Origin of the sequence: Catellatospora sichuanensis (assembly GCF_007483665.1) — a bacterium.
Lineage (GTDB): Bacteria > Actinomycetota > Actinomycetes > Mycobacteriales > Micromonosporaceae > Catellatospora > Catellatospora sichuanensis.
Map to the genome: position 1 here is coordinate 275703 of NZ_ML660185.1, position 115343 is coordinate 391045.

General features: G+C 72.7%; 102 protein-coding genes and 1 tRNA gene (1 of these 103 only partly in view). 62 read left to right on the forward strand and 41 right to left on the reverse strand.

Annotated elements, in window-relative coordinates:
* Nucleotides 1–12: 12 nt before the first annotated feature.
* On the reverse strand, nt 13–765 hold the full coding sequence (locus FLL47_RS05175; protein ID WP_144119252.1) for a nucleotidyltransferase domain-containing protein: 753 nt from the start codon (nt 763–765) through the stop codon (nt 13–15).
* A gap of 72 nt (nt 766–837) precedes the next feature.
* The gene (locus FLL47_RS05180) at nt 838–1485 is read right to left on the reverse strand and encodes a hypothetical protein (protein WP_144119253.1); all 648 of its coding nucleotides are present in this window, start codon (nt 1483–1485) and stop codon (nt 838–840) included.
* 267 nt (nt 1486–1752) lie between these two features.
* Between FLL47_RS05180 and FLL47_RS05185 the strand changes: the two genes are divergently transcribed.
* The 8 genes from FLL47_RS05185 (at nt 1753) to FLL47_RS05220 (ending at nt 15443) form a co-directional block, all read left to right on the forward strand.
* Nucleotides 1753–3135 carry a serine hydrolase domain-containing protein gene (locus tag FLL47_RS05185; RefSeq protein ID WP_144119254.1) on the forward strand — a complete coding sequence of 461 codons (1383 nt, stop codon included), beginning with the start codon at nt 1753–1755 and terminating at the stop codon, nt 3133–3135.
* A 108-nt stretch (nt 3136–3243) separates the two neighbouring features.
* Nucleotides 3244–4827 carry an ABC transporter substrate-binding protein gene (locus FLL47_RS05190; protein ID WP_144119255.1) on the forward strand — a complete coding sequence of 528 codons (1584 nt, stop codon included), beginning with the start codon at nt 3244–3246 and terminating at the stop codon, nt 4825–4827.
* Nucleotides 4828–5028: 201 nt separating this feature from the next.
* Nucleotides 5029–6021 (forward strand): ABC transporter permease, encoded by a 993-nt coding sequence (locus tag FLL47_RS05195; protein WP_246157544.1) that lies wholly within the window; start codon nt 5029–5031, stop codon nt 6019–6021.
* Nucleotides 6022–6024: 3 nt separating this feature from the next.
* Entirely contained in the window at nt 6025–7941 is a 1917-nt protein-coding gene (locus FLL47_RS05200; protein WP_144119256.1) for a dipeptide/oligopeptide/nickel ABC transporter permease/ATP-binding protein, read from the forward strand.
* Nucleotides 7938–8945, forward strand: a complete 1008-nt coding sequence (locus FLL47_RS05205; RefSeq protein WP_144119257.1) for an ABC transporter ATP-binding protein — start codon at nt 7938–7940, stop codon at nt 8943–8945. Before FLL47_RS05200 ends, FLL47_RS05205 begins: the two co-directional genes overlap by 4 nt.
* Before the next feature lie 107 nt (nt 8946–9052).
* Entirely contained in the window at nt 9053–12388 is a 3336-nt protein-coding gene (locus FLL47_RS05210; protein WP_144119258.1) for a serine hydrolase, read from the forward strand.
* Nucleotides 12388–13554: a M20/M25/M40 family metallo-hydrolase gene (locus FLL47_RS05215; protein WP_246157546.1), complete on the forward strand. Its 1167-nt coding sequence runs from the start codon at nt 12388–12390 to the stop codon at nt 13552–13554. Before FLL47_RS05210 ends, FLL47_RS05215 begins: the two co-directional genes overlap by 1 nt.
* A gap of 218 nt (nt 13555–13772) precedes the next feature.
* A complete protein-coding gene (locus FLL47_RS05220) occupies nt 13773–15443 on the forward strand; it encodes a PucR family transcriptional regulator (protein WP_246157548.1) in 1671 nt (556 codons plus the stop codon).
* Between the two features lie 3 nt (nt 15444–15446).
* On the opposite strand, the gene FLL47_RS05225 is transcribed toward FLL47_RS05220, so the two are convergent.
* Nucleotides 15447–17249, reverse strand: a complete 1803-nt coding sequence (locus FLL47_RS05225) for a hypothetical protein (protein ID WP_144119259.1) — start codon at nt 17247–17249, stop codon at nt 15447–15449.
* A gap of 26 nt (nt 17250–17275) precedes the next feature.
* A tRNA-OTHER gene (locus tag FLL47_RS05230) sits at nt 17276–17348 on the reverse strand.
* A 115-nt stretch (nt 17349–17463) separates the two neighbouring features.
* On the opposite strand from FLL47_RS05230, the gene FLL47_RS05235 reads away from it, so the two are divergent.
* The 7 genes from FLL47_RS05235 (at nt 17464) to FLL47_RS43550 (ending at nt 26343) form a co-directional block, all read left to right on the forward strand.
* Entirely contained in the window at nt 17464–19464 is a 2001-nt protein-coding gene (locus tag FLL47_RS05235; RefSeq protein ID WP_222105966.1) for an APC family permease, read from the forward strand.
* 55 nt (nt 19465–19519) lie between these two features.
* The gene (locus FLL47_RS05240) at nt 19520–19855 is read left to right on the forward strand and encodes an STAS domain-containing protein (protein WP_186315566.1); all 336 of its coding nucleotides are present in this window, start codon (nt 19520–19522) and stop codon (nt 19853–19855) included.
* A gap of 124 nt (nt 19856–19979) precedes the next feature.
* Complete coding sequence (locus FLL47_RS05245; RefSeq protein WP_144119261.1) at nt 19980–20930, forward strand: sensor histidine kinase; 951 nt, start codon at nt 19980–19982, stop codon at nt 20928–20930.
* Between the two features lie 211 nt (nt 20931–21141).
* Nucleotides 21142–22821 carry a hypothetical protein gene (locus FLL47_RS05250; RefSeq protein WP_144119262.1) on the forward strand — a complete coding sequence of 560 codons (1680 nt, stop codon included), beginning with the start codon at nt 21142–21144 and terminating at the stop codon, nt 22819–22821.
* A gap of 38 nt (nt 22822–22859) precedes the next feature.
* On the forward strand, nt 22860–23771 hold the full coding sequence (gene ypfJ, locus FLL47_RS05255; RefSeq protein ID WP_144119263.1) for a KPN_02809 family neutral zinc metallopeptidase: 912 nt from the start codon (nt 22860–22862) through the stop codon (nt 23769–23771).
* 188 nt (nt 23772–23959) lie between these two features.
* Complete coding sequence (locus FLL47_RS05260; RefSeq protein ID WP_144119264.1) at nt 23960–25234, forward strand: Gfo/Idh/MocA family protein; 1275 nt, start codon at nt 23960–23962, stop codon at nt 25232–25234.
* 152 nt (nt 25235–25386) lie between these two features.
* Entirely contained in the window at nt 25387–26343 is a 957-nt protein-coding gene (locus FLL47_RS43550; RefSeq protein WP_222105967.1) for an AraC family transcriptional regulator, read from the forward strand.
* 7 nt (nt 26344–26350) lie between these two features.
* On the opposite strand, the gene FLL47_RS05270 is transcribed toward FLL47_RS43550, so the two are convergent.
* From FLL47_RS05270 to FLL47_RS42700, 3 genes are read right to left on the reverse strand one after another with little or no spacing between them, the layout of a single operon-like run.
* Nucleotides 26351–27424 carry a hypothetical protein gene (locus FLL47_RS05270; RefSeq protein WP_144119266.1) on the reverse strand — a complete coding sequence of 358 codons (1074 nt, stop codon included), beginning with the start codon at nt 27422–27424 and terminating at the stop codon, nt 26351–26353.
* A gap of 11 nt (nt 27425–27435) precedes the next feature.
* Complete coding sequence (locus FLL47_RS42695) at nt 27436–29193, reverse strand: hypothetical protein (RefSeq protein WP_186315567.1); 1758 nt, start codon at nt 29191–29193, stop codon at nt 27436–27438.
* Nucleotides 29190–32327, reverse strand: a complete 3138-nt coding sequence (locus tag FLL47_RS42700) for a hypothetical protein (protein WP_186315568.1) — start codon at nt 32325–32327, stop codon at nt 29190–29192. Before FLL47_RS42700 ends, FLL47_RS42695 begins: the two co-directional genes overlap by 4 nt.
* Before the next feature lie 319 nt (nt 32328–32646).
* On the opposite strand from FLL47_RS42700, the gene FLL47_RS05275 reads away from it, so the two are divergent.
* On the forward strand, nt 32647–33477 hold the full coding sequence (locus tag FLL47_RS05275; protein ID WP_144119267.1) for an alpha/beta hydrolase family protein: 831 nt from the start codon (nt 32647–32649) through the stop codon (nt 33475–33477).
* 19 nt (nt 33478–33496) lie between these two features.
* Here the strand turns inward: FLL47_RS05275 and FLL47_RS05280 are convergent, their stop codons facing one another.
* Nucleotides 33497–34381 (reverse strand): aminoglycoside phosphotransferase family protein, encoded by an 885-nt coding sequence (locus tag FLL47_RS05280; RefSeq protein WP_144119268.1) that lies wholly within the window; start codon nt 34379–34381, stop codon nt 33497–33499.
* Nucleotides 34382–34750: 369 nt separating this feature from the next.
* Nucleotides 34751–35254: a hypothetical protein gene (locus FLL47_RS43555; RefSeq protein WP_222105968.1), complete on the reverse strand. Its 504-nt coding sequence runs from the start codon at nt 35252–35254 to the stop codon at nt 34751–34753.
* Nucleotides 35255–35400: 146 nt separating this feature from the next.
* Between FLL47_RS43555 and FLL47_RS05290 the strand changes: the two genes are divergently transcribed.
* The 4 genes from FLL47_RS05290 (at nt 35401) to nhaA (ending at nt 39877) form a co-directional block, all read left to right on the forward strand.
* A complete protein-coding gene (locus FLL47_RS05290) occupies nt 35401–35832 on the forward strand; it encodes a protein-tyrosine phosphatase family protein (RefSeq protein WP_144119269.1) in 432 nt (143 codons plus the stop codon).
* Between the two features lie 93 nt (nt 35833–35925).
* Nucleotides 35926–36423, forward strand: a complete 498-nt coding sequence (locus FLL47_RS05295) for an EXPERA domain-containing protein (protein WP_144119270.1) — start codon at nt 35926–35928, stop codon at nt 36421–36423.
* 95 nt (nt 36424–36518) lie between these two features.
* Entirely contained in the window at nt 36519–38327 is a 1809-nt protein-coding gene (gene ggt / locus FLL47_RS05300) for a gamma-glutamyltransferase (protein WP_425457660.1), read from the forward strand.
* A 146-nt stretch (nt 38328–38473) separates the two neighbouring features.
* On the forward strand, nt 38474–39877 hold the full coding sequence (gene nhaA / locus FLL47_RS05305) for a Na+/H+ antiporter NhaA (protein ID WP_144119272.1): 1404 nt from the start codon (nt 38474–38476) through the stop codon (nt 39875–39877).
* 4 nt (nt 39878–39881) lie between these two features.
* Here the strand turns inward: nhaA and FLL47_RS05310 are convergent, their stop codons facing one another.
* Genes FLL47_RS05310 through FLL47_RS05335 form a run of 6 tightly spaced genes read right to left on the reverse strand, consistent with a single transcriptional unit; the run spans nt 39882 to nt 44861 of the window.
* Nucleotides 39882–40385 carry a DsbA family protein gene (locus FLL47_RS05310; protein WP_222105969.1) on the reverse strand — a complete coding sequence of 168 codons (504 nt, stop codon included), beginning with the start codon at nt 40383–40385 and terminating at the stop codon, nt 39882–39884.
* Between the two features lie 26 nt (nt 40386–40411).
* On the reverse strand, nt 40412–41011 hold the full coding sequence (locus FLL47_RS05315) for a GerMN domain-containing protein (RefSeq protein WP_246157551.1): 600 nt from the start codon (nt 41009–41011) through the stop codon (nt 40412–40414).
* Nucleotides 41008–42369: a sensor histidine kinase gene (locus tag FLL47_RS05320; protein WP_246157575.1), complete on the reverse strand. Its 1362-nt coding sequence runs from the start codon at nt 42367–42369 to the stop codon at nt 41008–41010. The genes FLL47_RS05315 and FLL47_RS05320 overlap by 4 nt, the downstream gene beginning before the upstream one ends.
* On the reverse strand, nt 42369–43046 hold the full coding sequence (locus tag FLL47_RS05325; RefSeq protein WP_144119274.1) for a response regulator transcription factor: 678 nt from the start codon (nt 43044–43046) through the stop codon (nt 42369–42371). Before FLL47_RS05325 ends, FLL47_RS05320 begins: the two co-directional genes overlap by 1 nt.
* 7 nt (nt 43047–43053) lie before the next feature.
* Nucleotides 43054–44502 carry a trehalose-6-phosphate synthase gene (locus FLL47_RS05330; protein ID WP_144119275.1) on the reverse strand — a complete coding sequence of 483 codons (1449 nt, stop codon included), beginning with the start codon at nt 44500–44502 and terminating at the stop codon, nt 43054–43056.
* Nucleotides 44499–44861, reverse strand: a complete 363-nt coding sequence (locus tag FLL47_RS05335) for an STAS domain-containing protein (RefSeq protein WP_186315569.1) — start codon at nt 44859–44861, stop codon at nt 44499–44501. Before FLL47_RS05335 ends, FLL47_RS05330 begins: the two co-directional genes overlap by 4 nt.
* 193 nt (nt 44862–45054) lie before the next feature.
* Between FLL47_RS05335 and FLL47_RS05340 the strand changes: the two genes are divergently transcribed.
* Complete coding sequence (locus FLL47_RS05340; RefSeq protein ID WP_144119277.1) at nt 45055–45486, forward strand: hypothetical protein; 432 nt, start codon at nt 45055–45057, stop codon at nt 45484–45486.
* 51 nt (nt 45487–45537) lie between these two features.
* Here the strand turns inward: FLL47_RS05340 and FLL47_RS05345 are convergent, their stop codons facing one another.
* From FLL47_RS05345 to FLL47_RS05355, 3 genes are all read right to left on the reverse strand, one after another.
* A complete protein-coding gene (locus FLL47_RS05345; RefSeq protein WP_144119278.1) occupies nt 45538–46518 on the reverse strand; it encodes a carcinine hydrolase/isopenicillin-N N-acyltransferase family protein in 981 nt (326 codons plus the stop codon).
* Nucleotides 46519–46581: 63 nt separating this feature from the next.
* On the reverse strand, nt 46582–46854 hold the full coding sequence (locus FLL47_RS05350) for a hypothetical protein (RefSeq protein ID WP_144119279.1): 273 nt from the start codon (nt 46852–46854) through the stop codon (nt 46582–46584).
* A 124-nt stretch (nt 46855–46978) separates the two neighbouring features.
* Nucleotides 46979–47614 (reverse strand): HAD-IA family hydrolase, encoded by a 636-nt coding sequence (locus FLL47_RS05355; RefSeq protein ID WP_144119280.1) that lies wholly within the window; start codon nt 47612–47614, stop codon nt 46979–46981.
* Nucleotides 47615–47769: 155 nt separating this feature from the next.
* On the opposite strand from FLL47_RS05355, the gene FLL47_RS05360 reads away from it, so the two are divergent.
* Nucleotides 47770–47973 (forward strand): CsbD family protein, encoded by a 204-nt coding sequence (locus tag FLL47_RS05360; RefSeq protein WP_144119281.1) that lies wholly within the window; start codon nt 47770–47772, stop codon nt 47971–47973.
* A gap of 69 nt (nt 47974–48042) precedes the next feature.
* Here the strand turns inward: FLL47_RS05360 and FLL47_RS05365 are convergent, their stop codons facing one another.
* Both FLL47_RS05365 and FLL47_RS05370 read right to left on the reverse strand, forming a co-directional pair.
* The gene (locus FLL47_RS05365; RefSeq protein WP_144119282.1) at nt 48043–48714 is read right to left on the reverse strand and encodes a response regulator; all 672 of its coding nucleotides are present in this window, start codon (nt 48712–48714) and stop codon (nt 48043–48045) included.
* The gene (locus tag FLL47_RS05370; protein ID WP_222105970.1) at nt 48711–49991 is read right to left on the reverse strand and encodes a sensor histidine kinase; all 1281 of its coding nucleotides are present in this window, start codon (nt 49989–49991) and stop codon (nt 48711–48713) included. Before FLL47_RS05370 ends, FLL47_RS05365 begins: the two co-directional genes overlap by 4 nt.
* 159 nt (nt 49992–50150) lie before the next feature.
* On the opposite strand from FLL47_RS05370, the gene FLL47_RS05375 reads away from it, so the two are divergent.
* The 4 genes from FLL47_RS05375 to trxA all read left to right on the forward strand — a co-directional run bounded on the left by FLL47_RS05375 (nt 50151) and on the right by trxA (nt 54372).
* Complete coding sequence (locus FLL47_RS05375) at nt 50151–50948, forward strand: ABC transporter ATP-binding protein (RefSeq protein ID WP_144119283.1); 798 nt, start codon at nt 50151–50153, stop codon at nt 50946–50948.
* Nucleotides 50948–53473: an ABC transporter permease gene (locus FLL47_RS05380; RefSeq protein WP_144119284.1), complete on the forward strand. Its 2526-nt coding sequence runs from the start codon at nt 50948–50950 to the stop codon at nt 53471–53473. Before FLL47_RS05375 ends, FLL47_RS05380 begins: the two co-directional genes overlap by 1 nt.
* A 195-nt stretch (nt 53474–53668) precedes the next feature.
* Complete coding sequence (locus FLL47_RS05385) at nt 53669–54055, forward strand: MerR family transcriptional regulator (RefSeq protein ID WP_144119285.1); 387 nt, start codon at nt 53669–53671, stop codon at nt 54053–54055.
* Nucleotides 54031–54372 carry a thioredoxin gene (gene trxA, locus FLL47_RS05390; RefSeq protein ID WP_144119286.1) on the forward strand — a complete coding sequence of 114 codons (342 nt, stop codon included), beginning with the start codon at nt 54031–54033 and terminating at the stop codon, nt 54370–54372. The genes FLL47_RS05385 and trxA overlap by 25 nt, the downstream gene beginning before the upstream one ends.
* 6 nt (nt 54373–54378) lie before the next feature.
* Here trxA and FLL47_RS05395 read toward each other — a convergent pair whose 3' ends face one another.
* Complete coding sequence (locus FLL47_RS05395; RefSeq protein ID WP_144119287.1) at nt 54379–54804, reverse strand: hypothetical protein; 426 nt, start codon at nt 54802–54804, stop codon at nt 54379–54381.
* A 55-nt stretch (nt 54805–54859) separates the two neighbouring features.
* On the opposite strand from FLL47_RS05395, the gene FLL47_RS05400 reads away from it, so the two are divergent.
* The 6 genes from FLL47_RS05400 (at nt 54860) to FLL47_RS05430 (ending at nt 59817) form a co-directional block, all read left to right on the forward strand.
* Complete coding sequence (locus FLL47_RS05400; protein ID WP_144119288.1) at nt 54860–55564, forward strand: class I SAM-dependent methyltransferase; 705 nt, start codon at nt 54860–54862, stop codon at nt 55562–55564.
* A 90-nt stretch (nt 55565–55654) separates the two neighbouring features.
* Nucleotides 55655–56179 carry a hypothetical protein gene (locus FLL47_RS05405; protein WP_144119289.1) on the forward strand — a complete coding sequence of 175 codons (525 nt, stop codon included), beginning with the start codon at nt 55655–55657 and terminating at the stop codon, nt 56177–56179.
* 44 nt (nt 56180–56223) lie between these two features.
* On the forward strand, nt 56224–56733 hold the full coding sequence (locus FLL47_RS05410) for a GNAT family N-acetyltransferase (RefSeq protein WP_186315570.1): 510 nt from the start codon (nt 56224–56226) through the stop codon (nt 56731–56733).
* Between the two features lie 67 nt (nt 56734–56800).
* Nucleotides 56801–57637 carry a PhzF family phenazine biosynthesis protein gene (locus FLL47_RS05415; RefSeq protein ID WP_144119291.1) on the forward strand — a complete coding sequence of 279 codons (837 nt, stop codon included), beginning with the start codon at nt 56801–56803 and terminating at the stop codon, nt 57635–57637.
* Between the two features lie 112 nt (nt 57638–57749).
* Nucleotides 57750–58823, forward strand: a complete 1074-nt coding sequence (locus FLL47_RS42705; protein WP_186315571.1) for a hypothetical protein — start codon at nt 57750–57752, stop codon at nt 58821–58823.
* Nucleotides 58824–59100: 277 nt separating this feature from the next.
* Nucleotides 59101–59817: a YcnI family copper-binding membrane protein gene (locus FLL47_RS05430; RefSeq protein WP_144119293.1), complete on the forward strand. Its 717-nt coding sequence runs from the start codon at nt 59101–59103 to the stop codon at nt 59815–59817.
* 171 nt (nt 59818–59988) lie between these two features.
* Here the strand turns inward: FLL47_RS05430 and FLL47_RS05435 are convergent, their stop codons facing one another.
* Nucleotides 59989–60573 (reverse strand): sigma-70 family RNA polymerase sigma factor, encoded by a 585-nt coding sequence (locus FLL47_RS05435; protein WP_144119294.1) that lies wholly within the window; start codon nt 60571–60573, stop codon nt 59989–59991.
* A gap of 127 nt (nt 60574–60700) precedes the next feature.
* Between FLL47_RS05435 and FLL47_RS05440 the strand changes: the two genes are divergently transcribed.
* The 3 genes from FLL47_RS05440 to FLL47_RS05450 all read left to right on the forward strand — a co-directional run bounded on the left by FLL47_RS05440 (nt 60701) and on the right by FLL47_RS05450 (nt 65161).
* Nucleotides 60701–61483 carry a zf-HC2 domain-containing protein gene (locus FLL47_RS05440; RefSeq protein WP_186315572.1) on the forward strand — a complete coding sequence of 261 codons (783 nt, stop codon included), beginning with the start codon at nt 60701–60703 and terminating at the stop codon, nt 61481–61483.
* Between the two features lie 116 nt (nt 61484–61599).
* The gene (locus FLL47_RS05445; RefSeq protein WP_144119296.1) at nt 61600–63477 is read left to right on the forward strand and encodes an ABC transporter ATP-binding protein; all 1878 of its coding nucleotides are present in this window, start codon (nt 61600–61602) and stop codon (nt 63475–63477) included.
* Nucleotides 63478–63634: 157 nt separating this feature from the next.
* Nucleotides 63635–65161 (forward strand): MDR family MFS transporter, encoded by a 1527-nt coding sequence (locus tag FLL47_RS05450; protein ID WP_222105971.1) that lies wholly within the window; start codon nt 63635–63637, stop codon nt 65159–65161.
* A gap of 72 nt (nt 65162–65233) precedes the next feature.
* Here the strand turns inward: FLL47_RS05450 and FLL47_RS05455 are convergent, their stop codons facing one another.
* On the reverse strand, nt 65234–65752 hold the full coding sequence (locus FLL47_RS05455) for a hypothetical protein (RefSeq protein WP_144119297.1): 519 nt from the start codon (nt 65750–65752) through the stop codon (nt 65234–65236).
* A 268-nt stretch (nt 65753–66020) separates the two neighbouring features.
* Between FLL47_RS05455 and FLL47_RS05460 the strand changes: the two genes are divergently transcribed.
* The 7 genes from FLL47_RS05460 (at nt 66021) to FLL47_RS05490 (ending at nt 75450) form a co-directional block, all read left to right on the forward strand.
* Entirely contained in the window at nt 66021–68858 is a 2838-nt protein-coding gene (locus FLL47_RS05460) for a PQQ-dependent sugar dehydrogenase (protein ID WP_144119298.1), read from the forward strand.
* 125 nt (nt 68859–68983) lie between these two features.
* Nucleotides 68984–71023: a ThuA domain-containing protein gene (locus tag FLL47_RS05465; protein ID WP_144119382.1), complete on the forward strand. Its 2040-nt coding sequence runs from the start codon at nt 68984–68986 to the stop codon at nt 71021–71023.
* 130 nt (nt 71024–71153) lie between these two features.
* Nucleotides 71154–71924 (forward strand): hypothetical protein, encoded by a 771-nt coding sequence (locus tag FLL47_RS05470; protein WP_144119299.1) that lies wholly within the window; start codon nt 71154–71156, stop codon nt 71922–71924.
* 324 nt (nt 71925–72248) lie between these two features.
* On the forward strand, nt 72249–72824 hold the full coding sequence (locus FLL47_RS05475) for a TetR/AcrR family transcriptional regulator (RefSeq protein ID WP_144119300.1): 576 nt from the start codon (nt 72249–72251) through the stop codon (nt 72822–72824).
* A complete protein-coding gene (locus tag FLL47_RS05480) occupies nt 72808–74268 on the forward strand; it encodes a nitrilase-related carbon-nitrogen hydrolase (protein ID WP_144119301.1) in 1461 nt (486 codons plus the stop codon). The genes FLL47_RS05475 and FLL47_RS05480 overlap by 17 nt, the downstream gene beginning before the upstream one ends.
* An 89-nt stretch (nt 74269–74357) precedes the next feature.
* Nucleotides 74358–75077: a M23 family metallopeptidase gene (locus FLL47_RS05485; protein WP_144119302.1), complete on the forward strand. Its 720-nt coding sequence runs from the start codon at nt 74358–74360 to the stop codon at nt 75075–75077.
* 169 nt (nt 75078–75246) lie between these two features.
* Complete coding sequence (locus FLL47_RS05490) at nt 75247–75450, forward strand: SRPBCC family protein (protein ID WP_144119303.1); 204 nt, start codon at nt 75247–75249, stop codon at nt 75448–75450.
* Nucleotides 75451–75585: 135 nt separating this feature from the next.
* Here FLL47_RS05490 and FLL47_RS05495 read toward each other — a convergent pair whose 3' ends face one another.
* Nucleotides 75586–77001, reverse strand: coding sequence for a pectate lyase (locus FLL47_RS05495; RefSeq protein WP_246157553.1), 1416 nt, complete (start codon nt 76999–77001; stop codon nt 75586–75588).
* Nucleotides 77002–77233: 232 nt separating this feature from the next.
* On the opposite strand from FLL47_RS05495, the gene FLL47_RS05500 reads away from it, so the two are divergent.
* Entirely contained in the window at nt 77234–77941 is a 708-nt protein-coding gene (locus tag FLL47_RS05500; protein WP_186315573.1) for a methyltransferase domain-containing protein, read from the forward strand.
* On the opposite strand, the gene FLL47_RS05505 is transcribed toward FLL47_RS05500, so the two are convergent.
* Nucleotides 77928–78656 (reverse strand): MerR family transcriptional regulator, encoded by a 729-nt coding sequence (locus FLL47_RS05505; RefSeq protein ID WP_144119306.1) that lies wholly within the window; start codon nt 78654–78656, stop codon nt 77928–77930. The genes FLL47_RS05500 and FLL47_RS05505 overlap by 14 nt on opposite strands.
* A gap of 116 nt (nt 78657–78772) precedes the next feature.
* On the opposite strand from FLL47_RS05505, the gene FLL47_RS05510 reads away from it, so the two are divergent.
* Nucleotides 78773–80035, forward strand: coding sequence for an erythromycin esterase family protein (locus FLL47_RS05510; protein ID WP_222105972.1), 1263 nt, complete (start codon nt 78773–78775; stop codon nt 80033–80035).
* Between the two features lie 96 nt (nt 80036–80131).
* Here the strand turns inward: FLL47_RS05510 and FLL47_RS05515 are convergent, their stop codons facing one another.
* Nucleotides 80132–81739 carry an ABC-F family ATP-binding cassette domain-containing protein gene (locus tag FLL47_RS05515; RefSeq protein WP_144119307.1) on the reverse strand — a complete coding sequence of 536 codons (1608 nt, stop codon included), beginning with the start codon at nt 81737–81739 and terminating at the stop codon, nt 80132–80134.
* Between the two features lie 241 nt (nt 81740–81980).
* Here FLL47_RS05515 and FLL47_RS05520 point away from each other — a divergent pair, with 241 nt between their 5' ends.
* Nucleotides 81981–83954, forward strand: a complete 1974-nt coding sequence (locus FLL47_RS05520) for a PASTA domain-containing protein (protein ID WP_246157555.1) — start codon at nt 81981–81983, stop codon at nt 83952–83954.
* Between the two features lie 56 nt (nt 83955–84010).
* On the opposite strand, the gene FLL47_RS05525 is transcribed toward FLL47_RS05520, so the two are convergent.
* From FLL47_RS05525 to FLL47_RS05535, 3 genes are read right to left on the reverse strand one after another with little or no spacing between them, the layout of a single operon-like run.
* Nucleotides 84011–84991 (reverse strand): ABC transporter permease subunit, encoded by a 981-nt coding sequence (locus tag FLL47_RS05525; RefSeq protein WP_144119308.1) that lies wholly within the window; start codon nt 84989–84991, stop codon nt 84011–84013.
* A 2-nt stretch (nt 84992–84993) separates the two neighbouring features.
* Complete coding sequence (locus tag FLL47_RS05530; RefSeq protein WP_144119309.1) at nt 84994–85959, reverse strand: ABC transporter ATP-binding protein; 966 nt, start codon at nt 85957–85959, stop codon at nt 84994–84996.
* A complete protein-coding gene (locus FLL47_RS05535; protein WP_144119310.1) occupies nt 85956–86357 on the reverse strand; it encodes a GntR family transcriptional regulator in 402 nt (133 codons plus the stop codon). The genes FLL47_RS05530 and FLL47_RS05535 overlap by 4 nt, the downstream gene beginning before the upstream one ends.
* 474 nt (nt 86358–86831) lie before the next feature.
* Here FLL47_RS05535 and kdpF point away from each other — a divergent pair, with 474 nt between their 5' ends.
* The 7 genes from kdpF (at nt 86832) to FLL47_RS05565 (ending at nt 95349) form a co-directional block, all read left to right on the forward strand.
* Entirely contained in the window at nt 86832–86918 is an 87-nt protein-coding gene (gene kdpF, locus FLL47_RS45120; protein WP_144119385.1) for a K(+)-transporting ATPase subunit F, read from the forward strand.
* 23 nt (nt 86919–86941) lie between these two features.
* Nucleotides 86942–88612 carry a potassium-transporting ATPase subunit KdpA gene (kdpA, locus tag FLL47_RS05545; protein ID WP_144119311.1) on the forward strand — a complete coding sequence of 557 codons (1671 nt, stop codon included), beginning with the start codon at nt 86942–86944 and terminating at the stop codon, nt 88610–88612.
* Between the two features lie 33 nt (nt 88613–88645).
* Nucleotides 88646–90859: a potassium-transporting ATPase subunit KdpB gene (kdpB, locus tag FLL47_RS05550; RefSeq protein ID WP_144119312.1), complete on the forward strand. Its 2214-nt coding sequence runs from the start codon at nt 88646–88648 to the stop codon at nt 90857–90859.
* Entirely contained in the window at nt 90859–91743 is an 885-nt protein-coding gene (locus FLL47_RS05555) for a potassium-transporting ATPase subunit C (RefSeq protein WP_144119313.1), read from the forward strand. The genes kdpB and FLL47_RS05555 overlap by 1 nt, the downstream gene beginning before the upstream one ends.
* Nucleotides 91744–91857: 114 nt before the next feature.
* Nucleotides 91858–91980, forward strand: a complete 123-nt coding sequence (locus tag FLL47_RS44650; protein ID WP_281286659.1) for a hypothetical protein — start codon at nt 91858–91860, stop codon at nt 91978–91980.
* A complete protein-coding gene (locus FLL47_RS05560) occupies nt 91977–92684 on the forward strand; it encodes a response regulator (RefSeq protein WP_144119314.1) in 708 nt (235 codons plus the stop codon). Before FLL47_RS44650 ends, FLL47_RS05560 begins: the two co-directional genes overlap by 4 nt.
* A 7-nt stretch (nt 92685–92691) precedes the next feature.
* Nucleotides 92692–95349, forward strand: a complete 2658-nt coding sequence (locus FLL47_RS05565) for a sensor histidine kinase (RefSeq protein WP_144119315.1) — start codon at nt 92692–92694, stop codon at nt 95347–95349.
* Nucleotides 95350–95403: 54 nt separating this feature from the next.
* On the opposite strand, the gene FLL47_RS43900 is transcribed toward FLL47_RS05565, so the two are convergent.
* From FLL47_RS43900 to FLL47_RS05580, 4 genes are all read right to left on the reverse strand, one after another.
* Nucleotides 95404–95643 carry an RICIN domain-containing protein gene (locus FLL47_RS43900; protein ID WP_246157556.1) on the reverse strand — a complete coding sequence of 80 codons (240 nt, stop codon included), beginning with the start codon at nt 95641–95643 and terminating at the stop codon, nt 95404–95406.
* Nucleotides 95640–95876, reverse strand: coding sequence for a hypothetical protein (locus tag FLL47_RS43905; protein ID WP_246157558.1), 237 nt, complete (start codon nt 95874–95876; stop codon nt 95640–95642). Before FLL47_RS43905 ends, FLL47_RS43900 begins: the two co-directional genes overlap by 4 nt.
* A 76-nt stretch (nt 95877–95952) precedes the next feature.
* Complete coding sequence (locus tag FLL47_RS05575) at nt 95953–96558, reverse strand: class I SAM-dependent methyltransferase (RefSeq protein WP_144119316.1); 606 nt, start codon at nt 96556–96558, stop codon at nt 95953–95955.
* Between the two features lie 495 nt (nt 96559–97053).
* Nucleotides 97054–97560, reverse strand: coding sequence for a GbsR/MarR family transcriptional regulator (locus tag FLL47_RS05580; RefSeq protein ID WP_246157561.1), 507 nt, complete (start codon nt 97558–97560; stop codon nt 97054–97056).
* Nucleotides 97561–97640: 80 nt separating this feature from the next.
* On the opposite strand from FLL47_RS05580, the gene FLL47_RS05585 reads away from it, so the two are divergent.
* Together FLL47_RS05585 and FLL47_RS05590 are read left to right on the forward strand one after the other, a co-directional pair.
* Complete coding sequence (locus FLL47_RS05585; protein ID WP_144119317.1) at nt 97641–98534, forward strand: ABC transporter ATP-binding protein; 894 nt, start codon at nt 97641–97643, stop codon at nt 98532–98534.
* Entirely contained in the window at nt 98531–100141 is a 1611-nt protein-coding gene (locus tag FLL47_RS05590) for an ABC transporter permease (protein WP_144119318.1), read from the forward strand. Before FLL47_RS05585 ends, FLL47_RS05590 begins: the two co-directional genes overlap by 4 nt.
* Nucleotides 100142–100323: 182 nt before the next feature.
* Here FLL47_RS05590 and FLL47_RS05595 read toward each other — a convergent pair whose 3' ends face one another.
* The 6 genes from FLL47_RS05595 to FLL47_RS05620 all read right to left on the reverse strand — a co-directional run bounded on the left by FLL47_RS05595 (nt 100324) and on the right by FLL47_RS05620 (nt 106174).
* Nucleotides 100324–102825, reverse strand: a complete 2502-nt coding sequence (locus tag FLL47_RS05595; RefSeq protein WP_246157579.1) for a M48 family metalloprotease — start codon at nt 102823–102825, stop codon at nt 100324–100326.
* Nucleotides 102825–103307 carry a hypothetical protein gene (locus tag FLL47_RS05600; protein ID WP_144119320.1) on the reverse strand — a complete coding sequence of 161 codons (483 nt, stop codon included), beginning with the start codon at nt 103305–103307 and terminating at the stop codon, nt 102825–102827. The genes FLL47_RS05595 and FLL47_RS05600 overlap by 1 nt, the downstream gene beginning before the upstream one ends.
* Nucleotides 103304–103945, reverse strand: coding sequence for a hypothetical protein (locus FLL47_RS05605; RefSeq protein WP_144119321.1), 642 nt, complete (start codon nt 103943–103945; stop codon nt 103304–103306). The genes FLL47_RS05600 and FLL47_RS05605 overlap by 4 nt, the downstream gene beginning before the upstream one ends.
* A 97-nt stretch (nt 103946–104042) precedes the next feature.
* On the reverse strand, nt 104043–104723 hold the full coding sequence (locus FLL47_RS05610) for a DUF4166 domain-containing protein (protein WP_144119322.1): 681 nt from the start codon (nt 104721–104723) through the stop codon (nt 104043–104045).
* Nucleotides 104720–105280, reverse strand: coding sequence for an SRPBCC family protein (locus FLL47_RS05615; protein ID WP_144119323.1), 561 nt, complete (start codon nt 105278–105280; stop codon nt 104720–104722). Before FLL47_RS05615 ends, FLL47_RS05610 begins: the two co-directional genes overlap by 4 nt.
* A gap of 93 nt (nt 105281–105373) precedes the next feature.
* The gene (locus tag FLL47_RS05620) at nt 105374–106174 is read right to left on the reverse strand and encodes a helix-turn-helix domain-containing protein (protein WP_144119324.1); all 801 of its coding nucleotides are present in this window, start codon (nt 106172–106174) and stop codon (nt 105374–105376) included.
* A gap of 41 nt (nt 106175–106215) precedes the next feature.
* Between FLL47_RS05620 and FLL47_RS05625 the strand changes: the two genes are divergently transcribed.
* The 5 genes from FLL47_RS05625 (at nt 106216) to FLL47_RS05645 (ending at nt 110668) form a co-directional block, all read left to right on the forward strand.
* Nucleotides 106216–106788, forward strand: coding sequence for a TIGR03086 family metal-binding protein (locus tag FLL47_RS05625; RefSeq protein ID WP_144119325.1), 573 nt, complete (start codon nt 106216–106218; stop codon nt 106786–106788).
* Nucleotides 106789–106894: 106 nt separating this feature from the next.
* Entirely contained in the window at nt 106895–107581 is a 687-nt protein-coding gene (locus FLL47_RS05630) for a response regulator transcription factor (RefSeq protein WP_144119326.1), read from the forward strand.
* Nucleotides 107582–107609: 28 nt separating this feature from the next.
* Nucleotides 107610–109247 (forward strand): sensor histidine kinase, encoded by a 1638-nt coding sequence (locus tag FLL47_RS05635; protein WP_144119327.1) that lies wholly within the window; start codon nt 107610–107612, stop codon nt 109245–109247.
* A 221-nt stretch (nt 109248–109468) separates the two neighbouring features.
* Nucleotides 109469–110431, forward strand: coding sequence for a DUF3152 domain-containing protein (locus tag FLL47_RS05640; RefSeq protein WP_246157564.1), 963 nt, complete (start codon nt 109469–109471; stop codon nt 110429–110431).
* A 27-nt stretch (nt 110432–110458) separates the two neighbouring features.
* Nucleotides 110459–110668 carry a hypothetical protein gene (locus FLL47_RS05645; RefSeq protein WP_144119328.1) on the forward strand — a complete coding sequence of 70 codons (210 nt, stop codon included), beginning with the start codon at nt 110459–110461 and terminating at the stop codon, nt 110666–110668.
* A 7-nt stretch (nt 110669–110675) separates the two neighbouring features.
* Here FLL47_RS05645 and FLL47_RS05650 read toward each other — a convergent pair whose 3' ends face one another.
* Nucleotides 110676–111050 carry a hypothetical protein gene (locus FLL47_RS05650; RefSeq protein ID WP_144119329.1) on the reverse strand — a complete coding sequence of 125 codons (375 nt, stop codon included), beginning with the start codon at nt 111048–111050 and terminating at the stop codon, nt 110676–110678.
* 172 nt (nt 111051–111222) lie between these two features.
* Here FLL47_RS05650 and FLL47_RS05655 point away from each other — a divergent pair, with 172 nt between their 5' ends.
* Nucleotides 111223–111699 (forward strand): hypothetical protein, encoded by a 477-nt coding sequence (locus FLL47_RS05655; RefSeq protein ID WP_144119330.1) that lies wholly within the window; start codon nt 111223–111225, stop codon nt 111697–111699.
* Between the two features lie 118 nt (nt 111700–111817).
* On the opposite strand, the gene FLL47_RS05660 is transcribed toward FLL47_RS05655, so the two are convergent.
* Complete coding sequence (locus FLL47_RS05660) at nt 111818–112846, reverse strand: LacI family DNA-binding transcriptional regulator (RefSeq protein WP_144119331.1); 1029 nt, start codon at nt 112844–112846, stop codon at nt 111818–111820.
* Between the two features lie 190 nt (nt 112847–113036).
* Here FLL47_RS05660 and FLL47_RS05665 point away from each other — a divergent pair, with 190 nt between their 5' ends.
* Both FLL47_RS05665 and FLL47_RS05670 read left to right on the forward strand, forming a co-directional pair.
* Entirely contained in the window at nt 113037–114932 is a 1896-nt protein-coding gene (locus FLL47_RS05665) for a glycoside hydrolase family 127 protein (RefSeq protein WP_246157566.1), read from the forward strand.
* 112 nt (nt 114933–115044) lie between these two features.
* On the forward strand, nt 115045–115343 hold the beginning of the coding sequence (locus tag FLL47_RS05670; RefSeq protein WP_144119333.1) for an ABC transporter substrate-binding protein. The gene runs 991 nt beyond the window's last position; the window shows 299 of its 1290 coding nt (coding positions 1–299); it begins with the start codon at nt 115045–115047; its stop codon lies off the right edge, out of view.

A 115343-nucleotide genomic window follows, 5' to 3' on the forward strand; every position in this document is an offset into this window, starting at 1 on the left:
TCGGGTTCCGGCTCAGCGCGCCGCGTCGTCGAGGCGGTGCAGGACGTACCGGAGGAAGGCCCGCGCCGCGGTGGCGTCGGGGGCGAGGCCGGTCCGGCCCCGGCCGTGACCGGCGACGGCCGTGGTGATGAGCGGGCCGAACTCGGGCACGGCGGCGGCTGCCGCACGGCCGGCCTCCGGTTTGGAGACCCATCGGCGAGTGGTGCGCCAGTGCAGCGCACGGCAGGCGTTGAGCACGGCGTCGTCGCGCACCTCGGGGCCGTCGTTCGCGGCGACCGACGCGGCGACGACGGGCTGCAGCAGCGGGTGCGGCAGTCGCGGGGCGAGCGTGGCGAACGGCGGCCCGGTCAGCGTACGGTCCTGCTGGGCGGTGATGTCGCGGTCGATGGGATACCAGAAACCGGGCCGCCCCTGTGGCCCGAACTCGGCCAGCGGGGTCAGCTCGCGGCCGGTGTTGAGGTTGAGGGCGAAGCCGTCCTGGGTGGTCAGTTCGGCCAGTTCGGCCCGGTCGTAGAGCACGAACTCCAGCCCGGCCGCCGGGCAGGGCAGCGCCTCGTGGCTCAGCGCGGCGGCCACGGCGGTCACGTCGGCGGCGGTGAGGCGCTCGCCGACGGCGATCAGGTCGAGGTCGCTACGGCCGGGCCGGTAGCCGTCGAGGGCGACGGACCCGGTGGGGTACACCCCGGTGAGCCGCTCGCCGAGCAGCTCACGCAACCGGCCGGTGACCGCGTGCAGGTAGGTCGTCTCGGCGTCGGGCAGGGTCATCACCTCACGATCGCACGTCGGGCCCGGCGGGTCCCGTCCCCGCGCTGATGGACGGGACCCGCCGGTTCGCGATCACGGCGTGTAGGGCGCATCCGTGTGGAACTGCTCCTTGAGGATGCTGCCGTCGGTGGCGTACACGGCGGTGCGCCGGACGCTGACCACGGCAGAGCCGGCGTCGGCGGGGCGGGTCAGGTAGACCAGGGTGAGTTTCTTGTCGGCGATGCTGACCGACTCGATGGGGTCCCGGTCGTTCAGCACGAAGTGCACCACGCACTGCGCCCGGTCGGGGGCCTTGGTGCAGAGCATGACACCCCAGTACCGGCCGGTGGTGTCGACGACGCTGCTCATGATCGTGCCGACGGTGACGGTGCCGATCTCGCCACCGAGGTCGCCGGACGCGCACGGCTTCTGCACCGCCAGGGTCAGGCCGTCCTCGCCGGAGAACATGCCCTCGGTCAGCGGCGCGCCGTCCTTGCCGAACGCGTAGTACGGGTCGATCAGACCACGCACCATCGCCTCCTTCACCTCGGCGCAGGTGGGCACGGGGGTGGCCGGCTTCGCGGGGCTGGGCGAGGCCGCCTCCGGTGACGGGGTCAGCACGGTGACCGCGCTGGGCGCGGCCGACGGCGGCTCGCCGCCGGACTTGCAGGCGGCCGCTGTCCCGGCGAGGGCGAGGATCGGGATCATCAGCAGGGCGGCACGGCGAGGGTGGAGCGGCATGGGGTGGTCCTTCTGCGGCAGTGGGATACGGCGTGGGCCACTGCACGATAGGGGCGGCCAAGCGGCACCGGCGACGCGTCGTCGCCAGAACGACAGCAGCAGGCCGCGCCGCGGCCGCCCGCGGATCGATGGGAAGGGCACCTTCTACATCGCAAAGCGATAAGAAGGTGCCCTTCCTTCGGCTCGTCGGGGGGAACAGTGGGGGAGGCGGGCGTTCGTCGTCGCGGACGAACGCCGGAGACCGGGGCCGACCCTATGGTGTGGCCCATGTCGAAGCTGAGCGAGATCCATGACTGGCTCCAGGTGCGCCTGCCCGAGCTGCTCGCCGAGCACCGGGTGCCCGGCGCGGCTGTCGCGGTGTACGCCGGGGGCGAGGTCGTCGACCATGCGGCCGGTGTGCTGAACACGGCGACCGGCGTGACGGCGACGCCCGACTCCCTGTTCCAGATCGGCTCGATCACCAAGGTGTGGACGGCCACCCTGCTCATGCAGCTGGCCGACGAGGGCGCGCTCGACCTCGACGCACCGGTGCGCCGGTATCTGCCGGAGTTCGCGCTGGCCGACGAGGCGGCCGCGGCCGCGGTCACGGTGCGGCAGCTGCTGTGCCACACCGCCGGGTTCGAGGGCGACATCTTCACCGACACCGGCCCGGGCGACGACTGCGTCGAGAAGTACGTCGCCACGCTGGGCGGCACCGCGCAGCTGTTCCCGCCCGGTGAGCTGTTCTCCTACAACAACGCCGGGTACTGCGTGCTCGGGCGGATCGTCGAGGTGCTGCGCGGCAAATCGTACGACGCCTGCCTGCGCGAGTTCCTGTTCGCGCCGCTCGGGCTGAGTCACGCCGCGACCGGCCCGTACGAGGCGATCCTGCACCGTGCCGCGGTCGGCCACCTGCAGCCCGACCCGGACGCGGACCCGGTTCCCGCGCCGATCTGGGCGCTGGTCCGCTCCAATGTGCCGGCCGGGGCGATGCTCGCCATGCGGCCGCGCGACCTGCTGTCCTTCGTCCGCATGCACCTCGACGGCGGCCGCGCCGCCGACGGCACCGCGGTGCTGAGCCCGGCGTCGGCCGCGGCCATGCGGGAGCGCCAGGTGACGGTGCCCGTGTCGGGGCTGATGGGTGACGCCTGGGGGCTGGGCTGGGAGCTGTTCGACTGGCCGGGCGGCGAGGTCTTCGGCCACGACGGCGGCACGATCGGGCAGTCCGCGTTCCTGCGCGTCGCGCCGGAACAGGGCGTGGCGATCGCGCTGAACGTCAACGGCGGCAATCCGTTCGCGCTGTACACCGAGCTGTTCCCGCGGCTGCTGCGCGAGCTGGCCGGGATCGAGATGCCCGCGCTGCCGGTGCCGCCCAACGATCCGCAGCCGGTCGATGCGGCCCGCTATCTGGGTACGTACACCTCCGAGGTGGGCGAGCTGGTGGTGACGCAGGACGGCGACGGCCGGCTCTGGCTGGAGCAGACGCCCCGCGGCATTCTCGCCGACCTCGGCGGCAAGTCCGAGCGCAGCGAGCTGGTGCACCTGCACGGCGACGTCTTCCTGCCCGTCGAGCCGACCCACGGCGTGCACCTGCCGCAGGCCTTCGTCGGCGACGACGGCGGCCGGGCCCGTTACGTCCACAGCGGACGCGCCACCCGGCGCACGGCCTGACCCTTCGGTCCGGCATACGGAGCCGGCCTGGGCCGGTCGTCCGGCACGAACCACAGCCGCCGCCGCTGCGGGCAGGCTGCGCCCCACAACCCTGCTACTGGAGGCACGATGAGATCGATAACGACGGTCACGGCGGCGGGCGCGCTGACCCTGGCGCTCGCCGCCTGCGGCGGCGGTGGGCAGCCCGCGAGCGGCGGGTCCTATGCCGACGGCAAGACTTTCACCCTGGTGCTGGCATCCGACCCGGGCACCCTCGACCCGCACTTCACCTCGCTGTCCACCGCCCTGCAGGCGGGCCGGTTCCTGTACGACTCGCTGCTCAACGTCGACGAGAAGGGCAGCCTGGTCGCGGGCCTCGCCGAGAAGTGGGACGCGACCACCACGTCCGCGACGTTCACCCTGCGCAAGGGTGTCACCTGCGGCGACGGCAGCCCGCTGACCGCCACCGACATCGCCGCGAACATCACCTTCGTCGGCGACCCGAAGAACGCGTCCACCCGTATCGGCGTCTACGTGCCGCCGGGCGCGACCGCTGCCGGAGACGACGCGGCCGGCACGGTCACGGTGACCTCGCCCGCGCCCGACCCGTTCCTGGACCGCAACGTCGGCGGGCTGCCGATCGTCTGCAAGAAGGGCATGGCCGCGCGCGACCAGCTCAAGCAGGGCTCCGACGGCACCGGCATGTTCACCCTCACCGAGGCCGTGGCCGGCGACCACTACACGCTGACCCGGCGCAAGGAGTACGCGTGGGGTCCCGGCGACTGGAAGAAGGACCAGGCGGGCCTGCCCGACAAGGTCGTGCTGCGGGTGGTCGCCAACGGGACCACCGCCGCGAACCTGCTGCTGTCCGGCGAGGTGAACGCGGCCGTCATGGTCGGCCCGGACCAGCAGCGCCTGCGGGCGTCGAAGCTGCACGAGCGGGTCGTCGCCGCGCCGCTCGGCGAGCTGTGGTTCAACCAGAAGAAGGGCATGGCGGGTGCGGACGAGGGTGTCCGGCGCGCGCTCACCCAGGCGCTCGACCTCGACCAGCTCGGCCAGGTCGTCACCAGCGGCACCGGGCGGCGCTCGGCGGGACTGGTCTCGCCGGGTGGCCCCTGCCCGCCGGGCAAGGCAGCGTCGCTGCTGCCCGCCAAGGACGCGACCGCGGCGAAGGCCGCCCTGGACGCCGCAGGCTGGACGGCGGGTGCCGACGGGGTGCGCGCCAAGAACGGGCAGAAGCTCGCCCTGCTGCTCTACTTCCCGACCAGCGTCGGCCAGGGCACCCAGGCCGCGGCGGAGCTGATGCAGAAGGAGTGGACGGCGCTCGGCGCAGAGGTCACCGTCAAGGGGCTCAGCGACGCCGAGGTCGGGCAGCTGGTGGTCGGCGGGCAGGGCGCGTGGCAGGCGGCGATCCTGCCGCTCGGGGTGAACGTGCCGACCCAGCTGGTGCCGTTCCTGTCCGGCGCGACGCCGCCCAACGGCGTCAACCTGGCCTCGATCGACAACGCCGACTACACGGCGAACGTGCAGGCGGCGTCGGCGATCGCGGGCAGCGGTGGCTGCGACAAGTGGCAGGCCGCCGAGGAGGCGCTGTTCAAGCGGCTCGACGTGGTGCCGTTCGTGGACTCGACGGTGCCGGTCTTCGGCAAGGGCGCCGAGTTCGAGCTGAGCCAGGGCAGCGTCACCCCCGGCTCGATCCGCATGCTCGCCTGACCGCCGTATCGGCCGACCGTGCCATGACCCGCACCTCAGGGCGGGTCATGGCACGGTTGTTTTTCCGGCCCGCCCCTGACGGCAGTGGTGCGAGCGGACAGGGTCGACCGGGCTGACTTGTGCCGGCGTACCAAGACCGGGCGGCGGGCGGGCGGGCAGGATCTGATCACCGAACCCGATGACGTGACGGAGGCCATGCCGGTGAGCAGCACTACCGCCTCCACCGCCGTGTTCGCGCACCTGCTCGGCAACCCCTGGCTCCGCTTCGCAGCGCGCCGCCTCGGTCAGCTGCTCGTCTCGGTCTGGGTGCTCGTCACCGGCGCATTCCTGATGATCCACCTCATCCCGGGCGACCCGGTCCGGGCCGCGCTGGGCAACACCGCGCCGGTGGAGCTGGTCGAGGCCCGCCGCGAGGCGCTGGGCCTGAACAACCCGCTCTGGCAGCAGTACGCCGACTACCTGCGCCACCTGTTCAGCGGTGACTTCGGCACCTCGATGCTGTCGGGCATGCCGGTGTCGCAGGTGATCGGCGACCGCCTGCCCGCCACGGCCGAGCTGGCCGTGCTCGCCTTCGCCCTCGCGGTCGTCGTGTCGATCCCACTGGGCCTGGCCATGGCGGTGCTGACCCGGGGCGGTCGCCGCAGACCGGTGGAGCTGGCGTTCACCTCCGGCAGCGTGCTGCTCGCGGTGGTGCCCGAGTTCCTGGTCGCGGTCGGGCTGGTCTACGTGTTCAGCGTCGAGCTGGGCTGGGCGCCGGTGGCGATGCGCCAGGGCGCGTCGTCGTACGTGCTGCCGGTGCTGGCCCTGTCGCTCGGCCCGGCGTCGGTGCTGGCCCGCATCGTGCGGGTGGAGACGCTCGCGGTGCTGCAGGCCGAGTACATCCGCACCGCGCGGGCCAAACGCCTGCCGGATCGGCGGGTCTATCTGCGGCACGCGCTGCCCAACGCGCTCACCGCCACCATCACGGTGGGCGGGTTGCTGCTGGGCGGGATGGTCGCCGGCACGGTGCTGGCCGAGAACGTGTTCGCCTGGCCGGGCCTGGGCAGCACCATCGTCAGCTCGATCCTGGCCAAGGACTACCCGGTGGTGCAGGCCGTGGTGCTGGTGTACGGCCTGGGCGTGCTGCTGGTCAACCTCGTGGTCGACGTGGCGCTGGCGCTGCTCGACCCCCGTTCCACGATCAGGGAGAGCTGAGCGGTGACGTCGCGGGCGAGGTGGGCGGGTGTGCTGCGCACGCCGGTGGGCGCGGCCGCGGCCGTGCTGCTGGGTGCGGTGCTGCTGCTGGCGGTGCTCGCGCCGCTGCTGTGGGGCGGGCGGGCCGACGAGGTCGACACGGCGCGCATCCTGCAGCCGGCGTCGGCGCAGCACTGGGCGGGCACCGACAACCTGGGCCGGGACATCTTCTTCCGGGTGCTGGTCGCCACACGTACCTCGGTGCAGCTGGCGCTGCTGGCGACCGCCCTGGGCGTGGCCGTCGGGCTGCTGCTCGGCACCGCGCCGCTGCTGCTCGGCCCGCGACTGGGCCGCCTGGTCACCGCCGCGGTGAACATCGCGGTGGCCTTTCCCGGACTGCTGCTGGCCCTGTCCTTCGCGGTGATCTTCGGAGCGGGTGCGAGCGGCGCGGTGCCGGCCATCGGGCTGGCCATCGCACCGGGCTTCGCCCGGCTGACGCAGACCCTGTCCGCGACCGTCGCCGGCCGCGACTTCGTGGCGGCCGCCCGCATCGCCGGGGTCGGGCGCTTCCGCGTGCTGCTGCGCCATGTGCTGCCGAACATCGCCGAGCCGCTCCTGGTGAACGCGACGATGGCGGCGGGCGGTTCGCTGCTGGCCTTCGCGGGCCTGTCGTTCCTGGGCCTGGGCGTGCAGGCACCCGGCTACGACTGGGGGCGGCTGCTCGGCGAAGGCCTCAACGGCATCTACCTCAATCCGGCCGCGGCGCTGGTGCCCGGCGTGGCCGTGGTGCTGGCAGGGCTCGCGTTCAACCTGGTCGGCGAGGCCGCGGCGAAGGCCGTCGGGCCGCGTACGCCGACCGGGACCGTTCGCGGCGATTCCTTCGAGGACGGTCCGCCCGCGCCGGTGGACCGCACCGGGCAGAGCGAGGCGGTGCTGGTGGTGGAGGACCTGAAGGTCTCCTTCGGCACGGTCACGCCGGTCCGCGGGGTGGGGTTCACGCTGCGGCGCGGTGAGGCGGTCGGCATCGTGGGGGAGTCGGGGTCCGGCAAGAGCCTGACCGCGCTCGCCGTCGCCCAGCTGATCGAACAGCCGGGGCGCGTCGCAGCACGGCGGCTGGATTTCCTCGGCGACGACCTGCTGCGGACCCCGCCCCGGGCCCGGCCGCGGCTGCTCGGCACGTCCCTGGCCATGGTCTTCCAGGACCCGACGACCTCGTTCAACCCGGTGCAGCGGATCGGCCGACAGCTCGCCGAGGTGGCCGAGCAGCACCTGGGCGACCGGCGCGGTCCGGCGCTGGCCCGCGCCGTCGACCGGCTGCGCGCGGTGCGCATCCCGGGGGCGGCGCGGCGGGCGCGCCAGTTCCCGCACGAGTTCTCGGGCGGTATGCGGCAGCGGGCCATGATCGGCATGGGCCTGATGGGCGAGCCGAAACTGATCATCGCGGACGAGCCGACGACCGCGCTCGACGTGACGGTGCAGCGCCAGGTGCTCGCGCTGCTGGCCGCCGTGCGTGCCGCGGACGACGTCGCCATGCTGCTGATCAGCCACGACATCGGCGTCGTCGAGCAGGTCTGCGACCGGGTGCTGGTCATGTACGCGGGCCGTATCGTCGAGGACCTGCCCGCGGCGCAGCTGCGGGACGGCGCGCGGCACCCGTACACCCGGGCGCTGCTCGGCGCCGTGCCGGACCTGGCCACCGACCGCGACCAGCCGCTGGTCGTGATCCCCGGCCGGCCCGCGGACCCGGCCGCACCGCCGCCGGGCTGCGCCTTCGCGCCGCGCTGCCCGCTGGCCGACGACCACTGCGTGCGGGCCGATCCTGCGCTGCTCGACGACGGTCTCGGCGGGCGCGTGGCGTGCTGGCACGCCGGCGAGCTACCCGAACCGGTGCGGGCCGGCGCAGCGGTGCTGTCCGCCGCGACGGAGGGGGAGGGGCGATGAGCGAGCTGGCCTTCGAGGACGTCACCGTCCGATTCGGCAACGGGCGGCGGGCCATGACCGCGGTCGACGGGGTGAGCCTGACCGTGCCGTCCGGTGCGGTCGTCGGGCTCGTCGGCGAGTCCGGTTCCGGCAAGTCGACGCTGGCCAGAGCCGCGGTCGGATTGACTCCCGTGTCCGGTGGGCGGATTCTGCTCGACGGGCGGCCGCTGCGGCCCCGCGGGCGGCGGCCGCTGCAGATGGTGTTCCAGGACCCGTACTCCTCGCTCGACCCGCGGATGACGATCGGCTCCTCGATCGCCGAGGCGATTCCGCGCGGGGCGGTGCCGGGTGCCGCGGGCCGCCGCGACGAGGTGGCCAGGCTGCTGGAACTGGTGGACCTGCCTGCCGACCGCGCCGGGTGCTACCCGGCCGAGCTGTCCGGCGGGCAGCGGCAGCGGGTCGCGCTGGCGCGGGCGCTGGCCGGCCGGCCCGATGTCGTGATCGCCGACGAGATCACGTCGGCTCTGGACGTGTCCATCCAGGGCACCGTGCTGAACCTGGTGCGCGACCTGCACCGCAGCCTGCGGCTGTCGATGCTGTTCATCACGCACGACCTGGCCGTGGTGCGCTACGTCAGCGACTACATCGCGGTGATGTACCTGGGCCGGATCGTTGAGTACGGGCCGGCCGAGTCGGTGCTGCAGGACCCGCAGCACCCGTACACCCGAGAACTGCTGGCCGCGGCACGGCGGCCGGGCCGGTCCGCCCCGGCGGACCTGGACACCGCGCCTGCGCAGGTCGCCGATGCCGAACCGGCCGACCCGCACCACCCGCCGTCCGGCTGCCGGTTCCACCCGCGCTGCCCGGCCGGGCCGCTGGTGCATGCGGACCGCGCGGTGTGCCGCGACGCCGCGCCCACCGGCGACGGCCGCCGCAACCGCGCCGCCTGCCACTTCGCCGATCGCGCCGCCGACCGGGCGGACACACCCCCGCCCGGCGGTCCGCCGGGCGACCCGCGGTCCTGATCCACGGGTCCGCCGCCGACCCGGCCGCGGTCCCACCCGACGAAGCAGCCGCCGCCTCACCGGGCGGCGCGACGACACCGACCTGACCGACCTGCGAGGAGATCCCGGTGACCACACGCCAGCGAATCGACGATCTGACCATGTTCGCGGTGCCCGAGCAGCCCGCACTGTCGCCCGACGGCGGCTCGATCCTGTACGTGCTGCGCACCGCGGACACCGGGGCCGACCGCAACCGGCACGCGATCTGGCGCGTCGGCACCGGGGAGGGCGAGGCCGAGCAGCTCACGCGCGGGGACGCCGACTCCGCTCCGGCGTGGTCGCCGGACGGCACCCGGTTCGCGTTCCTGCGCGCCCAGGACGGCCCGGCACAGCTGTGGCTGCTGCCCGCGGCGGGCGGAGAGCCGACCCGGCTGACCACCCTGCCGCTAGGCGCGGGGGCTCCGGTGTGGAGCCCGGACGGCACCCGCATCGCGTTCGGCGCGCCGGTGGACGCGCACGCCGGTGCCGGTGAGGACGACCAGGCGCGGGCCCGCCGGGCCCAGGCGCCGGTGGTGGCGGACCGCCTCGATTACCAGGCCGACGGCACGGGCCTGCTGCGCGCGGTACGGCGGCACCTGCACGTGCTCGACGTCGTCACGGGCCAGGTGCGCCAGGTGACCGACGGGGACTGGCACGCCGGTGACCCGTCCTGGTCGCCCGACGGCACCAGGCTCGCCTTCGCCGCGGCGACCGCGCCCGACGCCGACGTACACATCCGCGTGCCGGTGCACGTCCTCGACGTCACCGACCCGGCCGCCGTCCCGCAGCAGGTCGGGCTCGCCGACGGGGTCGCGGGACCGGCCTTGTGGACCGCCGACGGACAGAGCCTGCTGGTCGTCGGCGCGCTCGACGGGCCGGTCGGCCACGCCGGGCTGCTGCGGCTGCCGCTGGACGGCGGCCCGGTCGTCGACCTGGCCGCGGCGCTGGACCGCAACGTCATGCCGGGCGGACCGGGGTACCCCGGCGCGGTGCCGCGGCTCGTGGACGGCGGACGCACCGTGCTGTTCTGCGTCCGTGACCGCGGCTGCACCCACCTGTACGCCGTGGACGTCGACGGCGGCACGCCCCGCCCGGTCGTCGCCGAGGCCGGGCACAACGTGTCCGGGATGACGGTCGCCGGGGACACCGCGGCCGTCGTGCTCGGCACACCGGCGTCGTACGGCGAGATCGTGACCGTGGACCCGGGCACCGGCACGCGTCAGGTGCGCAGCTCGCACGGCCCCGACCTGTCCGGTCTGTTCACCCGCGAGGAGCGCGAGTTCACCGTCTCCGACGGCACGGTGGTGCACGGCTGGCTGGTGCGCGACCCCGCGGCGACCGGCCCGCGGCCGCTGCTGCTGGACATCCACGGCGGCCCGCACAACGCGTGGAACGGCGCCGCCGACGAGATCCACCTCTACCACCAGGAGCTCGCCGCCCGCGGCTGGACGGTGCTGCTGCTCAACCCGCGCGGCAGCGACGGCTATGGCGAGCGCTTCTTCAACGCCGTGGTCGGCGCGTGGGGCGACGCGGACGCCAAGGACTTCCTGGAGCCGCTCGACCAGCTCGTCGCCGAAGGGCTCGCGGACCCGGCGCGGCTCGCGGTCGCCGGCTACAGCTACGGCGGGTTCATGACCTGCTATCTGACCAGCCGCGACGGGCGCTTCGCGGCGGCCGTGGCGGGCGGTGTCGTCAGCGACCTGGGCAGCATGGCGGGCACCTCCGACCAGGGTCACTTCCTGGCCGAGCACGAGCTCGGCGGCCAGCCGTGGCGCGACCCGGCCCGGTACGCGGCGATGTCGCCGTTCGCGCAGGTGGACCAGGTGCGTACGCCGACCCTCGTGGTGCACGGCGGCGCCGACCTGCTCTGCCCCGTCGGGCAGGCCCAGCAATGGCACTCCGCGCTGCGTGAGAACGGCGTGCCGACCAGCCTCGTGCTGTACCCGGAGGGCTCGCACCTGTTCATCCTCGACGGCCGCCCGTCGCACCGGGTCGACTTCAACCGCCGCGTGGTTGACTGGGTCGAGCGGTACGCCGGGACCGGTCGCCCGCCGCTCGACGCCGCCCACTGGCAGCGCCGCCTGTCCGCGCTGGCCGCCAAGCACAAGGTGCCCGGCGCGGCGCTGGGCATCCTGCGGGTGGGCGCCGACGGGCGGCCCGACGAGCTCGCCGAGGCCGCGTACGGCGTGCTCAACCGCGACACCGGCGTGGCCGCCACCACCGACTCGGTGTTCCAGATCGGCTCGATCTCGAAGGTGTGGACCGCCACCGTCGCGCTGCAGCTGGCCGACGAGGGGCTGCTCGACCTCGACGCCCCGCTCGCGCAGGTGCTGCCCGAGCTGCGGCTGTCCGACCCGGACGTGGCCAAGCAGGTCACCATGCGGCACCTGCTGACGCACACCAGCGGCATCGACGGCGACGTGTTCGACGACACGGGCCGCGGCGACGACTGCCTGGAGAAGTACACCGCGCTGCTGGCCGACGTCGCGCAGAACCACCCGCTCGGTGCGACGTGGTCCTACTGCAATGCCGGGTTCTCGCTGGCCGGGTACGTCATCGAGCGGCTCACCGGCGGCACCTGGGACGCGGCGATGCGGGACCGGCTGTTCACCCCGCTCGGCCTGACCCGCACCGGCACCCTGCCCGAGGAGGCGCTGCTGCACCGCGCCGCCGTGGGCCACGTGGCAGGCCCGGACGGCGAGCAGCTGCGCGCCCCGGTCTGGGGCCTGCCGCGCGCGCTGGGCCCGGCCGGCCTGATCAGCGCCAGCACCGCCGACGTGCTCGCCTTCGCGCGGATGCACCTCACCGGCGGCCTCGCCGCCGACGGCACCCGCGTGCTGAGCGCGGACAGCACCGCCGCGATGGCGGAGCGGCACGCCGACCTGCCCGACAAGCACTCGCTCGGCGACTCGTGGGGCCTGGGCTGGATCCGGTTCGGCTGGGACGGCGCACGCCTGATCGGCCACGACGGCAACACCATCGGGCAGGCCGCGTTCCTGCGCATGCTCCCCGCCCAAGGTCTCGCGGTCACCATGCTCACCAACGGCGGCAACGCCCGCGACCTGTACGAGGAGCTGTATCGGGAGATCTTCGCCGAGCTCGCCGGGGTGGCCATGCCGCACCCGCTGGCGCCGCCGGCCGAACCCGCCGAGTCGGACCTAGCGCCGTACGTCGGCGTGTACGAGCGGGCCGGTTCCCGGATGGACGTGCTCGCCGACGGGCTGCTGCGAGTGACCATCACCGGGCCGATCGCCGAGCTGATGCCGACGCCCGTGCACGAGTTCACGCTGACCCCGGTCGCGCCGGACCTGTACGTGGTGCGCGAGCCGGGCCAGCAGACCTGGACCCCGGTCACGTTCTACGCCCTGCCCACCGGCGAGCAGTACGTGCACTTCGGCGTGCGGGCCACCCCCAAGGTCGGCTGATGTCGCTGCTCACGCGGATGCAGGACGCGCTGCCGGGACTGCTGTCGGACATCGGGGAACTCGTCTGCTGCGAGTCCCCGTCGGACGACCTGGCCGCGGTCACGCGTAGCGCCGAGGTGGTGGCCCGTGTCGGCGGCCACCGCCTCGGCGTCGCGCCGGAACGCATCGTGCGGGACGGGCGTACGCACCTGCGCTGGCGCTTCGGCGCCGGGCCGGCGCGGGTGCTGCTGCTCGGCCACCACGACACGGTCTGGCCGATCGGCTCGCTGGCCGCCCACCCGTTCACGGTGGACGGCGGGGTGCTGCGCGGGCCGGGCTGCTTCGACATGAAGGCTGGGCTGGCCATGATCTTCCATGCGGTGGCCGCGCTGCCGGACCGCGACGGCGTGACGATCCTGGTCACCGGTGACGAGGAACTGGGCTCGCCCAGCTCCCGGACCCTGGTCGAGCAGGCCGCCAAGGGCTGCGCCGCGGCGCTGGTCCTGGAGGCCTCCGCCCCGGGCGGTGCGCTGAAGACCGAGCGCAAGGGCGTCTCCCTCTACCGGGTGCGCGCCACCGGCCGTGCCGCGCACGCCGGCCTCGAACCCGAACGCGGCGTCAACACCACCATCGCCCTCGCCGAAGCGGTCCTCGCCGTCGCCGCTCTGGCCGACCCGTCTGCCGGCACCACCGTCACCCCGACCCTGATGACCTCCGGCACCACCACCAACACCGTCCCCGCCACCGGCGAGTTCGCCGTCGACGTCCGCGTCCGCACCACCGCCGAACAGTCCCGCATCCACACCACCCTCCTCGGCCTGGAAAGGAAGGGCACCTTCACATCGCTATATGTAGAGGAAGGTGCCCTTCCCAACCATGCGGCGGCATTGGAGGTGCTCGGCGGCCCGAACCGGCCGCCGCTGGACGGGGCGTCGTCGGCAGCCCTGTACGCCCGGGCCGGCAAGCTCGCCGCGGACCTCGGACTGCCCCCGCTGACCTGCACCGCGGTCGGTGGGGCATCGGACGGCAACTTCACCGCGGGCGTCGGCACGCCCACCCTCGACGGCCTCGGTGCGGTCGGCGGCGGCGCGCACGCCGACGACGAGCACGTCCTGATCGCCGAACTCCCCGGCCGCACGGCCCTGCTCACCGCCCTCACCGCAGACCTCCTGACCGCCCCGCACTGACCCCGCGCGGTGCTCCACGCGGTGCTCCACGCGCCAAGATCGATCGACTTGCCCGGCACATGGGCGTATGGCGTTCCATGATTCGCACGAGTGCCTGGCAAATCGAGCGATCTTGGCGGGGCAGGTCGGCGCCGGGGTCGTACCGGGGCACGAAACGGGGGCCTGGTGTTGTCGGGTAGGACGAACTAGCCTGACTGTCCTGCTCTTATGTTCGGACGGTGCTCGCCCCTGTGAAGATGAACCTGCGCTCCCAGGCCACGCTCGGCCGCGTGCTCGACGACCTCGGCGCGACGCTGCTCGAACTGGTCCACGGCGACGCGGACCGCGGCGGCGACATCGGCGGCGTCGCCATCCACGATCCCCTGGAAGAGCCGGTGCTGCCGCAGCGCGCCCTCGTGCTCGGCATCGGCCTGCGCGAATCAGTCGAGGTAGCGGCGCTGCTGCACACCCTGGGCCGGCATGACGCGACCGCCCTCGTGCTGCGCGCGCCGCTGGTGCTGACCCCGGAGCTCAGGCAGGCCGCCGACGAGTCGGGCGTGGCGCTGCTCGCGCTGACCCGCGGCGCGTCGTGGGCACAGCTGGCCGCGCTGCTGCGGGCGCTGCTGGCCGAGGGCGACATCGGCGACGCCGAGCCGCAGACCATCGGGGGCATGCCCTCAGGTGACCTGTTCGCCCTGGCCAACGCGGTCGCGGCGCTGCTCGACGCGCCGGTTACGATCGAGGACCGCAGTTCCCGCGTGCTGGCGTTCTCCGGCCGGCAGGACGAGGCCGACCCGTCCCGGGTGGAGACGATCCTGGGCCGCCAGGTGCCCGAGCAGTATTCGCGGCTGCTGGCCGAGCGCGGCGTGTTCCGCGACCTGTACCGCAGTGACGAGCCGGTGTTCGTCGAGCCGCCGGGCGAGCCGGGGGGGTTCAGCGTGCCGCGGGTGGCGATGGCAGTGCGGGCCGGCGACGAGGTGCTCGGCTCGATCTGGGCGGCCGTGCGCGAGCCGTTGAGCGGCGAGCGCAACCAGGCGCTGCGCGACGCGGCCCGCCTCGTCGCACTGCACATGCTGCGTATCCGGGCCGGCGCGGACGTGGCCCGGCGGCTGCGTGCCGACCTGCTGAGCACGGCCCTGGAGGGCGGCGCGGGAGCGCGCGAGGCCCTGCACCGCCTCGGCCTGGCCGACCAGCCCGTGGTCGTGCTGGCGCTGGCCATGCTGCCGCCCGGCGACGAGTCGATCGGCGCGGACGTCAACCTCGCCACCGAACGCCAGCGCCTGGCCGACGGCATGGCCATGCACCTCACCGCCGTGCATCCGCGCTGCGTCGCGGCGCTGGTCGGCGACGTCGCGTACGGCCTGCTGCCGGTGGCCCGCGACGGCGACGGCGAACAGCGCGCGCTGCGCATCGCCACCGACTTCCTCGACCGGGTCGGCGACCGGGTGCGCGCGGTGATCGGCATCGGCGCGGTGGCGGCGGACGCGGGCGGGCTCGCCGACGCGCGGGCCGGGGCCGACCGGGCGCTGCGGGTGCTGCGCTCCGGCCCGGCGCACGGCTCCCGCGGGCACCGCGTGGCGCGGTTGTCCGACGTGCACGTGGAGTCGCTGGTGCTGGAGCTGCGCGACCTGGTGGCGGCGCGCGGGGACACCCCGACCGGGCCGGTCGCGCGGCTGTTCGCGTACGACGAGCAGCACCACACGAATCTGGTGGACACCCTGCGGGCGTGGCTGGACGCGTTCGGCGACGTCATCGCGGCGTCGGCGGCGATGTACGTGCACCCGAACACGTTCCGCTACCGGCTGCGCCGCCTGGCCGAGGTCGGCGGCCTGGACCTGACCGATCCGGAGGCCCGCTTCGCCGCCATGCTCCAGCTGCGCGTGATCACACCGGAGCAGCGACGCGCCTGAGGGTCAGGGCCGGGCGACTGCGTCGCCTCCGCTGCGCCAATGCCTGAGAAACGCCAGGTCGTCGCGGCGTGCGTGATCGTGGGCGACGCTGCTCGGACTGGCGCCGTGAACCGTCTCCGCGTGCAGGTCCGCGCCCGCGTCGAGCAGCGCGCGGATCAGCGCGGGGTCGCCGCCGTTCATCACGGCCACGTACAGCGGGGTGCGGCCGATGCGGTCGGGCACGTCCACGGGCAGGCCCGCGGCGTCGAGCAGCGGCAACAGCCGGGCGTGGTCGACCCACATCGCCATGTGCCGCAGCGACCAGCCGCCGCCGTCGCGCATCAGCGGATCGACCACACCCCGGTCGAGGGCGTCGAGCAGCCAACCGGTGTCGCCGTCGAGCATCTGCTCGCGCACCCGCCTGCGCTGGGCGGTGAGCGCCTTCGGCAGCTTGCCGACCCCGGTCAGCCAGGTGTCGCGTACCGCGAAGCAGCCCGCGCCCGGCCCGCCCAGCACCCGCAGCGTCTGCTCCCGGCGCAGTTCGCCGGCATCGTGGTCGTGCAGCCGCAGCGCCCCGTCCCGCACCCTCACGACATGCCACTCGCCCCGGCAGCGCACCCGGACCGGTGCACCGGGCTCACCCGCCGTCGGTTCCGGTGCACCGGGCTCACCCGCCGTCGGTTCCGGTGCACGACCGGACGGCACGCCCGAGCCGATGGCAGCGTCCACAGGCCCGGCGACATCCGGAGGCGAGGCGCTGACCGCATGCCCGGTGGCGTCCGGGGCGGCCGTAGGTCCGGGGCGGACCGGCGTGCGGCCGACCGGCCTGTGCGGGGCTGGGTGCGGCAGGGCCGGGAACAGGGCGGCGCGCAGTAGCGGGTGCAGGTCGGCGGGGGTCAGCAGCCCGGCGTGGAGCAGGGCCAGGTCGGCCGGGACGGGGCCGCTCGCGACCTGTGGCGGGCCCTCGTTGTATTCGTGCGGGTCGGATTCCGCCGCGATCAGCTCGTCGCCGACGCTCACGTTGAGATGTGCCCCGAACAGCGTATCCACCCGCTCGGCGGGAAACCGGGGGCGCTGCGCGAACGTCGCGGCCGCGGCGCGGATCTCGTCGGCGAGCCCGACCGGGCAGGTCGGCCCGGCGGAGCCGCGCTGCAGCGCCTTGGTGTCTGCGAACGGGATCTCGATGCCGCAGGCGCGCCACGCGGCGGCGTGCTCGCCCGCGGCCAGCATCAGGTAGACGCGTTCGGTCGCGGCCGCCGCGTCGTCGCCGGTGCCCAGCGCGGACCAGGGCAGCGGCGAGCCGTCGGGTGCGAGCAGCGGCGGCCGGTCCGCCGCGCACCCCCACGCGGTACGCAGCGCCGCGGTCTCGCGTACGTCCCAGGTGTGGCGCGGTGCCACGTACCAGCGGTGCCATTCCAGCTCGCTGAGCGTCCTCACGTCCACGCGCAGCCGTTGCGGGCCGGTCGGCGACAGCGGCAGGCGCACCCGGATCAGCGGGGTGCCGTGGTCGACGGCACGCGGCGCGAGCACGGCGCTGGTCCGGGCCCGCAGCGTGGTCATCCCGCCCTGATGCCGGGGCAGGTGCCAGAGCAGCAGGTCCAGGGCCAGGTGGTGGAGATCGGCGTCGACGTCGGCCGCGGCCTGCGTGCCGAAGCGCTCCCGTACCGCGTCCAGATCCACCTCGATGTCGGCGTCGGCGAACGCGGCGGCCGCGCGCCAGTCACCGGCGGCGCGGGCGCTCGCGGCGGCGGCGACCGCCGCAGGGGAGGGCATGCGGTCGCGGATGCGCCGCCACTGCGTCAGGTCAGGCCGCAGCAGCGTGATCATCCGCACACCTCCTCCGACGGTGGGTGGCAGGCCGGCCGGATTCGAACCGGCGTCCTCCAACTGCGCGAAGTGGCGCGACGACCTCTGCGCTACGGCCTGCCGCCGGGAGCGTACACAGCGCCCCCGACGGCGGAGCGGGTGCGCAGGACGTGACCGGCGGGCCTAGGGTGTCCCCTGTTCGCGAGTCGGGTTCGCACACCGGTAAGAGAAGGTCATGAGCAGCGACACCACCATCGGCAAGGCAGTCGAGTACGCCATTCCCGCCGTCGTCGACAGTCCCGAGGGGGCGCTCGCACCGGCCGGGCGGCTCGGTGGCTGGCTGTTGCAGCACCGGGTGCAGCCGGTCGGGCCGGAGGCCGACGAGAGCCACGCCAAGCCGCAGGCCTGGTGGAAGGTGATGTGCCTGACCGGTGTCGACTACTTCTCCACGCTGGCTTACCTGCCCGCGATCGCGGCGACCGCGGCCGGCGCGCTGTCGCCGCTGGCGACGCTGCTGATCGTGGCGCTGACGCTGCTGGGCATGCTGCCGATGTACCGGCGGGTGGCCAAGGAGAGCCCGCACGGGCAGGGCTCGGTGGCGATGCTGGAGGACCTGCTGCCGTTCTGGCGGGGCAAGGCGTTCGTGCTGGTGCTGCTCGGCTTCGTGGCCACCTCGTGGATCATCACGATCACCCTGTCCGCCGCCGACGCGTCGGTGCACCTGCTGGAGAACCCTCTGGCCCCGCACTTTCTGGAGGGGCACGCGGTCACCATCACGGTGGTGCTGCTGCTGATCCTCGGCGGGGTGTTCCTGCTCGGCTTCAGCGAGGCGGTCGGCGTCGCGATCCCCCTGGTGGCGGTGTTCCTGGGCCTGAACGCGGTGATCGCGGTGTACGGCCTGGTCGAGGTGTTCACCACGCCCGGCGCGTGGTCGGGCTGGACCGATGCGCTGAGCAGCGGCGGGGGCGGCTTCGGCGGGATGCTCGGCCCGGCGGTGCTGGCGTTCCCGCTGCTGGTGCTGGGCCTGTCCGGGTTCGAGACCGGCGTGAGCATGATGCCGCTGGTGGCCGCCGAGGGCACCGACGGCCGGGCCCGGACGGCGTCGCGGGTGCGCAACACCCGCAAGCTGCTGACCGTCGCCGCGCTGATCATGTCGGTGTACCTGCTGCTGACGAGCTTCGTCACCACGGTGCTGATCCCGGCGGCGGAGTTCGAGCCCGGCGGCGCGGCCAACGGCCGGGCCCTGGCGTATCTCGCGCACGAGCACCTGGGCGAGGGCTTCGGCACGGTCTACGACGTCAGCACCATCCTGATCCTGTGGTTCGCGGGCGCGTCGGCGATGGCGGGCCTGGTCAACATCGTGCCGCGCTACCTGCCGTCCTATGGCATGGCGCCGGAGTGGGCCCGGGCGGTCCGTCCGGTGGTGCTGGTCTACACGGTCGTGTGCGTCGGGGTGACCATCGCCTTCGGCGCCGACGTCGAGGCGCAGGCCGGGGCGTACGCCACCGGCATCCTGGCGATGATGGTCTCCGGCAGCGTGGCGGTCACCATCTCCGCCGCCCGCTACCGGCGCAAGTGGGCGACCGCCGGGTTCGCGGTGCTCACCCTGGTGCTGCTGTACGCCCTCGGCGAGAACATCCGCGAGAAGCCCGACGGTATCGCCATCTCGGCGATGTTCATCGCCGCCATCGTGGTGATCTCGCTGATCTCCCGGGCCGCGCGCACCACCGAGCTGCGCGTCAAGCACATCGAGTTCGACGAGCGGGCCCGCCGGTTCGTGACCGACTCGATCGCCCACGACGGGCAGCTGAACCTGATCGCGAACCGCCGCCAGGCGGGTGACGTCGCCGAGTACGCCGGCAAGGAGCGCGAGCAGCGCGGCATGAACCCGGTCCCGGGCCGCGCCGACGTGCTGTTCCTGGAGATCGACGTGGTGGACCCGTCGATGTTCGCCGACGTGCTGCAGGTCACCGGCGTGCAGGTCGGCCAGTACCGGGTGCTGCGGGCGTCGGCCCCGGCCGCGCCGAACGCCATCGCCGCCATCCTGCTGGCGTTGCGCGACACCACCGGGGTGCGCCCGCACTGCTACTTCGAGTGGTCGGAAGGCTCGCCGCTGACCCACCTGCTGCGCTATCTGTTCCTCGGGCGCGGCGACACCCCGCCGGTGGTGCGGGAGATCCTGCGCGAGCGCGACGCCGACCCGGCCCGGCGGCCGGGCATCCACGTCGGGGGCTGACCCGGTCCACCAGGCGGGGAGCGCCCGGCCGGGCACGTGTGCTACAAAGCTTCGCGTGAGCCTGCCACCATCCCAGCTGAGCCACCACGTCGCCGCTTCGGACGGCGTGGTGCGCGTCGCGCTGGCCGGCGAGGTGGACCTGGCCGTGGCGGACGACCTGCAGGGCTGGCTGTCCGCGGCGGCGGCCGAGCACCCGGGTCTGCCGCTCGAGGTGGACATGGCCGCGGTGACCTTCATCGACTCGTCCGGGATCCGGGCCTTCGTGCGTGCCCGCAACGACGCGGTCGGGGCCGGGCGGGGCATGCGCCTGGTCAACACGGCCGGGATGGCGCTGCGCGTGCTGCAGGTGGCCGGGGTGTACGCGCACCTCAGCGGCGAACGGCTGGACTGACGCCCAGCGCATCCGGCCGTGATCGTGAACCGGAGTCGATCTCACGTGCCCGTGCTAGGTTGGGCGGACGCGTCGGGGGTACCTGCCTGACGTGCGGGGAGTCGACGATGCGGAAGCAGGTGTCGTGAGGACGGGCGCGGCCGCAGACCATCGCGGCTTCTTCCATGAGGCGGCGTTCTACGCCTCCGACGACGAGTTCCTCGCCGTCGTCGTGCCTTTCCTCCGCGACGGTGTGGCTGCGGGCGAGCCCACGGTGGCCGTGTTCGCAGAACCCCGGGCACGGCTCGTCCGCGATGCCATGGGTGCCGACTGCGGCGTGACCTTCGTCTGCGGCGACGTGCATTACCAGCGCCCGGCCTCGGCGATCAAGCACTACCGCGAGATGCTCGCCGCGCACGTGGCGGCCGGAGCGGGCCAGATCCGGGTCACCGGTGACGTGCCGCATCCGGGCGTGGGCGTGCCGTGGGAGTGGTGGGCGCGCTACGAGGCGGCCGTGAACCACGCGTACGACGACTTCCCGATGTGGGGGCTGTGCCCGTACGACACCCGGACCGCGCCGGACGAGGTGCTCGACTTCGTGCGGCGGACCCACGCGCACCTCGCGACGCCGCTCGGCCACACCGCCAACCTCGCCTTCCAGGACCCGTTCGCGGTGCTGGCGGCCGGGGTGACGCCGTGGCGCGACCCGTTGGAGGACACCGCGCCCGCGATCGCACTGCGCGACCCGACGACGGCGCAGGCCCGCGGCGCGCTCATCGCCCTGCAGGCGACCGCCGGGCTGCCCGACGACGATCTCAGCGGCCTGCTGCTGGCGACCACGGAGACGGTCACGAACGCGGTGCTGCACGGCGGGTCGCCGGTGCTGCTGCGGATGTGGGCGGCCGCGGGCCGCATCGTGGTCACCGTGACCGATCACGGCCCCGGCCCGGCTGATCCCTTCGTCGGCCTGGTGCCCGGCGCGAGTCCGGGCGGATGGGGCCTGTGGCTGGCCCACCAGATCTGCGCGTACGTCTCCCTGCAGCACGACCCGGGCGGGTTCACGGTCCGGCTGCTCGGTGGGCAGCTGCCCGGCTGAGCAGCACCACCGCGGCCCGCTGGAGATCATCGAGCGCACCGGGCGAGGACGCGTGCCGCCGTGGCTGGTGCTCGGCGGCACCCTGGGCGACAATCTTGCGGTGGGCAATCCGTCGATCCGGGCGGCGCGGTTCCCACGACCCGGGTGACCCGGGGCCCGGCGGCGACGGGCCCGGCCGCCCGCCCCGTTCCCATACCTCAGGAGCAGCTTCGTGTCCGATGTCGACGTCGAACCGGCGGCCGTGGTCCCCGACGACGCCCCGCCCGTCGCCCCCGAGCCCGAAACGCAGCCGGCCGGTCCCTGGTGGCGGCAGCGGCTGCCGCACCTGCTGCTGGGCGCCCTGCTGCTGGTGATGGCCTGGTTCACCGTCGCGCAGGGCCGCTTCCACGGCCGCACCTACGACGAGTACATGCAGGACGACTACGGCGCCCGGGTGCTGAAGTTCTACCTGTCCGGCACCGCCGACCGCTCGTTCCTGGACTTCCCGGACTACCTGTACATGCCCCAGCACGGCGCCGGGTTCGAGCTGATCGTGGCGTTCTTCCAGCACCTGTCCGGCGAGATCTGGAACACCCGCACCATCGTCAACGGGCTGTTCGGCGTGCTCGGCATGCTGATCACCGCGCTGGCGGCCCGGGAGCTGGCCGGCCGCGGCCGGCTCGGCGCGTGGGCGGGCCTGGCCGCCGCGGTCGGCCTCGCGCTGTACCCGCGCTACACCGGCCAGATGATGAACAACTCCAAGGACATCCCGCTTGCCGTGGCGATGGTGCTGGTGCTGTGGCTGGTGCTGCGGCTCATGCGGCGCTGGTCGGAGCCGAACCGCCGGTTCGAGGTGCTGGAGCTGGCCGCGGTCGGTGCGGCGATCGGTTTCGCCGGTTCGATCCGGGTCAACGCGCTGCTGTGGTTCGGCCTGCTGGCGCTCGTCGGGCTCGGCTTCTGGGTGCGGCACGGATACAAGCTGCGCGGGGCGGCGCTGCGCACCGAGCTGACCAACCAGTTCACCGCGATGCTCGCCATCGGCACCACGGCCTACCTGGTGATGTCGCTGTTCTGGCCGTTCCTGCTGACCAACCCGGTCGACGGGCTGATGTCGTCGGTCGAGTCGATGGCGAAGTACGACTGGGACAACGAGATCCTGTTCGGCGGCGAGATGGTCCGCTCCACCCAGCTGCCCTGGTACTACGCCCCCTGGTGGCTGGTGATCGGCTCCCCGCTGCCCGTGGTCGCGCTGACCGTCGCGGCCGCGGTCGCCGCGGTCGTGGCAGTGGCCAGGCGGCGGCGGCTGGACGGGCGGCTGCTGCTCGTCGGCGCGTACATCCTGCTTCCGCTCGCCCTGATCATCGGCGCGCACTCGACGCTGTACAACAGCCTGCGCCAGTTCCTGTTCGTGGCACCCGGCATGATCGTGCTGGCGGCGGTGCTGCTGGTGCGCTGGGCGCGGGCCTCGTTCGACTCCGGGCGTACGGTGCTGGCCTGGGCGCTGATCGGCGCGGCGGTGCTCGGCCAGGGCGAGGCCCTCTACGCCTCCGCCCGCATCTACCCGTACGAGTACTCCTACTTCAGCCCGCTGGTCGGCGGCTATCCGACGGCCCGGCACGACTACGAGAGCACCTACTACGGCTCGTGCACCCGGGCCGCGGCGGTGTGGCTGGGGGAGAACCACCACCGGTTCACCGACGACGCGGCCCCGACGTTCCGCGACGAGCACCAGTGGAACTCGCTGGCCGAGGTCGACCTGCCGGACAACTTCGTCTCGGTCGGCGACGGCGACCCGTTCTTCCGGATCACCACCAAGGAGGCCGGTCCCGGGTACCGGGAGGTGTACGCGGTCATCGTCGAGGGCGAGCCGGTGTGCCGGGTGTCCATGAAGGAGTTCGCCGGGGTCTCGTGACCGGTTAACGGGCAGCCGGCGCGGGGTATCGCGGCGGCATGACCCTCAATGAGAACGCGGACATCGATACCAGCCAGGTGACCGACGCCCGGGGATCCGGGGGCGGCGGTGGTGGCGGTGGGCTCGGCGGCATCCCGATCCCGGTCGGCGGCGGCATCGTCGGCACGCTGATCGTGATCGGGCTGGCGCTGGTGGGCACGTTCCTCGGCCCGCAGATGTTCGGCGGCGGCGACGACGGCGGGCCGGGCGTGAGCCAGACCTGCTCGACGGCGAACCCGGACCGCCTGGAAAACGCCGAGTGCCGCAATGCGCTGTACATCAACTCGATCCAGGCGTACTGGCGCGAGGCGATGCCGCAGACGTTCGGGCAGCCGTACGAGCAGACCGACACGGTGTTCTTCTCGCAGGCCGTGAACACCGGCTGCGGCCCGGCCGACAGCGGGGTGGGCCCGTTCTACTGCCCGCCGGACCAGCAGGTGTACATCGACCTGTCGTTCTACGACGAGCTGGCCCGGCGCTTCGGTGCGGACGGGCAGTTCGCCCAGCCGTACGTGCTGGCCCACGAGTACGGCCACCACCTGCAGAACCTGCTGGGCATCTCGGCGGACGTGCAGCGGCAGTCCGAGCGTGACCCGGGCAGCGCCAACGCGCTGTCGGTGAAGCTGGAGCTGCAGGCCGACTGCCTGGCCGGGGTGTGGGCCAAGCACGCCGTGGAGACCAAGGACGCCAAGGGCACCGCGATCTTCAAGTCGATCACCCAGCAGGACATCGACCAGGCACTGGAGGCGGCGGCCGCGATCGGCGACGACAAGATCCAGGAGAAGTCGGGCGGGCCGGTGGACGAGTCGAAGTTCACCCACGGCACCGCCAAGCAGCGCAGCGACTGGTTCAACAACGGCTACCGCAGCGGCGACGGCCGCCAGTGCGACACCTTCAGCAAGGGCGTGTGATCTCCGGCCCGCCGAGCCTCGGGCGTGCCTGGGGCCTCGGTGCGGCGGAGCGCGGTGACGACCGCCATCGGGCCCGGGACGTGCTACGTTCCGGGCCCGGCCGACGGAGGCGGGCGGGCTTGCCGCTTCGGTAAACGGTTCCTATAGTGGCCGGGACCGGGAACTGATCTTCGGGCGGGAGAGCCACCGTGAACCCTGTGCGCCTGGCGCTGATCGGCGCGGGTGACCGCGGCAACGCATACGCCCGCTGGGCCCTGGCCCATCCCGACCGGGCGCGGTTCGTCGCGGTCGCCGAGCCCGACCCGGACCGGCGCGCCCGCTTCGCCGCCGCCCACGGCATCGACCCGGCCGCGTCGCACGACGACTGGCAGGGGCTGCTGGCCGACAGGGACCTCGCCGTCGACGCGGTCGTCATCGCCACCCAGGATGCCGGGCACGCCGACCCGGCCGTGGCCGCCGCCGGTCGCGGGCTGCACATCATGCTGGAGAAACCCCTCGCGCCCACCCCGCAGGAGTGCGTGCGCATCGTCGACGCGGTACACGAGGCGGACGTGATGCTCGCCGTGTGCCACGTGCTGCGCTATGCGCCGTACACGCGGCTGGTCAAGCACCTGATCGACGCCGGTGCGATCGGTGACGTGGTGTCGGTGCAGCACCACGAGCCGGTCGGCTTCTGGCACCAGGCGCACTCGTTCGTGCGCGGCAACTGGCGGCGCGCGGACCTGTCCAGCTTCATGCTGCTGGCCAAGTCCTGCCACGACATGGACTGGCTGCAGCACATCGTCGGCCGCGACATCGCCCGGGTGTCCAGCTTCGGCGGGCTGCGCCACTTCCGCCCCGAGAACCGTCCGGCGGATGCCGCCGACCGGTGCCTGGACTGTGCCGTCGAGCCGGACTGCCCGTACTCGGCCCCCCGGCTCTACCGCGACCGGCTGGCCCGGGGTGACCACGGCTGGCCGCTGTCGGTGGTGACGCCCGTCTTCACCGAGCAGGCGCTGACCGCGGCCCTGCGCGAAGGACCCTACGGCCGCTGCGTGTACGCGTGCGACAACGACGTCGTCGACCACCAGGTGGTGGCGATGGAGTTCGACGGCGGGGTGACCGCGTCGTTCACCATGAACGCCTTCAACACCGGCGGGCACCGGCGCACCCGCGTCTTCGGCACCCGCGGCGAGCTGGTCTGCGACGCGGTCAGCGTGACCGTGCACGACTTCACCACCGGCACGGCGACCAGCCACGACCCGGAGACCGCGGGTGGCGCGGACGCCGCCGGCGGGCACGGCGGCGGCGACGCCGGGCTGATGGACGCCTTCACCGCCGCCGTGGCCACCGGTGACCGGACCCGCATCCTGTCCGGCCCGGCGCAGACCCTCAACTCGCACCTGGCCACGTTCGCCGCCGAGCAGGCCAGGCACGAGGGCACCGTCGTCACCGTCGCCCGGCCGGCCGCGCTCGCCGGGTGACGCGATCGTGAACGCGGCTCGGGTCCTGCTGCCCCGCGCGCTGGGCAACACCCCGTTCCCCGCACCCTCGTTTCCTGGTTAGGCGACCGGCACCGAACACCTCGGACGGGCCGCCGCACCAGGGGATGGGTGACATGGCTGAGGGTGTTGCCGTGCGCATACGCGCGCGCGAGTTCGCGACCGGGGACGTGGAGGTGGCCCACCAGGTCCTCCGCGAGTCGTACGTCGAGCACCGGCACCGGGTGGTCGGCGGGGTTGAGGACTTCCAGTTCCGCCAGCACGTGGTGACGGCCGGGGAGCTGGGCATGGACAGCGTGCGGCACACCGCGACCGTGGAGACGGTCACCGACCCGCTGCCGTACCTGATGTTCGTGGTGTCGCTGAACGCCGACCTCACCGTCCGGGCCGGGCGCGACGAGCTGCGCCCGATGCGCGGCGAGGCCTTCCTCTACCCGGTGGGCCAGCCGCTGACCATTCGCTGGAGCGACTTCGACCTGCGCGTGCTGCGCCTGCCCGTGGACCGGGTCGCCCGGGTCGCGGCCCGCGCCGGCATCGCCCTGGCCGACTTCCGCTTCGACGGTATGAGCCCGATCTCCGCCGAGGCGGGCCGGCACTGGCGCGACACCATGGCGTACCTCTTCCACACGCTCAACACTCCGGAGACGCCGCTGGCCAACCCGCTGGTGCACGCGGCCGCCGTCGACCTCGCCGCCACCACCGCCATCGCGACCTTCCCCAACACGGCCACCGCCACCGGATACGTCGGCGAGCCGGGCCGGGTCGCACCCGCGGCGCTGCGCCGCGCCGTGGCGTTCATCGACGCGCACGCGCACGAGCCGGTGACGGTCGAGGACATCGCCGAGGCGGCCGGGATCTCCTCCCGGGGGCTGCAGGCGGCGTTCTCCCGGCACGCCGACAGCACCCCGATGGCGTACCTGCGCCGGGTGCGGCTGGCCAGGGCGCACCGCGACCTGCAGCACGCCGACCCGACCCGCGGCGACACCGTGGCCGCGGTCGCCCGCCGCTGGGGTTTCACCAGCCTGAGCCGCTTCGCCGCGGTCTACCGCGAGGAGTACGGCCGCTCGCCCCGGCAGACCCTGCGCACCTGAGCCGGCCTCAGATCCGGAACAGCAGCGCGATCAGCCGCCGCAGCTCGTCGACCTGCACCGACAGGCCGATCCGGGTGTACTGCTCGCGGCCGCCGCCGGCGTACTCGACGTAGCGGAACGCGGCGGTCATGGTGCGCCGTCGGGTGATGGTGACGGCGTTGCGGCTGATCCCGCCCACGTCGAAGATCACGTTGTCCGGGGTGAAGGTGTGCTTGGCCCCCGACTCCAGGCCCCGCATCTCGATCTCGTCGGCGGCGCCGTGCCGGAACTGCGCCTCGGAGACCTGCCCGGAGAAGTCCCGCGCCGCGGCAGGCAACTTGATCTCGGTCTCCACCAGGATCATCACCCGTGGCGTGCCGCCGCCGACCGGGGTGAAGCGCACGACGTACGCGGTGTCGGTGAACATGCGCCACGAGTTGCCGACCCGGGTGCGGATGTCGACGACCCGCTCGATCGTGACCAGCGAGCGGCCGTTCTTGTCGACGAACGACGCCAGGTCCAGCAGCGCGGGCTGGCCCTTGGCGGTCAGCAGCCGGGTTTTTCCGGCGTAGTCGGCCGCCGACAGCGTCTGGCGTAGCACCGCCTCGGCGGTGATCACGTCCAGTGCGGTGCGCAGCCCGTCCTCGGCCAGGTCCCGGAAGATCGCCTGCAGCTCCCCGTGGTTCAGGACCAGCTGCTCGAACAGCTCGCCGGCGAAGTTGTGGCGTAGCCCGGCGCGTTTGCGGCGCAGCTCGGCGATGCCGTACTCGGCGTATCCGGCGCGTTCCAGCATCTTCACCATGCGGTCGGCCAGGTCGGCGAAGTCCTTCGCGCCGAGGTCGGTCGGCTTGATGCTGGTCTGCGGCAGCGTCTTGGCCAGCTCCTCGGTCAGCTTGGCGAGGACCTTCTTGCGGATGTTGGGCCGCAGTGCCAGCGAGCCGACCTTGTGCAGCGCCTTCAGCGCGCCCTTGACGTCCAGCGGGGTGCCGGGCGGCGGCAGCACGGCCTTGACGGTGAGCCGGACCTCCTGCTCGTTGCTCGCCTGGCGGGCCTTGAGCCGCTGCCCGGTGCTCATCTTCTGCTGCGCGGCACGCGTGACCATGACGTCCCCCGTCAGCCGTCGACGCCGAGCAGCGTCTGCAAGTCGGCGTAGAAGCCGCGCATGATCAGCGCACGCCGGGTTGTCCGCCACCGGCTGCCCGCGACCGCCAGCAGCAGCTCCTTCAGCACCGCCTCGGTCAGGCCCGCGCCCAGGTCACCGCGGGCGATCAGCAGGTCGCCCAGCTGGGCGAGGTGCTCCAGCCCGAACGCCTCCGGGGCCAGCAGCGCCGCCGACAGCATCACGTCCAGCTGCCGCAGCTGCCCCACCACCGAATGGATCTGGTACGCGAGCAGCGCCATGTCGATCAGGTAGGACAGCCCGGCCAGCGCGGGCACGAGCTCGGCCAGCGGCGTCACCAGCAGCGTGATCGACAGCGCCGCCGAGATCACGGTGATCGTGCGGAGCACCGCCTCGGTCGCCTTCGTGCCCGCCTCCAGCGCTTCGGTCTGCCGCTCCAGCTCGACGAGGTAGTGGTGCAGCACCACGTAGTCGAAACTGTCCCGCGCCACCTGCCCGGACTGCACCAGCAGCCACCACGTCTGCTCGTGGACCAGCGAGAACAGGTGCTTGTCGGCGGACAGCCGGGCCAGCGCGGCGGCGGCGACCGCGGCCTCCGGCCCCGCGGCGGGCACCGCCAGGTTCTGCACCTCCACCAGCGACACCTGCGCCTGCTCGCCGACGGCTACGCCGCGCAGCACCTCGCCGGTGAAGCTGCGCTCCGGATTCAGGCCCGAGCCCAACTCGGCGAGCTGGTCGCGGAGCGCGAACAGCGCCCGGCCGAGCTTGACCTCCAGCTCCTCACGCTGGAAGCCCGGCCGCAGCCCGTCGACGACCAGCAGCGCCAGCGGCGCCCGCTGCCCGATGACCGCCTTGAGCTGCGTGAGCAGACCCTCGGTGGCCTGCCGCAGGGTCTGCTGCTCGCCCTCCTTCACGGCCAGCGTCTGCTCACGCGCGGCGGAGTCGGACGCGGCCGGGCCGGAGCTGCCGCCCTGCGCGCCCTGCGTCGCGGTGCGCGCCTCGCGGCGCTGCTGCTGCGTCTGCGCGATGTCGCGGACCAGGCCGTCGAGGACCACCCGCTGCTTGGCCGCGTCGTTCATGATCCGGGTCAGGTCGTCCATGAGCGCCCGGTTGTCGAAGTGGTAGAGCGTCACCGGCACACTGACCGGCGCGCCGGGGCCGCGGGCGACACCGGCCGGCTTCGACTTCGTCGTGGTGACCATGAAGACGCCCCGGATGGCCTGTTCGAGCTGCTCCGCCGACGCGGCCCGGCGAGCCTGCAGGGCGGTGGCGGCGTGCTGCTCGATGCGCGCCAGCGACTCGCGGACCAGCAGCGCGACCAGGTTGCGGGTGAACACGAAGAACTCGTACGCCTTCAGCCACGGCAGCGCAGGCACGCCCGCGATCGGCCGGTCCGGTACACCCTGCGGCCCAGCCGCCTCCCGCAGCCCGGCCCCGATCGCGGCCAGCGGCGCCCACCCGTCGGCCAGGTACAGCTCCAGCAGGGTCTGGAACAGGTCGGCGTCGATCGGGATCTGCTCGCCGTCGGGCATCACCACGCTGGGCACGAAGCTCATCGGCAGCTCGTCGCCCTGCCGCCCCAGCTCCGCCGTCAGCGCGTCGTGATACAGCCCGGCCCGCGCCCGGTACGCCGTCAGCAGGCTGTCGGCCAGCGGCTGCACCTGCGGCAGCAGCGGCTCGGCGGCCTCGTCCGGCCCGCCCGGGGTGAAGATGTCCGCCCGGGCGGGCTCGGCCGTGATCAGGATGCTCACTGCTCGGCGGCGATCTCGGGCAGCTCCGTCTCGCTGCCGTGCAGGTAGACCAGCGAGGTGGGCAGCGTGAACTCCCACGGCTCGCCCTGGGCCACCGCGCCGTACCGGTCGTCCTGCGCCTTGTGCAGCTCCTCGAACAGCGGCAGGTACAGCGGGTCGCCGATGACCGGCCCCGGGCCGCCCTCCCACGGTTCGCGGGTGGCCAGGAAATGCAGGACCGCGTCGTCGTACGCCGGGGACACCGCGACCAGCACCTTGACCGCGCCCGCGCGCAGGAACGCGGTGTACTCCGGGTCGGCCTCGTCGTTGCGGGCCAGCAGCTCCATCCACTTCGGCGGGGTGGCCCAGAAGTACGGGTAGCACACGTAGCCGAGCCGGTTCCACTCGAACGCCTGCTCCAGGAACTGGATGTAACGCCCCTTGACCTGCGCGGCGTACGTGTTCGGCAGCGGATACGGCACCGGCCGGGACTGCGGCCGGAACTGCGCGATCGGCTGGGCGCCCGACTCGTCGACGGTCAGCTGCTGGTAGTCGACGTTGACGGTGCGCTCGCCCATCGTCTCCATCGACGTGAGCAGGTCGTCGCCGTCGTAGGCGTCGAACTCCTTGGCCAGCATCGCCAGGCACTGCCGCCGCAGCTCGGTCATGATCATGTCCTGGTTGTACGCCGAGGACTGCCCCTGGATCAGCTCGTGCACCGTCGTCGCCTCGAGCTGCCCGAGCCGGTTGCGGTACGTGGTCATGTCCGCGTCGTACGCCGTCTTCAGCTCGCGGTTGTGGTCGTCGACGGCCTTGCGCTCGATGGCCTCCGCCGCCTTGAACACCTGCGTCTGCCAGCGCAGCAGCTCGTCGGCGGTCAGCACCAGGTCGGCGGTGGCCGTCAGCTCGTACCCGCTGACGTCGGAGAACGTCAGTGTCAGGTCCACCGCGTCGCGGGTCAGCGTCACCGGCCCGCCCGGCGGCGACCAGCTGAAGTTGTTGCCCCACACCCACTGCGTGGCGAACTGCTGCTCCCACACGGTCGTGCCGTCCAGCGCGATCCGCACGATGTTGCGGTCCTGCGGAGTCCTCGGGTCGTCGGCGTGCTGGTCGGAGAAGCCGATCCGGGTCGTGAAGCGCATCCGCTCCACGGCGTAGCCGATCGCGTCCAGCTTGCAGTGGTGCGAGGTGGCATACCAGGCATCGTTGCCGTGGATGCCCTGCTCGGCGAAGAACGCCTTGCCCTCCATGTTCACCAGCGGCAGCGCCTTGCGCAGCACCGGATACGCCAGCTCGCCCAGGTCGTACTTGAGCCGCAGCCGCTCGAACTGCGCCTTGTCGATGTCCTGCGGCCGGGCCACCCCGATGTTCGGCGTCTTGAACAACGACGTCGGATCGGTCGGCTTGCGCGGCACATCGAGGTTCGCCTCGTACGCCCGCAGCCGCGACTGCACCAGCAGCGCCGCCGGCTCCGGCAGCACGAACTCGAACATCAGCCGCTTGCCGTAGTTGAACACCTGTGCCCGGTAGCGCTTGTCCACCCAGCGGTAGATGCCCGAGACGTGGCCGGTGCCCTGCTTGTTGTCGAAACCGTGGGTGTTCGTCTCCTCGGTCTCGAAGATCTTCGTGGTGGACCGCTGCGTCGCCGACGACGACTGCACCCGCGACACGGCCTTGTCGACGACCTCGCGGGAGAAGTTCTGCGCCACCTTCTGCTGGTCGCTGCTGTTGCGGTTGTAGGCGAACCCGGCCCCGACGGCCACACTCACCACGGACATGTAGTTGTACTGCGCCCGCAGGCTCGCGTTGACGTTCAGGTCCTGCTTGAGCACCTGCTCTGCCTCGCGCTTGACCTCGAACCGGTCCGCGGACTGCGTGTCCCGGCTGGTCTCCGACGACTCGCTGGAGCTGTACGAGAACAGCTCCTGGGTCTTCTCCAGCCGCCGGTGCACCCGGTCCTTGTGCTCGCCCTTCATCATGTTGTGGATGTCGGAGATCTCCCCGGCCTGGTAGGCCACCAGCCACTGCTTGACGACCTTCAGATCCCCGACGCCCAGCGGCTTGATCGCGTTGAACGGCCGCAGCAGGTGGAACAGCCGCGCGAACAGCAGGTGCACCACCGGCCGCGCCGCCAGGTGCTCGGCCAGGTCCGCCGCCGTCGCCGCCAGCGGGAACCCGGCCACCGAGGTGCCGCCGGTCCAGTTCCGCAGCGCCGGGAACACCGGCTCCAGCCGCTGCAGCACCACCCGGTCGCGTGCGCTCAGCTTGTTCGCCTTGCCCCGGGCGTGGATCTCGTCGATCGCCAGCGCCTCCAGGGCGTGCAGCGCCTGCAGGCCGTCCATGACGGACTCGAAACTGCAGCCCACCCGGCGGCGCAGCACATACAGCGTGTAGAGGGCGTCGAACAGCACCCGCTTGGTCTGTGCGTACGCCTCGGTGTGCGCGCCGTTGCCCGCGAACACCATCTCCTCCACCGGAACCCCGTCGAACAGCGTCCTGAGCCGGTCGGACAGCTTCTGGCCCAGCGGCGCGCCCCCGGCCGGCGGTGTGCCCGGCGCGGGCTCCGGCGGCGGCGCGGCAGCCTCGGTCAGCAGCGGCAGCACCTCCACCAGCCGCCCGATCAGCGGCGCGTCGAGATCCTCGAAGCGGTCCGGCAGCAGGATGTACCGGCCGTCGACCAGCTCGTACGCGTGCCGTTGCAGGTCGGCCAGGTCCAGCGGCAGCAGCGGCTGATCGGCCGGGGCCGGTTCGTCGGCGCCGAGCATCATCATCGTCGGCTCGTCACCGTCGGACCCGCCATCTCGTGGCATCGAGGACCGCGGCATGTGCGTCGACGGGTGCGAGCCGGACTCCGGCCGCGGGCCGTCCCCGCAGAACGGCACATGGACGGGCAGCGTCGCCAGCACCGCCCGGTGCAGGTCCTGCAACGCCTCGACCATGCTCGGGTTCTGCGGCTCGCAGAACACCTTCCGGTACACCAGCGCCGCGATCGCCGACGGGCTCTGCGGCGAGCGCAGGTCCACGTCGGCCGGGCCGCCGAGGTCGCCGGTCAGCAGCTCGTCGCGGATGTAGCGGCGGCGCATCAGCACGTCCGCGGCCAGCTCCGGCGGTCGTACCAGCATGAAGTCGAAGATCGGCGTCGCGTCATCGGCCATGGCCGGACTCCTCGGATCAGTTGTGCCGCAGGGGAAGGGCGGTGCAACTGCCGTGATGGTGCCGACGGCATCGACGTAAAACTAAGGGCCGGTCCCGTCCGGCGCTTCGACCGGACGCGGACCCGACAGCAACGAGCGGTCTCACATCGACGTCGATCAGACGCCCGCACTCCGGCGGCAGGCCCTGCGCAGGAGACAGGCCGCTAGGGCTCCGGTCCGATCGGCCGCCGCGAGCAGTGTGCCCGTGGCAAGCGGCAACCGAGGTGTGTCCCCATCGCGTAGTTCCTTTCAGGACGCCTACGACCACGGGGAGAGTGCGTTGCGCCGCCGGACTGCGATCATCACTGCGGGACTCATCATGCTGGCCGGATGCGGCTCGCCGACGCCGGTGCAGGAGGTCGAGCCGTCCTCGGTGGTGCGGCTCGACCTCGCCCGCGGCGCGGACCGGACGCTGCCCACCGAGGTCCACCTGCCACCCGGCCGGGGCAGGCATCCGCTGGTGGTGTTCGTGCACGGGTACACCTGCCACGTGTCCGAGTACGCGGACCTGATCGCGAACTGGGTGGTGGCCGGGTTCGCGGTGGCCGCGCCGACGTTCCCGTACACCAACGGCGCAGCCGCGAAGCTCGACGTGATGGACCTGCTCAACCAGCCGCAGGACGTCACGGCCGTGCTCGACGCACTGTTGGTGGCTGCGGCGAAGCAGGGCGATCCGTTGCACGGCCGGATCGACCCGGACCGGATCGCGGCCGGCGGGCACTCGCTGGGCGGCATGACCACGGTCGGCGCGCTGGGGAAGTGGCGGGACCCGCGGCTGAAGGCCGGGATCGTGCTTGCCGGCAGTGCCCGCGAGGTGGGGGCGGAGTTCCGGGGCGACCCGGCGGCGATGCTGTTCATCCACGGCATTGGCGACCAGGTGGTGACGATCGATCAGGGCCGCGCCGCGTACGACGCCGTGCCCTGGCCGAAGGCGTTCCTCACCCTGCCGGCCGGCACCCACCGCAACCCGTTCATGTCACCGGCCGACCCCGACTTCGACCTCGTGGCCGAGTCCACCACCGACTTCCTCCGCTGGCGCCTCAACGCCGATGCGGACGCCCGCAAGCGGCTGGCGGTGCTCGGCACCCACTTCGACGATCGTCTGGGCTGATCGCGTAGGCGCCGCATGGTCAGCCGTGGCGGTGACGCACGATGTAGTCGATGTAGCGGATCGTGTCCGCGCGGTCCTCCTCGCTGATCGAGTCCCACAGGTCCGCCAGCCAGTAGAGCGAGCCCGACAGCGGCCAGGCCCACCCGCGTACCCAGGTCGCCTCGTCGAATCCGAGCGCCTCCCGGTAGGCGGCCCGCGCGCGGGCATCGAACAGGCTCCAGCCCGGCCGCACCTCGACCGCCGGATCGCCACGGCCGAGGCCGCCGAAGTCGATCACCGCGGTGAGCCTGCCCCGGTCGACCAGCAGGTTGCCTGCCAGGAGATCACCGTGCAGCCATACCGGCGGTCCGGCCCACTCGTCCGCCGCCATCGCCTCGTCCCACGCCGCGGTCACCGCTCGCCCGTCGATCCGGTCGCCCAGCTCCGCGATCGACCGGCGGGTCAGCCCGTCCCGCTGCGCCAGCGGTACGCCGCGCTGGATCCCCTCCTTGACCGGCCCGTCCATCGGGTCGATCGCGATCATCGCGCGCACGAAGCCGGCGAGGTCGACGGCGAGGTCGACGAGATCCTGCCCGGCTTCCGGATTGCGTCCGTCCAGCCACGGGACGACCGTCCACGGCCACGGATAGTCCCCGCCCGGCCGGCCGACCGCGATCGGCACCGGCACCGGCACCGGCAGATGCGGTGCCAGCCGCGGCAGCCAGGTCGCGTCGGTCGCCACCTGGTCGACCGCCCACTGTGCCCGCGGCAGCCGCGCCGTCAGGGAATCACCCAGCCGGAACAGCGCGTTGTCGGTGCCGTTCAACGGCTGCGCAACGATCGGCAGGTCCGACCACTCGGGGAACTGCTCGTGGACCAGGGCGCGTACCTGCTCGACAGCGACGATGATCTCTCCGGGGCGCATCGCGCGACCGTAGAACCCGCTCGATCATCCCGTCAATCGGATTCGGACCACGCCGCACCGTACGCCGGACTGACCGCTTGCACCGCGGCCTCGGCATGGGCGGAGCTGGGCTCATGGCGAACGGGTCGGTGCTCACCTTGGGCGAGGTCGCGATCAACGCTGCCCGCACCGGCCTTGCCGTCGTCAGCGGCGCATTCTCGCCCTCGGCAGCTAGCGGCCATCCGCCTGCGCCGGGAAGCACAGGTCCGGCGGTCCATACAGCTGCTCGGCCTCACGCTCGGGTCTTATACCGCGTGGCTGCCCGACCTGGCTGGCAGCCGCGTACTTCACGGGACCCAGCATCGCGGCGCAGGGCGGCCTACGGCGTACCTATGCCGGATCCGCGTAGGCGACGACCAACGCTCGGTAGTCGAAGCCGTCGTGTGCGGCGGCCTCCCACGCGAAGTCGACAGGGGTGCCCGGCTCGAGGTAGCCGTATCCGCGCAGCCCGAGGTGGCGATAGTGCGCCCAGCAGCCGCCCGGCGTCTGCGGCGCGTCCAGCACCCCCCAGCCTTCGCCGGGATGCCATGACCGGACGGTGCCGCGCACCAGCCGGGCCGCTAGCGCCAGGTCTTCTGCCCGCGCCGAGATCCGAACTGTGCCGGACCCCCCGCGCCCGCACAGCAGATCGATGCGGATGTCGCCGGACAGACCGATGATGCGGCCACCGACGGGGCGGCCCGCGACGACCGGCGTGGCGATCCGCATCCCGGTGAGGGTACGCACAGCGTCTGCCCAGGCCTGCTGACCGGACTCGCCGGAACCTAGTGCCACCCACTCCTGCGCGTCGTAACGCGCCCACCGTTCACGCTCCGCGCGCTGCCTGGCACCCATGACCGCCTCCGCTGGTGAACGGTAGCGGCACCTGGTCGCACGGTCATCAGGTTTCGGCGCAGGGGAAGTAGCTGATCTCCGCAGTCATCGTTGTCACCGCCTGTCCTCGGCAGGTCGGATCAGCGGGGGCCTGCTACGGTCGCGCCGTGGTCACGTGGCAGGAGGACGAGGCAGGGGTGCTGCGGCTGCCGTCAGGCCGGCTGGTACGCGGGCGCGGGTTGCGCCTTCCGCTGCCCGGTGGCCCGATCCCGGAGTTCGCGCTGTATCTGCTCGGCGAGGCACCGCCCGAGACGCCCTGGCCGGCGCGGTGGGTGCGGTGGCGGGACTTCTGGCTACCGGCGGACCGGGCCGCTTTCCGGGCGGCGCTGGTCGAGGCGCTGGACCGGGCCGGTGACGAGCGGGTCGAGCTGGCCTGCGCCGGCGGGATCGGGCGGACCGGCACCGCACTGGCCTGCCTCGCGGTGCTGGACGGCGTGCCCGCGGACCGGGCGGTCGCGTACGTCCGCGCCGGTTACCTCCCGGCGGCCGTGGAGACGCCCTGGCAGCGGCGGTTCGTGACTCGGTTCGGCGCGAGCTGACCGCCAGGGGTGCCGGTGGCGGGATCGAGGCAGTACATTGCCTGCCACGCACGGCAATCGATCACCCCTGACCCTCGCACCGAGTGAGGACCCATGAGCGCCAACCTGCCCCTGCGCGAGCGCCGGATCGACGTCTTCTTCGCGATCGTGTTCAGCGCCTTCACCGTCACCTCGGTGATCGCCGACCTGATGCCGACGCTGGGCTTCGATTTCAGCCAGCCGTCGGACAACTTCATCCTCAACTCCAATTACTGGTACGCCCACGACACCGACCCGCTGTTCATGCACCCGCCGGTGTGGATGCGCATCGTCACGGGCCTGTCCGCGCTGGTCTACATGCCGTTCTACCTGGTATTGGTGTACGCGCTGATCCGCGGCCGGAACTGGATCCAGCTCCCCGCGGTGATCTACGCGACGATGATCTCCACGATCACCGGGATCATCGTGTTCGGTGTGGAGTTCTTCGGCGAGCCGCAGTGGCAGACCCCTAACCCGGTCAAGTTTCTGTCGTTCAACCTGCCGTATGTCCTGTTGCCACTGCTGCTGCTGGTGCGAATGCGCAAACCGGAGCCGTTCACCCGGCGGTTCTGACGGTGCCGCCAAACCCGACTCGGCGTGCGCGCGGCGGCCTTCCGGCATACGGTGACCACATAGACCTGATCCGATCCGGGAGGAAGTCCATGAGACTGCGCCACCACCGCGCGCTCGTCCTGATCGCCCTCGCGACCCTCGCGTCGACCGCTGCCGCCGTGCCCGTGCAGGCGAGCCCGAGGCCGCCGAGCCCGGAGAAGGTGCCGGTGGCGACCGGATACGGCGGCGCGGTCGCGACGGTGGACCTCGACGCGACCCGGGTCGGCTTGGAGGTGCTGCGCAACGGCGGCAACGCGGTCGACGCGGCGATCGCGGCGGCGGCGACGCTGGGCGTGACGGAGCCGTTCTCGGCGGGCATCGGCGGCGGTGGCTTCCTGGTCTACTACAGCGCCAAGGACAAGAAGGTGTACACCATCGACGGCCGGGAGGCCGCGCCGATGTCGATGGGGGAGACCGCGTTCGTCGACCCGGCGACCGGCCTGCCGTACGCGTTCCAGGAGGCCCGGGTCAGCGGCATCGCCGCGGGCGTGCCCGGCACCCTCGCCACCTGGGACCGGGCACTGCGCAAGTGGGGGACCACCGACCTGGCCGACGCGCTGCGGCCGGCGGCGAAGGTGGCCGACCGCGGTTTCACCGTCGACACCACGTTCCGCACCCAGATCAGCGACAATGCGGCCGCGTTCGGGCAGTTCTCGTCCACCGGCGAGCTTTACCTTCCGGGTGGGGCGCCGCCTGAGGTCGGCTCGGTGTTCCGCAACCCGGACCTGGCCGACACCTACCGCCTGATCGCCCGGCAGGGCACCGGCGTGTTCTACCGGGGCGCGGTGGCCCGCGACATCGTCGACACCGTGCAGCACCCGCCGGTGGCCGACGTGCCGATCGGCACCTGGGCGTTCCCGATCCGCCCCGGCACGATGGCGCTGTCCGACCTGGCCGCGTACCAGGTGCGCACGCCGTCGCCGACGCGGGTGTCCTACCGCGGCTACGACGTGTACGGCATGCCGACCCCGTCCAGCGGCGGTCAGGCCGTCGGTGAGGCGCTGAACATCCTGGAGCAGACCGACCTGGGCGCGCTCACCCGCACCGAGGCGCTGCACCAGTACCTGGAGGCGAGCGCGCTGGCGTTCGCCGACCGCAACCGCTACGTCGGCGACCTCACCCCGCGCCCGCTGCTGGACGAGCTGCTCTCCGACGGCTTCGCCAAGGAGCGGGCCTGCCTGGTGAACCCGGCGCAGGCGCTGGTCAAGCCGGTCGGTCCGGGCACGCCCGACGGGTCGTACGCGGGCTGCGCGGCGCTCGCGCCGAGTCCGGCGGTGACGGAGGGCCAGTCGACGACGAACCTGACCGTCGCGGACCGCTGGGGCAACGTGGTCGAGTACACGCTGACCATCGAGCAGACCGGCGGCAACGGCATGGTCGTGCCGGGCCGGGGCTTCCTGCTCAACAACGAGATGACGGACTTCAACTTCACCCCGACGCAGGGCAGCGCGCCCGACCCGAACCTGCCCGGCCCGGGCAAGCGGCCGCGCAGCTCGATGGCGCCGACCATCGTGCTGGCCGACGGCAGGCCGTTCCTGGCGGTCGGCACGCCCGGCGGCTCGACGATCATCACGACGGTGCTGCAGATCCTGGTGAACCGCCTGGACCTGGGCATGACCCTGCCGGAGGCGGTGGCCGCCGCGCGGGCGACCCAGCGCAACACGGCCGCGGTGCTGGGCGAGGCCGGCTTCGCCCCGGAGATCCCCGGCTTGACCGCGCTGGGCCATACGTTCGCGGCCAGCCCGGAGATCGGCGCCGCGACCGGCATCGAGTTCCTGGGCCACGGCCGGCTGCTGGCCGCGGCCGAACCCGTCCGCCGCGGCGGCGGCTCGGCCGGAGTGGTCTGGCCCGTGGCAGGTTCGTAACCCACGCGCCCCCCACCGGGCGAGGCGCTGCAATTTCGGGGAAACTGCACTATCGCAGTGGCTGACAGCTGCACTTTCCCCGAAATTGCAGCGCCGCTTGGGCTGCGCGGGATCATGGGAGGCGTGAGGAAACACCCGGGGCTGCGGTGAGCGGGCCGAGTACGGCGCTGCCGCCGCGGCCCGGTCCCCGCCCGCGGGTGCACATCCCGGTGCCGCACGTGTCGTACCCGCTGCAGCGCTTCCTGGCCACCGAGGCGGGCGGCGGCCTGCTGCTGCTGATCGCGACGGTGCTGGCGCTTATCTGGGCGAACCTGCCCGGCGGCGGCTACGAGGAGTTCTGGCACATCCAGGCGTCGGTCCGGATCGGCGACGCCGGGATCGACCTGGACCTGCGGCACTGGGTCAACGACCTGGCGATGGCGCTGTTCTTCCTCACCGTAGGCCTGGAGATCAGCCGCGAGCTGACCGTGGGGGAGCTGCGCCGCCCGCGGGCGGTGCTGGTGCCGGTGCTGGGCGCCATCGGCGGCCTGATCGTGCCCGCGCTGATCTACGTGGCGTTCAACCCGTCGCCGCCTGCCCTGCACGGCTGGGGCATTCCCATCTCGACGGACACCGCGTTCCTCGTCGGCATCCTCGCCCTGTTCGGACCGCGCTGCCCGGACCAGCTGCGGCTGTTCCTGCTGACCCTGGCCATCGCCGACGACATCGGCGCGATTCTGGTGATGGCGATCTTCTACAGCGGCGGGGTGTCGGCCCCCGCGCTGGCGGCGGTGCTGGCGCTGACCCTGGTGCTGGTGGGCCTGCGCTGGGCCCGGGTCTGGCAGCTGCAGGCGTACGTCGTGGTCGGCATGCTGCTGTGGGTGGCCGTGTTCGCCTCCGGGCTGCACCCGACGCTCGCCGGGGTGATCGTCGGGCTGCTCGTGCCGGCCACGCCGGTGGAGCCGGAGCAGGCCGAGCGGCTGCGCTTCTTCGGCCGGGCGGTGCTGGAACGGGCCGACGCGGTCCGGGCCCGGCTGGCGGCCGCCGCGGCGCGGGCCACGGTGCCGCCCAACGACCGGTTGCAGGACGCGCTGCACCCGGTCAGCGCGTTCCTGGTGATCCCGCTGTTCGGCCTGGCCAACGCGGGGGTGCGGCTGGACGCCGAGACGCTGCGGCGGGCGGCGACCTCGCCGGTGACCATCGGCATCGTGGTGGCGCTGGTGGCCGGCAAGACCATCGGCATCAGCCTCGGCGCGGCGCTGGCGCTGCGCACCGGCTGGGGGGAGCTGCCCGGCCGGGTGCGGTACGGGCACCTCATCGGCGGCGCGGTGCTGGCCGGTATCGGCTTCACCATCTCGCTGTTCATCGCCGACCTGGCGTTCAAGGACCCGGTGCTCCAGGCCGAGGCCAAGATCGGCGTACTGGCGGGCTCGCTGCTGGCCGCCGTGCTCGGCTCGGTCGCGCTGCGCTACCTCGGCGAGCGGCTGCCGCTGTGCATGGTCGACGACGACATGGAGATGCCCGAGCTGCCGACCGGGCCGTGGCGTGATCCGACCCTCGGTGAGCGCTGACCGGTCAGCGGTGCATGCCCAGCGCGCTGCGCAGCGCGCCGAGTTCGACCTTGCCCTGGTAGAGGCGGCCGTCGGCGAACAGGGTCGGCGTGCCGCGGACGCCCATCGTGACCCCGGAGCGGTAGTCGGCCTCCACGGCGGGTCGGCAGTCCTGCACGGCCTCCCCGGTCACCGAGTCCAGGCCGAGCATCTGGGCGTAGTTCTCCAGATCGGGGTCGGCCAGGCGGCTCTGGTGGGCGAACAGCAGGTCGTGCATCGGCCAGAACTGCTCGCCTGCGGCCTCGGCGGCCAGCGCCGCGGTCAGCGCGAACGGGTGCACGGTGAACAGTGGGAAGTGCCGGTAGACCAGGCGCACCATGCCGTCGGAGTCGTCGATCAGCCGGCGCAGCACGGGCGCGGCGGCGCCGCAGTACGGGCACTCGAAGTCGCCGTACTCCACGAGCGTGATCGGGGCTTCCACCAGCCCGTACACGTGCCGGTCGAGGTCCACCGCGACGGACTCGGTCACCCTTGCAGCCTAGTTCGGCGGGGCGGTCAGCCGGTGGCGATCAGCGTGGCGTAGTCGGCGGCGCGCAGCGGCTCCTGGCTCAGCGAGGCGTCCGGCAGCGGCACGCCGATGCGTACGCCCTGCCGGGTGAACACCACGCCCATGACGTCGGCGCGGCTGGTCAGCGTGCACACGATCTGGCCGAAGGCCAGCACGTCGTCGTTGCGCCCGGTGCCCTCGATGCCCGCCGGCAGCTCGACGTGCGCGATGCCGTCGAGCAGTTGCACCGACGCGACGACGCCACGGCCGCCGAGCGCGGTGCCCAGGCCGCGGTCCTGCTCCGCCTCGGTCGGCCCGGCCAGCAGGTCGCCGAGCAGGTGCTGCGGGTCGGGTTCGGTGGGCAGCCGCCGCTGCACGGCGACCAGCGAGCCGTCCCGGATCAGATACAGGCTCTCGGCGGCCGGTCCGGACGCCGCGGCCGACGGCGCGCCTGTCGCCATGCGGGACGGCGTGCCGACCTCGATGACGCGCGGGGTGTCCTCGACGGGCACCCCGCACCCGGCGACCAGCAGCGCCACCAGCGGCAGCAGCAGGGCACGCAGCACCGGCCGCGACGACGGAGGGCATGGCCGGGTATGCCGGGTCACGAGGCCACCCTCGGCAGGTCGATGCGGAAGCGGGCGCCGCCGCCGGGGCGGTCGGTCACCTGCACCCGGCCGCCGTGGGCCTGCACGTGCTGGGCGACCAGCGACAGGCCGAGGCCGGTGCCCTCGCTGTCGCCGCGGGCTCCGGCGGTGCGCCCGCGCACGAACCGATCGAAGATGGACTCGCGGTCGGCCGGGTTGACGCCGGGCCCCTCGTCGTCGACCTCGACGTAGTAGCCGAGCATCCGGCGGCCGCCCAGACGCACGGCCACCGCGCCGCCGCCGTGTCGCTGCGCGTTGTCGATGAGGTTGACCAGGATCTGCTCGAAGCGCCGCCGGTCGACCTGCCAGATCGCGTCGCTGCCCGGGGCCACCGACACCAGGTCAACGCCGAGCCCGCGGGCCCGGCACAGGCGGCGCGCGAGCGCGGGCACGTCGACGGAGGTGCGGTCGGCGGCCTGGTCGCTGCGGGACAGCTCGATCAGGTCGGTGACCAGCGCCTGGAAACGCTCGACCTCCTCGGTGAGCAGCGCCGCGGCGGTCGCCGTGCGCGGGTCGAGGTGGGCGCGGCGGCGGGCCAGCACGCTCGCGGCCGCGGACAGGGTCTGCAACGGCGAGCGCAGCTCGTGGCTGACGTCGGCAGCGAACCGGCGGTCGCGCTCCATCCGCCGCGACAGCTGGTCGACCATCAGGTTGAACGAGGTCGTCAGCCGGGCCAGTTCCGGTTCGGCGGCGGGGTCGAGCCGGGCGCTGTGGTCCCCGGCGGCGATCTCGCTCGCGGCGTTGGCGACCGAGGTGAGCGGGCGCAGCACCCGCCGGGACGCGTACGAGCCCAGCAGCGCGCCGGCCCCGGCGGTGCCGATGGCGACGAGCGTCAGCACCAGCGCGAGCACCTTCAGGGAACGGTCGAGTTCGCGCATGAAGTCGACCTCGTAGAGGGCCGTCCCGTCGCCGAGCGGCACGGCGATCACCATGGCGGGCACGCCGTCGACGCGTACCCGCTGGATGCCCGGCTCGCCCTGCTCGACCAGGCGCACCAGGCGGTCGGGGATCTCGGCCGCGGTGTTGTCGGTGTCGACCTGGGCGGAGAACCAGCGGCCCTCACGGCGCAGGAACGCGCGCCGGTCCGCGCCGGTGTTCAGGGTGCTGAGCGCGGTCAGCGCGTCCGGGCGGTCGGCGTCGAGGCCCGACGCGACGACCGCCGCGTCCGCCGCCACGGCGCGCACCGCGGAGTCCTCCCGCTGCGCCAGCAGGAAGCGCTCGGTGAGCTGGTAGGACAGTGCGCCCATGACCGTGGACACGCCGAGCGCGCCGACGGCGAAGCCCGCCGTCACCCGCGCCCGCAGCCCCGGTTTGCGGATCATCGCTGGAGCTTGTAGCCGAGGCCGCGTACGGTCACCAGCCGGGCCGGGGCGCCGGGGTCGTCCTCGACCTTCTGGCGCAGCCGTCCGATGTGCACGTCGACCAGCCGCTCGTCGCCGAAGTCGTACTCCCAGACCCGTTCCAGCAGCTGCTGGCGTGACAGCACCTGGCCGGCGTGCTCGGCCAGCTCGCACAGCAGCCGGAACTCGGTGCGGGTCAACGCCACCTGGCTCCCGCGCAGCAGCACCTCGCCGGCCTGCGGACGGATCTCCAGTTCGCCGAGCACGGAGGTGCGCGGGCCCGCCGCGGTGGCCGCGCGGGCCCGCCGCCGCAGTGCGCGCAGCCGTGCGGTGAGTTCCTTGACCGCGATCGGCTTGACGACGTAGTCGTCGGCTCCGGCCTCCAGCGCGGCGACGATGTCGTGCGTGTCGTCGCGGGCGCTGACCACCACGATCGGCACGTCGTCGGCACGGCGCAGCTCGCGGATGCACTCGAACCCGTCGATGCCGGGCAGCATCAGGTCCACGAGCACGGTGTCGGCGGGCTCGCGGCGCTGGCGGACCAGCCCCTCCTCGGCGGTCGCGGCGGAGGACACGGTGTAGCCCTCGTCCTCGAGCGCCAGCGTCAGCGACAGGCGGATGCGGTCGTCGTCTTCGATGACCAGTACGGCAACCATCGCCGCATCATCGCCCAGAAACCCGCCGCGCGGCCAGTGGCGGCCCGCCGACTTCGTACCCGCCGGGCCGGGTGTGCCGGGCGTGACCGCCGGTCGGCAGCCGCCGGGCTCGGCGGTCCGCTGTCGCCGGCATGGCGGCGCCCCGGGTCTGCCAGACGCCGAGCAGGTGCTCGGCCCAGTTGTCGAGCGCCGGTGGGGTCTCGGCGTGACGGGCCCGCGGGGCCGGCCCGTACCGGCCCGCGGCCTGCGCGATGGCGTCGGCGAACGCGCCCGTGTCGTGCGGGTTGACCGCGATCGCCCCGGGCAGGTCGGTGACGCCGCTGGTCAGTTCGCTGACCACGACCGAGGCGGCGAGCTCGTCGCGGGCCGCGATGAACTCGTGCGCGGCCGTCACGGTGCCGTGGTGGGTCGGGGTCACCAGCATCCCGTCGCAGGCCAGGTACAGCGCGGCCAGGTCGCGGCGGTCGGGTTCGGCACGTACGTAGTGGACGACCGCCTGCCCGACGCTGGCGTGCGTACCGTTGATCTTCGCGATGAGCCGGTCGACGCGCTCGCGCTGCGCGTCCTCGGCCGGGGTGCGCGGATCGCCGCAGGCCACGTGCAGCAGCGCGACCTCGCCGGGGGCGGGCCGGTGCTCGGCGAGGAAACGTTCGAAGGCGTGCAGCCGCTGCTCGACGGCGTCGGCGGGATCCCACCCGGCGACCGACAGCAGCACGGAGCCGGTCACCCGCATCGCGTCGCGGATCCGCCCGCCGGCCGCGCGGACCGGGCCCAGCCGACCCAGCCGCCGGGCCCCCGCGGTGTCGGCGGGCAGGGGGTAGGCGATGACGCGTACGCCCCGGTGCCCGACCGTGATGCGACCGTCGTGCACCGGCAGCCCGTGCACCCGCTCGGCCAGGTCGAGCAGGTTGTCCACCGCGCGTTGGTGCGGCAGCGCGATCACGTCCGCGCCGAGCAGCCCCGACAGCAGTGCCCGGTGCTCGGGCAGCCGGGCGAACGACTCCGCGGGCGGGAACGTGCTGTGCAGGTGCGCGACGACGGTCAGGTCCGGGCGCATCCGGCGCAGCGTACGGGGCAGCAGCTGCAGCTGGTGGCCGTGTGTCCACACCGTCGCCGAGGCCGACGCCGACGCGGCCACGGCGGCGGCGACCCGGCGGTTGACCGCCAGGTAGCTCTCGAACCAGCCGCTCGGGAAGTCGACGGGCTCGTGGTGGCACAGCGAACGGAGCAGGCTCGCGCCGAGCGCGGCGGCGTCGGCGCGGGCGGGCGGGTGCACGCCGAGCACTCCGTCGCCGGATCCCTGGCCACCGGCCGGCGCCCACGCCCCGGACCTGGCCGCGACGAGCGGCCGCAGCGACGCCAGTGCGGCGTCGACGTGGTCGCGGCTGTCATCGGGATCGGCTGCGGGCAAGCGGTCGGCGGCCACCACCAGGCCGTACCGTCGCCCGCGGCTCACGGCGTCACCTGCTGTGGCGGGTCGGCCTCCGCACTGAGCACCTGCAGCACCCGGTCGACGCGGGCCAGCTTCAGGTTGCGCCGCGCCCGCGCGGACGGCGAGCGCAGGGCGACGGTGCCGCCGTCGCGCATGGCCCGGCGGTGGGTGTCAAGCAGCAGCAGGATGCCGGCCGCGTCGATCAGCTCGCAGTCGGCGAGGTCGATGACGAGCTGGCGCGGGTGCAGCGCCAGGGCCTCCTCCAGCACGTCGTTCACGCCCGGCGCGGACCGCACGTCCAGATCGCCGCGTACCTGCACCTCGACCAACGGCACGACCTGCGTCGCGCCGGCGGGGACCACGTCGTCCACCGTCACCTCCATGGATGGACCCCGAGCCTTACCCGCCGGTACGGCGATCATCCGGCGGAACTGTGACAGTTGTGTGACAGTTCCGCCGTTTCGCGTCAGCCCTCGGTGGAGAAGAGCTACGGCTGAGGTAAGTCCGGCGGGTGATATCGGGCGGGTGAGCAGGCAGGTAGCGTCAGGGCCGATCCTCAAACGGGAGGTGTCGGACATGTCAGGCTTGCCGCTCCACGACCTGCGCCAGGTGCCCGACGAGACGCTGTACCTGCGGCTGATCGTGCTGCGCAAACACTTCCCGGTCGACTACGCCGCAGAGGACTACGACTACCGCCGCAACGTGTGGGAGGCGGCCAACCGCGCCGTGCAGGGGGAGATCCGCCGCCGGCGGGCCGAACCTCCGAAGTGGTGGGTCGCCGCACACGGCGAGCCGGCGGAGATCCGGCAGCGCCGATTCGGCGCGATCGCCGCCTACCTCGTCGGGGGCGGGCTGGTGGTGCTGCTGTCCGGCATCCCGTACCTGGCCGTGCCGCTCATGCTGACCGTGCTGGCCAGCGGCGCGACCTGGCTGGTGCCGGAGGTGCTGCGCAACCACCGCCAGCCGTTCCTGCAGCCCATCCCGCGCCCCCGGCTGCCCCGGGACTGAGACCCCGGGACGTGCGCCGCCGACCGGGCCGATCCGCCCGGACCGCGCCGGTCAGCTGACCGCCAGGCGGAAGGAGTGCACGGTCTGCCAGCGTTGCGCGGTCACCACCCGCAACCGCCCGGCGCCCAGGTCGTACGTCACCGACCAGCGGGTGTGCGGCTGGGCCACCGCCCGCAGCAGGCCCAGCGCGTCGGCCTCCGGCACCGTGCCGCCGGAACGGCCGAGCGTGTCCGCCAGGACGCGGTAGCGCGTGTCGTGGCGTCGCTCCTGCTCGCCGACACCGATCAGCGGGACGTTCGTCAGCGCCTGCCACCGGCCCGTGCCCCGCTCGACCTGCTGCCGACCGGCGGTGAACTCCACCAGCGCCGACGCGCCCGAGGCGTCCGCGAGCAGGTAGTGCAGCGGCGGGCCGCCGACGAAGTCGATGTTGTGCCGGGCGAACACCGCGATCGCCTCGTCGACCGTGGCGGCCTGATCGAGGACCAGGCGCAGGATGCGTACGCTGCCCACGGTCGGCTTGGCCGGGTCGGGTGTGGCGAACGCGCCCTCGTCGGCGGCCATGCCCACGGCCAGCCCGCGCTCGTTCAGCCCGTCGAACGGCAGTAGCGGCGCGTCGAGCAGGCGACGGTCGCCCCGCGGGTCGTCGGCGGCGGACAGCCCCAGGTAGCGCAGGTCGACCAGGGAGATCGAGGCGTATCCGTCGGGCGGGTCGGCCCGCAGCACCAGCGCCGGGTTCGGGTCCCAGTCGAAGTTGCGCCCGAACACCGGCCGGTCCGGGTCGCCGAAGGCGGCGAACAGCGAGCACCCGAACGGCGTCGCGGCCGTCGGCTGCGGGCCGGGCGCCGATGCGTCGTAGTCGCCGGTGTAGGTCATCTCGTACAGCGGCAGGTCGTCGACGCGGCGCAGACTGGCCAGCGTCGCGTCCGCCTCGGCCGCCGACTGCCGCGACGCCGCGCCCGTCGCCGGTGGGGACGCCGGTGTGGGCGTGCACGAGGCCAGGACGAGCAACAGCACGAACCCGAACCGTCTCATGGCTCCACAGTGTCACGGCGCACGTCGATGGAACAGAGGCCGGACCCCGCGGCGATGGTCGCCTCAGGCGAGGGCGTTGCGGTTGGCGGGGCGCACCGGCAGCCGCCGCCGCGAGCGGCGCGGGCGCAGCACCCGGTCGGCGTGGTGGCGCAGCCCGGTGCGCAGCACCCGGACCGGACGCCGGGCGCCGCGGGCGAAGGCCCGCGTTGGCAGCCGGGCGGCGGACAGGGTCCGCACGGCACGGCGCTCCCGGGCGGCGGCACGGCGGCGCAGGGCCAGCAGCAGGAAGTATGCCCCGGCCAGCGCGCCACCCAGCGCCACTTCCGCCGCAGTCATCGATCCCGCCTCTCCGAAGCCGCCGTGTGAGCCATGTCCCCACCGCATCAACGACAAACGTGAGTGGGCCGTTATTACTTCCCGTAGTCGCGTACGTCACGATTCGGCGATGCCGGGGGCGGGCTCAGCGGTCGACGAGGCCCGCCCGGTGCAACTCGGCGCGCAGCCCGTCGGCGTGCCGGAACCAGTGGGTGCGGAACCCCAGGGCGGCGGCCGCGTCCACGTTCGCCCGGGTGTCGTCGACGAACAGGCAGTGCGCCGGATCGGCGCCCGCCGCCCGGCTCGCGTACGCGAATACGGCGGGATCCGGCTTGGCGAGCCCGAGATCGCAGGACACCAGCAGCTTGTCGAAGCACGCCAGCTCCGGATGGCCGGCCCGGACGACCTGCCAGTAGTAGCCGTCGACGTTCGACAGCAGCACCAGCCGGCAGCGCCCGGACAGCTGCCCGACCAGCTCCGCCATGCCGGGCATCGGCGCGTGATAGGGCTCCAGCCAGGCCGCCTCGAACCCGGGGTAGTCGAGGCCGAAGCCGTGGGCCTCGACGAGCCGGTGGTGCACCTCAGGCAGCGTCACCCGCCCGGTGATCACCTCAGGGCTCGCCATCAGCCCGTTGAGCTGCTGGAACGCGCGCTCGGGATCGGTGCAGTGCCGGGCGAGGCGCGCGTACACGATGTCGTTGTCGAAGGAGACGACGACGCCGAACAGGTCGAGGATCACGGCCGCGAGGGGCGGCGCGGGGGTGTCCGCGGCCTGCGTCATGCCACCTCACCTCGGGTCGACGGTCTCGATCAACGTAACACCGGGATGCCCGGCCCGACCGGCGCTCCGATGTGGCCGGAGTCGCCTCAGGGTTTGCCGAGGCCGCTCGTGGGGCAGGTCAGAAGGGCACGACCGGCTACGGAAGGGATGAAACGATGGGTACCGTCGATTCTGCCAAGCACCACCTCCAGAACATCGCCGGCAAGGCCAAGGAGCGCGTCGGCGACGCGACCGACAACCACAGCCTGCAGGCTGAGGGCATCGCCGACCAGGCCAAGGCCAAGGCCGGCCTGGCCGCGGACGACGTACGCGACGCCGTGCGCGGACGCGACGACGAGCGCGACGACACCAAGCGCTGACCCTGGTGGGTGTGCGGCGGGCCGGTCTCCTGCGGGGGCCGGCCCGCCGCCTGTGTACGCCGCGAACGATCAGGCCGTCGGCGGGGCGGGGCCGTCGTCGAGGCGGGCGTCGTGAACCAGGATCGCCGCCTGCACCCGGTTGGTCAGGCCGAGCTTGGCCAGCGCCCGGCTCACGTGCGCCTTGACCGTCGCCTCGGCCATGTCCAGCTCACGGGCGATGTCGGCGTTCGACAGGCCGCGGGCGATCGCGCGCACCACGTCGCGCTCGCGCTCGGTCAGCACCGCGAGGCGCGCTCGGGCCTGGTCGGTCACCGACGGCCCGCGCTCGGCGAAGGAGCTGATCAGGCGGCGGGTGACCGTCGGGGCGAGCATCGCGTTGCCGGCCGCCACGGTGCGCACCGCCTCGGCCAGGTCACGTGGCGGGGTGTCCTTGAGCAGGAAGCCGACCGCGCCGGCGCGCAGTGCGCCGTGCACGTACTCGTCCTGGTCGAACGTGGTCAGCATGATCACGCGGGGCGGGTCGGGCAGCCGGGCGACCGCGGCCGCGCCGGTCAGCCCGTCGGTGCCCGGCATCCGTACGTCCATCAGCACCACCTCGGGCCGGTGCCGCCGGGCCGCCTCCACCGCCTCGGCGCCGTCGCGGGCCTCGGCGACCACGGCGATGTCACCGGCCGCCTCGAGGATCATCCGCAGCCCGGAGCGCACCAGCGCCTCGTCGTCGACCACCAGCACCCGGATCACGCGGGCACCGCCCGGATCTCCGGCGGGTCGGCCGGGATGCGCGCGTACAGCGTGAAGCCGCCGTCCAGCCGCGGCCGCGCCTGCACCGAGCCGCCGGCCAGGGCGACCCGCTCGGCGAGCCCGACCAGGCCCAGCCCGCTTTCCGGCACCGGCGGGGCCGGTCGCGGCGGGGGCGCGTTCTCCACCGCCACGGTCAGCCCGTGCGGCTCGTGGTGCAGCGTGACCGTGGTCGGCACGGGGCCGGCGTGCTTGGCCACGTTGGTCAGCGCCTCCTGCACCACCCGGTACGCGGTGCGCTGCGCGGACAGCGACACCTCCTGCAGCTGCCCCTGGTCGACGCGGCGCACCGGCAGCCCGGCGGCGCGGCTGGCGTCCAGCAGCCGGTCCAGGTCGGCCAGCGTCGGCTGCGGCGCGAGTTCCGGCACCGTGCCGTCGGCCAGGTCGGGCGCGCGCAGCATGCCGAGCACCTCGCGCAGCTCCTGCATCGCCTCCCGGCCGGTGGTGCGGATCAGCGCGGCCTCCTCGGCGGTGCGCGGGTCCGCGGTGCTGACCTCCAGCGCCCCGGCGTGCAGCACCATCAGCGCCACCCGGTGCGCGACCACGTCGTGCATCTCCCGGGCGATGCGCCGCCGCTCGTCGGACCGGGCCCGTTCGGCGCGTTCATGCTGCTCGCGTTCGAGCCGCTCGGCCCGGTCGCGCAGCTGCTCGAGGACCTGGCGGCGGGCGCGCACCCACAGCCCGAACACGAACGGCAGGCCGATGGTCATGCCCACCCAGAACAGGCTGGTGAGCACGCCGCCGAAGACGAGCCCGCCGGTCATGCCCTCGTACAGCAGGTCGCTGTGCACCGAGCTCCAGCCGACCGGCACCCCGACCAGGACGCAGGCGACCAGGAAGTAGGGCCAGGCGCGGCCCGGGTGCTGCGGCCGGCCGGGACGTCCCGCGCCGGCGTAGTAGGCCGCGATGAACACCGCGACCACCATGCTCAGCCCCAGCCACGCCACGAGCGAGACCACGAACAGCGGCCAGCGCGCCCGGCGGATCAGCGCGGCGCTGACCCCGCAGGCGAGCATGGCCAGTCCCACCAGCGCCCACGGTGGTGAGAAGGGCTGGCCCTCGAAGACGAAGATCGCCGGACGTTGCGGGGTGGCCAGTGAGAACAGCGTCACACCGCAGCCGAGCGCGAACGGGTACAACCAATGCGCCAATCGGCGTAGCCGGCTCGTCGGCTGCAGCCACGACGGCAGGCCGGGCACCCGTGCCGCGCTGTGCTCCACGTCCCACCTCCCGTTCGCGGTCGTGTCGGTGACGAGCTTAGGCAGGTGCCCGGCGTCAGCGGCCACTACTTCCGTTCCCGCTGCCTGCAACTTAAGTAGCGGGTCTTGATCTACTCCTGCCCGAGTGCACGGCCGCCGCCGGGCGGCAGCGTGTGGGCCATGACGAACTTCGACGCCGCGGTGAGCGCGGAAGACCTCACCAAACGGTACGGCTCGGGCGACGCGCAGGTGACCGCGCTGGACGCGGTGACGGTGGCCTTCGGCCGCGGCGAGCTCACCGCGATCATGGGACCGTCCGGGTCCGGCAAGTCCACCCTGATGCACTGCCTGGCCGGGCTGGACACGCCGACCGCGGGCCGGGTGTGGCTGCACGGCTCGCGCCACGGCAGCGCCGACCGGGTCGAGCTGAGCGGCCTGCGCGACGACGCGCTGACGGCACTGCGCCGGGACCGGATGGGTTTCGTGTTCCAGGCGTTCAACCTGCTGCCGACGCTGACCGCGTGGGAGAACATCACCCTGCCGCTGGACCTGGCCGGGCGGCGGCCCGACCAGGCCTTTGCCGACACCGTGATCGACGCGGTCGGGCTGCGCGACCGGCTGCACCACCGTCCCGCCCAGCTGTCCGGCGGCCAGCAGCAGCGGGTGGCCTGCGCCCGCGCGCTGATCAGCCGCCCGGACGTGGTCTTCGCCGACGAGCCGACCGGGGCGCTGGACTCCCGGGCGGGCGCGGAGGTGCTCGGTTTCCTGCGCCGCAGCGTCGACGAGCTGGCGCAGACCGTGGTCATGGTCACCCACGACCCGGTCGCGGCCTCGTACGCCGACCGGGTGCTGTTCCTGGCCGACGGCAGGATCGTCGACGAGCTGCGCGAGCCGTCCGCCGACCGGGTGCTCGACCGGATCCGGGCACTGGAGTCCGTGGCGCGCGGCGCCCGCACGACCGTCGGGGCGGGTGCCTGATGCTGCGGGCGATGCTGCGCGACCTGCGCGCACACCTGGGCCGGGTCGCGATGACCCTGGCCGCGATCGTGCTCGGGGTGGCCTTCGTGGTCGCCACCTGGGTGGTGTCGGACTCCGCCGCGGCCACGGTCAGCAGCGGCTCGTCGCGCACCGACCTGGCCGCGGTCGTGCAGTCCAGGCCGAAGACCCCGGCCGACGCGGAGGTCGCCGCCGACGTCGTAGGCCGGCTCGCCCGGCTGCCGGGGGTGACCCGGGCCGAGGGTGTGCGCTCGGGCTATGCGGCCCTGGTCGGCACCGACGGCAAGATCGGCACCACGTCCTGGGCGGAGACCGCGGGCACCGACTGGGACGGCTCGCAGCGGTTCACCCTCACCGCGGGCCGCGGCCCGCAGCGCGCCGGGGAGGTGGCGCTGGAGGAACAGGCCGCCGCGGACGCCGGGTTGTCGGTCGGCGACTCCGCGCGGGTGCTGCTCGGCGGGGACCGGTCCGACACCGCCACCGTCGTCGGCGTGTTCACCTATCGCGCCACGGGCTGGGAGTTCGACCCGGCCGTGGCGTACGACGACAGCACCGCGGCCCTGCTGCTGCGCAGCCGCGACACGGGGGCGGGCGCGACGCCGGGGTACGCGCGGGTGGAGCTGTCCGGGTCCGACGAGCAGGCCGTCGTCGCAGCCGCGCGGGCCGAACTCGGCACCGATTTCCGGGTGGACTCCGGCAGTGAACTGCGCGAGAAGCAGGCCGCGTCCGCGCAGAGCGACGCCGACGTGATCCGCAAGGCGCTGCTGGCGTTCGCCGCGGTGGCGCTGATGGCGGGCGTGTTCGTCATCGCGAACACCTTCACCATGCTGGTCACCCAGCGCACCCGGCAGTTCGCGCTGCTGCGGGCGGTCGGCGCGCGGCGGGCCCAGGTGCGCCGGGCCGTGCTGACCGAGGCCGTCGTGCTGGGCCTGGTCGGCTCCACGGCCGGCGTGGCGATGGGCGTCGGCCTGGGCCTGCTCGCGATGCGGCTGCTGCCCGTGGTCGGCGATGTCGCCTACGTGGTGTCGCCGTGGGCGGTGCTGCTGGGCTACGCGGTCGGCGTGGTGGTCACGATCGTGTCGGCGTACGGGTCGGCGCGCCGGGCGGCGCGGGTGTCGCCGATGGCGGCGCTGCGCACCGACGCCGCCGTGCCGCGGCGCTCGCTGGTGCTGCGCAGCGTGCTCGGCCTGCTCGCCGTGGCGGGCGGGGCGGCCATGGTCGCGGTGACCTCGCCCGAGGACCTGACCGAGCCCAAACGCATGCTGGCCATGGCAGGGGCGGTGCTGGCCTGGGTAGGCGTGCTGCTCACCGCGCCGATCCTGGTGTCGGCGGTGCTCGGCCCGCTGACCCGGCTGCTGCGCTCGCCGCGCCCGGTCACCCGCATCGCGCTGCGCAACGCGGTACGCGACCCGCGTCGCACCGCCGCCACGTCGTCCGCGCTGATGATCGGACTGTCGCTGGTGTGCGCTTTCGCGACCGTGGGGCAGACGCTCAGCGACGACCTGACCGCGCAGGTGCGCTCGGCGGTGCCCGCGGACGCGGTGGTGCTGCGCGCCGCGGCGTTCGGCATGCTCGACGATACGGTCCGTGCCACCGCACGCGCGGTGCCCGGGATGACCGGACTGGCCGCACCGCGCTCGGGTTCGGTGGAGGTGGTCTCGCCGCAGGGCGCGTCGCAGGACGCCGAGTTCACCAGCCTGGACCCGGCCGCGGTCGGCACCGCGATCCGTCCCCGGGTGATCGAGGGCGACTCGGACCTGCGTCGCGGTGTGCTGCTGGCCGAGCGGGTCGCCACCGAGCTGGGGGTGAAGGTCGGCGAACGGGTCCGGCTCCGGTTCATGGCCGCCGGTGCGGCGGGCGAGCCCGCGCCGGTCGAGGTGCCGGTGACGGTGGTGGGCGTGCACGAGGGCAGTGACCTGCTGCGCGGGCAGCTGATCGACGACGCGCTGCTGCCGGCGGGCGTGTCCCGCGAGGGCGACAGCATGTTCGCGCTCGGCGCGGACCAGGCGGCCCTGCGCGCCGCGCTGGAGCGGGCGTTCGCGTCCCGGCCGGACGTGGTGGTGCAGGACCGGGAGCAGTTGCTCGACGACCTGCTGGAGCCGTTCCAGCTGGTGCTCGGCCTGGTCTACGTGCTGCTCGGCGCGGCCGTGGTGATCGCCGTGTTCGGTGTGGTCAACACGCTGGCGCTGTCGGTGTTGGAACGCACCCGCGAGCTGGGTGTGTTCCGGGCGCTGGGCGCGTCGCGGGCGCTGGTGCGCCGTACGGTGCGCCGGGAGAGTGTGGTGATCTCGCTGTACGGCGGCGTCCTCGGCATCGGGGTGGGCGTGCTGCTGGGCGGGGTGATGCAGTACGTCATCCTGGCCAACCCGGTGTTCGGCATGTCGGTGCCGTGGCTGACCGCAGTGGTGGCGCTGGCCGGGATGGGCCTGGTCGGGGTGCTGGCCGCGATGTGGCCGGCCCGCCGCGCGGCCCGCGCCGACATCCTGGCGGCGATCGCCACCGAGTGACGGGCGGGGTGCCGCCGTTCCGGCTCCCCGCGCCCGCTTTGTGATCGACGTTGGCCTATCTCATCGACTTTGATCCGCGAATAGTCGATGGGATGGGCCAATGTCTATGCGTGGCGATGGGGTGACCGGGGCCACGCTTGCCTTGACACCGGCGGCAACGTTTAGCGTTGTGCGAGACAGGGAGGAGGGGCCCGGATGCGCATCGGCGAGCTGGCGCAACGCGCCGGCACCAGCACCCGCACCCTGCGGTACTACGAGCAGCACGGTCTCATCCGGTCGCGGCGCGCGACCAACGGATACCGTGCCTTCGACGAGGCCGAACTGCGGGTCGTGCACGAGATCCGGTCCCTGCTCGCGGTCGGGTTCGACCTCGACGACATCCGCCCGTTCGTGGCCTGCCTGCGGGCGGGGCACGCCACCGGCGACGTGTGTCCCGACTCGGTCGCCGTGCTGCGGCGCAAGCTCGCCGAGGTCGACACCTGCCTCGACCGGCTCAACACCGTCCGCGACCAGCTACACCACCAGCTCACCGAAGCCATCGCCCACCGGGAGAGAACATGCCTGAGAAGAACGGCCCCCTAGTCGAGGTCACCGACGCCACGTTCGTCGACGTCGTGCTGAAGTCGGAGCGGCCCGTGGTGGTCGACTTCTGGGCGGAGTGGTGCGCGCCGTGCAAGGTGCTGGAGCGCTCGCTGAACGAGCTGTCCGAGGAGTTCGGTGACCGGCTGGTTTTCGCGAAGCTCGACGCCGATGCGAACCCGGAGACGGCTCGGGCGTACAAGGTGATGTCGATGCCGACGCTGATCGTGTTCCGCGGCGGCGAGGTCGTCGCCAGCGCGGTCGGCAACCGCCCGAAGATGGCCCTGCGCCAGTTCCTGGAGACCGGCATCCAGGGCTGAGCCGGATCAGGCCGCGACGACCAGGACGGCGATCGTCAGCAGAAAGCTGCTGAGGGCGAGCACCCCCCGCGTGTACGTGGTGACCGGGTCCATCGCCCCCGCGACGCCCAGCTCGTTGCCGCCGGTCGCCATGAACTGGGCGTGCAGCGTGACGCCGCCCTCCGCCACGAGCAGGACCACGGCTGCCACCCGGCCTGGGCCGGTCAGCCCGGTGAACATCCAGCGCCACAGGTCCCTTGCCTTGCCGCCTTCGGGCATTCCGTGGTGGAACATCGTCCCGCCGATCGCGACCGCCAGGAAGATCACCCCGAGCGGCCCGGTCAGTGCCACGACGGTCTCGAAGTCGATCGACGTCGTTGGCAGGAACGTGGCGGCGGTCAGCAGCACGCACGCGGCGTTCACAGCGGCGGTCACGCGCAGTGTCCAAAGCATGCCAGCACCGTAGGGATGGCCCGCAACCCCCGCCGCGCTTTGACATGATCAGCTGATGGGCCAGGAGTACGCCGTCACCGCGGAGTTCTACGACCTCTTGCAGGCCACCGAGCATCTCGCGGTCACCGGGCGGCTGCTGGACCGGTGGCTCGGCCGCCCCGAGGTGGGCGTGCTGGACGTCGGGGCGGGCACCGGGCTGGCCACGAACCTGCTGGCCCGCCGGTGTGCCGTGACGGTGCACGCGGTGGAACCCGCCGCGAGCATGCGGGCCGTGCTGCTGAGCCGCCTCGCGGGGCATACCGAGGTGCTGCCCCGGGTTCGCTTGTACGCCCGTAACGTGCAGGACCTGGGCCTGGCCGGCATCGCCGACTTCGCCTGGTGTCTGAACACCATGGCGGGGCTGGACCTGTCCGACCGGGCCGCAGCGCTGCGCGCGCTGGCGACGGCGCTGGTGCCAGGGGGCCGACTGGTGGTGCAGCGCCCGCCGACCCGTGCCGCCGAGGATCGTCGGGACCTGCCGTCGTGGCAGCTCGGCGGGGATCTGTACAGCGGCGAGGTGACCACCTCGCCGGTCGGCGCGGACCGGGTCCGGTGGCGGTTCAGCTACCGCGTCAGCCGCGACGGTGCCCTGGTACGCGAGGAGTCCGAGGTCTTCGACGGCCACCTCGCCACGGAGTCCGGATTCGACGCCGAGCTGGTCGCCGCGGGTTTCACCGTGATCGGCACGGACGACCCGGACATCGTCGTTGCAAGGCGGTGATCGCGCGGCGAGCGGGCGGGTCGGCGTCGGGTGTCCACCCCGCGGTCGAGGCCGACGATCGCGGTGGATGGCAACGTTTATCGTAGGCCGATGGCCGACGATGAGGTGATCGCAGACGCCACGCCCTCGTCGGGTCGGGTCCGGCCGATGGTCCTGCTCGTGACGGCGCTGATCCTGGTCTCCGCATGGGGTGTCTGGCGGCTGGGCGCGCCCGACCTGGTGCAGAACGGGTCGACGGGTGACAGCTACGGCTGGGACCCGCCGAGCATCACGTTCAGCCTGCACAACGACGGCTTCACCGACGTGACCGTCGTCGAGGTCGGCCGCAGCGGGCCGGGTTTCGAACTGCAGCGAGTCGACGGCGTGCCGGTGTTGCTGCTGCCGGGCGAATCCGTGCGGGTCACCCTGGTGTGGCGGGTCACCGACTGCGCGCGGGTGCCGACCGGCAGCTGGCCGGTGCCCGTGCGGGCCGTCACCTGGCGCGGCGAGTCCACCGTGTACCTCGATCAGCCGCGCCACCAGCGCCGCGACGACCTGCCGGAGCCGCAGGGCCCGGACGTCGAATGGCAGGAGGGCCTCGCCGCGAAGAACTGCGCCCTGACCGGTCGGTCCTGAGCGACGGACCCGGGGGAGACCGCGCTTCGGTAGCGTTGTCGTTCATGGAAGACAACGGGGTGACGATCCGACTGGCCGGCGCGGAGGCCGTCGACGCGCTCGAGCCGCTGTGGCTGTCGATGCACCGGCACCATCGCGAGATCGCACCGGAGCTGGCCATGTACCCGGACGAGCGGTCGTGGCAGCTGCGCCGGGACCTGTACCGGCAGTGGATCACCGAACCGGGGTCGTTCGTGCTGCTGGCCGAGGACGGCGGGGAGCTGGTCGGGTACGCGTTCACGCACGTGTTCGCGGGCCCGGACGACACCTGGGTGTCCGGCGACCGGATCGCCGAGCTGGAGTCGCTGTCGGTGGCGGCGAGCCATCGCGGCCGGGGCGTCGGCACCCGGCTGCTCGACGCCGTCGACGACCGGCTGGCCGAGCTGGGCATCGGTGACCTGTACATCGGCACGCTCGCGGCGAACCTGGGCGCGCAGCGGGTGTACGAGAAGCGCGGCCTGCGGCCTCTGATGATCAAATATGCCCGGCTGGCCGCCTCGCCGCCCCGGGACTGACACCGGCGGAGCCACCGGCCGCGAATTGGCCGTGGGGGAGCGGCACCACGGTGCGTACGGTCGACCTGTGGAGATCTTGAGATATGCGGCGTTCACCGCCGACCCGGCCGGCGGCAACCCCGCGGGCGTCGTGCTCGACGGGACCGCGCTCGACGACGCGGCGATGCTGGCCGTCGCCGCGGATGTCGGCTACTCCGAGACCGCGTTCCTCATCCCGCGCGGCGGCGGCCGGTTCGAGGTGCGCTACTTCAGCCCGCTGGCCGAGGTGGACTTCTGCGGGCACGCGACCATCGCGGCCGCGGCGGCGTACGCCGAGCGCCACGGCGCGGGCCCGCTGAGCTTCGACACGAAGGCGGGCACCATCGAGGTGCTCACCCGCAGGGCCGCCGACGGGACCGCCACGGCCACCCTGACCAGCGTCGCACCGCGTACCGCAGTCCTCGCAGAGGCCGATCTCGCCGCGCTGCTGGATGCGCTGAACTGGTCCGCCGCGGACCTCGACCCGGCGCTGCCGCCGCGCCTGGCGTACGCCGGAGTCTGGCATCCGGTCCTCGCCGCGGCGACCCGGCGGCGGCTGTCCGACCTGGACTACGACATGGACACGCTCGGCGCGCTGATGGCGCGGCGCGGCTGGACCACGGTCGACCTCGTGTGGCGGGAGTCGGCGGACGTGTTCCACGCCCGCAACCCGTTCCCACCGGGCGGTGTGGTCGAGGACCCGGCGACCGGCGCGGCGGCCGCGGCCTTCGGCGGCTATCTGCGCGAGCTGGATCTGGTGACCCCGCCCGCCACGGTCACCGTGTACCAGGGTGACGACATGGGCCGTCCCAGTGTGCTCACCGTCCAGATCGGGCCCGACCCGGGCAGCGGCATCGCGGTCACCGGCACGGCCGTCGCGCTGTAACCGTCGCGGCGCGTTCGTGGCTGGTGTTTTCGCAGGTCACGGGCGTGGCGAAGGCTTGTGGGAGCAGGTCGCCTCCGTAGGATCTTGTCGATCCTAGGAAAGGTGACATGTAGTGAAAAAGTCGTATCGAGTGGCCGCGCTGACCGCGGCGCTGCTCGCGGGCACGGCGGCGGGCGGCGCGCCGTCCTGGAGCGCCGCCGTCGCCGGTGAGCAGGTCTACGACACCGCCGGCACGTACACGTTCGACGTGCCCGCCGGTGTCGCGGTGACGCTGGAACTGTGGGGCGCGGGCGGCGGTGGCGGCGGCGGCAACGGCGGCGGAGCCGGTGGCGGTGGCGGGGGCGGCGGCAAGTCGCTGTTCGGCCGGGGCGGTGGCGGCGGGGCCGGTGGCAGTTCCGGCGGCGGCGGCGCGGGCGGCGGTTCCGGCGGCGCGGGGCAGTACGTCAAATGCGTCCTGCCCGCGGACTTCCCCGCGACGCAACTGTCCATCGTGGTCGGCCGGGGCGGCAGCGGCGGGCGCGGCGCGGCCGCGGCCACCGGCGGCGCGCCGAGCTCGCCCGGCGGCAACGGCAACCCGGGCCAGATCTCCAAGGCGGGCGCGGACGGCGCGGAAGGCGCGATCACCGAGGTCAGCGTGCTGCTCAACGACACCCCGCTGCTGCTGACCCAGGCTGCGGGCGGCGCGGGCGGGCAGGGCAGCCCCGAGTTCTCCAACGGTGGCCCCGGTGGCATGGACGCCACCGGCAGCCGTCCGGGCACGACCCGGCCCGGCGGCATCGGCAGCAGCGCACCCGGTGACGGCGGCGCGGGCGGCACCATGACGGTGCCCTCGGCGGCCCTGTGCACCGGCACCGACGGCGCGGGCGGCAACGCAGGCAAGGGCGGCGGCGACGGCGCGGCCGGCGGCTCCGGTGTCGACGGCGCGAGCAGCGGCACAGGCGGGGCCGGTGGCGCGGGGGCGACCGTGGTCGGCCTGGGCGGCGCAGGCGGCACCGTGACGGACGGCGTCGAGCACGGCGTCGGCGGGGCCGGGGGCGCGGGCGGCAACGGCGGACGCGGCGGCGCGGGTGGTCGCGGGGGCTACCACCGCAGCCTCGCCGCAGACGGCGGCCTCGCGGGCGGCAACTCCGCCGCGGGCGTCACCGGCCGGCCCGGAGCCGACGGCTTCGCCCGCCTCACCTGGTGACCTGAGCAGCAGAAAGGACGCCCGCACGCCGCGAGGCAGGGGGCGTCCTTTCTCATCCCTCGTCGCACGGCCCGACACCGTCACGTCAGGCGGCTCGAGCGGATCGACCGCGCCGTGTCGCCGGGAGCGGTCCGGAAGTTCCCGGTGAATCGGTGAGAGTCCACACATACGTGTGGGAACCGGTGGCCGGGCGGGGGCGACCTGTGTCGCGCGGTGAGCTTGTCGCCGCCGGGCGCGTCGTGCGGCGTGCCGGGTCCCCCGAGGTGAAGGACGCGAGATGACGATCGGTGCGAGGGCACGGTGGCGGGCCGGCGTGGTCACGGTCGCGGCGGCGGCGATGATCGGCCTGTCGGCCGTGCCGGCAGCGGCGCATGTGACCGTGAACCCGAAGGAGGCGACCGTCGGCGGGTACGCCCGGCTGACCTTCCGGGTGCCCAACGAGAAGGACGCCGCGTCGACGGTGAAGGTGGAGGTCGCGCTGCCGGAGGACGCGCCGTTCGCGAGCGTCTCGGTCAAGCCGACGCCGGGGTGGACGGTCGTGGTGGAGAAGCGCAAGCTGACCACGCCGATCAAGAGCCACGACCGGGAGATCACCGAGGCCGCCTCGAAGATCACCTGGACGGCGGACGCCGCCTCGGCGGTCAAGCCCGGCCAGTTCCAGGAGTTCGACGTGTCCGCCGGGCCGGTGCCCGAGGTGAGCCAGGTCGTGTTCAAGGCCCTGCAGACGTACTCCGACGGCGAGGTCGTGCGCTGGATCGAGGAGCCGAAGCCCGGTGCGGAGGTCGAGCACCCCGCGCCGGTGCTCAAGGTCCTGCCGAAGGCGGCGGTCGCGTCACCGGCGGCAGCCGGGAGCAACTCGGCGTCGGGCGACACCCCGGCGTCCTCCGGCGGCGGCAACGGCTGGCCGCTCGGCCTGAGCATCGCCGCGCTGGTCGTCGCCCTGGCCGCGCTCGGCCTGGCCCTACGCGGAAAGCCCGCCGCCGGGCAGTCCTGATCCACGGCCCGCGGCGGGCCGGGGGAGGCCGGCGCGACCAGCGAGGTCCGTCAGGCGGAGCAACGCTGACGGTCAGGGCGAGGGATCAGCGTCTGGTGTCATGATCTGCGGTCGGACCGCAGGTCATGACACGAAACGGCGATCTTGCCCGGCGGCGCCGCCGCACCGGGCTCAGACGGCGCGGAGGTGGCGGCGGGGCGCTGCGGTGGCGCTGTCGCCTAGGGCGGCGGCGAGGTCGTCGCGTGCCCGCGCCACTCGGGACCGGATCGTGCCGATCGGGCAGCCGATCACCTCGGCGGCCTCGATGTACGACAGGCCCAGCACCTGCGTGGCGACGAACGCCTCGCGCCGGTCGGGGTCGAGCCCGGCGATCAGCCGGTCGAGCAGGATCTGCTCGTCGAAGCGCCCGGCCGCGCCGGCCGAGACGGTGTCGGCCACGGCCACCCAGTCGGCCAGGTCAGCCGACCGCGGCCGGCGGGCGAGCACGCGCAGGTGGTCGACGACGGTGTGCCGGGCGATGGCCAGCAGCCAGGTGCGGGCCGAGGAGCGGCCCTCGAACGAGGGCAGGGCGCGCATCGCCCGCAGGTAGGTGTCCTGGGCGAGGTCGTCGGCGTCGGCGGCCCCGGCCAGGTGCGCCACGAAACGCACCACGTCGCGCTGGGTCGCCGCCACGAACGCCTCGGTGGCGGCGCGGTCGCCGCCGCGGGCCGCCAGGGCCAGCGCCGTGATGCGCTCGTCGTCACCGCCGTAAGACATGACCGGAAGCGTATCGTTCGCCGCCCGTCGATGCGATCCCCCCGGTGTGCGACAGCGCCGCAGGTCACAGCAACGGCTGGGAACCAATCCGGGGGTACGGGCGACAATGTGTCTCATGGGAGTGGGCATGGGGTGCACACAGGCGCGCGAGCTGCTGTCGGCCCGCCTGGACGGCGCGGACGAGCCGAGCGAACGTGAGGCGGTCGACGAGCACGTGCGGGGCTGTGCCGCGTGCGCGGACTGGTGGCAGCGGGCGGAGTCGGTGACCCGGCTGGCCCGTACTGCGGCGGCGCTGCCGGTGCCGCCGCTGAGCGAGCAGGCGCTGGCCGCGGTGCTGGCCGCGGCGCCGACTCCGCCGGTCCGGCGGGCCCGGTTCGACGTCGCCGCCTGGCTGCGGCGGGCGCTGCTGGTCGTCGGGGTGGGCCAGTTCCTGCTCGGTGTGGCCCAGATCAGCAGCCTGGCCGCCGCGGACCGGCACGCGCACAGCGTGGTCGGGTCGGTGTCGTCGGGGCACCTGTGGCACGAGTCGGCGGCCTGGAACGTGGCGATCGGCGCGGCGCTGGCCTGGCTGGCGTGGCGGCGTACCCGCCCGGCGGCGCTGCTGCCGGTGATGACCGCGTTCGTGATCGTGCTCAGCCTGCTCACCGCCAACGATGCGCTGGCGGGCCGGGTCGAGGCGGGCCGGGTCATGTCGCACGGCCTGGTGCTCGTCGGGTACGGCCTGCTGCTGGCGCTGAACCATCCGCGCCTGCGCGGCGACGAACCGCCCGTCCGCGCGGCCCGTCCCGGGGGGACCTGGTCGATCCGCCGCGGCGACGACGGGGAGGGCCCGCTCGCGCCGGTGTACCCGTTCCCGGTCCGGGTGGCCGTCACCCGAAAGGTGACCGTGGAGCAGCGCCGCGCGGCCTGATTGTCGGACCCGTCCGGTAGACCGTCGGGTTGACGTCAACCTCGCTTGAGGTTCTACGGTGACGGCGGCGGGCCAACAACCCGCCCGCACCGGTCCGTACGGGAAGGCAAAGCTCGATGAGCATGGAAATGGCGGCGTGGAACTCCCTCTACCACGCCATGAACGCCCAGGACGAGCGCCGTCCGTTCTCGCGCGTGACACTGCGGCGCATCCTCGGGTTCGCCCGGCCGCACCGCAAGCAGCTGCTGGCCTTCCTCGCGCTGAGCGTGGTCGGCGCGGTGCTCGCGGTGGCCACGCCGATCCTGGCCGGGCAGGTGATCGACACGATCTCGGACGGCGGCCCGGAGGCCACCGTGGTGTGGCTGGCCGTGATCATCGCGGGGCTGGCACTGGCCGAGGCCGGGCTGAGCCTGGGCACCCGCTGGCTGTCGGCGACCATCGGTGAGGGGCTGATCCTCGACCTGCGCACCGCCGTGTTCGACCACGTGCAGCGGATGCCGGTCGCTTTCTTCACCCGCACCCGCACCGGTGCGCTGGTGAGCCGGCTGAACAACGACGTGATCGGCGCGCAGCGGGCGTTCAGCGACACCCTGTCCGGGGTGGTCGCGAACCTGGTCATGCTGGTGCTGACGCTGGTCGTCATGATCCGGCTGTCCTGGCAGATCACGCTGCTGGCGCTGGTGCTGCTGCCGGTGTTCGTGCTGCCCGCCCGCCGGATGGGCAACAAGCTGGCCCGGCTGGAGCGCGAGGCCGCCGAGCACAACGCGACCATGAGCACGAACATGACCGAGCGCTTCTCCGCGCCCGGCGCGACGCTGATCAAGCTGTTCGGGCAGCCGGAACGGGAGTCGGCCGAGTTCGCGGCACGGGCCCGGCGGGTACGCGACATCGGCGTGCGTACCGCGATGGTGCAGTGGGTCTTCGTGACCGCCCTGATGCTGGTCTCCTCCCTCGCGCTGGCCCTGGTCTACGGCCTCGGCGGGGTGTTCGCGCTGCGCGGCACGCTGGACGAGGGCGCGGTGGTGGCGCTGGCGCTGCTGCTGGCCCGTCTCTACGCCCCGCTGACCTCGCTGGCCAGCGCCCGCGTCGAGGTGATGAGCGCCCTGGTCAGCTTCGAGCGGGTGTTCGAGATCCTGGACCTCAAGCCGCTGATCACCGAACCCGAGCAGCCGCAGCGCATTCCCGACGGCCCGGTGTCGGTGCAGTTCGACGGGGTCGGCTTCGGCTACCCGTCGGCCGACAAGGTGTCGCTGGCCTCGCTGGAGGAGGTCGCGGTGCTCGACTCCCGCGGGGGCGCGCAGGTGCTGCACGAGGTGTCGTTCACCGCCGAGCCGGGCCAGCTCGTGGCGCTGGTCGGCTCGTCCGGGGCGGGCAAGTCCACCATCGCGCAGCTGCTGCCGCGGTTGTACGACACCGACAGCGGCACGGTCCGGCTGGCCGGCGTCGACGTACGCGACCTGGACGCCAAGACGATCCGGCAGACGCTGGGCATGGTCACCCAGGACGGCCACCTGTTCCACGAGTCGGTGCGGGCCAACCTGCTGCTGGCCCGCCCGGAGGCCACCGACGAGGAGCTGTGGGACGCGCTGCGCCGGGCCCGGCTGGCCGACCTGGTCGAGGAGCTGCCCGACGGCCTGGACACGGTCGTCGGCGAACGCGGCTACCGGCTGTCCGGCGGCGAGCGGCAGCGGCTGACCATCGCCCGGGTGCTGCTGGCCCGGCCGCGGGTGGTGGTGCTCGACGAGGCGACGGCGCACCTGGACTCGACGTCGGAGGCGGCGGTGCAGGAGGCGCTGGGTGAGGCCCTGGCCGGGCGCACCTCGGTGGTCATCGCGCACCGGCTGTCCACGGTCCGCCAGGCCGACCAGATCCTGGTGATCGAGGCGGGGCGGGTCGTCGAGCGCGGTACGCACTCTGACCTGCTGGCCCGCGAGGGCCGCTATGCGGAGCTGTACCGCACCCAGTTCGACCAGCCGGTCGCCGGCCGGGTGTAGCCGCACGCAGACGAGCCCGGCCGCGCGGTCCCACCGCCGGCCGGGCGCCGCCTGAGACATCGCTTCGGCGGCGTCGAGGAACCGCGACGTTCGGCAGAATTCACTGCGATGTGCGGCGCTGCGATGAGTTTTGTCGGTGGCGTCGGTCAGTGTTGGCATGACGACGATCGCCCACAAGACCGCCGACCGCGACCACCTGCTGCCCCACAACCCCGATCGAGGTAACGTGCCCGTCCTACAGCTGGACTCGCCCGCCGAGTCCACGAGCGCGACCTCGGGTCGCACCCCGCCAGTGATCCGGCTGCTGGTGCTGGCCACGTTCGTCGTCATTCTCAATGAGACGATCATGATCAACGCGATCCCGGAGCTGATGGGCGCGCTGAACATCACCGAGCAGACCGCGCAATGGCTTTCGACCGCCTTCATGCTGACCATGGCGGCGGTGATCCCGATCACGGGCTGGTTCATGCAGCGGGTGTCCACCCGCGGCGCCTACGCCACGGCAATGGGCTTGTTCCTGCTCGGCACCGCATCGGCCATCGTCGCGCCCAGCTTCGAAGTGCTCCTTGGCGCCCGCATCATTCAGGCGTCAGGCACGGCTGTGATGATGCCGCTGCTGATGACCACCCTGATGCATGTGGTGCCCGAGCATGACCGGGGCAGGGTCATGGGCAACGTCAGCCTGGCCATCTCGGTCGCGCCCGCGATGGGCCCGGCGATCTCGGGAGTGATCCTCAACTTCGGGTCCTGGCGCCTGCTGTTCGCCGTGGTGCTCCCCATCGCCGCCCTGATCACCTGGGGTGGCATGAAGCAACTCGAGAACGTCGGCGAGCCCGAGATCAGCACCATCGACTGGTTCAGCGTGGTGCTGGCCGCTCTCGGCTTCGGTGGCCTGGTCTACGGGCTCAGCCGGTTCCAGGGCGGCGACATCGGCCTGGCCACCGGAATCGTCGTGGCCGGGCTGGTCGCCATCGCCGTCTTCGTCTTCCGCCAGCTGTCGCTGCAGAAGATCGGCTCGCCGCTGATGGACCTGCGGACACTCAAGCACCGCACCTACACGGTCGCGCTGATCCTGATGTCGGTCGCCTTCATGGCGATGCTCGGCTCGATGATCCTGCTGCCGCTCTACCTGCAGAACGTCCGCGAGCTCAGCGCCCTGCAGACCGGGCTGCTCGTGATGCCCGGCGGCCTCGCGATGGGTCTGCTCGGACCGACCGTGGGCCGCCTGTTCGACAGGTTCGGCGGCCGGGTTCTGGTCATCCCCGGCGCGATCGCGATCACCCTCGCGCTCGCCGGCTTCACCCAGGTCTCGATGACCATGCCGTACTGGCAGCTCCTGGTCCTGCACGCACTGATGATGGTGGGTCTCGCCGCGACCTTCACCCCGGTCTTCACCCTGGGGCTCGGCGCGGTTCCGCCGCACCTCTATGCCCACGGCAGCTCGATTCTGGGCACGCTGCAGCAGGTGGCGGCGGCCTTCGGCACCGCGCTCGTGGTCACCGTGATGAGCGCGCGAGCCGATTCACTGAAGGCGGAGGGCGTCGCCGCCACCGTCGCCAACCTCGACGGCATGCGGCTGGCGTTCATCATCGGCGTGGTCCTGTCCCTTGGCGTGATCATCACCGCCCTGCTCCTGCCGGCCAGGGCGGACAGCAGCGCCGAGAAGGTGGGGCACCCTCACTGAACTGCGCACCTGGTCGCCGTGGCCTGCAGCGTCCCGCGCTCGGCGGCTGGGACGCCGGCAACTTCCGTTCCGTCATTCGCGGAGGGCTCGCAGGAAGCCATGGCGCTGCAGGGACCAGGCCAGGCGGCGGGCGGTGCGGTGGCGGGCGAGCAGGACGAGCAGCTGGCGGGCCAGCGACCAGCGGCGGTCCCGGGCGCCGTCCTCGGCCGCGCGTAGGAGCAGTTCGCGCACTTGCGGGGTCTCCAGCGCGTCGTGGAGTTGGGCGCGTACGCGGGGGTCGTTGAGGGCCGAGGCGATGGCGACGGCGAGCGCGGGGCGGTCGGGCAGGCCCTCGGCGACCGCGGCGGCGAGCTGGAGGCGGATGTCGTCGGACTCGACGAGCAGCAGCACCGCGCGGCGGATCTCGGCGGAGTCCAGCGCGGAACGCAGCAGGTCCATGGCCCGGCGTTCCTGCTCGTGGTCGTGGTCCTCGGTGGACAACGCGGCCAGCAGGGCGGTCACCTGATCCAGGTCGATCAGGTGCTGCAGACCGGCCCGGAACTCCGGCCGCTCCCAGGCGTACAGCAACGCCCGGATCAGATTGCGGTTCATGCCGCCTGATACCCGTTCGCACCCGGCGCCGAAACCAGTGCGCTGACCTGGTATGACACTCCACTTTCGATCGTGGCGACAAAACTTTGTGTTGACGCATAGGAAAGTATGGACACCTCGATGAAAAGTCCCTAGTGTGTCCGTCACGGCTCCACAATGTTTCGTCGATGTAACCGGCGGCGCGGTTACCCGTTGGCCCACCCCGGCATCAGGCGCGACGGCGCGCGCCCTGCCTGGCATACCCCCGGTCAGGAAGGGTTGGACGGCAATGTCCAGTAGACATCCACGTAGGCACATGACGCTATGGCGGGCGGCCGCGGCCGCGCTGCTGATGACCGGCTCGGCCCTGACGGCCGTCGCCACCACGACCGCCCCCGCGGCCGCGCACACCATCGACCCGACGAAGTTCCAGCAGGTCGAGATGGCCCGCGGCGTCGCCGAGATGGGCGAGCCGATGTCGCTGGCCGTGCTGCCGGACCTGTCCGTGCTGCACACCGCCCGCAACGGCACCCTGCGCCGCACCACGGCGGCCGGGACCACGTCCGTGGTCGGCACCATCCCCGTGTACACGCACGACGAGGAGGGCCTGCAGGGCGTCGGCGTCGACCCGGGCTTCGCCACGAACCGCTACATCTACCTCTACTTCGCCCCGCCGCTGTCCACTCCGGCCGGCGACGCGCCCGCGACCGGCACCAGCTGGACCCAGTGGCAGGGCGTCAACCGGCTGGCCCGGTTCACCCTCAACGCCGACTTCACGGTGAACATGGGCAGCCAGGTCAACGTGCTGGACGTGCCCGCCGACCGGGGCCTGTGCTGCCACGTCGGCGGTGACATCGACTTCGACGCCGCGGGCAACCTCTACCTGTCCACCGGCGACGACTCGAACCCGTTCTCCTCCGACGGCTACGCGCCGATCGACGAGCGCACCGACCGCAACCCCGCCTACGACGCGCAGCGCTCCGCGGGCAACACCAACGACCTGCGCGGCAAGATCCTGCGCATCAAGGTGAACGCGAACGGGACGTACTCGATCCCGTCTGGCAACCTGTTCGCACCGGGCACCGCCCAGACCCGGGCCGAGATCTACGCGATGGGCTTCCGCAACCCGTTCCGGATGAGTGTCGACAAGGCTACCGGCGTCGTGTACGTCGGCGACTACGGCCCGGACGCGGGCACCACCAACGCCAACCGGGGCCCGAGCGGCCAGGTCGAGTTCAACCGGATCACCTCGCCGGGCAACTACGGCTGGCCGTACTGCACGGGCGCGAACACCAGCTCGGAGACGTACAACGAGTGGAACTTCGCCACCGCGGCCACCGGGCCGAAGTACAACTGCACCGGCGGTCCGACCAACAACTCGTTCCGCAACACGGGCCTGTCCACGCTGCCCGCGGCGCGACCCGCGTGGATCAAGTACGGCGGTGACAGCGGCACGCCGACCGAGTTCGGCGGCGGCTCCGAGTCCCCGATGGGCGGCCCGGTCTACCGGTACAACGCCTCGTCGACCTCGACCGTGAAGTTCCCGCAGGACATGGACGGGCAGTTCTTCGCCACCGAGTTCGGCCGCGGCTGGATCAAGCCGATCCACGTCAACGCCGACGGCAGCCGCGGCACGATCGACTCCTTCCCGTGGACCGGCAAGCAGGTCATGGACTCCGCGTTCGGCCCCAACGGCGCGCTGTACGTGCTGGACTACGGCACCGGCTACTTCAACGGCGACGCCAACTCGGCGCTGTACCGGTTCGAGTACATCGGCACCGGCAACCGCGCCCCGATCGCCAACGCCACGGCCAACCCCACGTCGGGTGCGGCCCCGCTGGTGGTGCAGTTCTCCTCGGCCGGGTCATCCGATCCGGAGGGTGGCGCGCTGACCTACTCGTGGGCGTTCGGTGACGGCACCACCTCCACGGCCGCCAACCCGAGCAAGACGTACACGACCAACGGCACCTACACCGCGACCCTGACAGTGCGCGACCCGCAGGGCGCCACCGGCGGCGACTCCGTCGTCATCACGGTCGGCAACACCCCGCCCGCGGTGACCATCAACAGCCCCGGCAACGGGCAGCTGTTCGCCTTCGGCGACACGGTCAGCTACTCGCTGACGGTGACCGACCCCGGTGACGGCACCATCGACTGCGCGCGGGTGAAGCTGACCTACGTGCTCGGCCACGACCAGCACGGCCACCAGATCACCTCGAAGAACGGCTGTTCTGGCACCATCACCATCCCGGTCGACGGCGAGCACGACGACGCCGCCAACATCTTCGCGATCTTCGACGCGGAGTACACCGACAACCAGGGCCTGACCACGCACACGCAGCACACGCTGCAGCCCCGGCACCGGCAGGCCGAGCACTTCGGCACGTCGTCGGGCATCAACACGTTCACCAAGGCGACCGCCGAGGGCGGCAAGACCGTCGGAGACATCAACAACGGGGACTGGATCTCGTTCAACCCGTACCGGCTGAGCAACGCCACCGGCTTCACGGCCCGGGTGTCCTCGGGCGGTGTGGGCGGCACGCTGCAGATCCGGGCCGGTTCGGCCACCGGCACCGTGCTCGGCTCGGCCACCGTCCCGGTGACCGGCGGCTGGGAGACGTTCGCGACGGTCAGCGGCACCATCACCGGTGCGCCGAACAACACCACGCCGCTGTTCCTCACCTTCAGCGGCGGCACCGGAGCGCTGTTCGACCTGGACTCGTTCACGTTCACCACGGCCGCGGGCGTCGGCCCGATCAGGGGCCTGGCGGGCAAGTGCCTGGACGTGCGCAGCGGGGCGACCGCCGACGGTACGCAGATCCAGATCTACACCTGCAACGGCACCGGCTCGCAGACCTGGACCCGTAACGGCCAGACCCTGCGGGCGTTCGGCAAGTGCCTGGACATCGCCGGCGGCGCCAGCGCCGACGGCACCAAGATCCAGCTGTACACCTGCAACGGCTCCGGCGCGCAGAACTGGACCTACCAGGCCTCCGACCAGACGCTGCGCAACCCGCAGTCGGCCAAGTGCCTGGACGTGTCCGGCAACAACTCCGCCGACAGCACCATCGTCCACCTGTGGACGTGCACCGCGAACGCCGCGAACCAGAAGTGGACCCTGCCCTGATCGACCCGGTCCGGGCGGGGCAGCCCCGCCCCGCCCGGACCGCTCCCGTCCGAGAAAGGAGCACCACCGTGCGAATCCTCCGACCCGTGATCGGCGTGGCAGCCGCCGCGCTGACCGTGGTGGCCATGACCGCCTGCCCGGCGGCGGCCGCCGACGCCCCGTACGACGTGCTGGTCTTCTCCAAGACCGCCGGCTTCCGGCACGACTCCATCGCCGTGGGCACCCAGGCCATCCGCGACCTGGGCGCCGCCAACAACTTCACCGTCACGGCCACCGAGGACGCGAACGCGTTCACCACGGCCAACCTCGCCCAGTACGAAGCCGTGGTCTTCCTCAACACCACCGGTGACGTGCTTAATGCGACCCAGCAGACCGCCTTCGAAAGCTACATCCGCTCCGGCAAGGGCTACGTCGGCGTGCACGCCGCGTCCGACACCGAGTACTCCTGGCCCTGGTACGGCAACCTGGTCGGCGCGTGGTTCGCCTCGCACCCGGCGATCCAGCAGGCCAACGTCAAGGTCGAGGACCGCGGTCACGCCGCGACCGGGCACCTGCCGCAGACCTGGACCCGCACCGACGAGTGGTACAACTACCAGACCAACGCCCGGTCCACCGCGAAGGTGCTGGCGACGCTCGACGAGTCGTCGTACAGCGGCGGCGGCATGGGCGCCGACCACCCGCACGCCTGGTGCAAGGCCTTCGACGGCGGCCGGTCCTTCTACACCGGCGGCGGCCACACCCAGGCCTCCTACAGCGAGGCCAACTTCCGCAACCACCTGCTCGGCGGCATCCGGTACGCGTCCGGGCGCAGCAAGGCCGACTGCCGCCCCGAGACCGGCTACTCGCCGATCTTCAACGGCTCGACCACGGGCTGGTCGCAGGCCGGGCCGGGCAGCCTCACCAACAGCGACGCGACGCTGACCACGGTCGGCGGCATGGGCCTGTACTGGTACAGCGCCAAGCAGTACACCTCGTACTCGCTCAAGCTGGACTGGAAGCTCACCGGTGACTCCAACTCGGGCGTGTTCATCGGCTTCCCGCCGTCGACCGACCCGTGGTCGGCGGTCAACAACGGCTACGAGATCCAGATAGACGCCACCGACAGCGCCGACCGCACCACCGGCTCGGTGTACACGTTCCAGTCGGCCAACATCGCCGCCCGCGACGCGGCGCTCAACGCCGCCGGTGAGTGGAACACGTACGAGCTGCTCGTCGAGGGGGAGCGTCTGCGTATCTACCTCAACGGCGTGCTGATCAACGACTTCACCAACACCAACCCGGTCCGCAGCCTGGCCGGGCACATCGGCATCCAGAACCACGGGGCGGGTGACACCGCCGCGTTCCGCAACATCCGGATCAAGGAACTCGGCACGCCGCCCGTCGGCGACGTGACCGTGCAGGCCGAGTCGTTCAGCAGCCAGAGCGGCGTGCAGGCGTTCACCAAGGCGGGCGCGAACAACGGCCAGACGCTGGGCTACATCGAGCCGGGCGACTGGGCGGCGTACAACGGCGTGAACGTCGGCGGCGCGACCACCTTCCGGGCGCGGGTCGTGTCCGGCGGCGCGGGCGGCGGCATCCAGGTGCGCACCGGTTCCACCACCGGGCCGATCCTGGGCACGGTCGCGGTCCCCAACACGGGCAGCTGGAGCACGTACGCCAACGTGCAGACCACGCTGACCGGGGTGCCGTCGGGCAACCAGAACGTGTACCTGACCTTCACCGGGACCGGCACCGGCCTGTTCGACGTCGACGACTTCACCTTCGTGAAGACGGCCACGCCGGGCGTCGGGCCGGTCAAGGGCCTGGCCGGCAAGTGCCTCGACGTGCGCAGCAGCGGCACCGCCGACGGAACGCAGATCCAGATCTACACCTGCAACAGCTCCACGGCCCAGACCTGGACCCGCAACGGCCAGACGCTGCGGGCGCTGGGCAAGTGCCTGGACATCTCCGGTGGCGGCAGCGCCGACGGCACCAAGATCCAGCTGTGGACCTGCAACGGGTCCGGTGCGCAGAACTGGACCTACCAGTCCTCGGACCAGACCCTGCGCAACCCGCAGTCGGGCAAGTGCCTGGACGTGTCGGGCAACAACTCCGCCGACAGCACCATCGTCCACCTCTGGACGTGCGTCGCGAACGCCGCGAACCAGAAGTGGACCCTGCCGTAGCGAACCGAGCGGCGGGCCGCCGGCATGCCTGGCGGCCCGCCGCGCATATCCCGGTGCGCCGGCACGCCGTCGGTGCGGTCATCGGCGCCATGATCTCCTCTGTACGAAAGGGCGTGCGCGCCCTCGCGGTATGACCGCCCCGCGGCACGAACGTGCCGCCTTCTGGCAGCGAGCTGCCGCCGTCCGGGACGAATGGCTCGGGCACGGCACGGCCTGCGGGCCGACCGGCGAGGCAGTCGCCGAGCAGGCAATCACCGAGCTGTACCGGCGCATCGGCCGGTCCCGACCCGAGTTCGTGTGGGTCCGCTCTCCTTTGGAAGCCCAGCCCCTCGTCGGGCACCTGCCCACGCTGCAGGACCTGCACACCTGGGTGACCCGGCCCCCCTCCGGCAGACGCCCTCCGCTGGCCAGTGACCTGGCCACGTCCCTGGCCCGGATGCGCGGGGCCATGGACGACCGGATAGACACCCCGCTGTTCGACCCCAAGCCGCCCAAACGCGACAAGGATCGGCCCTGGCCCGAGCTTTCCGCGGAAGCTGCGGTGGCGTACGGCATCCCGTTCGTCGACATCGTGCGCCGCCACGTGCGCGACACCCTCTACACGTCGCTCGCCCAAGGGTTCTACCTGCCCGGCAAGCGCCTGCTGGGCATACCCGGCCCGGTCTGCTGGTACGGCCAGCAGGAGGCGCACTGGATCGCCTACTACGAGGTGTGGCGGCGGCTCGGCCTGGCCGCCTACGGCTCCGCACTGGACGCGGAGCTGGACGGCTGGCAGGCCATCGCCCGCTCGGCGGGCTGGTTCTGGCCCGACGAACGGCGCTGCGTCGTCTCCGCCCGCCCGGTCGCCGGGACGACCTTCGCCGACGGCTGGTCCATCACGTCCCCGGCCACCACCGGATAACCCCGCCCTGCCGTCGAGCGTATGACGTGTCCGCCGCCACGGGGGCAGGCGGGCACGTCATCGTCGGCTCGCTCCGGCGGCGGCGCAGCTCCAGAGCCGGCGGCGCACACCGCTGCGTTCGCTCACCGCGACCTTCGGCTCCGCGCAGCAGTTTCGGGGAAACTGCATGAATCGCCTGATCAGAGGCTGCAGTTTCCCCGAAACTGCCGCCTTTCGGCTACCGGGGTTTGCGGGTTGCGCCTGCCAGGTCGGGCACGGCAGTGCGTTTCGGCGGCGAGGACGGTCAGCTTGTCTACGGCGTAGACTTTGGTCTACGGTGTAGACATGAACACGACTGCGGATCGTCTGGTGGCGATCGCTCGGGAGATCCTGCTGGCTGAAGGCGCTGCCGCGGTGAGCATGCGGCGGGTGGCGACGGCGGCCGGGGTCACTCCGATGACGATCTACCGGCACTTCGCCAACCGGGAAACGCTGCTGTCGACCATCGCCGACGCGAGCTTCGCCGAGATCGCCGAGCGCTGGGCCGCCCGTCCGGCCGCCGCCGACTTCGACCTGCGGGTGGCCGAGCTGCTGGACGACCATCTCGACTTCGCGCTCGGCCAGCCGCACCTGTACGACTTCGTGTTCACTGATCCGCGCGAGGGCGCACGGCGCTGGCCGGACGACTTCCGCGCGGGCGGCTCGCCCTCGATGAACCTCGTCGCCGCCGCCCTGACCGGTGGCGTCCGGCAGGGCGTGCTGCGCGATCAGGACGTGTGGCCGCTGGCGCTGACCGTCGCGGCATTGATCCACGGGCTGGTCCAGCTGTTCCGCGGCGGCCGGATCGATCTGCCCGAGCAGGACTTCCGTGCCCTGGTCCACCAACTCGTCGGGAAGGTGCTGGATGGCAACCGAGCTTGAGGTCAGGTCGGAACACGTCGAGGCTGCACCGGAGAAGGCGGGCCGCCGTCCGGCAGGCCCGCTGGTCGCGTTCGCCGTCGTCTTGGCGTCGGCTCTGGTGTGGTTCGGCACCGGGCTCGCGCCGCTTCCATGGTTGACCTGGCTGGCCCCGCTGCCGCTGTTCGTCGTGGCGGCCCGGGTGTCCGGGCGGACCGCAATGGCCGCCGCGTTCCTGGCCTGGGCGGCCGGAAGCCTGAACATGTGGACCTACTACGCAGGCACGCTCGAGGTTCCGGCCGTCGTGGTGGTCGGCTTCCTGGTGTTGCAGGCGCTCGCCTTCGGCGGCGCCGTCGGGCTGTTCCGTGCGCTGCTGCGGCAGGGCAGGCCGGTGGCGGCCGCGCTCGCCGCACCGGCCGCGTGGGTCGGTGCCGAGTATCTCGTGTCGCTGTTCTCCCCCGGAGGCTCGTTCTCCGCCATCGGCTACACCCAGGCCGAGATGCTGCCGGTGATCCAGGTGGTCTCGGTGACCGGGATCTGGGGCGTCGGTTTCCTGCTGATGGCGCTGCCCGCCATGGTGGCCACGGTGTCGGCCGATCGCGCCGCGTGGCCACGCCTGCTCTCGGTCGCGGCCGTCCTGGCGGTCGGCACAGCCGGATACGGACTGTTGCGCCTCCAAAGCCCGCCGGTCGGTCCGAGCACGATGGTCGCGCTGGCCGACGTGCGGCAGTCCGAGGACTCGCTGCCGCTCGGGTCGGCGGAGGCTCGGCAGGTCCTGGAGAGCTATCTGGATCAGGCGTCGAAGGCCGGTTCCGCCGGTGCCACGGTACTGGTGCTGCCGGAGAAGGTGTTCAAGGTGACCGAGCCGGAGCTCGCCGAACTCGGCAACAGGTTCAGCTCCGTGGCCGCGCACAGCCGGATCACCATCGTCGTCGGTCTCACCCTCAAGGACCAGGCGGGGGCGCACAACATCGCGATGTCGTACGGCGGCGGGAGCGCGGTGCGATATGACAAGCAGCACCTCGTCACCGGGTGGGAGGACCACTTCACCGCCGGGGACCGGCTCGTGTGGTTGCCTGGTTCGACCATGGGGCTGGCGATCTGCAAGGACCTCGATCATCCCGAGCTGGGTCGGGCATACGGCAGGCAGGCGACGACCGTGCTGCTGGCGCCGGCCCTCGACTTCGACCGTGACGGCTGGCTGCACAGCCGGATCGCGGTGGTGCGCGGGGTGGAGAACGGCATCACGGTGGTCCGGTCGGCCGGCCATGGTCGGCTGGTCGCCGCGGACTCCCGTGGCCGACTCGCCGCCGACGCGGTCACCGGCAGGGGGGCCACGAGCGCGACGGTGATGTTGCGGTCCGGGTCGGGTGCCACGCCGTACTCCCGGTTCGGCGACTGGTTCGCGTGGCTCTGCCTCGCGCTAGTCGCCGGTGGTGTGGTCAGGCTGCGCCTGGTGCGCCGCTGACGGGAGGCACGTCCTGCCCGCCGGTGCCACCGGTGGCAGGCCGGTTCGGGGCCTGGGCCGGTCTGGTGCGGCCCGCCTAGGGTGGGTTCATGGCTGAGGGGTGGCGTGGGCCGTCGGCGCGGGAGGTCGTCCTCTCGCTGCCGTTCACAGGATTGTGGCTGGCCAGGAACAGTCCGGCCCGGCGGGTTCCGAGCCACGGCACCGACCTGATGGGCGAACGCTATGCCATCGACTTCATCGGGGTGGACGAGCGCGGCCGTACCGCCGGTCACCGGGACTGGCGGACTTTCCTGGCCACGGAACCGCCGGACCGGTTCTTCGCCTTCGGCCGCCCGATCCTGGCGCCCGCCGACGGGGTCGTCGTCGCGGCCCACGACGGCGAGCCCGATCATGCGGCGCGGCGGTCGCAGTTGGCCCTGGTGCCGTACATGGCGGGCCAGTTGGGGCGGATCCGGCAGGGCGTGGCGGCGATCGCGGGCAACCACGTGATCATCGAGTTGGGGGAGAGCGGGGCGTACGCCGCACTCGTACACCTGCGGTCCGGCTCCCTGCGCGTGGCAGCGGGCGCGCGGGTGACGGTCGGGCAGCAGATCGCGGCCTGCGGCAACTCCGGCAACTCGACCCAGCCGCACGTGCACATGCAGGTCATGGACAGTCCGGACCTGTCCGTCGCCCGCGGCGTGCCGATGGCGTTCCGGCACTTCCGCGAACGGCCCGCCGGTGCGACGCGCTTCCTGATCAGACAGACCGGCATCCCGGGTGAGGACGCGGTCGTCGAACCGCTGCCCGCAGCCGACGTGAATCACTGACGCACCGGCGAGGACATCGCGCTGATCTGCCGGCTGGTCATGCTCGCGGGACGGATCGCCGCGCTACGCAGCGGGCGGCCCCTGGGGCTCGCGCCGGAGCGTGACTCGGCGATCAGCCGGGCAGCGAGGCGGGGTCCCCGGCGCGACAGCACATCAATGTGGAGGAATCATGCCAGAGAACGTCGCCGTCTTCGAGGTCGCCTGCCCGGCCGAGGTGGTGTACGACTACGTCACCGATCCCGGCAGGTTCGCGTTGTGGCAGGACGACGTGGTGGCGGTGGAGGTCGGCCACCCGCACCCGGCGCCGGTGGCACGCGGTTCACCACGACGCGGCGCATCGGATCGGCCGACCGCGTCCTGGTCCAGGAGGTGACCAGAGCCGAGCCCGGCCGGGCCTGGGCGGCGCGCGGGGTGGACGGCCCGATCCGGACGGATGCCGAGGTGAGCGTCGAGTCGCTGGCCGGCGGGAGCCGCTGCCGGGACACGTGGTCCCGGCAGCGGCACCGTGTCACTGCCAGCTGATGTCGCCGGCGTTGTAGATGCAGTTCACGCCGTCCGCGCCGCTGCCGACGTGGGTGGGTTCACTGCCCTTCGGGACACCGTTGAACTTGTCGCAGATGACGGTCTCGTGGTCCGAGTCGCCGATGACGGTGATCCGGGTGAACCGGGCGGTGTCACCCCAGTTGATGTTGATGCCGGCGATCACGTCACCGCTCTTGACCCGCACGTTGTCGATGACCACGTGCCGCTGGTACGAGGAGCTGCAGTTGCCGCAGGCCCGGTAGAGCTTGCCGAAGTTCTCCGCGTAGAACCCGCTGATGTGCAGCGTGCCGGGTCCGTTGTGCTGGAAGATCTTGTCCGACGCCGCGCGGGCGCCGCCGCCGATCACGTAGTAGTTGGTGCCGCCGAGGAACGTCGCCGCGTCCTCGCCCACGTCCTCCCACCAGACGTTCTCGATGGTGCAGTTGCCCAGGCAGTGGATGCCGTCACCGGCGGGCGCGCCCAGGATCACGTTCTTGATGGTGGCGCCGGCCGCCAGCTCGAACACGGGGTCCTGGGCCTCGCCCTGGCCGCCGTCGCCGATGCAGCAGTAGCGCTTCATACCGCCGTCGAAGACACCGCTGACCGGGATGGTGCCGTTGCTGACCGGGGCGTTGCCGCTCGGCGTGGGCCAGCCGGTGGGCGGCGGGCTCACGGTCGGCGACGCCGTGGGCGAGGCCGGAGCCGACGGTGACGCCGACGGCCGCGGGCTCGTCGTCGCCGACGGGGCCGGGGTGGTCGGGGCCGGCGTGCCGCCGGTGTTGACCGCGATGTCGTCGAAGGACGCACTGCTGTATGCGGTCTGCAGCCCGATGCGGCCGTTGGCGATCGCGGTGCTGGTGGCCGATGCGATCACGGTGCCGTCGACGAGGCCGCGGATGGTGCTGCCGTTGGCCTCGATGCCGAGGGTGTACCAGGTGCCGGTGGCCACCGTGCGGGTGGCGCTGCCCAGCACGGTGACCGTGCTGCCGTTGACCGCCTGCAGCTGTACGGAGTTGCCCGGCCGCAGGGACAGCCGGTAGTAGACGGTCGCGCCGGTCGAGCGGGCCAGCAGGGAGACGTGGCCGTTGCTGCCGAAGCTCAGCGGCTTGACCCGGGCGGTGACCGTGTACGCGGTCCAGCTGGTGGAGCCGGCGAACTGCCGGGCGTTGTCGGTGCTGGTGTTGCTCTGCTGCAGGGCCTTGGTGCCGTCGGTGACCACCGTCCAGGTGCCGCCGGACTTGGACCAGCCGTCGGCCGCGCCGTCCTCGAAGGTGTCGCTGAAGACGGTGGCGGCGAAGGCGTTCTGGCTGAGCGCTATCGCGCCGGTGGTGAGGGCGAGGACCAGCCCCGCGATGAGGGACCACGTTCGTGGTCGGGGACGGGGGAGCGTGCGAGTTGCCACGGGTGCCTCCGGGTCGGGGGACCGTGCCGCTGGGCGACGGCACGGGACGTGCGCGGTCCGATGGCGACAGTGCTGATCAGGCACTGGTGGACCGGTGTTTCCGGCTTTGGAAAGCGCTTCCCGAGTGCTGACCGTAGACCCGATGTGAACCGCCGTCAACAGGCGGGTTTCCATACGGCGATCCGAGCCCGTTGCGGCCTGCTGCCGCATCGCGGACCGGTACGGTGGGCCGGTGACCGACCAAGATCTCAAGCCGCTGTTCGCCGCGGCGGCCGCCAACCTCGTCTACAACGCACCGCTGAGCGAGGACCGGGTGGCGGACCTCGTCCGGCGGCTGGCCCCGGAGGGTTCCGGCCGGCGGGCGCTTGACCTGGGCTGCGGCGGCGGCGAGCTGCTCCTGCGGTTGTGCCGGGCGCACGGGATCGCGGGCGACGGGGTCGAACACGACGCCGCGATCGCCGAACGTGCCCGTGTGCGGGCGTCCGAGCTCGGACTCGACCAGGTCACCTTCCACGCCGCCGACGCCACCACCTGGACGCAGCCGGCCGACCTCGTCGTCAACGTCGGCGGTAGTCACATCTGGGGCGGGACCGCGCAGGCGCTGGCCGCGCTGCACCCGCTGACCCGTCCCGGCGGGCGGCTGCTGTTCGGCGAGGGCTTCTACCGGACGGAGCCGACGGGCGAGGTCCGCGAGGTGTTCGGCGACATGCCTGATCTCGCCGGGCTCGCCCGCGCGACCGTGGCGGCGGGCTTCCGGCCGTTGCACGTCGCCGCGTCGACCCTCGCCGAGTGGGACGACTTCGAGTCCGACTGGCGGGCCGGGATCGAGCAAGTCGGCACCCCGCAGGCCCGTGCCTTCGCCGACCGGCGGCGCGAGGAGTATCTCGGCGGCTACCGCGACGTGCTCGGCTTCGGCTGGCTGATCCTCACGCCGGCCTGAGATCCGGCTGCCCGGCACGTTCGCGCAGGTAAACGTCCAGTTCTGCGGCACCGGCCAGCATCGCGCGGCCACGCCGGGCGAGCCGCGCGCGCCAGTCGTGCAGCATCGCCTCCAGCGGGGCCACGCCACCGGCGGCCCGTACCTGATCCAGCAGCGGCGCGATCTGCTCCAGGAGGTATCCGCCGCGCCGTAGCTGATGCGCCAGCCGGGCGTCGCGTACGTCGGCCGAGGTGTAGACGCGGTATCCGGTGGCGGGGTCGCGTCGTGGGCGGACCAGCCCGGCCCGTTCCCATTTGCGCAGCGTCGCGGGCCGGATGCCCAGCTGCCGGGCGAGCGGCCCGACGAACGTGTCCGCCGACCGGGGCGATACGGGGCCGGCCGCGGTCAGGTCGCGCAGCGCCTGCTCGACCGCGGTGAGGGTGCGCCGGTCCGAACGCAGCTGCAGGTGGCTCTCGTCGATCAGGGCCAGGGCTTGCTCGACGGCGTCCTCGTTGACCGCGCGCATGATCGCCGTCGCGACCTGGTGGCCGTGTCCGGGCGCCAGCGCGGCGAACGTGCGCAGCGCCCGGGCGTGCAGCGGGGTGTAGACGCGGTATCCGGTGGCGGTCCGGGCCGCCGGCGGCAGGATGCCTGCGTGCTCGTAGTTGCGGACCGCCTGGGTGGACAGCCCCTGGCCGCGGGCCAGATCGACGGGGCGCAGCCGGGCTTCGGTCATGGTGTGCCCAACGTTTGAGGGTTTGATGCGTCGATACGCCTGGTGAGCGAAGAAAGTTTACACCGTCGATTCAACGATAGGGTTCATGGTAGAACGCGTCGAGAGGATCAGACCTGATGACCACTCCTTCCGCCCTGGCCGCCACCGGCTGGGCATTCAGCGACGACCCCGGACCCGCGATGTCGCGTCTGCTCGCCACGCTGCCCGCCCGACCCCGGCTGCTCGGCCTCGGCGAGCCCATTCACGGCGAGGAACTCTTCCTGCGGGTGCGCAACCGGTTGCTGCGTCACCTGGTGGAGCACGAGGGCTACCGGTCGGTCGCGCTGGAGAGCGACTGCCTGGCCGGGCTCATGGTCGACGAATACGTCGCGGGGGGCGCGGGCTCGCTCGACGACGTCATGGCACACGGCGTCAGCCACGGCTGGGGAGCGGCCGCCGGCAACCGCGAACTGGTCGCCTGGATGCGGGACTACAACCAGGACCGCCCGGACGGCGACCGGCTGCGCTTCTTCGGATTCGACGGCCCGCTGGAGATGATGTACGCCGCCAGCCCGCGCCGCGCCCTCACCGAGCTGCGCGACCATCTCGCGGCCCACGTCGACCCCGGGCTGCTCCCGGACGACGCGGCCCTGATCGACGACCTGGCCGGCGACGACGAGCGGTGGACCGACCCGGCGGCGGCCATGGACCCGTCCCGGTCGGTCGGCGCGTCCGCCGAGGCGGTGCGGTTGCGCCTGCTCGCGGACGACCTGCTGGCCCTGAGCACGGCGCAGACGCCGAGAATGCGCGCCGCGGCGTCCGACGACGATCGGTGGCGGGCGCGGTTGCACGGGCGTACCGCCGTGGGGTTGCTGCGCTATCACGCGGTCATGGCGGCGCCGTCGCCGTCGCGGTACGCCCGGCTCATGATCCAACGCGACGCGATGATGGCCGGGAACCTGCTGGAGATCGCCGCGGGGGAGGCGGACCGGGGTCCGACGCTGGTGTTCGCGCACAACGGGCACCTGCAGCGTGAGGAGGGCCGCTGGGAGGTGAGTCAGCTGGGCCAGACGCTGACGTGGTGGACCGCCGGCGCGATCGCCGCCGCCGACCTCGGCGAGCGCTACGCCTTCGTGGCCACCGCCGTGGGGACCATGCACCACCGCGGCCTCGGCGTGCCGGCCGCGGACACGGTCGAGGGCGTCCTGTCCACGCTTCCGGACGACCGCTACCTGCTCGACGGCGGCCGCGTGGCGGCTGCGCTGCGTGACGCCGGGCTGGAACCCGTACGTCGCGCCGACAACACCGACGATCACGGCTACTTCCCGCGCGATCCCGCGCACCTGGCCGACAGCGACGGCATCCTGTTCCTCCGGGACGTCCCCGCGGACAAGGCCTGAGCGGACGGCCAACGCGGGGCCTGTCGGCTCCCGCGCCGGCCGGTGTTCACCGCCGGTGCGGGCCGGCCTGGGCCGCCGTGGCCCAGGCCGTGCCCGTCACAACCGGAGCTCGCGGCCTGGCCAGCGGGAGCGCAGCCAGCGGTCGTGGCTGGCGACCACGATCGCGCCCGGGCCGGTGCCCAGGGCCTCCTCCAGCTCGTCGGCCAGGCGCGGCGAAAGGTGGTTCGTCGGCTCGTCGAGCAGCAGCAGCTCCGGCGGGTCTGCCACGAGCAGGGCGAGAGCGAGGCGGCGGCGCTGGCCGACCGACAGGTCCCCGACCCGGGTCCCCTGGTCGCGCGGGGCGAGCAGGCCGAGCTCGCCGAGCGGCACGGCCTCGGCGCGGGCGGTGCCCAGCGCCAGCTCGTAGGTTTCGCGGGCGGTCCGGTCGGGCCGCTCGAACTCGCTGTCCTGGGTCAGCAGTCCCACGGTCAGCCCGCGCCGCCGCTGCACCTCGCCCGCGGCGTCCAACTGTCCGGCGAGCACCGCGAGCAGTGTGGACTTGCCCGCCCCGTTGGCCCCGGTGACCAGCAGCCGGTCCGTGGACGACAGGTCGAGGCGGTCGAGGGTGAGCCGGCCGGGCACGTGTACCTCCCGCAGCGACAGCAGGGTGCCGTCGGCCGACGTGCTCGCGAGCCGGGCGGCCCGGAACCGCAGCGGCTGCGGCGGCCGGCGCACCTGCTCGCGTTCCAGTTCGTCGAGGCGGCGGGCGGCGTTGCGCACCCGCCGCGAGATCTGGTTCTGCACCCGTCCGGTGGTGTGGCCGTAGCCCATCTTCTCGCTGTCGCGCTTGGCGCGACCCGGTGCGACCTGGTGCGCGGTCACCGAGGCGGCCTGGCGCAGGTCGTCGAGCTCCTCCTGCTCCTGCTCGAACCGGCGCTGCCAGCGGGCCCGCTCCGCCTGCTTCTCGGCCTGGTAGGCGGTGTAGCCGCCGCCGTAGCGGGTCGGGCCGTCGACCGCCGGGTCGAGGTCGATCAGGTCGGTGCAGACGGCGTCGAGGAACGCCCGGTCGTGGCTGGCCACCACGACGACCCCGGGCAGGCCGCGCAGCTGCTCCTCGAGGAAGGCCGCCGCGGCGTCGTCGAGGTGGTTGGTGGGCTCGTCGAGCAGCAGCGCCGAGGGGCGCCTGGCCAGCAGCGCCGCCAGTGCGAGCCGGCCGCGCTGCCCGCCGGACAGCGAAGCCAGCGGACGCTCGTGCGGTATCCCGCCCAGGCCGAGCCCGGCCAGCACGATCTCCGCGCGCCGGTCGGCGTCCCAGGCCTCGTGCTCCTGGGCGCGGTCCAGCCGCTCGCCGTACGCGGCGAGCAGGGCGGGGTAGCCGGCGGACTCCGGCGCGACGGCGGCGAGCTCCGCGGTGAGCCGGTCGAGTTCGGCGAGGTCCGCGCGGGCTTCGCGCAGGGCGTCGTCGATCACGTCGGCGATCGTCGCGGCGCCGTCGAACGGCATCTCCTGGTGCAGGAAGCCGAGGTCGTCCGGGCGGGTGACGGTGCCGGAGTCGGGCTCGTCGGCACCGGCCAGCAGCCGCAGCAGGGTGGACTTGCCGGCCCCGTTCTCCCCGATCAGCCCGATCCGGTGACCGGGGGACGCGGTGAGACTGACGCCGTCGAGCACCCGGCGCGTGCCGAGGGTACGGACGAGATCATGGGCAAGCAGGGCGGAATAGGACATGGAACACCACCGACAGGATCGACTCTTCCGCCCGCCGGGCAGTGCCTCGGTCGCGGACGCGGGAAGGTGTCAGTGGCTCACATCGCGGTCGACGATACGTCGGCCCGACGGCGATCGGCAACAGAGATCGGTTCTGGGACGGCGGGGCGCGTCCGGCGGCGCCCGTGCGCGACCGCAGGTCGCGGCCCATCCCGGCATCGGGAGAGCCACGATGGCGGGGACTGCCCTAGACTGCGCTGCCATGGACGCTCAGCTCGCCGATCCCCTCCTCGGCACGCTCGTCGACGGACGCCTGCGCATCCGCGGATGCGTGGCCCGTGGCGGCATGACGACGGTCTACGCCGCGGTGGACGAGCGCCTGGGCCGTACCGTCGCGCTCAAGATGATCCACCCGCCGCAGCCGCGCCGGGGCCAGGCCGCGGCCTTCCACGCCGACCGCTTCGCCGAGGAGGCGACGGGGCTGGCCCGGTTGACGCATCCGAACGTGGCCGCGTTCTACGGCCAGGGCGTGCACGGCGGCTTCCCCTACCTGGTGACCGAGTTCGTGCGCGGCCGTACCCTGCGCGACATCCTCGACGAGCGCCGGCGGCTCAGCCCGGCGGAGGCGCTCGCGGTGACCGAGCAGGTGCTGGCGGCGCTGGCCGCGGCGCACCGCACCGGGCTGGTGCACCGCGCGGTGAAGCCGGAGAACATCATGGTGGCCGAAGCGCCCGGCGGCGGCCACGACCTGACCGAAGCGGTGGTCAAGGTGACCGACCTCGGGCTCGCCGACGCCGTCGAGGCAGGCGGGGCGGAGCCGTCGATCAGCGCCGCGTACGTCGCGCCGGAGTTCGTCTCCGACGGCCGCGTCGATCCGCGCGGCGACGTGTACGGCGTCGGGATCATGCTGTTCGAGCTGCTCACCGGCCGCGTGCCGTATCAGGGCGAGCGCCCGGTCGAGGTGGCCTGGCAGCATGTCGAACATGACGTGCCCGCGCCGTCGCAGGTGGTCGGCGGGCTGCCGCCGATGCTCGACGACCTCGTCGCCTCGGCCACGCGGCGCGCCCCGGGCGCCCGGTTCATGGACGCCGGCGCGATGCTGTCCGCGGTGCAGTCGGCCCGCCACGGCGTCGCCGACGCCACCACGCGGATGCGCCAGGTAGCGCAGGAGACCATGGTGGTCAGCCAGGTTCAGTCCGCTGACCGCCCGTCCTGGGCCCGGCTGCACGACGAGCCGGCCGAGCCGCGTACGCGCGCCGCGACGGCGTCGGTGTCCGCGTCCCCGTTGGCGGGCCTGCTGGCGCAGGCGAAGCAGCAGTACACGCGGCTGATGGGCGATCCGCGCGGGCGGATGGGGCTGACGGCGGGCGCGGTCGTGCTGGTGCTGCTGGTGCTCACCGGCGGCTACTACCTGGCATTCGGCCGCTACGACAGCACGCCGCAGCTGTTGAACCTGTCCAAGGAGCAGGCCGAGTCCACGCTGCGCGGCGCGGGTCTGGAGTTCGTCTACGCCAAGCCGCTGTTCCGCGAGGACGTGCCCAAGGACGTGGTGCTCCAGCAGGACCCGGCCGCCGGTGAGGACGTGCTCAGCGGCGGCACGGTGACGCTGACCCTGTCCGCCGGCCCCGAGCGCTACGTGGTGCCCGATGTTTCCGGCAAGCCCTGGGACCAGGCCGTCGCCGACCTGCAGGCCGAGCCGCTGAAGCTGAAGCCGGCGAAGGCCGGGGAGAAGTACAGCGACCTGGTCCCGAAGGGCTCGGTGCTGGAGACCGTGCCCAAGGCGGGTGACGAGGTCGAGGTCGGTGCCGCGGTCAAGGTGGTCCTCAGCAAGGGCCGTGCCCCGGTGAGCGTGCCGTCGGTGGAGGGCAAGCCGCTGGCCGAGGCGAGGTCGATCCTCGAGGGCCTGGGGCTGCGGGTCGAGGTGGAGCAGGTCGACTCGGACAAGCCCTTCGACACCGTGGTCAAGCAGGACCCGGTGCTGGGCACCGGGGTCGAGCGCGGTGCCGTGGTGAAGCTGCAGGTGAGCAAGAACGCCGCAGGCACGGTCATGCCCGAGCTGCGCAACTCGGGTTGCGGGGACGCGGAGAACCAACTGACCGCGATGGGCCTGCGCGTCGATGTGCGCGGGGTCCGCGGGGACAAGAACCAGTACCGGGTGGAGCGGCAGTTCCCGAACGCGGGCAGCAGGATCCAGCCGGGGCAGCGCGTCGTGATCAGGTGTGAACAGCGGCGTTGAGCGTCACGCGGGCGGGGGCATCGTAAATTTACGATGCCCCCGCCCGTCGGATGCCTTCAGGCTGTGCGGCGGCGCACGATCCAGAGCGCGGCGGCGAGCAGCGCGGCCGCCAGGCCGAGAAACACCGCCGACTCGACCAGCTGCATGGTGAGAAAGCTGCTGCCGGGGTGGTACTCCGCGTAGTGGCGCAGGCCGTGGTCGGCCAGGTAGCGCTCGATCGGGGTGCCCGCGCCGTACACGGCTTCGTGCCCGCCGTACACCTCGCGCACGATCGCGGTCTCCTCGCGGTCGCTGAGCCGGTGGCCCGTGGCGTCGATCCAGCCGTCCGCGACGACCCAGTCGTGCTCGGGCCGCCAGCCGGGGTCCGCCGTGACGCCGGGATCGGTGATCCGGACCAGCGGAGTCAGCAGGTAGGGCCGCACCGCCTCCTCCATCGGCAGCCGGACCGCCAGGTAGACGGCGAGCGTGGCGCCCATGGCGGCGATGGTGCGCCGCAGCAGCGCCCCACCCAGCACGCCGACCGCGAATGCGAACAGGGTGACCGCGACCAGGCTGGGGGCGGCGATCACGAACGCGGTGGTGCGCATCCGGCCGTCGATCGCGTCCAGCGGGGCGCGCCACCAGGTGAACAGGGCCGAGCACGCCAGGGCCAGGGCGGCGAGACCCGCGCCGACCGCGATCAGCCTGGTCACCAGCCACCGGGTGCGGGTGACGCTCTGGGTGAACGCCAGTCGCCAGGTGCCCTGCTCGAACTCGCGTGCCAGCAGCGGCGCACCGACGAAGACCCCCGCGAGCGCGGGCAGCAGGGCCACCCAGATGAACCGGTTGCCCCATTCGGAGTGCCGGTCGAGGAACTGCGTGACGAGCTGCCCGCAGCCGGTGCCGGCAGGGTTCGCGACGCAGGCGGCGACACCGTCGGCGGTGTACTCGGCGTGCATGGCCGTGCCCGTGATCAGCAGCGGGACCGCGACGCAGGCCAGCAGCAGCACGCAGGCCAGCAGTTCGGCGCGGTGCTGGCGCCAGGTGACCCACAGCATGTTCAGGCCTGCCTTTCGGCTGCGGACGGGTCGGTGACGATGCTGAGGCGTCGGCCCGGTCCGGCCGGCTCCGGCGGTGGCGGGCTCGCCGCCTGCGGCGGTTCGGTGTCGGGGCGCGCCAGGTATGCCAGCACAAGGTCCTCCAGCCCGACCGGGTTGGCCTCCCAGCGCGGGTGCGCGGGCATCCCGACGGGCTGGCGCACCAGCAGGTGGCTGTGCCGCGTGCCGTGGGTGGCCGCGATCAGCCCGGCTACGCCGGCGGTGTCGTCGGTGCGCGGGCCGGTGAGCATCCGGTGCCCGGCGATCAGGTCGTCGATGTCGCCGGTCAGCCGCACCCGGCCCTGGTGCAGCAGCACCACGTGGTCGCAGACCCGCTCCAGCTCGGTGACCACATGCGAGGAGAGCAGCACCGTCAGGTCCGCCTCGGCGACCGCTTCGACCAGGGTCTTCATGAACTCGCGACGGGCGAGCGGGTCGAGGCTGGCCACCGGTTCGTCGAGCACCAGCAGGCGGGGCTGCTTGGCCAGGGCCAGGGTCAGCGCGACCTGGGCCTGCTGGCCGCCGGAGAGCCGGTCGGCGCGGTGCTCGGTGGGGATGCCGAGTTCGCGCAGTCGGCGCTCGGCTCCGGGCCGGTCGAACCGCGGGTTCATGGAATTGCCGTAGCGCAGCATGTCGGCGACGCTGAAGCCCCGGTAGAGCGGGTGGTCCTGGGCGACGAAGCCGACCTCGGCGAGTCCGGCGGGGGAGTCCATGCGCAGCGGCCGCCCGAACATCGACACGGTGCCCTCGGTGGGCTTGAGCAGGCCGATGGCCAGCTGAAGCAGCGTGGTCTTGCCCGCGCCGTTCGCGCCGACCAGGCCGATGACGTTGCCCTGGGGCAGGTCGAGACTGCAATCGCGCAGCGCCCAGGTGCGCCGGCCGTAGCGCTTGCCGAGACCGCTGAACCGCAGCGCGGAGGTGCCGGTCATGCCGCGTCCGCCCGGGTGGGGGCCTGCCCGTCGTCGAGCACCGTGGTGACCAGGGCGCGCACCTGCTCGGGTGCGAGACCCGCCGCTTGTGCGGCGCGCACCCAGGCGCGCAGCTGGGCCGCGAGCTTGAGGTGCACGGCGTGCGGCACCTGGTCGGCGCGGCCGATGACGAAGGTGCCCTGCCCGGCCCGGGGCGCGGCGAGCCCGGCGCGTTCCATCTCCCGGTACGCCTTGGCGACGGTGTTCGGGTTGACGACCAGCGCCGCCGCCACCTCCCGCACGGTCGGCAGCTGCTCGCCGTCGACCAGGTAGCCGAGCAGCAGCCCGCGGCGCACCTGCTCGACGAGTTGCAGGTAGGTTGGCACCCCCGACCGGGAGTCAAGACGGAACGCGAACACGGCACCACCTCGCATGACAGATCTACTGGTGTATGAGTGTACTAGTTCGATAGTACACACGAGATCTTGGCGCGCAAGAGCGGAGCGCGAGGGCCGGGATGGTCGGCTGCCAGGCGTGGCCCGGGCTCGGGGCGGTCAGTGGAGCTTCTCGGCGAGTACGAGTCCGAGCGCGCTCAGCAGCGCCGATCCGACGGCGGTGGGGTGTGGGGGCGGCGCAGGTCACAGTGCTGTCAGGGGCGCGTCAAGAAAGCCGCGGCGGTCGTAGCGATGGCGTCAAGAGCGCTCACGTGAGCCGTTTTCGGGAGTTCGATTACTCCGTTCCCGTCCGGGCTTGCCCGCCGGTCGGCGAACGACCGGCAGACGACCCGACAACGCATTGATGAGGAGGCGCGTGATGGCCGATCTGGCTTACGTGCTGCTCACGGTGGGTCTGTTCGCAGTGCTCGCCCTCGTCGTACGAGGAGTGGAGCGGCTGTGACGGCCAACCTGATCGGCTTGGTGATCGCCTGCGCATTGGCGGTCTTCCTGGTCTTCGCCCTGCTGTTCCCCGAGAAGTTCTGACGATCGAAGAGAGCTGTCCGCAGATGAGCACGACAACCGCGGGAGTGCTGTTCATTCTCTCGCTCATCGCCGCGCTGGCGGTCGCGTACCGCTACCTCGGTGACTACATGTTCCGCGTGGTCGCCGGGGAGCGCCACCACCGCGTCGAGCGCGGCATCTACCGGGTGCTCGGCGTCGACCCGGACGCGGAGCAGTCCTGGGGCGTGTACGCCCGCAGCGTTCTGGCGTTCTCGCTGATCTCGATCCTGGGCCTGTTCGCCTTCCTGCGCCTGGAGGACCTGATCTTCAAGGTGCCGGACTTCGCGACCCCGATCGGCGAGCGCGTCTTCCCGCACCTGGCCTGGAATACGGCGGTCAGCTTCGTGACCAACACGAACTGGCAGGCCTACTCCGGCGAGGCGGCGATGACGCACTTCGTCCAGATGGCCGGTCTGGCGGTGCAGAACTTCGTCTCCGCGGCCGTGGGTATCGCGGTGGCGGTGGCGCTGGTCCGCGGCTTCGCCCGGCGCAGGAGCGAGCAGCTCGGCAACTTCTGGGTCGACCTGACCCGGATTGCGCTGCGCATCCTGCTGCCGCTGTCCGTCGTGGCGGCCGTGGTGCTGCTCGTCGGGGGCGTGGTGCAGAACCTGACCGACGGCACCACGCTGTCCACCCTGACCGGTGCGCAGCAGCACATCACCGGCGGCCCGGTGGCCAGCCAAGAGGTGATCAAGGAGCTCGGCACCAACGGCGGCGGCTTCTACAACGTCAACTCCGCGCACCCGTTCGAGAACCCGAACGCGTGGACGGACTGGCTGGAGATCTTCCTGCTGACGGTCATCCCGTTCTCGCTGCCGCGGGTCTTCGGCCGGATGGTCAAGGACAACCGGCAGGGCTACGCGATCCTGGCCGTGATGGCCATCATCGCCGTCGCGAGTGTCGCGCTCACCAACGTGTTCGAGCTGGGTCACGCCGGCACGGTGTCGCAGGCGGTCGGGGCGGCCCTCGAGGGCAAGGACATCCGGTTCGGGGTGTCGAACTCGGCGACCTTCGCCGCCGCGACGACGCTGACGTCGACCGGAGCGGTGAACTCGTTCCACGACTCGTACACCGCGCTCGGCGGCATGATGCCGATCGTCAACATGATGCTCGGCGAGGTCGCGCCCGGCGGTGTCGGTTCAGGCCTGTACGGCATGCTGGTCATCGCGGTGATCACGGTGTTCGTCGCCGGCCTGATGGTCGGCCGCACCCCGGAGTACCTGGGCAAGAAGATCGGCGCCCGCGAGATCAAGTTCGCGTCGATGTACTTCCTGATCACCCCGGCGCTGGTGCTGACCGGCGTCGCCGCCGCGATGGCCACGGGCCACTGGCAGACGCAGCTCAACGTCGGCCCGCACGGCTTCTCCGAGGTCGTGTACGCGTTCACCTCCGCGGCCAACAACAACGGCTCGGCCTTCGCGGGCATCACGGTCAACACGCCTTGGTGGGACACCGCGCTCGGCCTGGCCATGCTGCTCGGCCGCTTCCTGCCGCTCATCTTCGTGCTGGGCCTGGCCGGTTCGCTGGCCCGGCAGGCGCCGACCCCGGCGTCGGCGGGCACGCTGCCGACCGACAAGCCGCTGTTCATCGGCATGGTCGTCGGTGTCGTCGTGATCCTGGTGGCCCTGACCTTCCTGCCCGCACTCGCCCTCGGCCCACTGGCCGAAGGCCTGTGATCCGGCCTGCGCAGAAACAGACAAGGATAAGAAATGACTGTCACATCAGTGGCATCGGAGAATCCGCGGGCGCAGTCGCGAAAGGTCGGCGGCGGACTGCTCGACCCGCAGCAGCTGTGGCGCTCGCTGCCCGACGCGCTGCGCAAGCTCAACCCGGCGACGCTGTGGCGCAACCCGGTCATGCTGATCGTCGAGGTCGGCGCGGTGTTCACCACGTTGCTGGCGATCACGCAGCCGTCCTGGTTCTCCTGGGCGATCACGGTCTGGCTCTGGCTGACGGTGGTCTTCGCCAACCTGGCCGAGGCGGTGGCCGAGGGCCGGGGCAAGGCACAGGCCGCGACGCTGCGCAGCGCCAAGAAGGACACCATGGCCAGGCGGCTGGTCGGCTGGTCCGAGGGTGCCGCGGCGACGCAGTACCGCGAGGAGCCGGTCGCGGCGTCGGCGCTGGCCCAGGGCGACCTCGTGGTCGTCGAGGCGGGCCAGGTCATCCCCGGTGACGGCGACGTGGTCGAGGGCATCGCCAGCGTCGACGAGTCGGCGATCACCGGCGAGTCTGCTCCGGTCATCCGCGAGTCCGGCGGCGACCGCAGCGCGGTCACCGGCGGTACGAAGGTGCTGTCCGACCGGATCGTCGTGCGGATCACCCAGCAGCCGGGACAGAGCTTCATCGACCGCATGATCGCACTCGTCGAGGGCGCCAACCGGCAGAAGACCCCCAACGAGATCGCGCTCAACATCCTCCTCGCGGCGCTGACCGTCATCTTCCTGCTGGCCGTGGTCACGCTGCAGCCGATGGCGATCTACGCCAAGAACTGGCAGGCCGCCGCCCCGGACACCGCCTCGTTCGGCCCGGACGGCATCAGCGGCATCGTGCTCGTCTCGCTGCTGGTCTGCCTCATCCCCACCACCATCGGGGCGCTGCTGTCCGCGATCGGCATCGCCGGCATGGACCGCCTGGTGCAGCGCAACGTCCTCGCCATGAGCGGCCGGGCCGTCGAGGCCGCGGGCGACGTCAACACCCTGCTGCTGGACAAGACCGGCACGATCACCCTGGGCAACCGCCAGGCGTGGCAGTTCCTGCCCGCCGCAGGGGTCTCCGAGGAGGCGCTCGCCGACGCGGCACAGCTGTCCAGCCTCGCCGACGAGACGCCCGAGGGCCGCTCGATCGTGGTGCTGGCCAAGGAGCGGTACGGCCTGCGCGCCCGCGAGGAGGGCGTGATGCCGCACGCCACCTTCATCCCGTTCACCGCGCAGACCCGCATGTCGGGGGTCGACCTGGCGGAGGACGGCACTGGCGCCGCGCGGAGTGCGCCGGCGAGCCCCGCAAGCGGCGGCGACGGCGGCACCGTCCGGCAGGTCCGCAAGGGCGCGTCCGCGGCGGTCATGAAGTGGGTCCGCGACCACGGCGGCCACCCCTCCGACGACGTCGGCCCGGCCGTGGACGCCATCTCCGGCCAGGGCGGCACGCCGCTGGTGGTCGCCGAGCTGGTCCCTGGGCGGCCGGCCCGCGCGCTGGGCGTCATCCACCTCAAGGACGTCGTCAAGTCCGGCATGCGCGAGCGCTTCGACGAGATGCGCCGCATGGGCATCCGCACCGTGATGATCACGGGTGACAACCCGCTGACCGCCAAGGCGATCGCCGACGAGGCCGGGGTGGACGACTTCCTGGCCGAGGCGACACCGGAGGACAAGCTCGCCCTGATCCGCAAGGAGCAGGAGGGCGGCCGGCTGGTCGCGATGACCGGCGACGGCACCAACGACGCCCCGGCCCTCGCCCAGGCGGACGTGGGCGTGGCCATGAACACCGGCACATCGGCTGCGAAAGAGGCCGGCAACATGGTCGACCTCGACAGCGATCCCACCAAGCTCATCGAGATCGTCGAGATCGGCAAGCAGTTGCTGATCACGCGGGGGGCGCTGACCACGTTCTCGATCGCCAACGACATCGCGAAGTACTTCGCGATCATCCCGGCGATGTTCGCGGTGGTGTACCCGAGCCTGGACGCGCTGAACATCATGCGGCTGTCCAGCCCCGAGTCCGCCATCCTCAGCGCCGTCATCTTCAACGCGCTGATCATCATCGCGCTGATCCCGCTGTCCCTGCGCGGCGTGCGCTACACGCCGAGCAGCGCGAGCAAGCTGCTGACCCGCAACCTGTGGATCTACGGCCTCGGCGGCATCATCGCACCCTTCCTCGGAATCAAGATCATCGACATGGTCATCTCGCTCATCCCAGGGATCTCATGATGCGCACTCCCCGTTGGATCTCCCGGCACCTGGCGGCCGTCCGCGCGCTGGTCTTCTTCACCGTGCTGCTCGGTCTGCTCTACCCGCTGGCCATCACCGGCGTGGCCCAGCTTCCCGGGCTCCGCGACAACGCGAACGGCTCGCTGATCGAAGTGGACGGCAAGCCCGTGGGCAGCTCGCTCATCGGCCAGTCGTTCACCGACGCCGACGGCAGCCCGGTGAAGAAGTACTTCCAGAGCCGCCCGTCGGCCTCCGGATACGACCCCGACGCCACCGCCGCCGGCAACCTCGGCCCGGAGAGCATCGAGGACACCCTCGGCGACCCGGCCCTGGACCCGAACTCCGCCGACGGCGACGGTAGCAAGCAGGCCCTGCTCACCCAGGTCTGCGCGCGCAGCAAGGCCGTCGGCGAGCTGGAGGGCGTGGACGGCTCCCGGCCGTACTGCACCGCCGACGGCGTCGGGGCGGTCCTGCGGGTCTTCTACACCGACGGCCTGTCCGGCAAGGTCACCCGCGCGGTCAGCGTCAACCAGGCCTGCCCCGCGACGCCGTTCCTGCCCAGCTACGAGGGCGTCGCGGTCGAGTGCGCCAAGTTCGGCGAGGACTACCGCAAGGGCGTGCTCGTCCCGGTCCGGGGCAGCGCCCCCGAGCAGCCGGCCGTGCCCGCCGACGCGGTCACCGCCAGCGGCAGCTCACTCGACCCGCACATCAGCGTCGACTACGCCGAGCTCCAGGCCGAACGCGTCGCCTCGGCCCGCGGCGTACCCGTCGACAAGGTCACCGCCCTGATCGCCGAGCACACCACCGGCCGCGCCCTCGGCTTCATGGGCGAACCCGCCGTCAACGTCCTCGAGCTGAACCTGGCCCTGGACCGCATCCAGTGAAAGGAAGGGCATCGTCGGCTCGCGCCGGCGCGACGAGCAGCAGCTCGGCACATCGCCATGCGTAGCGGAAGGTGCCCTTCCCCACCCCTGCCCGGCACGAGGATCGAGGAGATCATGGACGGTACGCTGATCCGGGAGGCGACCCCCGGTGGCCTGAGCACGATGCTGTCGCTGCCCGAGGCGGGGCCCGGCGAGGACGCCTGCGCGGCCGTGGCGGGGGAGGAAACCGGGGCATGACGAAGATCCTGATCGTGGACGACGAGCCGCAGATCCTGCGCGCGCTGCGGATCAACCTGAAGGCCCGCGGCTACGACATCGAGCTGGCCGCCGACGGCGCGGCGGCGCTGCGGGTGGCGGGCGCGACGCATCCCGACGTGGTGGTGCTGGACCTGGGTCTGCCCGACATGGACGGCGTCGACGTGATCCGGGGCCTGCGCGGCTGGTCGGCCGCGCCGATCATCGTGCTGTCCGGGCGCTCCGGCAGCGAGGACAAGGTGCACGCGCTCGACGCGGGCGCCGACGACTACGTCACCAAGCCGTTCGGGGTCGACGAGCTGCTGGCCCGGATCCGGGCGGTGACCCGCCGGCACGTCGCGGCACCGGAGGCGCAGAGCACGGTGCGCATCGGCCGGTACACCGTGGACGTGGGCAGCCATCAGGTGCGCCCGGTCAGCGGCGGCGGCGACGTGCGGCTGACGCCGACCGAGTGGCACCTGCTCAGCGCGCTCGTGCGCAACCCCGGCAAGCTGGTCAGCCAGCGGCAGCTGCTGCAGGAGATCTGGGGACCGCAGTACGCCACGGAGACCAACTACCTGCGCCAGTACATGGCCCAGCTGCGGCGCAAGCTCGAAGACGACGCGGCCCACCCGCGCCAGCTGCTCACCGAGCCGGGAATGGGTTACCGGTTCGTCCCGTACGACGAACCGGCCCACGGGGGATGATCGGCTGATGGCACGTGGACAGCTGCGCATCTACCTCGGCGCCGCGCCGGGCGTGGGCAAGACCTACGCCGTGCTGGAGGAGGCGCAGCGCCGCCGCGGCCGGGGCACCGACATCGTGATCGGCTTCGTGGAGACCCACGGCCGGCAGCACACCGCCGACATGCTCGACGGCCTTGAGACCGTGACCCGCCGGAGCGTGGACTACCGGGGCGCCGCGTTCACCGAGATGGACGTCGACGCGGTGCTGGCGCGCGCCCCGCAGGTCGCCGTCGTCGACGAGCTGGCCCACACCAACGTGCCCGGCAGCCGCAACGCCAAGCGCTGGCAGGACGTCCAGGAGCTGCTCGACGCGGGCATCACCGTGCTGTCGACGGTCAACATCCAGCACCTGGAGTCGCTCAACGACGTCGTCGAGCAGATCACCGGCATCGTGCAGCGCGAGACGGTCCCCGACCAGGTGGTGCGCCAGGCCGACCAGGTCGAGCTGATCGACATGACGCCCGAGGCGCTGCGCCGCCGCATGGCCCACGGCAACGTCTACCAGCCCGACAAGATCGACGCCGCGCTCGGCAACTACTTCCGGGTCGGCAACCTCACCGCGCTGCGCGAGCTGGCGCTGCTGTGGCTGGCCGACAAGGTCGACGAGCAACTCGACCGGTATCGGGCCGACCACCACATCGCCAAGCAGTGGGAGACCCGGGAACGGGTCGTCGTGGCGGTCACCGGCGGCCCGGAGGGCGAGACCCTGATCCGCCGGGCGGCCCGGATCGCGGGCCGCAGCCGCGGGGCCGACCTGCTGGCACTGCACGTGGCGCGTTCCGACGGGCTCGCCGGAGCCGATCCGGCGCTGCTGGCCAAACAGCGGGTGCTGGTCGAAAGCCTCGGCGGCACGTACCACCAGGTCGCGGGCGCCGACGTGCCGCAGGCGCTGCTCGACTTCGCGCGCGGCGTCAACGCGACCCAGCTGGTGCTGGGGGCGAGCCGCCGCGGGCGGCTGGCGCAGATCCTGTCGCCCGGCGTCGGGGTGACCACGACGGCGCTGTCCGGCGCGATCGACGTTCACCTTGTTCCGCACGAACGGATCGGCCGCGGGCGCCGACCGCTGCTGGGCAGCGGCGTCTCGGCGCTGTCCCCGGCCCGCCGGCTGACCGGCTTCGGCCTCGCCGTGCTCGGCCTGCCGCTGCTGACCGTGCTGCTGCAGACCCTGGGCGCGGAGCTGTCGCTGGCCAGCGACATCCTGCTGTTCCTGGCCATGGTCGTCGTGGTCGCGCTGATCGGCGGGCTGTGGCCCGCGCTGCTCGCCGCGGTAGCGGGTTCCCTGCTGCTGAACTACTTCTTCACCCCGCCCTTGCGCAACTTCACCATCGCCCAGCGCGAGAACGTCCTGGCGCTGGCCGTGTTCATCCTGGTCGGCGTCGCGGTCAGCGCGGTGGTGGACCTGGCGGCCCGGCGCACCCGCGAAGCGGCCCGCGCCTCCGCCGACGCGAACACCCTGGCCACCGTCGCGGGCAGCGTGCTGCGCGGCGCCAGCCCGCTGCAGGCACTGCTGGAGAACCTGCGGGAGACGTTCCAGCTCGACACGGTCACCGTGCTGGAGCGCCGCGACGACGTCCGGCCCGGCCCGGACTGCCAGGGCGACCCCACCGCCTGGCAGGTGGCCGCGACCGTCGGCGGGCAACCCTGCCTCACCCCGTCCCAGGGCGACACCGCGGTGCCCGTCGACGACCAGGTCACCCTGGTCCTGCGGGGTCCCACCCCGGCCGCCGCCGACCGGCGGATCATCGAGGCGTTCGCCGCCCAGGCCGCGCTCGCGCTGCGCCAGGAGCGGCTGACCGCGGAGGCCGCCAGGGCCAAGCCGCTGGCCGAGGCCGACCGGATGCGCACCGCGCTGCTCGCTGCGGTCAGCCACGACCTGCGTACGCCGCTGGCCTCGGCCGTCGCCGCGGTGGAGGGCCTGCGCAGCGACGACGTGGCGTTCAGCGATGAGGACCGCCGCGAGCTGCTGGCCACCGCCGCCGAGTCGCTGGACCGGCTGTCCCGGCTGGTCGCCAACCTGCTGGACATGAGCCGGCTGCAGGCGGGGGCGCTGGGCGTGGCCGCCGTCGACGTGTGGCTGGACGAGGCCGTGCCGACGGCGCTCGACGAGCTCGGCGCACCGGGCCGGGAGGTGCGCGTACGCATCCCGGACGATCTGTCGGCGGTGCGCGCCGATCCGGGCCTGCTACAACGCGTACTCGTCAACGTCGTCAGCAACGCGCTGCGTTTCAGCCCGCCCGACCGCCCGCCGCTGGTCACCGCGAGCGAGCACGGCGACGTGGTCGAGTTGCGCATCGTCGATCACGGGCCGGGCATCCCCGAGGAGCAGCGCGACCACGTGTTCCTGCCGTTCCAGCGGCTCGGCGACCGCGACAACGACACGGGTGTCGGCCTGGGCCTGGCCCTGTCCCGGGGCCTGGCCGAGGCGATGGGCGGCACGCTGCTGCCCGAGACGACGCCCGGCGGCGGTTTGACGATGGTGCTCAACCTGCCCGCCGTGCCGCCACCCGCGGGCCTGACCGCGGCCGAGGCGGCCGCCGCCGACCGGGCCTTCACCGAGGGCCTGCACCGCCCGGCCCGGGACGGCGGCACCGGCGACCCGGCACCGGCGACACCACCGGACCGGTGACGCCGTACGGCGGTGCGCCAGGCTCCGGGCCCGGTGCACCGCCGAGTGCGACCGTCAGCCGAGCAGGCGCCAGCGGTGGTCGGCGGTGCCGTTGTCGCCGTACTGCACGACGTTGGCGCTGTCGGCCGTGGACATGCCGGACACGGCGAGGACCTTGCCGCTGTTGGCGTTCTGCACGCGATACCAGACGCCGGGCCGGACGACCGCGGGCGTGGCGGTGACCTTCCACTGCAGGATCCCGCCGGACACGCCGGGCTTGAGCTGGGCGACGACCCGCAGCGCCGTCGTGGTCACGGCCGTGAAGGTCGTGTTGTTGTACGCGTCCAGCCGGTGTTCGCGTACACCAGGAAGTGCGAGACCTGGTCGTAGTCGCCGCCGATGCCGGACGCGTCCAGCGACAGCTGCTGGGCCAGCCAGGCGGTGGGCCTGGTCGATCCGGCGGGCAGTTTGAGGAACGGGGTGCGGGTCAGGCCGGGGGAGTAGGGGAAGTAGATCCCGCCGGAGGAGGTGTCGCCGACCAGGGTCACCGGCGTGCCGGTGCCCGCGGCCCAGGAGGGCGAGCACCTGTACTACCGGATCTGCGTGTGAGCCCGTCCGCCGGTGTCAGGCGGCGGGCCGTCGCAGCACGGTCACCGCGAAGTCGGAGTCGGCGTGCCACGGCCGCAGGTCCCAGGTCGCGAAGCGCTGGTCCACGATCAGTCCCGCCTCGGCGGCGTGGGCATCGAAGTCGGTCAGGGCGTAACCGCGTCCGGTGCCGAACCCGACCACCACCGGTCCGTCGGGCCGCACATGCGCGCCGACCCGGCGCAGCACCTCGGCCTCGGTGTCGGGCGCGAGGTAGAGCATGACGTTGCCGGCCAGGATCGCGGCGTCGAACAGCCGGGGCTGCCCCTGCACTCGCAGGTCGAATTCGGCGAGGTCGCCGACGATCCACTCGATGTCCGGGTAGTCCTGGCGGGCCGCCTCGATCAGGGTCGCGTCGGCATCGATGCCGACCACGGTATGGCCGCGTTGGGCCAGTGCCGCGCCGACGCGGCCACTGCCGCAGCCCGCGTCGAGCACCGTCGACCCGGGCGCGATGATCGCGTCGAGCGTACGTGCCTCGCCCGCGAGGTCGTGGCCCGCGGCCGCCATCTGGCGGAAGCGGTCGGCCATCCGCTGGGCGTGGCCGGTCGATGTGTCGGTCACCCATCGGGTCTGCCGTGCCATGCCCACCCCTGTTCCATCCGTTCCGGCCAGCGTGCCAGGCGCCGTCCCCACGCCGCCAGCGGCCCCGCCGGGCCACCATCTCCGCGCCCGCCGCCATGCGGCCCCCAGTCCCGCCGCCCCTTTCCGGCTCCGCAGCCGACCTGGTGGTCCCGGGTCACGGCGCGCCCTTCACCCATCGGCTACCACGGCCGGGCGGGCACCCTCGATGCCGCCATGCCTCGCCCGCCCGCTCGCCCGCTCGCCCGCACAACCCTCGCCCTCGGGCTGGGTTCCCGCAGCTGGGACATGCCTGCGGAGTGACTTTGCTCTGCACCCAAAGTCTTGCTCTGCACCCACCGGCGCAACAGTCCACGCCCGTTGCGTATTCGGGTGCAGAGCAAGCAAATGGGTGCAGAGCAAAGTCACTCGAGGGGTATGTCCCAGCTCGGTGAACACGGACCGGTGCGACCCGCGCGGCGTGCCGGCGGCGATGGGGCCGGTTGCGGGTGATGGTCGTCAGGAGGTCGGGGCGGCCTTTCGCAGGCGGGCCTTGTGTTCGGCCCACTGGTCCAGCAGTGCGGGCATGTTGTCCTGCACCCAGGCGTAGAAGTCGCGCATCCCGGCGAGCTTGGCCCCGGCCGGGGTGTCCTGCCCGCCCGCGGCGGCGACGCCCTGGTCGGCGGCGTCGCTGAGGGTCTTGAGCAGGCTCATCTTGGCGACGGTCACCTCGTACCAGGAGTCGTCGACCATGCGGTAGCGGTCGCGGCGCGAGCCGGGCACCGGCTCCCTGGCGACCATGTTCAGGTGGACCAGGTAGCGGATGGCGCTGGAGATGCCTGCCGCGCTCACGCCCAGCCGGTCGGCGAGTTCGGCCGCGGTCAGCGCCCGTTCGTCGGCGGCCATCAGGGTGAACACCACCCGGCCGGCCATCCGGGGGAAGCCCCAGTCGGCCAGCAGCCGGGCCATGTGCTCGACGAAACTGCGCATCGCCTGCTCATCGCGCTGCGGCGGGGAGTGTGCCACGTGACCTCCGTCAAGATTTCGTCAAGACAGTAGCTTTCATACTTTCACAAACTTGTGAAACGAGTGTAACGTCCGAAAACATGGACAACGCCATTTCAGTGGTCGGCCTGACCAAGAGTTTCGGCCAGGCCAAGGCCCTCGACGGCCTGGATCTGACGGTCGCACGCGGCGAGGTGCACGGCTTCCTCGGACCGAACGGCGCCGGCAAGACCACCACGATCCGCATCCTGCTCGGCCTGCTCCGGGCCGACGGAGGCACCGCCACGCTGCTCGGCGGCGACCCCTGGCGCGACGCGGTCGCGCTGCACCGGCGCCTGGCATACGTGCCCGGCGACGTCACCCTCTGGCCCAACCTCTCCGGCGGCGAGGTCATCGACCTGCTCGGCCGGCTGCGCGGCGGGCTGAACGCCCAGAAGCGCAAGGACCTGCTCGAGCGCTTCGACCTGGACCCGAGGAAGAAGGGCCGCGCCTACTCCAAGGGCAACCGGCAGAAGGTCGGGCTCATCGCGGCGCTCGCCTCCGACGTCGAGCTGCTGCTGCTCGACGAGCCGACCTCCGGCCTGGACCCGCTGATGGAGGAGGTCTTCCGGCAGGTCGTCGCCGAGGAGACCCGCAACGGCCGTACCGTGCTGCTGTCCAGCCACATCCTGTCCGAGGTCGAGGCGCTGTGCGACCGGGTGAGCATCATCCGGCTGGGCCGCACCGTGGAGACCGGCACCCTGGCCGAGCTGCGCCACCTGACCCGCACCCACATCACCGCCGAGCTGGCCACCCCGCCGAACGGCCTGGCCCAGCTGCCCGGTGTGCACGACCTGAAGGCCGACGGCAGCACCGTGCGCTTCCAGGTCGATCAGGCCGAGCTCGACGCGGTGCTGCGCCAGCTCACCACCCACGGCGTACGCAGCCTGGTGAGCCAGCCGCCGACGCTGGAAGAGCTGTTCCTGCGCCACTACGAGACGGAGTCGCAGCGATGACCTCCCTCACCGGCACGGGCACGCTGATCCGGCTGATCCTGCGCCGCGACCGGGTGCTGATGCCGATCTGGATGCTGTGCATGGCCCTGCTGCCGATGGGCCTGGCCTCCGGCACGGCGAGCCTGTACCCGACCGACGCCGGCCGCCAGGGCTACATCGACTCCCTGGCCGCCAGCCCCATCATGCTGCTGTTCTACGGCCAGAAGCCGGCCGAGCCCAGCCTCGGCGCGCTGATCTTCTGGCGGGCCGCGACCGGCATCGTCATCATGGGGCTCATCGGCCTGCTCGTCGTCATCCGGCACACCCGGGTCGAGGAGGAGGCCGGCCGCCGGGAGCTGCTCGGCTCCGCGGTCGTCGGCCGCCACGCGGCGCTGGCCGCGGCCGTGCTCACCGTCTCCGGGGCGAGCCTGGTCGTCGGTGTCCTGGTCGCGCTCGGCATGATCAGCCAGCAGACCCCCGCCCCGGGCGCGTTCGCCATGGGCCTGGCGTGGGCGTTCGCGGGCATCCTGTACGCCGCCATCGGCGCGCTCGCCGCCCAGCTCACCACCGGCGCCGGCGCGGCCCGCGGCATCGCCGGCGCGCTGCTCGGCCTCGACTTCATCCTGCGCGGCACCGGCGACGTCGCCGCGGGCGGCCTGTCCTGGCTGGCCTGGGCCACGCCGCTGAGCTGGGTGTACAAGGTGCACGCCTACACCGACGACCGGTGGTGGCTCTTCGCGCTGACCGCGGCCGTCGCGCTGGTCCTGGTGCTGGCGGCCCTGCGCCTGTCGGCCCGCCGGGACGTCGGCGCGGGCCTGCTCCCGCCGCGGCTCGGCCCGGCCGCGGCCCCCGCGTCGCTACGCAGCCCGTTCGGTCTGGCCTGGCGGCTGCACCGCGGCTCGCTGACCGGCTGGACGATCGGTCTCGGCGTCGTCGGCGGCGTGCTCTTCGGCGGCGTCGCCAAGACCGCGAGCAGCCTGCTCGAAGGCAACGGCCAGCTCACCGAGATCATGGAGCGCATCGGTGGCAAGTCGGTGGCGTCCGACATCTTCATCGGCGGCTCGATGGGCATCGCCGCGATCGCGGTTGCCGCCTACGGGATCTCGGCGGCGCTGCGGATGCGCACCGAGGAGGCGGCCCTGCGCAGCGAACCCGTGCTCAGCGCCGGGGTCGGCCGGCTGCGATGGGCGGCCGGGCACCTGGCATTCGCACTGCTCGGACCGACCGTGGTCATGGCGGTCACCGGCCTGGTCGCCGGCCTGATGTACGGGGCGAGCACCGGAGACGTCGGCCGTGAGGTGCCCCGGGTCATCGGTGCGGCGCTGGTGCAGATGCCCGCGGTCTGGCTGCTGACCGGCCTGACCGTGGCGGCGTACGGGCTGCTGCCGCGGTTGTCGCCCGCCGTCGGCTGGGTGGCGCTGTCGGTCTGCGTGCTGCTCGGCCAGATCGGCGCGGCGCTGCAGCTGGACCAGATCGTGCTGGACGTGTCCCCGTTCACGCACATCCCGCACCTGCCGGGCCCGGCCGACGTGCCGGTGACCCCGCTGCTGGTGCTGACCGTTCTCGCCGCCGGGCTGACGGCGGCGGGACTGGCGGCCCTGCGCCGCCGCGACATCCCCGTCACCTAGGCCTACCGTCCGTAGGACGGAACAGGTGCGGGTCCTCCGGCCCGGTGTGCAGCGACCAGACCGCACACCGGTTCCGGTGGGCCCGCGGGTGGCGGGGCCAGATCGAGAACCGCAGGGTCGCCTGACCGCCGCGGGTCAGTAGCCTGCCACGTCAGCCACCCGATGCTCGACGCGTGCCCGCGTCACGACGCAGCCGGCTTGCCCCGCCGGGTCTCGTACACGAGCTCGGCGGCCGCGACGATGACGCAGTAGTTGCCGATGGCCCGGTTGGCGCGATTGTTGCGGGGCAGGTCCATGGCGTAGAGCGCGCGCATCGCCTCGCCGCCCAGGGCGCGCAGCACGACGTCGTCGGAGGACGCCGCAGTGACCGCCCCGGTGGACAGCCGGGACAGCCAGACGGTGTTCAGCTCGGTCAAGTCCACCCCGTAGGAGAGGTTGCTGCTGTACGCGCAGGCGGTCGGCCGGGTGATGCTGCCCGGCCGGATCGCCGCCGCGTACCGGTCGAGTTCGGCCACCTGAGCGTCGTTGAGTTCGGTGTAGGAGTCGGTGCTCGCGACGAACGTCCCGGTGCCGGTCCACACGAGCGCGGCGACCGACAGCAGCGCGGGCAGCAGTGCCGTGGCGACCAGTGCCGGGTGCCGCCGGAACGGCTCGTCGGTGCGGGTGCGCCGGTGCACCGCCCGCGCGCCCGCGGCGGCACACAGCGCGGCCAGCGCCGTCGTCACCGACGCGATCGCGAGGATCGCCCCGCCGAGCCCGGTGGTCTGCGGCACCGGCATCCGGGACAGGCACTGCGGCATTGCGCCCGCCGGGCAGCCCAGCACGGCCAGGTGGGCGAGCTGCTCGACGACGAGCACCGGGGCGGCGGTGAGCGCGGCCGCTCCCGCCAGCACGGCCGCTTCGCCGACCCGCCGGCGGCCACCGCGCCACAGGCCCAGCAGGAGCCCGCAGGCCGCGGTGACCGCGGCGGATGCCGCACCCAGGACGAGGAACGCGGTCCACCACCGTCCGTCGCGGAGCAGGCCGGTGAGGTAGGGGTGCAGTGGCAGCATCGCGGCCGGGAAACCGGCGACGATGAGCGCGACCCCGGTGAGCCAGGCGCGCCAGGTGCCGCGGGTGGTGCGCAGCAGCCCGGTGAGCGGGTACAGGCAGCCCCACGCGACGCAGGCGGCCAGCACGGGGTTCAGCACCGCGGCGCCCACTCCGATGCCCAACGTCTGCCAGGTCGGATAGGAAGACGACAGCATGGCCAGCGCCATGAACCAGGTGGACGCCCAGAGGCCGAACACGGCCGCCGATGCGGTCACCCCGAACGCGGCCGAGCGTCCCGGTCGTGGCGTGCCGCGCAGCCGGGTGTACGCGCTGAGCACGACCCAGCGCAGGTAGACCTGGCACAGCACGAGCAGGGCCAGCGCCGTCACCGCGCCGAACAGCGGCTCCGCGCCGGCGATCATCGCCCAGCTGCCCACGTCCGGCATGGCCGGCACGGCCACCTGCCCGGCCAGCACGCCGGCGGTCAGCGCGAGCGCGGCCCGCCACGTCGCCGGTGCGCGGTCGGCCTGCTCGGCCAGCGCGTGCTGGACCGCCCGCCAGGCCGACCCGGCCAGAGCCGCCGCCGCGCACGCGCCCAGGACCAGTCCCACCACCCAGTCCCGGACGAAGGCCGTGCCGGGCATGAGGTTGCTGAGCAGAAAGGACAGCAGCGGGTACGCGTAGCCGAGCAGCAGGCCCGCGCCGAGCGCCTCCCCGGCGCCGACCCGGAACAGCACCGGCTCGCCCCGCAGCGCCGCCACCCGGTCCGGGCCGTCGGGGTGGTTGGACAGCAGCCGCCACCAGCGCCGGGGCCGGTCGGCGAGGGCCGCTTCGAGGCTGTCGGGGTCGCCGTTGGCGGCCGCGGCACGCGCGTCGGCGTAGTACTCGCGGGAGCGCAGCACCGCGGTCCGGGCCAGCCACAGCACCAGCAGGAACAGCCCGACGCGCCACCACACCTCGGTGATCATCTTTGGTTCCACGGCCGCGTAGAGCAGTGCCGGGAGCGCCGCCGCGAGCAGGAACGCCCACCACAGCGCCAGGGTGAGGTAGGTGATGTCGATGTCGCGGTTGCGTACGTGCGCGAGCTCGTGGAACAGCACCCCGCGCAGCGCGCGCGGGTCGCGTGCGCCCCGGGCCAGCAGCCCGGCGTCCAGCAGCAGCCGGTACCGGCCCAGCCGCCCGTAGGCGCGCGCACCCGTGGCCGACCCCAGCGCGGCCACGTCGACGTGCACCGGCTGCCCGGCCTCGGCGAGCACCTCCCGGACCCGGTCGGCCGGGGCGCCGCCCAGCGCGTCGAGCGGGACCACCGGCCCGCGGCGGCGCACCAGCCACGGGGCCGCCAGGTAGGCCGCGACGGCGACGGCCAGCAGCAGCGCCACCATCAGCGCGATCCGTCCCACGGCGGACAGGTACGCCTGGTCGACGCAGTCCCCGAAGCGTTCGGTCAGCGCCGTCCCGTCCACGGCGAGCACGCCGCGGCGGGCGTCGTTGACGCAACCGACCCGGTCCACCGCGAGCGGGCCGCGGAACCGTCCGCCGGCCATCCCGGCGGGCCACAGGTAGACCAGCACCGAGCCGACGACGGTGCTCAACATCAGCAGCGCGAATCTGGCCCCGGTGGCGCTGGGCAGCGCGAACGGATCCGGCCGCATCACGCCGGCCGGGTCAGGCGCGCCGCGATCAGGTTGGCCACCCGCTGGGCCTGCTCCGGGTCCACCTTCGACTCGACGGCGAGCTGATACGCCAACCGGCCGATCTCGGCCGCGTCCATGCTGGACAGCTGGGGCAGCGGCGTGTCGGCGCCCTGCGCGGCGACCCGGCCGGCCAACTGCCGCCGCAGCTTGCGCCGCTGCCACCAGCCGGTGGTCCGGGTGGTGATCCCGGCGGCCAGGACCTCGCAGGCCACCCCGTTGAGAATCGTCAGGATCAGGGCACTGAGCAGGGCGGCGCCGGCCGCGGCGTCGAACCCGACCGGGTCGTCGCCGGTGCTGCCCGCCAGCACGGACCGCACGGCGCGGCCCCGCCCGCTCGCGCTGCCGAAGAACCCCGCCGACACCACGCCGAGCAGGTCGACCTCCTCCGGCGCGATCTCGTCGATGATCGAGCGGGTGGCTTCGTGGATGGTGGGTGTCATGGGATCCTCTCGGCGCGGGTGACGGCGGCCCGGACCGCGGCCGCGGTGACAGCGGTGTCGAGCTGGTAGAACGCGTTGTGGGCGAGCAGGATCAGCAGGCCGCCCCGGCGCACCAGGACCTGGTCGGACAGGAACGGCGGGTAGCCGTCGGCGGTGGTGGTGAACCTGGTCGCGACAGTTTCGTCACCGAGGCCGGTGATCGATCCGGTGGTGATCCGAATCGTCATCAGCGTGCCGTTCATGTCCCGGAGGGTGTACGACGGGCACTGCTCGGTGAAGCGGCGCGCCGCCTGCATCTGGGCGGTGGCGTCCGCGACGCTGAGCCGGGTCAGGGTGGTGTGTACGAACGGCCCGGTCTCGCCGCGCCGGAACTGGGTGACCGCATCAGGTTTCGGCGGGTCGAAGTCACCGGCGCAGCCCGTCGCCCCGCTGGTCGGCTGTTCGAAGTAGTCGAAGTGGACGAACCCGGCGGGCAGGTCCGCCGCGGTGAGCAGGGCGGCCTGCAGCGCCCCGGCGGGCGGGGAGGCGGCCGCCGTCGCGGGCGCGGGCAGTGGCACCAGGTCGGGGATCTCCTGCGGCATGCATCCGGACAGCAGCAGGCAGCAGAGCAGTGACACGCGGAGACGAGGCCACTTCACCCCGTAGTTATATTTCGACGGGGAAGCGCTCGGCACCCCCCGAACCGGTCGTCGTGAGTGTTCACCCGGCGCAGCGATGGCGGCCGTGTCGCAGCGGTCAGTACCGGGCCTGCTCGCGGTAGGGCTTGACCGAGGCGGGCACCGGGGTGGCTTCGGTGTCCACGTAGCGCACGGTGAACGCGCCGGTGTAGCCGAACACCGGCCCGAACCACGGGTTGACCACCCGCACGTCGATGCGGAAGACGTCGGCCGCGTCGTCGTAGCGCTCGTGGACCTCGGCGACCGCGGTGGCGGCCGCCGGCAGGGCGGTGTCGACGCCGGGGCCGCGGAAGCGCATCTGCCCGCTGCGCAGGTGCAGCCCGCCCTGCTCGTCGACGCGCAGATGCAGGTCCGCGGCGATGTGCTGGTGGGTGCCGAGGTAGTCGACGATCACCTCCCGGTGCGGGTCCCAGACCATCGTGGCGTCGAAGCGGCGGCGCCGCCGGGGCAGTTCGAAGGTGCGTACGAAGGTGAGCGTCTCGCGGCCGTAGGAGTCGGCGTAGGCGTAGTTCTCGATGGTGAAGGGCACGTTGCGGCCCTGCTCCGGAAACATGATGTTGCGCATGGTGCCCAGCGCGAGAAACGGCCGGGTGTACGCCGGCCCGCGCCAGATGCGGTCCATGACGCCGTGGCCGACGCAGCCGCGCCCGTCGGTGCTGGTGAAGCCGAAGCGCTCGCGCATGCGCGGGTGCAGGCGGTCGAATTCGGCGCCGAGCGCGGTGTGGAACAGGGAGTTCACAGTGCCTCCAAGAGGGAAGGGGCGCGGCCGGCGGTCCGGTCCGGCGGGACACGTAGGCAGCGGCGGGCCGACGGCGCGCCCCAGCGGGGGAGCAGCCGCAGCGGCGAGCGCCGGGGCGGGACGCCGTTCTCCAGCCAGATGCGCAGGCGGTCGAACGACCAGGCGGTCGCCCAGCCCATGAGCGGCCGCATGACCAGGTCGAGCACGGGCCAGCGCGGCGTGTAGTCGTACCCGGTCAGGAAACGCACCCCGGTGGGGGTGGGCACGTAGCGCCAGTAGCCGGAGCCGGTCATCAGCGGGGAGTGGAAGCGCAGCGCGGAGGTGCGGGTGCCGTCCGGCCGGAAGCTTTCGCCGGCGGTGACGCCTTCGCCCGCCACGGTGAGGCCGGGGGCGAGCCGGGTCGCGTAGCGGAAACGCTGCGGGCTGGTGCCCGGCAGGTATTCGATGGTGCTGAACCGCGCGTCCCAGCGCTGGTGCAGGGCCGGGTCCTGGGTGAACTTCCACACCGTGTCGAGGTCGGCTCGGATGTGGACCTCGATGTACAGCCCGCGCCCCATCGATCTCCGCCTCTCCCGAATCACGTTTGAGCGATTGCTCAAACCGACTGTACGACTGTTTGAGCAATCGCTCAAGAGGAGATTTCGGGCGGGCTAGCGCAGCGACGCCGCGTACGCGGCGGGCGACACCCCGATCGCGGCCGTGACCTCGCGGACCAGGTGCGCCTGGTCGCTGTAGCCGAGCTCCGCGGCGACCGCCGCCCAGTCGACCTCGCCCTCGGCGTGCTCGATCGCCCCGTGCACCCGGTAGCGCAGGATCACCTGCTTCGGCCCTACGCCGACGTACTGCGTGAACAGCCGCTGCAGCGACCGCGCCGACATGCCCGCCTCCTGGGCCAGGTCCTCCACCCGTCGCAGCCCGCGGTCCTGCCGCACCCGGTCCACCAGCCGCATCGCGAGGCGTACCGACTCGTCCGGGTTGGGGCACAGGCCCAGCAGCAACTCGTCGAGCACCGCCCCCGCCGCCTGGTCGGTGGCCGCGGCCGCGAGCCGGTCACCGGGATCGGCCACCGGCAGGACCTGCGCCAGCGGCACCCGGCGGCCGGTCAGCTCCGCCGGGGAGCGGCCCGAGAACGCCCGGAACGCGCCCGGCCGGAACTGCACGCCGCGCACCCAGCCGCGATCCGCCAGCTTGATCGAGAACAGCTCCCGGGCGACGCCGGACACCTCCGCCGTCACCGGATCGTCCACCGTCGGCCGCAGCACCACGAGGTTCACCGCGGGGTGCCCGACGACGTGCTGCTCGAACGGCCGGTCCAGGTCCCAGTCGATGAACCAGTAGTGCTCGACCAGTTCCGCCAGCTCCGCCGCGGGCGCCAGCCGCCGGAACCGCACCTGCCGCAGCAGCCCGGCGGGGTCGACGATGCCCCGGGTGTCCCGGCGTGGCTGTCGCATTTCTTCAAGACCTCCCGCAGCAGGCTGGTTAGCGTCGGGCTATGACCGCGATCTCGAACCTACTGCGTGAATCCGCCGACGCGGCCGTGCCCGTGCTCGACGCCGTCACCGACGACCAGGTCGGCTCCGCGACCCCGTGCGCCGACTTCCGGGTCGGCGATCTGGTCAACCACCTGTTCCAGGTCGTCGTGAACTTCCAGGGCCTGGCCCGCCGGGAGGCCGCCGACTTCTCCGGTACGCCCGACGTGCTCGGCACGGACTGGCGCGCCCGCTTCGCCGCCGAGACCGACGCGCTGGTGCTGGCCTGGACCCCGGAGTCGGTGCTGGAGGGCGTGTCGCCCGGCATGGGCCTGCCCCAGCTGGCCGTCGGGCGCATGGCGCTGCTCGACCTCACCCTGCACCCGTGGGACCTCGCGGTGGCCACCGGCCGGCCGTACACCCCGGTGCCGGCCGCGGTCGAGGAGCTGCACACGATGGTCGACGAGATGGGACCGATGGCCAGGGAGTGGAAGGTCTTCGGCGACGAGGTGCCGGTGGCCGCCGACGCCGACCCGTTCACCAGGCTGCTGGGCAGGACCGGCCGCGACCCGCACTGGCGGCGCCCGTCCGTATGAAGAACCGGTGAAGAACCGGTCCGGCGGCGATGAAGCGCTCCGCCACGCCGGTGCCACCGCGCTGACCAGCGGCTAAGGTCGGACCTCCCAGACCAGGAGGGCCGGAGTGAGCGCGCGGGTGCTGATCGCCGAGGACGATCCCAAGCAGGCCCATCTGCTGCGGGTATACCTCGAACGCGAGGGCCACAGCGTCCAGGTCGTCGGCGACGGACTGGCCGCACTGGAGCGCTGCCGTGCCTACCGGCCGGACCTGGTCGTGCTCGACGTGATGATGCCGACCCTCGGCGGCCTGGACGTCTGCCGGATCCTGCGGGCCGAGTCCGACGTGGCGATCCTGCTGCTCACCGCGCGCAGCACCGAGGACGACATCCTCATCGGCCTCGACCTCGGCGCGGACGACTACGTCACCAAACCGTTCAGCCCGCGGCAGCTCGCCGCCCGGGTGCGGGTGCTGCTGCGCCGGACCCGCCCCGGAACCGCCAAGGAGGAGATCCTGCGGGTCGGCGACCTGGAGATCGACGAGGGGCGGTTCGAGGTGCGGGTCGCGGGCCGGCTCGTCGCGCTCACCGCCAAGGAGTTCGGCATCCTCGCGGCGCTGGCCGCCGCGCCCGGCCGCGTGTTCTCCCGGGCGCAGATCATCGACCGGGCGTTCGGCTTCGACAACCACGTCGAGGAGCGCACCGTCGACGCGCACGTGATGAACCTGCGCCGCAAGATCGAGGACGACCCGGCCGAGTCCCGCTACGTGCAGACCGTCTACGGCCGCGGCTACCGGCTGGCCGAGCAGCCGTGAGCGGGCCGGACCGCCGCCGGATGCCGGCATGAGCTTCCGGCTGCGGGTCGTCGCGCTGGTCATGTTCATCGCGGTGACGGCCACCGCGGCGACCGCCTGGCTCACCCTCCAGCAGGCGTCGCGCGAGTTCGACCGTACGGTCAGCGCGACCGCCGAACAGCAGGTGCTGATCACCACCGGCCTGGCCGACTTCGCCCGCACCCGCGGCGGCTGGGACGGCGTCGCCGAGCGGGTGCGCGAACTGTCCCTGCAGACCGGGCAGCGCATTCAGGTCACCACCGTCTCCGGCACGGTCATCGCCGACTCCGACACGCTCGCCGGGGCCGCCGTACGTGGCGTCACCGGGCCCCCGCTGCTCGTCGATCCGCGCCCGACCTGGCAGCCGCTGCCCGAGAACGGCGTGCCCCTCGGCGCGAAGACCGTGCTGCTGGCGTCGTTCGAATACCGGGTGGGTATGCACCTGGCGTCCTGCCTCACCAGGGCGGGCATCGGCGTGCGGCTGGCCGACGCCAGGCTGGGCATCCCGCTGCCGCAGCCTGCCGCATACAGCGCCCAGTCGAAGGCGTGCGAGGTCGAGGCACAGGCACAGGTTCCCATGGAGATCGACCGGGCGTTCGAGGCCGAGCTGCAGGCCTGCCACAAGCAGTCCGCGCAGCTGGTTCCGTGCCTGCAGGACGTGTTCTCGCGGGCCGTCGGCGCGTACGCGCCCGCGCAGATGCGGGTCTACGTCGGCGCGGCCGAGCAGCCGTCACCACGGCTGCCGGTGAAGTCCATCGTGCTGACGGCCGGTGTCGTCGCGGTCACTGCGGTGGGCGCGTCCTGGCTGCTCAGCCGCCGCGTGTTGCGCCCCATCGGCGCGCTGACCGCGGCCTCGGCCCAGGTCGGCGAGGGCAAACTGACCGAACGCGTCCCGGTGCGCGGCCAGGACGAGCTGGCCGGGCTGGCCCGCTCGTTCAACCGCATGGCCGACTCCCTGCAGCGCAGCGAGGAACTGCAACGCCGCATGATCTCCGACGTGGCGCACGAGCTGCGCACACCCCTGGCGAACCTGCGCGGCTACCTGGAGGCGCTCAAGGACGGCGTGCTCCCGCCGAGCCCGGAGCTGTTCGAGTCGCTGCACGACGAGGCCGTGCTGCAGCAGCGCATCGTCGACGACCTGCAGGACCTGGCGCTGGCCGAGGCGGGCGCGCTGACATACCAGAAGATCCGGCTCGACCTGGGTGAACTCGTCGCCGGCTGCAAGACGGCGCACGCCGCGCTCGCCCACGCGTCCGGCGTGACACTGACGACCGAGGGCACCGGCCCGCGATGGGTGTCCGCGGACCCTGACCGGCTGCGCCAGGTGATCGGCAACCTCGTCCGCAACGCCCTCGCCGCCACCCCGTCCGGCGGCACGATCACCCTCGGCGTCACGTCCGACGGCGAACGGCACCTCGTCTGCGTCGCCGACACCGGCAGCGGCATCGCCGAGCAGGACCTGCCGCACCTGTTCGACCGGCTCTGGCGGGCTGACCGCGCCCGTGGCCGGGGCGAGCGCTACACCACCGGCTCCGGCCTCGGCCTGTCCATCGCCCGGCAGATCGTCGCCGACCACGGCGGGACCGTGGACGTCGTCAGCGTGCTGGGCGTCGGCACGACCTTCACCGTCTGGCTGCCCGCCGCCTGACTCCTCAGAGCCCCATCGGCGTGGGCTGCCCCGGCGGGCCTTCTGCCAGCAGCGTCGCCAGGGCGGCCGGCAGTGCCCGCGGCGCGAACAGGTCGGGCGGCCCTACACGAACCTACCTCGACTCACTTGTCCGCGCTGGCCAGCGCGCGGCGCGGCGAACGGCATGGCGGCCGGACCGGTTCTTCAAAAGTTCTTGATCGTCTGCTGCCTACCGTCGGGCGGTGGCGAACGCACAGCATTCTCCGGAACGGCGTGCTCGTTTCGGGACGCCTAAGCGTCCCGAAACGAGCACGCCGACCCCACCCGCACGGCGCACCGAGGTCTCCGAGACCCGCAGACAGCGGCAGGCGGGATCGCCTCGGGTCAGGCGCGGGCCATCGGGACGTCGACAGCGCCCGCAACGCTGGGTTGCGCTGCTGTGCCTGCTGGTCGGGGCCCTGCTGGTCGGGTCGGCGCTGCTGCGCGACGGCGGGGAATCCACCACCCGGCCTACTCCGGTGTCCGGCGACGTCCAGACATCGCCGTCGCCGTCGCCACCAGCTTCGGCGAGCCCATCCGCGTCGCCGGTTCCGGTGTACCGGCTCGACGGGGACTTCCCCGCCTCCGGACCGGGGACCTGGAAGTACGCGACCGGCCAAGGCGGCGTGCTCGGCACCGCGGGCGGGCTGCGGCGGTTCCGGGTCGCGGCCGAGACCAACATCGCCGGGACCGAACTGGCCGAGTTCACCCGCATGGTCGACCTGACGCTGGGCGATCCCCGCAGCTGGATCGGCGGCGGGCAGCGCCGCCTGCAACGGGTGCCCGCAGGCTCGGCGTACGACTTCACGATCTACCTGGCCACCGGCGAGACCACCCGGAGGTTGTGCGCGACCGCAGGCATGGACACCAGGCTCGACGGGGTGTCCTACACGTCGTGCCGCCTGCCCGGCCGCGTCGTCGTCAACCTCAACCGGTGGCGGCTGTCCGTGCCCGACTATGTCAAGGCGCACGTCGAGCTGTCGGCGTACCGCATGTATGTGATCAACCACGAGGTCGGCCACGAGCTGGGCCGCAACCACGAGCGCTGCCCCGGCAAGGGCAGGCCCGCGCCGACGATGCAGCAGCAGACCTATGGCCTGCAGGGCTGCCGCGCCAATCCTTGGCCCTACCTCGACGGAGAGCGCTACGCAGGCCCGCCGATGTGATGCCGAACGGTGGGGCGACGGCGTTCCGTGACGGGAACGCCTTTCGCCATCCGCGCCCACATCGCCCTTGTTGTGGCTTACAACTCGAATGATGTGGGCGGCGGGCGCATACCTGCCGGTTCGGCGGGTTCAGGGGCGGGCGGGGTCCAGGCGCGCACCGCGCAGACGCTGCTGCCGACCGTTCTCGACGAGATCTACGGCCTGTCGCTGGCGCCCGCACCGACTCCCACCAGCTGACGTCCCATCACGGTCGCGAGTGCCGGCCCCCACCGTCGGGTGCGGGCGGGAGTGCCTCCGGCTCGGTGTAGCCGAATGCCCGCTCGGCGAGCATCTGGCCGAACACGCCGTTGAGGCTGCCGCAGTCGCGGCACTGGAAGTTCTCGTCGAGTCGCGGACCGCCGCAGTGGTCGCAGTATCCCTGGTCACGGGGATCGTGGTAGTCCTGCAACGCCAGCCTGAGCGCCTGGGCGACCGGCTCGCTCAGCATCAGCCGTGATTCGCGGCCGTCGACGCGCACGGTCAGCTCCGTGGACGCGGGCGCGTGCGGGTCAAGGGCGTGGATCCGCGCCACGAACCCGTTGATCTCGCCCAGGATGTCCTTCGGCTGCTCGGTCGCCATGGCTCCGACCGTACGACATCCACGTCTGTGAGTCTGCGGTGGCCGCGCATCGGGTGGGCCGCGGCCGCGCCGGGCGGCTCCCGGTGGCTGAGCGCTCGTCGCGCCGCGCGTTCAAACCGGCCGACACCCTGTCGTGAGGAACCCCGTTGCACTGCCCGGCGTCCGAGATGGAATGCGACGACTGCTGATCGTGGTGCTCGGTGTGCTGGGTGTCGTGCTGTTCGCCGTGCCGGTGGGTGCGTGCACGCCCTGCATCCCGCTGACCGAGCAGGAGAAGCTCCAGCGGGCCGACCTGGTGGTGGTCGGCGTGGTCAGCGACCGGGACACGATCTTCTCCGAGCTGGCGACAGTGCAGGTGGAGGAGACCGTCAAGGGCGAGGCGGTCGACACGGTCCCGGTCGGCGACCCGGGCGACCATCCGTGCCTGTCGCCGCTGACGGAAGGCCACCGCTACCGCCTGTTCCTGGTCCGCTCGTCGGACGCGTGGGCGCGGCTCGCCTGTGCCGCCGCGGAGCCGCTGACCGACGAACCCGTCCTTCCCTGGTGGCGGATCCACAACGAGCAGCTCGCGGCCGCCGCTGCCGTTCTGGTCGCATCGGGCCTGGCCCTTGCCGTCGTACGGATGAGGCGACGGCGCCACACCGCCTGAGCTCTGTCGAACGTCACCGGTCCGCAGTACGGGTCCGCCGCGGACCCGGAATCGTGCGCGACCGGAAGTGCACCCGCTGCCCCGGTTCAGTGGAGGCTGCCGCAGGCACGGGCGCGTGTCACGCCTGCTGGGGAAGCGGGCCGGTGGATTCGCGGACGACGAGGCGGCAGGGCTGGCGGATGACGCCGGAGGACGGGGTGCCGTCGAGCGCGGCGAACAGGTGCATGACCGCGGTCGCGCCGAGCTGCTCCAGGTTGAGGTCGACCGTGGTCAGCGGGGGCCGGCAGTCGGCGGCCATCTCCTCCCAGTTGTCGTAGCCGATGATGGCGACGTCGTCGGGCACCCGGCAGCCGTGCTCCTGCAGTGCCTGCGCGGCCCCGGCCGCGATCTGGTCGTTGCCGCAGAAGATCGCGTCGATCTCCGGGTGGGCGGTGATCAGCATCCGGGCGGCGTGGCGGCCCCAGCGCTGCGACCATTCGCCGTACAGCGGCTCGCCACCGACCAGCTCCAATCCGGACTCGGCCAGCACGGCCTGCAGCCCGGTGACGCGGTCGCGGGCGGCGCGGTAGCTCTGCGGTCCGGTGATGTGCGCGATGTTGCGCCGGCGCAGGCTGACCAGGTGCTCCATGGCCAGGCGTCCGCCGCCCTCGTCGTCGGCGAGCACGCTCAGGTCGGCGGGGTCGGTGGACTGGCCGTACACGTAGACGACCGGGACGGGGATGTCCCGGCTCAGTGAGGGACGCAGGTCGTTGCTGTCGCCGAGGATGATGAACCCGTCGACCTGCCGGGCGAGCAGGGTGCGGATGTAGTGCTGGCGGCGGATGGCGTCGCCGCGGGCGTCGCACAGCAGCACCGACATCTGCTCATTGCCGAGAGCGTTTTCGGCGCCGAGCAGGATGGGGATGGAGAACCGGCCGCCGAGTTCGTCGGTGAGCAGTCCGATGGTGCGGGTGCGCCCGGAGATGAGCCCGCGGGCCAGCACGTTGGGCTGGAAGCTGAGCTGGTTGGCCGCCTGCAGCACCCGCAGTCGGGTGTCGGGTGCGACCTCGCCGCGCGCGTTGAGTGCCTTGGAGGCGGTCGCCACCGACACCCCCGCCAGCCGTGCCACGTCGGTGAGTGTCACCGACGTCGATCGCCGCCTGCCCACGGAAAGCCTTTCGCTCGTTTTTCGACAACGTGTCGGAGCTTAACCACACAAGGGTTGCTGTGACTAGGCCCCGCCACGTTATCGAGATGTAACACGGCGAGCATCTTGCCGAAAAGGTTTTCGGGATCCATGGTTGCTCCAACGTGGAAGTGACCACGGTCACGAGAGTCTGTTGGAGGCGGAGATGACGGTGGCGGCGCGAACCGCCGACCTCACCGGAGGTCGGCCCGTGGTGCCGTCGCGAGGAGTCCTGCGACCGCTGGGCCTGAGCGAGGTTCGGATCACGGGGGGCTTCTGGGCGCAGCGGCAGGCGACCAACGGGCGGGCGACGCTCGACCATGGTCGGGAATGGATGGACAAGCTCGGCTGGACCGGCAACTTCACCGCTGAAGTGGGCCGGGGCAGCGCCGAGCGGCGCGGTCGCGAGTTCTCCGACTCCGAGGTGTACAAGCTGATCGAGGCGATGTCGTGGGAGACCGGCCGGCAGGCCGACCCGGTCCGCGACACCGAGATCGGCGAGTTGACCGCGATGATCGCCGGTGCGCAGGCGGCCGACGGCTACCTGCACACCGCGTTCGGCCGGCCCGGCCAGCGTGCCCGCTACGACGACCTGGCCTGGGGGCACGAGCTCTACTGCGCCGGGCACCTGCTGCAGGCGTCGGTGGCGCGGGCCCGCACCAGCGGCGACGACGCGCTGCTGAACGTGGCGCGGCGGGTCGCCGACCACGTCTGCGAGGAGTTCGGGCCGACCGGCCGCGACGCGGTCTGCGGGCATCCGGAGATCGAGCCGGGCCTGGTGGAGCTGTTCCGGGCGACGGGGGAGCAGCGCTACCTGGACCAGGCAGCGCTGTTCGTGTCCCGGCGCGGCCGGCGCACCCTGCCGCGGCACGAGTTCGGCTGGGCCTACTTCAGCGACGACATCCCGGTACGCGACGCGAAGGTGCTGCGCGGTCACGCCGTGCGGGCGCTCTACCTCGCCGCCGGGGTCGTCGACCTGGCCGTGGAGACCGGTGACGACGAGCTGCTGGAGACGGTCGCGGCGCAGTTCGACCGGACCCTGGCCCGGCGCACCTACCTGACCGGCGGGATGGGCTCGCGGCACCTCGACGAGGCGTTCAGCGACGACTTCGTGCTGCCGGCCGACCGGGCGTACTCGGAGACCTGCGCCGGCATCGCGGCGATCATGGTGGCGTGGCGGCTGATGCTGGCCACCGGGCGTGAGCACTACGCCGACGTCATCGAGCGCCTGCTCTACAACGTGGTGGCCACCGCGATCGGCGACGACGGCCGGTCCTTCTTCTACGCCCACACGCTGCATCAGCGCGCGCTGACCCCGGTGCTGCCCGGTGACGTGGAGCAGCTCGGCTTCGGCGGCGGCCCGCGCGCGCCGTGGTTCGAGGTGTCCTGCTGCCTGGCCAACACGGCCCGGCTGCTGGCGAGCCTGTCCACCTATGTCGCCTCGGTCGACGACGACGGGTTGCGCGTGCACCAGTACGCCGACGCCGACATCGACACCACCCTGGCGGACGGGCGGCGGGTCGGGCTGCGGATGCGCACCGGCTACCCCGACGAGGGCACGGTCGGCATCGAGGTGACCGCGGCCGAGCCCGGCCCGTGGACGCTCGCGCTGCGGCTGCCCTCGTGGGCGGCGGGTGCGACGGTCACCGTCAACGGCGAGCCGTTGCCGACGTCGGGCGATCGGGCGGTGCTGCGGCGGGACTTCGCCGTCGGCGACCGGATCACCCTCGCGCTGCCGATGCGGCCCCGGTTCACCCGCCCCGACCCGCGGATCGACGCGGTCAGAGGCTGCGTGGCGGTGGAGCAGGGGCCCGTCGTGCTGTGCGCGGAGTCGGTCGGCGGCGAGCTGGACCTGGACAGCCTGCGGGTCGACCCGGGCACCGACCCGGCCGCCGACGGCGGCGTGACGGTCCGCGGGCTGACCGAGGACCTGCCCGAACGGCCCTGGCCGTATGCCGACGCGGGACCCGTCGGCCGGCGCACCGCTTTGGACGTGCCGCTGGTCCCGTACCACCGATGGGCGCGTAACGGACCCTCCACCATGCGGGTCTGGCTGCCCACCACCTGATCCACCACTGAACGCACCACCGCACATGGGGACCCGGCTCGCCACGGCGTATCAGGCGACTCTCCGGGTTCCGGCTCCACCGCTCATCCACATACCGTTGGAAGGAGAGATTGTGAGATCTAGAGGACTTCGGGCGCTGGCCGTCACGGCGGCGGCCCTGCTGGTGACCGCCGTGGCCGCGTGCGGCGGTGACGACCCCGAGGCTCCGGGTGCGTCCGGCACCGCGGGCGTCGACGACGGCGCGCAGCTGACGCTGTGGACCCGCGCGGCCACCGAGTCGGTGTCCAAGGCGTATGCCGAGGCGTACAACAAGACGCACAAGAACAAGGTGACCGTCACCTCGTACCCGAACGAGGAGTACCCGGCGAAGCTGGCCTCCGCGGCCGGCGCGAAGGCACTGCCCGACCTGTT

Excerpts from the sequence above, each read along its gene's own strand:
- FLL47_RS05175 (WP_144119252.1), bottom strand. The coding sequence starts at position 765 with ATGACCCTGCCCGACGCCGAGACGACCTACCTGCACGCGGTCACCGGC.
- FLL47_RS05180 (WP_144119253.1), bottom strand. The coding sequence starts at position 1,485 with ATGCCGCTCCACCCTCGCCGTGCCGCCCTGCTGATGATCCCGATCCTC.
- FLL47_RS05185 (WP_144119254.1), top strand. The coding sequence starts at position 1,753 with ATGTCGAAGCTGAGCGAGATCCATGACTGGCTCCAGGTGCGCCTGCCC.
- FLL47_RS05190 (WP_144119255.1), top strand. The coding sequence starts at position 3,244 with ATGAGATCGATAACGACGGTCACGGCGGCGGGCGCGCTGACCCTGGCG.
- FLL47_RS05205 (WP_144119257.1), top strand. The coding sequence starts at position 7,938 with ATGAGCGAGCTGGCCTTCGAGGACGTCACCGTCCGATTCGGCAACGGG.
- FLL47_RS05215 (WP_246157546.1), top strand. The coding sequence starts at position 12,388 with ATGTCGCTGCTCACGCGGATGCAGGACGCGCTGCCGGGACTGCTGTCG.
- FLL47_RS05225 (WP_144119259.1), bottom strand. The coding sequence starts at position 17,249 with ATGATCACGCTGCTGCGGCCTGACCTGACGCAGTGGCGGCGCATCCGC.
- FLL47_RS05235 (WP_222105966.1), top strand. The coding sequence starts at position 17,464 with ATGAGCAGCGACACCACCATCGGCAAGGCAGTCGAGTACGCCATTCCC.
- ypfJ (WP_144119263.1), top strand. The coding sequence starts at position 22,860 with ATGACCCTCAATGAGAACGCGGACATCGATACCAGCCAGGTGACCGAC.
- FLL47_RS05270 (WP_144119266.1), bottom strand. The coding sequence starts at position 27,424 with ATGGTCACGCGTGCCGCGCAGCAGAAGATGAGCACCGGGCAGCGGCTC.
- FLL47_RS42700 (WP_186315568.1), bottom strand. The coding sequence starts at position 32,327 with ATGGCCGATGACGCGACGCCGATCTTCGACTTCATGCTGGTACGACCG.
- FLL47_RS05280 (WP_144119268.1), bottom strand. The coding sequence starts at position 34,381 with ATGCGCCCCGGAGAGATCATCGTCGCTGTCGAGCAGGTACGCGCCCTG.
- FLL47_RS43555 (WP_222105968.1), bottom strand. The coding sequence starts at position 35,254 with ATGGGTGCCAGGCAGCGCGCGGAGCGTGAACGGTGGGCGCGTTACGAC.
- FLL47_RS05295 (WP_144119270.1), top strand. The coding sequence starts at position 35,926 with ATGAGCGCCAACCTGCCCCTGCGCGAGCGCCGGATCGACGTCTTCTTC.
- FLL47_RS05325 (WP_144119274.1), bottom strand. The coding sequence starts at position 43,046 with ATGGTTGCCGTACTGGTCATCGAAGACGACGACCGCATCCGCCTGTCG.
- FLL47_RS05335 (WP_186315569.1), bottom strand. The coding sequence starts at position 44,861 with ATGGAGGTGACGGTGGACGACGTGGTCCCCGCCGGCGCGACGCAGGTC.
- FLL47_RS05340 (WP_144119277.1), top strand. The coding sequence starts at position 45,055 with ATGTCAGGCTTGCCGCTCCACGACCTGCGCCAGGTGCCCGACGAGACG.
- FLL47_RS05345 (WP_144119278.1), bottom strand. The coding sequence starts at position 46,518 with ATGAGACGGTTCGGGTTCGTGCTGTTGCTCGTCCTGGCCTCGTGCACG.
- FLL47_RS05350 (WP_144119279.1), bottom strand. The coding sequence starts at position 46,854 with ATGACTGCGGCGGAAGTGGCGCTGGGTGGCGCGCTGGCCGGGGCATAC.
- FLL47_RS05355 (WP_144119280.1), bottom strand. The coding sequence starts at position 47,614 with ATGACGCAGGCCGCGGACACCCCCGCGCCGCCCCTCGCGGCCGTGATC.
- FLL47_RS05360 (WP_144119281.1), top strand. The coding sequence starts at position 47,770 with ATGGGTACCGTCGATTCTGCCAAGCACCACCTCCAGAACATCGCCGGC.
- FLL47_RS05375 (WP_144119283.1), top strand. The coding sequence starts at position 50,151 with ATGACGAACTTCGACGCCGCGGTGAGCGCGGAAGACCTCACCAAACGG.
- FLL47_RS05380 (WP_144119284.1), top strand. The coding sequence starts at position 50,948 with ATGCTGCGGGCGATGCTGCGCGACCTGCGCGCACACCTGGGCCGGGTC.
- FLL47_RS05385 (WP_144119285.1), top strand. The coding sequence starts at position 53,669 with ATGCGCATCGGCGAGCTGGCGCAACGCGCCGGCACCAGCACCCGCACC.
- trxA (WP_144119286.1), top strand. The coding sequence starts at position 54,031 with ATGCCTGAGAAGAACGGCCCCCTAGTCGAGGTCACCGACGCCACGTTC.
- FLL47_RS05395 (WP_144119287.1), bottom strand. The coding sequence starts at position 54,804 with ATGCTTTGGACACTGCGCGTGACCGCCGCTGTGAACGCCGCGTGCGTG.
- FLL47_RS05400 (WP_144119288.1), top strand. The coding sequence starts at position 54,860 with ATGGGCCAGGAGTACGCCGTCACCGCGGAGTTCTACGACCTCTTGCAG.
- FLL47_RS05405 (WP_144119289.1), top strand. The coding sequence starts at position 55,655 with ATGGCCGACGATGAGGTGATCGCAGACGCCACGCCCTCGTCGGGTCGG.
- FLL47_RS05410 (WP_186315570.1), top strand. The coding sequence starts at position 56,224 with ATGGAAGACAACGGGGTGACGATCCGACTGGCCGGCGCGGAGGCCGTC.
- FLL47_RS05430 (WP_144119293.1), top strand. The coding sequence starts at position 59,101 with ATGACGATCGGTGCGAGGGCACGGTGGCGGGCCGGCGTGGTCACGGTC.
- FLL47_RS05435 (WP_144119294.1), bottom strand. The coding sequence starts at position 60,573 with ATGTCTTACGGCGGTGACGACGAGCGCATCACGGCGCTGGCCCTGGCG.
- FLL47_RS05440 (WP_186315572.1), top strand. The coding sequence starts at position 60,701 with ATGGGGTGCACACAGGCGCGCGAGCTGCTGTCGGCCCGCCTGGACGGC.
- FLL47_RS05445 (WP_144119296.1), top strand. The coding sequence starts at position 61,600 with ATGAGCATGGAAATGGCGGCGTGGAACTCCCTCTACCACGCCATGAAC.
- FLL47_RS05450 (WP_222105971.1), top strand. The coding sequence starts at position 63,635 with ATGACGACGATCGCCCACAAGACCGCCGACCGCGACCACCTGCTGCCC.
- FLL47_RS05455 (WP_144119297.1), bottom strand. The coding sequence starts at position 65,752 with ATGAACCGCAATCTGATCCGGGCGTTGCTGTACGCCTGGGAGCGGCCG.
- FLL47_RS05460 (WP_144119298.1), top strand. The coding sequence starts at position 66,021 with ATGTCCAGTAGACATCCACGTAGGCACATGACGCTATGGCGGGCGGCC.
- FLL47_RS05465 (WP_144119382.1), top strand. The coding sequence starts at position 68,984 with ATGACCGCCTGCCCGGCGGCGGCCGCCGACGCCCCGTACGACGTGCTG.
- FLL47_RS05470 (WP_144119299.1), top strand. The coding sequence starts at position 71,154 with ATGACCGCCCCGCGGCACGAACGTGCCGCCTTCTGGCAGCGAGCTGCC.
- FLL47_RS05475 (WP_144119300.1), top strand. The coding sequence starts at position 72,249 with ATGAACACGACTGCGGATCGTCTGGTGGCGATCGCTCGGGAGATCCTG.
- FLL47_RS05480 (WP_144119301.1), top strand. The coding sequence starts at position 72,808 with ATGGCAACCGAGCTTGAGGTCAGGTCGGAACACGTCGAGGCTGCACCG.
- FLL47_RS05485 (WP_144119302.1), top strand. The coding sequence starts at position 74,358 with ATGGCTGAGGGGTGGCGTGGGCCGTCGGCGCGGGAGGTCGTCCTCTCG.
- FLL47_RS05490 (WP_144119303.1), top strand. The coding sequence starts at position 75,247 with ATGCCAGAGAACGTCGCCGTCTTCGAGGTCGCCTGCCCGGCCGAGGTG.
- FLL47_RS05505 (WP_144119306.1), bottom strand. The coding sequence starts at position 78,656 with ATGACCGAAGCCCGGCTGCGCCCCGTCGATCTGGCCCGCGGCCAGGGG.
- FLL47_RS05510 (WP_222105972.1), top strand. The coding sequence starts at position 78,773 with ATGACCACTCCTTCCGCCCTGGCCGCCACCGGCTGGGCATTCAGCGAC.
- FLL47_RS05515 (WP_144119307.1), bottom strand. The coding sequence starts at position 81,739 with ATGTCCTATTCCGCCCTGCTTGCCCATGATCTCGTCCGTACCCTCGGC.
- FLL47_RS05520 (WP_246157555.1), top strand. The coding sequence starts at position 81,981 with ATGGACGCTCAGCTCGCCGATCCCCTCCTCGGCACGCTCGTCGACGGA.
- FLL47_RS05525 (WP_144119308.1), bottom strand. The coding sequence starts at position 84,991 with ATGCTGTGGGTCACCTGGCGCCAGCACCGCGCCGAACTGCTGGCCTGC.
- FLL47_RS05530 (WP_144119309.1), bottom strand. The coding sequence starts at position 85,959 with ATGACCGGCACCTCCGCGCTGCGGTTCAGCGGTCTCGGCAAGCGCTAC.
- kdpA (WP_144119311.1), top strand. The coding sequence starts at position 86,942 with ATGAGCACGACAACCGCGGGAGTGCTGTTCATTCTCTCGCTCATCGCC.
- kdpB (WP_144119312.1), top strand. The coding sequence starts at position 88,646 with ATGACTGTCACATCAGTGGCATCGGAGAATCCGCGGGCGCAGTCGCGA.
- FLL47_RS05555 (WP_144119313.1), top strand. The coding sequence starts at position 90,859 with ATGCGCACTCCCCGTTGGATCTCCCGGCACCTGGCGGCCGTCCGCGCG.
- FLL47_RS44650 (WP_281286659.1), top strand. The coding sequence starts at position 91,858 with ATGGACGGTACGCTGATCCGGGAGGCGACCCCCGGTGGCCTGAGCACG.
- FLL47_RS05560 (WP_144119314.1), top strand. The coding sequence starts at position 91,977 with ATGACGAAGATCCTGATCGTGGACGACGAGCCGCAGATCCTGCGCGCG.
- FLL47_RS05565 (WP_144119315.1), top strand. The coding sequence starts at position 92,692 with ATGGCACGTGGACAGCTGCGCATCTACCTCGGCGCCGCGCCGGGCGTG.
- FLL47_RS05575 (WP_144119316.1), bottom strand. The coding sequence starts at position 96,558 with ATGGCACGGCAGACCCGATGGGTGACCGACACATCGACCGGCCACGCC.
- FLL47_RS05585 (WP_144119317.1), top strand. The coding sequence starts at position 97,641 with ATGGACAACGCCATTTCAGTGGTCGGCCTGACCAAGAGTTTCGGCCAG.
- FLL47_RS05590 (WP_144119318.1), top strand. The coding sequence starts at position 98,531 with ATGACCTCCCTCACCGGCACGGGCACGCTGATCCGGCTGATCCTGCGC.
- FLL47_RS05595 (WP_246157579.1), bottom strand. The coding sequence starts at position 102,825 with ATGCGGCCGGATCCGTTCGCGCTGCCCAGCGCCACCGGGGCCAGATTC.
- FLL47_RS05600 (WP_144119320.1), bottom strand. The coding sequence starts at position 103,307 with ATGACACCCACCATCCACGAAGCCACCCGCTCGATCATCGACGAGATC.
- FLL47_RS05615 (WP_144119323.1), bottom strand. The coding sequence starts at position 105,280 with ATGGGGCGCGGGCTGTACATCGAGGTCCACATCCGAGCCGACCTCGAC.
- FLL47_RS05620 (WP_144119324.1), bottom strand. The coding sequence starts at position 106,174 with ATGCGACAGCCACGCCGGGACACCCGGGGCATCGTCGACCCCGCCGGG.
- FLL47_RS05625 (WP_144119325.1), top strand. The coding sequence starts at position 106,216 with ATGACCGCGATCTCGAACCTACTGCGTGAATCCGCCGACGCGGCCGTG.
- FLL47_RS05635 (WP_144119327.1), top strand. The coding sequence starts at position 107,610 with ATGAGCTTCCGGCTGCGGGTCGTCGCGCTGGTCATGTTCATCGCGGTG.
- FLL47_RS05650 (WP_144119329.1), bottom strand. The coding sequence starts at position 111,050 with ATGGCGACCGAGCAGCCGAAGGACATCCTGGGCGAGATCAACGGGTTC.
- FLL47_RS05655 (WP_144119330.1), top strand. The coding sequence starts at position 111,223 with ATGCGACGACTGCTGATCGTGGTGCTCGGTGTGCTGGGTGTCGTGCTG.